Here is an 85,199-nt window from a genome sequence, read left to right as displayed (position 1 = left end):
CCGACAAGGGCTGGGAAAACAAGGACGAGCACGGCTCCGAGTACGGCTCCGACAAGGGCTGGGAAAACAAGGACGAGCACGGCTCCGAGTACGGCTCCGACAAGGGCTGGGAAAACAAGGACGAGCACGGCTCCGAGTACGGCTCGGACGAGCGCGGCGGCTACGGCAAGGACGAGCGCGACTCGGACGAGCACGGCGGCTACGGCAAGGACGAGCGCGGCTCCGACGAGCGCGACTGGGACAAGGAGCGCGAGTTCGTCTACTACGGCGAAGCCAAGGTGGACAAGGACGCCAAGCCGGGTCGCTACGAGCTCAAGGGCTCCTGCGGCGAGGGCGAGCTCGTCGTGCTGCCGCACGGCGGTGTCGACGGTGGTGACGGTGGCGTCAGCACCGGTACCGACCGGGGTCTGGCCACCGGCGGGGCGGGTCTGCTCGGCGCTGCCGCGCTGGGCGGGATCGTGCTGATGCGTCGTCGGCGGACCGATGGTTCGCTCGTCTGACGTGACGACGACACCGGCCGGCGGCCGTCGCGGGAGACCGTGGCGTGCCGCCGGCACGGCCGTCGTCGTCACCATGGCCATGATCGGCGCCGGCATGATCGGCGCCTCCCTGAAAACCACGCCCACTCCCCGACCGCCGCAGCCGCTGGCCCAGGCCGGCCCCGAGGCGACCGGGCCGGCGAGCACCGCCGACGATGCCCCTCCAGTGGACGGGCAGCCGGTCGGTCAGGCGGCGGCCGGGTTGGCCCGTTCGGCACCGACCAGCATCGAGATCCCCCGGATCGGCGTCGACGCGACGATCATGTCGTTGGGCACCAACCCGGACGGCACGGTCCAGGTCCCTCCGCTGGAGAAGGCCGACCAGGCCGGGTGGTACGAACCAGGAGCGAGCCCCGGCGAGACGGGCAACGCGGTCATCGTCGGGCACGTGGACTCGGCGGTGCTCGGCCCGGCTGTCTTCTTCGACCTCGGCGCTCTCACCCCCGGCGACACCGTCACAGTGCGCCGCGCCGACGGGGTGCCGGCCACCTTCACTGTCGACTCGGTGAAGTCGTACCCGAAGACGGCCTTCCCCACCGAGCTGGTCTACGGACCGAGTGACCGGCCGAGCCTGCGGGTGGTCACCTGCGGCGGTCAGTTCGATCAGGCCGCGAAGAGCTACCCGGACAACATCGTCGTCTTCGCCACCCTGGCGGCCTGACCGGCGGCGAAACGAAACGCGGTCCGGCCGGTCGGGGTGACCCGACCGGCCGGACCGCATCCGGCGTACCTCTGACTCAGGCGGCCGCGGAGGTCCGCACCAGGGTGCGGATCTGGCGCAGCAGCACCGACAGGGCGGCGAGATCCGCCCGCGACTCGTCGAACTCACCCATCGCCCGCCGGGCCCTGTGGATCGAGGTGGCGTTCGACTGCTCCCACTGCTGCACCCGCTCGTGCGGCGGCAGGTCGCCCGGGGTGGAGTCGAGTACCTCCGCGGTGAGCGCGGCCAGCGCGGCGTACAGGTCGTACCGCAGCGCCATCCGGGCCAGCGTCTGCCAGCGGTCCTCCCGCGGCAGCAGGGAGATCTTCGACAGCAGCGAGTCCACCCGGAACAGGTCCGACAGCACGAAGTAGACCGAGGCCACCTCGCTGACGTCCCGCCCACTGGCGTTCGCGGTCTCCACCACGTCCATCAGACCGAAGCTGTACATCAGCCGGGTGGCTCGCTCCGCCAGCTCGCGGGGCAGCCCACGTTCGGTCATCGAGTCCATGTGCGCGGCGATGCCCTGGCGCTCGTTGCCGTAGAACAGCTCCTCCAGCCCTGGCAGCAGCCGGGTGACCCCGTCGCGCAGCCGGGCGATCTCGGCCGGCACGTCGATCGGCGAACGCCGGTTGGAGACCAGCCACCGCACCGCCCGGTCGAGCAGCCGACGAGTGTCCAGGTAGACGCTGGTCTGCAGCTCCGGCGCCACCTTGTTGTCCAGCGCCTCGACCTCGTCCCACAGGTCGCGCAGGCCGAACACCTCGCTGACCACCACGTACGCCCGGATCACGTCGGCCGCGCTGGCCGCTGTCTCCTCGACCACCCGGAAGATGAACGAGATGCCACCCCGGTTGATCGCCTCGTTGACCAGCACTGTGGTGACGATGTCGCGGCGCAGGCGGTGCCGGCCCATCCGGTCGGCGAACCGCTCACGCATCGGCGTCGGGAAGTAGTTGACCAGGACGTCGGTCGTCCACTCCTCGTCGGCCAACCCCTCGGTGAGGATCTCCCGCTCCAGGACGATCTTCACGTACGCGAGCAGCACGGCGAACTCCGGCGCGGTCAGCCCGGACTCGCTGCGGACCGCCAGTTCCTCGTCCGGCGGCAGCGCCTCCAACGCGCGGTCCAACCCGCCCGAACGCTCCAGCTCGTTGATCATCCGACGGTGCACCGGGAGCAGCGAGGCGGCCTGGGCCTGGGCGTTGTTGATCGCCCGAGCCTGGTCGTAGTTGTCCCGCAGCACCAGCTCCGCGACCTCGTTGGTCATCCCGGCCAGCAGCTCGTCCCGGTCGTCCGTGGTCAGCTCACCGTCGGCCACCGCCGTGTTGAGCAGGATCTTGATGTTCACCTCGTGGTCGGAGGTGTCCACCCCGGCCGCGTTGTCGATGAAGTCCGTGTAGATCCGGCCACCTGTCAACGCGTACTCGATCCGGCCGAGCTGGGTCCAGCCCAGGTTGCCGCCCTCGCCCGCCACCCGGCAGCGCAGGTTGCGCCCGTCCACCCGGATCGCGTCGTTGGACTTGTCGCCCACCTCGGCGTTGGTCTGGGTGGAGGCCTTGACGTAGGTGCCGATGCCGCCGTTCCAGAACAGGTCCACCGGAGCGGTGACGATCGCCTTCATCAGGTCCTGCGGCGACAACTGCGTCACGTCGTCGTCCAGGCCGATCGCCGCCCGCACCTGCGGCGTGATCGGGATGGACTTCGCGGTACGCGGGAAGATGCCGCCACCTGCCGAGATCAGCTCCGGGTTGTAGTCCTCCCAGGAGGAGCGGGGCAGGTCGAACAGCCGTCGACGCTCCGCGTACGAGGTGGCGGCGTCCGGCTCCGGGTCGAGGAAGATGTGCCGGTGGTCGAAGGCGGCCACCAGCCGGATGTGCTCGGAGAGCAGCATCCCGTTGCCGAACACGTCGCCGGACATGTCGCCGACGCCGACCACTGTGAAGTCCTGGGTCTGGGTGTCCAGGCCCAGCTCACGGAAGTGCCGCTTGACCGACTCCCAGGCGCCCCGGGCGGTGATGCCCATCTTCTTGTGGTCGTAGCCGGCGGATCCGCCGGACGCGAACGCGTCGCCCATCCAGAAGTTGTGGGCCTTGGAGATCTCGTTGGCGATGTCGGAGAACGTCGCGGTGCCCTTGTCGGCCGCCACGACCAGGTACGGGTCGTCGCCGTCGTGCCGGACCACGTCCTCGGGTGGCACGATCTGCCCGCTGACGATGTTGTCGGTGACGTCCAGCATCGCGCCGACGAACTCCTGGTAGCAGGCGACCGCCTCGTCCCGGTCGCCCGGCTTCTGCTTCAACACGAAGCCGCCCTTGGCGCCGACCGGCACGATCACCGTGTTCTTCACCATCTGCGCCTTGACCAGGCCCAGCACCTCGGTGCGGAAGTCCTCCCGACGGTCGGACCACCGCAACCCGCCCCGGGCCACCGGCCCGAACCGCAGGTGCACACCCTCGAAGCGCGGCGAGTAGACGAAGATCTCGAACTTCGGTCGCGGCGCGGGCAGGTCCGGAATGGCCTGCGGGTCGAGCTTGAACGCCACGTACGCCTTCGGCCGCCCGTCGGCGCGCTTCTGGTAGAAGCTGGTCCGCAGGGTCGCCTCGATCAGCGTCAGGTATGAGCGCAGGATCCGGTCCTGGTCGAGGCTCGCCACGTCGTCCAGCGCGCCCCGGATCGTCTCCACCAGCTCACCGCTGCGCTGCTGCCGCTGCTCGGTGCTCAACTCGCCCGGCGCGAACCGGGTCTCGAAGAGCTCCACCAGCAGGGCGGCGAGCTTCGGGTACGCGATGAAGGTCTGCTCCATGTAGTCCTGCGAGAAGACCGTGCCGGCCTGCCGCAGGTACTTCGCGTACGCCCGCAGCACCACCACCTGCCGCCAGGTCAGCCCGCCGCGCAGCACCAGCTCGTTGAACCGGTCCACCTCGGCCTCGCCGCGCCAGGCAGCCGCGAAGGCGTTCTCCACGTGCGGGCGCACCTCGGCCAGCTCGTGATGCCCCTCGGGCAGCATGAGGCCGAAGTCGTACAGGTAGACCCGACCGTCGATCCGGTCCACCTCGTACGGGTGCTCGTCGACCACCCGTACGCCGAGCGAGTGCAGCACCGGCAGCACCGCGGAGAGCATCATCGGCTCGCCGTAGCGGTAGACCTTGAACCGGACGTCCATCGCCTCGGCCAGGTCGGCGCCCGGCACCCGGGTGCCCGGCCGGGGCGCCAACTGCTTGCGGAACAGGTGCATCTCCAGCTGGCCGGGCTCCTCCAGCAGCTCCAGCTTCGCCAGGTCCTTCATCGCCTCGTACGGCGTGTGCCCGTCCTTGTAGCCCTCCGGGAACGCGTCGGCGTACCTGGTGAACAGGTGCTTGGCCTGCTCGTCGCCGAGCTTGCGCTCCAGCACCAACCGGTAGTCGTCGTCCCACAGTCGGGTGGCGTCGGCCAACTCCTCGGCGAGCAGGTCGGCGTCGATGTCGCCGGGTGGCCGCGTCGGGTCGGTACGGACGATGAAGTGCACCCGAGCCAGCATCGACTCGGTGACCCGGGTCGTGTAGTCCACCCCGACACCGTTCAGCTCACGCAGCAGGATGTCCTGCATGCGCAGCCGGTTCTGGGTGGTGAACCGGTCCCGGGGCAGGTAGATCAGGCAGGAGATGAACCGCCCGTACGCGTCTCGACGCAGGAAGACCCGCAGCTGCCGGCGGCCGGCCATCCGCAGCACTCCGACCACCGCGTGGTACAGGTCGTCGGTCTTGATCTGGAACAGCTCGTCGCGCGGGTAGGTCTCCAGGATCTGGATCAGATCCTTGCCCGAGTGGCTGCGCCGGCTCAGGCCGGAGCGGTCCAGCACCTCGGCCACCTTGCGGCGTACCACCGGCAGCTCGCGGACGCTGGTCCGGTAGGCGGCCGTCGAGAACAGGCCCAGGAAGCGCCGCTCACCGATCACGTCACCGGCGGAGTTGAAGATCTTGAAGCCGATGTAGTCCAGGTACGCCGAGCGGTGCACTGTGGCCCGGGAGTTCGCCTTGGTGATGATCAGCAGGCGCTTCTCCAGCACCTTCTCGTGCGCCTCGGGCGTCATCGAGGACAGCGACCGCGCATCCGGCGAATCGGAGCGCAGAATGCCCAGACCGGTGCCGAGCACCGCCTCCAACGCCTTGCCGTCGACCGGGTCGGCGGCGTCGCCGCCGTCGGCGTCCACCAACCGGTACTCGCGGTAGCCGAGGAAGGTGAAGTGGTCCTGGGCGAGCCACCGCAGCAGCTCCACCGAGTCGGTGATGTCCTTTTCCGGCACGGGTGGGCGGTTGTCGGAGGTACGGGCGGAGGCCAGCTCGTCGGCGAGCGCGAGGGCACGCTGCCGCATCTTCGGCCAGTCCTCCACCGCCTCCCGCACGTCGGTGAGCACCCGCTGCAACTCGCGGCGCAACCGGTCCCGTTCGGCCGCGTCCCGGACGGGGTCGATCTCGACCCGCATCCAGCTCTCGATGATGTCGCCGGCGATCGCGTCGTCCGGTTCCACATCAGCGGAGACCTCGGTGAGCCGACCCAGCGGCTCCCGCCGCACCACCACCAGCGGGTGCACCAGCAGGTGCACGTCGAGGTGGTACGAGTTGAGCAGCGCCGTCACCGAGTCGACCAGGAACGGCATGTCGTCAGTGACGATCTCGACGACCGTGTGGTGCTGGTCGGCGTGCGGTTCGTGGATCCGCAGCTTCAACTCGCCTGGCACCCGCTGTTGGGCGAGATCCCGGTGTGCCCGGGCCGCGTCGAGCATTTCTTCCGCCGTGAAGCCGACCAGCTCCTCGTCCGGGGCGAACCGCCAGAAACGGCCGACAAGTGTCGCCGCGTCGTGGTCGTCCCCGGCGAGCGCGACGGCCTGGGCCACCAGGCGCTCCGCGTTGGGGACGGGTTCGTCGAGCTCGGCGTCCTCCACGTCGTCGGCCAGCGCCTCGGCTGGCAGACCCAGATCGTAGATGGTGTCGATGCTCGACCCGGTCAGCCCGGTGACTCCCGTGTCGAGTCGGCCGTAGCCGTCCCCGTCGGTCGCCGAATCGAAGCTGTCATCGTCCCGGCCGGAGTCATCCTGCCGGAGGTCGGGTTCCGGTTTGATCGCCGGACGCCGGTCCATCGGTGCCACTCCCCTCGACCCACCGCGTTGTGGGTCACTCTGCCGCCCAGCCTAGGCCCTGCCGTTGTGCGCCTTTGTCGGCGGACCACTGGCCAGACGTCCGGATCGGGACTTTGTCCTTTCACCCGTTGCGGGTCCGAGGTTGGCCGGCTCCGGGATACCCCGCCACGCGATGTTCATCACACGGGTACGGCCCGTCTTTGAGCGCGGCCGAGCACCTGGGGGACGTTGGGGACGACGTTCCCGTACTACCGTGCGAGGGCAGTCCGAGATCGGAAGGACCAGCTTCATGCCCTTGTCGTACCCCCGGCCCCACCGGCCGAACCCCGCCCACCGGCTCGCCGCCGCCGCCACCACGGCGCTGCTCGCGGCGGGTGTCCTGGTCGGTTGTTCCGGTGACGACGGGCCGCAACGCACCGTCGACGCCTTCCTCGCGGGTTGGCGCAGCGGCGACCTCCAGGCGGTCGGTCTGATCGACCCGCTCGGCTCGAAACTGCCGTCGGCCGACGTGGCTCGCGAGATCAAGGACCTCTCCGGTGAGCTGGCGGCCACCCCGCCCACGCTGACGCGTCGCGGCGAGCCGAAGATCACGAAGGACATCGCCACCACGACCGTCCAGGTGGAGTGGGCCCTGCCCGGTCAGACCCGCTGGGCGTACGACCGGGAGGTTCGGCTCGCTCACGGCGGCGACGACCAGTGGCAGGTGATCTGGGAGCCGAAGGTGGTGCACGAGCAGCTCACCAAGGGCGACCGGTTGGCGCTGCGTCGCGACCCCGGTGCCCGCGCCGCAGTGCTTGACAACGCCGGGAAGGCGCTGGTGACCCCGCGCCCGGTGGTCCGGGTGGGTGTGCAGCCCAACGGGGTCACCGACATCAGGAAGCTCGTCAAGGACCTCGACGCGGCGTTCAAGGCCATCCGCCCGGCGCTGGTCCCCGGCGTCGACCTGGCCGACCTGCCCGACCGGGTGGCCAAGGCCGAGCCGGGCGCGTTCGTCGAGGTGGTGTCGCTCCGCGAGGAGGCGTACCGGCAGATCAAGCCCCGGATCTACGACCTGCCCGGCACCAAGTTCGTCTCCGACAAGATCGACCTGGCGCCCACCCGCGAGTTCGCCCGTGCGCTGCTCGGCAGTGTCGACCAGGCGCAGGCCGACGACCTCGCCGCACACCCCGACCGGTACGTCGTCGGCGATCTGGTCGGGCATGGCGGGCTACAGGGCCGCTACGACGAGCGACTGCGCGGCGGCCCCGGGCTGACGGTTGTGGTCGAGCGTCCGGCCGAGGGCGGCAAACTCGAACCCACCGGCGCCGAGCTGTTCCGCCGGGAGCCGCAGCCCGGGCAGGCGCTAAAGACCACGCTGGACGTCGCCGTCCAGAACGCGGCCGACGGGGCACTGCGCGCCGAGTCGCGCCGATCCGCACTGGTGGCGCTCCGCATCAGCGACGGCGCCGTGCTCGCCGCCGCGAACGGCCCCGGTCCGGCCGGGGAAAATCTGGCCTTCGACGCCCAGGTGCCTCCGGGCTCGACGTTCAAGATGGTCAGCACGCTGGGCCTGCTGGACCGGGGCGCGGTCACGCTGGACGGGCCGGTGGACTGCAAGAAGACCTTCACCGTGGACGGCCGGTCCTTCAAGAACTCGGACAACTTCGAGCTCGGCTCGGTGCCGTTCCGCACCGACTTCGCCAAGTCCTGCAACACGGCGTTCGCCGCGCTGGCCCCGAAGCTCGGCGGCGACGGGCTGGCCGCCGCCGGTCGTTCGCTGGGCCTGGAGGGTCAATGGGACCTCGGCACGGACGCCTTCACCGGCAAGGTCTCGACGGGCGGCAGCCTGGCCGAGCAGGCCGCCGCGTCGTTCGGGCAGGGCACCACGTTGGTCAGCCCGCTCGCCATGGCCGGCGCCACCGCCGCAGTGGCCCGCGGCCGCTTCGAGCAGCCGAAGCTGCTGATCGACCCGGCGCCGGCCAAGCCGGCCCCGGCAGGCGAGCAGCTCAAGCCGGAGTCCGTCGAGGCGCTGCGCACGATGATGCGCGAGGTGGTCACCGCCGGCACCGGCAGCGCGCTCAAGGACGTGCCGGGCGAGGTGTACGGCAAGACCGGCACCGCCGAGTACGACGACAACCCGGCGCACACCCACGCCTGGTTCGTCGGCTGGCGGGGTGACGTGGCGTTCGCCGTCTTCGTGGAGAAGGGCGGGGCCAGCACCGCCTCGGCCGTCCCGATTGCCGAGCGCTTCCTTCGCGCCCTCCCAACCCCCTGACCCCACCGGGCCTCGGCCTTCTGGCCTTGATCCACTCGGTTTCGGTGAAACTGGGGTGTCCAAGCCACCCGGACGCCCCGGATTCACTGATCCCGAGTCGATCAAGGCCAGATGCCCGAAGGCCGGATGCCCGAAGGCCGGGTGGCCGAAGGCCGGGTGGCCGAGGGCCGGGTCAGGCGGTGTCGGCTTCGCGCCCTTCGGGCGGATTCTGGGTCGACGGGGAGATACGTCGGAGCAGACCGGGACCGGCCGACGCCGGCGGGCCGACCGGTTCGCGCTCGATCAGCGGCGCGATACCGGCCGCGACGCCCGACGGCTCGGGGTGGGCTGGTCCGCCGGTGCTGGGCGGCTCCGCCTCGGCCGGGACGCCGCGAGGCACCGCGCCTGGGGCGCCGACGCCAGCCGGCCCCAGCCCAGCGGGCCCGACGCCAGCAGACCCGAGCCCAGCGGGCCCGAGCGCGGCGGACCGGACCCCGGCGGTGTCGAGGTCAGCGGCGACATCAGGCTCCGCGACCCGCTCAACCCGGTCGAGCCCATCAGGCCCGGCCAGCCCGTCAAGGCCAACCAGCCCGTCGAGCCGCTCGACACGCTCGGCACGGTCGGGACGCTCGGCACGGTCGGGACGCTCGGCACGGTCGGGACGCTCGGCACGGTCGGCACGGTCGGGACGCTCGGTGGCTGTCGCGGCCCGGCCGTTGCCGCGCCGCGGGGAGGGCGTCGGCCGTGCCGACAGCAGTCGGGGCGGCACGGCTTCCGGGGCGGTCACCGGCGCCAGACCGGCGACCACGGTGTTCACGATCTCGGCCGCGTACGAGCCGTCCGGGTCGTAGTCGGGGTCGAAGACGGTCAACTCCACGCCGAGGCAGTGCGGGGTGTCGACCAGGCCGGCGAGCAGGATCTCCAGCTCGGCGAAGGCGATTCCACCCGGGTCGGGGGCGTCCACGGCGGGCATCACCGCCGGGTCGAGCACGTCCACGTCGATGTGCACCCAGTAGCCCGCGCAGTCGGCGAGTTGCTCGTGCGCCCACTGGGCCGTCCGGGCGGCACCTTCGGCGCGCAGCGCCGGCACCGGTCGGGTGGTGATTCCGGCGGCCTGGAGGTCGAGCCGGTATTCGTCCTGGGCCCGGATGCCGAGTACCACCACGTCGATGTCGCGGAAGTAGGGCCGCCGGCCCTCCAGCGCGGCCAGGTCGGCCTGCCCTCGCCCGGTGACCAGGGCCAGGTCCTCACCGGCGGCGGCACCGACGTAGGAGGCGTTGCCGGGGTGCCGAAAGTCGGAGTGCCCGTCGACGAAGACCAGCCCGATCCGCCCGCCGACGGCCTCGCCGAGGCGGTGCATTGCCAGGGCCGAGCCGAGGAGCACGGAGCAGTCGCCGCCGAGCACCACCGGGAACTCGCCCCGGTCGATGATCGAGCCGATGCGTTCGGCGAGGGCCAACGAGTAGTCGGCGATCTCCCGGGCGTGGCACACCCCGTCGCCGGGCCGCCAGTCGCCCGGGTCGTAGCGGGCGGGGGTGACGCAGCCGGCGTCGCGGGCGCGGAGCCGGGCCAGCAGGTCGTGGTCGCGCAGCGCCCCGGGCGCCTTGGCGCAACCCGGGACCGACGTGGGCGTCGGCGGCCGTAGACCGAGATTTGTCGGCGCGTCGAGGACGGCGATCCGGCGCATCGTGAGCTCCCGTCCTCGGTGGTCGGGCGGGCCGGCCGGAACGCCGGCCCGCGCTGGCGTGCTACGAACTCAGAACAGGGCGCTGGCCAGGGCCCGACGCGCCGAGGCGACGGCCGGATCGTCCGGGCCGGCAATGGAGAAGAGCGAGACCAGGTGCTGGCGAACCGTTTCACGGTCCTCACCGGCTGTGCGCCGGACCAGACCGACGAGCCGGGCGTACGCCTGCTCGGCCAGGCCGCTGAGCACCTCGATGTCGGCGGCCAGCAGTTGGGCGGCGACATCGTCGGGGGCGCTCTCGGCGGCGGCCAGCGCGGTGGACGGGTCGGCGCCGGCCACCCGGCGGGCCACTCCGACCTGGGCCAGCCCCGCCGTGGCCGCGGCGTCCGCCGGGGCGTCGGCGAGGATCTTCCGGTACGCCTGCTCGGCGGCGTCCAGATCGCCGCTCATCAGCGCGTCGTCCGCCTCGTCGAGGCGGGGGTCCTCCGGCTCGGCGACGGTCACGCCACCGGCCTTGAGTACGGCCTGGATCCACTGCCGCAGCTGAGCCTCGGGAACCACTCCGGAGAAGGCGTCGACCGGCTGGCCGCCGACGACCGCGTAGACCATGGGGATGCCCTGCACCCGGAACATCTGGGCGATTCGGGGATTTTCCTGCACGTCGACCCGGGCCAGCACCCAGGTGCCGCCGCCTTCGGCGTTCAGCCGCTCCAGGACCGGGGCGAACTCGTCGCTCTCCGGGAAGCCGGCCGCGCCGAAGAACACGACGACGGGCGTGGCCATCGAGCGTTCGAGCACGTCGGACTGGATGGTCGCCTCGGTGACGTCCACGATGGCGGTGTCACCGCCGGCGGTGGGCGCGCCGGGGGCGCCGTTGGACGGGCCGCCCTGCGGGGGCGTGCCGGGGCGGGTACTTGCTGGTGCGGGGCCACGCAGCGTGCTGAGGTCGACCGCGCCGCGGGTGAAGATCGACGAGGTGATCCGTGGGTCGCTCATGGTTACCTAGTCTCGCACGTGAGCCCGGATTCTCAGCTCACCCGCAACCCCGACGTTGCAACTCTCACGCCCCGCCCCCGACCCCCGCGATCTTGCACATTCTGTCGCCCGTACGCCGCATTTATGCCTTATGCCGGCGCAGAAACTGCAAGATCGACGGGGTGGGGGGCGCGGGGTGGGGGGCGCGGGGTGGGGGCGCGGGGTGGGGGGCGCGGGGTGGGGTTAGAAGCGGGCTGGCTCTCGGTAGGTGCCCCACTCGGCGCGCAGGGCGTCGCAGATCTCGCCAAGGGTCGCCTCGGCGCGGACCGCGTCGAGCATGGCGGGGATCATGTTCTCGTCGGTACGGCTCGCCTCGACCATCCGCTGCACCGCCGCGCGTACCGCGCCCTCGTCCCGCGCGCTCTTGCGCTCGGCGAGCACCCGGCGCTGCTCCAGCTCCACCTCGTGCGAGATGCGCAGGATCTCCAGCTCCTTGGCGACAGTGCCGGTGTGACAGTTGACCCCGACGATCTTCTTGTCGCCCTTTTCGAGGGCCTGCTGGTAGACGAAGGCCGACTCGGCGATGTGCCCGGTGAACCAGCCGTCCTCGATACCGCGCAGGATGCCCGAGGTCATCGGGCCGATCTGGTGTGGCCCGTCTCCGCCGAGCTGCCGGATCCGGGCGAAGATCTCCTCCGCCTCGGCCTCGATCTTGTCGGTCAGCGCCTCGACGTACCAGGAGCCGCCGAGCGGGTCGGCCACGTTGACCACACCGGTCTCCTCCATCAGCACCTGCTGGGTACGCAGGGCGATCTCGGCCGACTCGTCGGTGGGCAGCGCCAGGGTCTCGTCCAGCGCGTTGGTGTGCAGCGAGTTGGTGCCGCCGAGCACCGCCGCGAGAGCCTCGACGGCGGTGCGTACGACGTTGTTGACCGGCTGCTGCGCGGTCAGCGACACCCCGGCGGTCTGCGTGTGGAACCGCAGCCACAGGGCCTTCTCGCTGGTGGCGCCGTAGACGTCGCGCAGCCAGCGGGCCCAGATCCGGCGGGCGGCGCGGAACTTGGCGATCTCCTCGAAGAAGTCGAGGTGCGAGTCGAAGAAGAAGCTCAGCCCCGGCGCGAAGACGTTCACGTCGAGCCCACGCGAGAGACCCAGCTCGACGTAGCCGAAGCCGTCCGCCAGGGTGTACGCCAGCTCCTGCGCCGCTGTCGAGCCGGCCTCACGGATGTGGTAGCCGGAGACCGAGAGCGGCTTGTAGCGCGGGATCTCCCGGGCGCAGTACTCCATCAGGTCGCCGATCAGGCGCAGGTGCGGCTCCGGGTCGAAGAGCCACTCCTTCTGCGCGATGTACTCCTTGAAGATGTCGGTCTGGAGGGTGCCGTCCAGCTTGGACAGGTCGGCGCCCTGCCGCTCGGCGGCGACCAGGTACATGCAGAACACCGGCACGGCCGGGCCGGAGATGGTCATCGAGGTGGTGACGCCGGCCAGGTCGATGCCGTCGAAGAGCGCCTGCATGTCGGTGGCGGTGTCGATGGCCACCCCGCAGTGGCCGACCTCGCCGAGCGCCTGCGGGTCGTCCGAGTCGCGGCCCATCAGCGTCGGCATGTCGAACGCCACCGAGAGCCCGCCGCCACCGGCGCCGAGGATCATCTTGTAGCGCTCGTTGGTCTGCTGGGCGTTACCGAAGCCGGCGAACTGCCGGATCGTCCAGGTCCGACCGCGGTAGCCGGTCGGATACAAACCCCGGGTGTACGGATACTCGCCCGGCCAACCGATCCGTTCGAAGCCCGGATAGGTGGCCCCCTCCGGCGGCCCGTACACCGGCTCCACCGGCATGCCGGAGAGCGTGGTGAAGTCCGCGTCCCGCTTGCGCGCGGCGTCGTACCGGGCCTGCCAGCGCGCCCGTCCGGCGTCGATCTCGTCGGCGTCCATGAGCAGGGCTCCTCCTCGGGTCCTCGACTGCCCGTCGAGTGTAAGGCCCCTACCTGAACGATCGCTAAGTCACGTCCTACCGGCGAGTAACGGCAGACCCCGCGCCGATCATGGAGTTGTGGTGGTCCGCAAATCCCGCAGCCGGTGCCAAACCGGCCACCACGACTGCATGATCGACCCGGGAGGTGGCGCAGCGCAGCGCTCAGGCCGGGGGTGCAGTGGGGGTGTCGCCGATCGCCATGTCGTCAACCCGGATGTTGACCTCATCGACCCGCAACCCGAAGGCCTCGACCGCCTCGGTCACACGAGCGCGCACCTGACCGGTGACCTCTGCGACGGGTCGACCGGCCTGAATCACCAACACCAGGTTGACCACCGCGGCGTCCCCGGTCACGTGGGCCGAGCAACCCCGCCGGGCGTCACCCACCTGGTCCAGCCCGACCCGGTCGAGAACCGCGTTGAAGAACCGGGCGACGTCCCCGCCCAAATCGGCCACGCCGGGCACCGCGCGGGCCGCCGCGACGGCGATCTTCTCAATCACCTCGTCGGCGACCTGCGTCGTCCCGCCAGCCGGCACCGACGCCCTCGCCAACTCCCGCGTTGCTTCCAGGTCCACAGTCGCTCCCTGCTCCTCGCACCACCGCGTCCGGGCACGTCCGGCCCCCACTGAAGAGGAGGCGGTGCGAGCCTACTGGGACGATGCGTCCCGGGATGTTCCCGGCGGACAGCCAACGGGCGGCGCGGCAGCCGTCACGCCGTTGGGCAGCTACGCCTCAGGCGCCGGCTGCCGTACCCGGCTGGTTCAGCTCGATGTCGTCCACGGTGACGTTGACCTGGGTGACCGTCAGGCCGTACTTCTCCACCGCCTCGATCACCGCGGCCCGCACCGCCTCGGTCACGTCGGCTACGACGTGCCCGGCGTCGATCACCAGGACCACGTTGATGACGGCCGAACTGCCCTTCACGTCGGCCGATACGCCCCGCCGAGCGTCGCCCACCTCGTCCAGGCCGATCTTGTCCAGCACGCTGTTGAAGAACCGGGAGACATCGCCGCCGAGATCGGCGACACCGGGCACGGCACGAGCGGCCGCACCGGCGATCTTCTCGACGACCTCGTCGGAGACCGACGTGACACCCCGGGCCGCGCCCGTCGCGGGCTGCACTGCACCGGCGTTCTCCACCGCGTCCGTCATGATCACATCTCCCCTGGTCCGACACATTGTGGACCGACCGTCCCGTCAGCCCGCTCGCGAGGCCGACCATTCGGCGGCCACGCGCCGCGAGCCTACTAAAACCGGAGTGACCTTCGCTTCCGGGCAACCGAACCACGGCGTCGCCGCGACGTACCGGCGTGGAGTCCGGCGCACTGACGATCATCGGACCACCTAGGCTGACGATCGGGACAATCCACAATGGATCGGTCCGCTACACGAGTGAGGTCTGTTTGATGCGCAGAACGTTGTTGAGTTTCGCCACGGCGGTCACCCTGTCGGTCGGCGCGCTGCTCGGAGCGGCCGGACCGGCCCAGGCGGCCGAGTCACCCAGCGCCCTCTGCGGCTCCGGGTACTACGTCATCGACAGTCACGGGCTACCCGGCGCGACCACGTACCTGCTCTACAAGTCCAGCGGTGGCGGCTACAACTGCGTTGTCACCATCAAGACCGCGGACCGAGGCACGCCGACCAAGATCGGCGCGTCCCTCGACATCGAGGATGGTCGGGGCGGCATCGACGAGGGGCGCTTCGGGTACTACGCGGGGCCGGTGCGGGCCGACGCTGGCGGCCAGTGCGTCAGGTTCGGTGGCGAAAGCCGCGGCACCTACTGGACCAGCCCCTGGGGGCACTGCGGCTAGATCCGCGGGCGCGGGGCCGTCGCCGGTCGTCGGCGGCGGCCCCGTCGCATTCCCCGGTCAGCGCGCGAGCTGGGCGAGCAACTCGTCCGCCGCCGTGTACGGGTCGGTGGCACCCTCGGCGACCTTGGCGGCGAGGGTGGCCAACTCCGTACCGTCGCGCAGTGAGCCGATCCGGGCGCGGAGGGTGCCGAGCGCTATCGCCTCGATCTCGGCGGCGGCCCGCGTCTCCTGGCGGCGGCGCAGCTCGCCGTGCTCGACCAGCCAGCCCCGGTGCTTGTCGATGGCGGCGGCGATGTCGTCGATGCCCTCGCCGCGCGCGGCGACCGACCGGACCACCTGGGGCCGCCACTGCCCCGGCCCGCGCTCACCGAGCGCGATCATGCCCTGGATGTCACGGACGGTGGCGTCGACGCCGTCCCGGTCCGCCTTGTTGACCACGAACACGTCGGCGATCTCCAGGATGCCGGCCTTGACCGCCTGGATCGCGTCGCCCATCCCGGGTGCGAGCAGCACCAACGTCGTGTCGGCGAGCGAGGCGACCTCCACCTCGGCCTGCCCGACGCCGACCGTCTCCACCAGCACCACGTCGCAGCCGGCGCCCTCCAGCACCCGGACCGCCTGCGGCGTCGCCGCGGCCAGCCCGCCGAGGTGCCCCCGGCTGGACATCGACCGGATGTAGACGCCCGGATCGGTGGCGTGGTCCTGCATCCGCACCCGGTCACCGAGGATCGCACCGCCGGTGAACGGGCTGGACGGGTCGACCGCCAGCACGCCCACCCGGTGCCCGCGCGCCCGCAGCGCGCGGACCAGCTCGTTGGTGGTGGTCGACTTGCCCACCCCTGGTGAACCGGTCAGCCCGACGACCTGGGCCTGCCCGGCGTACGGCGCCAGCGCCCCGGCGATCTCCGGCAACAGCGCGTCACCGTTCTCCACCAACGTGATCAGGCGAGCCACCGCGCGGGGGTCGCCAGTGCGGGCCCGCTCGACCAGCAGCGGTACGTCCCGGCTGCGGCGCACCGACGTGGTGCCCGCTGCCGGGACGTGCTCAGCCTCGCTCACTGCGTCATCCCTGTCCGTGACTGCGGGGCTCGCAGGACCGGCTCACTCCTCGTGCTCACTGGCTGGTCTCGGCCTTGCCCGGCACGTGGATGATCAGCGCGTCGCCCTGGCCACCGCCGCCACACAGCGCGGCCGCGCCGGTGCCACCGCCGCGCCGCTTCAGCTCCAGGGCGAGGGTGAGTACGAGACGCGCGCCGGACATGCCGATCGGGTGCCCCAGCGCGATTGCGCCGCCGTTGACGTTGACCTTGTCCGGGCTGATCCCGAGGTCCCGGGTGGACTGGACGCCGACCTGCGCGAACGCCTCGTTGATCTCGATGAGGTCCAGGTCCGCGACGCTCAGGCCACCCTTCTTCAGGGCGTGGTTGATCGCGTTGGACGGCTGTGAGTGCAGGGAGTTGTCCGGGCCCGCCACGTTGCCGTGCGCACCGATCTCGGCCAGCCAGGTCAGCCCCAGCTCCTTCGCCTTGGCCTTGCTCATCACGAGCACCGCGGCGGCCCCGTCGGAGATCGGCGACGAGCTGCCGGCGGTGATGGTGCCGTCCTTGGCGAAGGCCGGGCGCAGCTTGGCCAGCGACTCGACAGTGGTGTCCGGACGGATGCCCTCGTCCTCGGTGATCACCAGCGGGTCACCCTTGCGCTGCGGGATGACCACCGGGGCGATCTCGTCGGCGAAGTGGCCGTTCTTCTGCGCGGCGGCGGCCCGCTGGTGGCTGGCGGCGGCGAAGGCGTCCTGCTCCTCACGCGTGATGCCGTGCTTGACGCCGAGCCGCTCTGTCGACTCGCCCATCGAGCAGCAGTCCCAGGCGTCGCTGAGCCCGTCGTGTGCCATGTGGTCCTTGACCACCACGTCGCCGTACTTGTAGCCGGTGCGCTGGCCCATCAGCAGGTGCGGGGCGTTCGTCATGGACTCCATGCCGCCGGCCACCACGATGTCGAACTCGCCGGCGCGGATCAGCTGGTCGGCCAGGGCGATCGCGTCCAGGCCGGAGAGGCAGACCTTGTTGATGGTCAGCGCCGGCACGGACATCGGCACGCCGGCCTCGACCGCCGCCTGCCGAGCCGGGATCTGACCGGTGCCGGCCTGCAACACCTGCCCCATGATCACGTACTGGACCTGGTCCGGGCTGACGCCGGCACGCTCCAGCGCCGCCTTGATGGCGATCCCGCCGAGCTTCGTGGCCGGAAGGTCCTTGAGGTTGCCCAGCAGCCGGCCCATCGGGGTCCGCGCGCCGCTGACGATCACCGAAGCCATGCCTGCCTCCGAGAGGGGTGCCGAGCTGTACGCCTTAACGATTGTTCGGCCAGACTAGCGCCATGGCAGAGAACTCCCCCGTCGAGCCCGGTGCGGACTACGTCACAGACATCGGACTTCGCAAGATTGACCACGTCGGGATCGCCGTGGCGGACCTGGACGCCGCTATCGACTTCTACCAGCGGACGTTCGGGATGCGCTGCGTCCACGTGGAGACCAACACCGAGCAGGGCGTACGGGAAGCGATGCTTGCCGTCGGGCCGACCACTGAGGGTGGCTGCGTGCAGTTGCTCGCCCCGCTCACACCCGAGTCGACGATCGCGAAGTTCCTGGACCGCAACGGGCCGGGCGTGCAGCAGGTCGCGTACACGGTGGTGGACATCGACGCGGCCTGCGCCGCGCTGCGCGAGCGCGGCATGCGCCTCCTCTACGACGCTCCCCGACGTGGCACCGCGGACAGCCGGATCAACTTCGTCCACCCCAAGGACGCCGGCGGCGTCCTCGTCGAACTGGTCCAACCCGCCCCCACCCCCCACTGACCCCCTGCCGCCTCCCCCCGCCGCCGCCCCCTGCCGCCGCCCCCGTTGATCAAGAGGTTTGCGTCATCTGGCGCCTCGTAGGTGACCGAAAGCTCTTGATCAACAGGGGGTGGCGCCCTGGGAGCCCGGTGGGCGCGCACGTCAGTGCGCGATTCGCGGGGTGGCTGGACACCTTCACGCATCGGCGGATGCAGTTTTTCACAGAGGACTTCCCGGCCTAGCTACCGTTCAGTAACGTCCGGCCCCACAGGAGCGCGACCGGTGCCGGATGTGTCGAATGCCGACATGGCGGTCGTGCCCACCGGCGCCGACGATGGCAGCACCCGGGCCCGTGCGGGTGCGGATGAACCGGAGGTCACCGTGCAGGACATCCTCGAAGCGATCATGGCGGCGGAGGAATCGAACGATCCGGACCGCGAACTCGCCGGCCTCGCCGGGCTGCCCGTACCGGAGAGCTACCGGGGCGTTGTGGTCCGCGCCGAGGAAGCCCGGATGTTCGACGGCATGGCCACCCGGGACAAGGACCCGCGTAAGGCCCTGCACGTGCAGGAGGTGCCGACGCCGGAGCTGGCGCCGGGCGAGGCGCTGGTCGCGGTGATGGCCAGCGCGATCAACTACAACACGGTGTGGACCAGCATCTTCGAGCCGCTGCCCACCTTCAAGTTCCTGGAGCGCTACGGCCGGGTCTCCGAGCTGACCCGCCGGCACGACCTGCCGTACCACGTGGTCGGCTCCGACGCGGCGGGCGTGGTGCTGCGCACCGGCCCCGGCGTGACCCGGTGGGCGCCCGGCGACGAGGTGGTCGCGCACTGCCTCTCCGTCGAGCTGGAGGACGCCGCCGGGCACGACGACACCATGCTCGACCCGCAACAGCGGATCTGGGGCTTCGAGACCAACTTCGGCGGGCTGGCCGAGCTGGCGGTGGTCAAGGCCAACCAGCTGATGCCCAAGCCGCGGCACCTGAGCTGGGAGGAGGCGGCCAGTCCCGGGCTGGTCAACTCCACCGCGTACCGGCAGCTCGTCTCGCACCACGGCGCCAACATGAAGCAGGGTGACGTCGTGCTGATCTGGGGCGCGTCCGGCGGCCTCGGCGGCTACGCCACCCAGATGGCGCTCAACGGCGGCGCGATTCCGGTCTGCGTGGTGTCCTCGCCGGAGAAGGCCGAGCTGTGCCGCCGGATGGGCGCGGAACTGGTCATCGACCGCGCCGCTGAGGGCTTCCGCTTCTGGAAGGACGAGGAGACCCAGGACCCGGACGAGTGGCGGCGCTTCGGCGAACGGATTCGGGAGCTGACCAGCGGCGAAGACCCGGACATCGTGTTCGAGCACCCGGGCCGGGAGACGTTCGGCGCCAGCGTCTACGTGGCCCGGCGCGGTGGGACCATCGTCACCTGCGCCTCCACCAGCGGCTTCCTGCACCAGTACGACAACCGCTACCTGTGGATGCACCTCAAGCGGATCGTCGGCAGCCACTTCGCCAACTACCACGAGGCGTGGCAGGCCAACCGCCTGGTGGCGCTCGGTAAGGTGCACCCGACGGTGTCGCGCACCTACCCGCTGGAGCAGACCGGCCAGGCCGCGTACGAGGTGCACCGCAACGCCCACCAGGGCAAAGTCGGCGTGCGCTGCCTCGCACCCACCGACGGGCTGGGCGTACGCGACGGAGAGTTGCGGGCCCGGCACGAGGACGCGATCAACCGGTTCCGGGGTCACTGACCGGCACCGCCGGCCCGGCGTCACTGAGCGGCACCGCCGGCTCCCGGGGGCACTGACCGGGCTCCGGGGCGCCGAGGCGGGTCCCGGCCGGACGGTGGAACGCCGGATGACCATTGCGCTGATCGCTCATTGTTCTTCCGCCCCCATTAGCGGATAAGCCACCCGGATCGAACAAAGGGCCTCGGGGTAACCCCGGGGCCCTTTTCCGCGTCACGCTGCGTGGCGTCCGACCCGCCGGGACCTGCCAAGATCGCCGATTGGTCCCACCTCGCCGATCGCGGGAGTTGACCATGTAAAGAGGGCACGAAAGCTTCGCACCGCTCTTGCGAAGCACCCTGGGGCGTCTGCCAGTATGTCCCAATGCCCCAGCAGCAGTCCTCCCCTCTCGCGTTCTTCGATAACGCGAACTCGCAGCCAGATTTCACCGTTGGCCTGCGCGGATACAACACCCATCAGGTCGACGACTTCCTCGGCCGGATGACCGCCGCGCTGACCCAGTCCGAGCAGGCCCGTGCCGAGGCCGAGCAGCGGATGAACGACGCCCAGCGTCGGCTCCGCCAGGCCGAGCAGCGCATGAGTGCGCTGGAGCAGAAGCTCACCGACACGAACAAGCAGCTCGAAGAGAACAGCCGACCCACCCTCTCCGGGCTCGGCACGCGCGTTGAGCAGATCCTCCGGCTCGCCGAGGAGCAGGCCAACGACCACCGCAACGAGGCCAAGCGCGAGTCGGAGGGCATCCTCTCCGCCGCCCGCCTCGAGGCCCGCGAGATCACCGACAAGGCCCGCGCCGAGGCCGCCGCCATGAAGGCGAGCGCCGAGCGCGAGGCGGGCAACCTGCGCACGGCCGCCGAGCGCGAGGCCGCCGAGGTCCGGGTGCAGGCTCGCCGCGAGGCCGACACGCTGCGCGCCGACGCCGACCGGGAGACCAAGCAGCTGCGTACTGTCACCGCGCACGAGGTGGCCGAGCTGAAGTCGACAGTCGAGCGGGAGGTCGCCACCCTGCGGGCCACCGCCGAGCGGGAGATCACCCAGCAGCGGGCGAAGGCCGCCCGCGAGGCTGAGGAGAAGCGCGCCGAGGCGACCAAGCTGCTCACCGATGCGCGGGACAAGCGCGACAAGGACCTGCAGGCCCTGGAGCTCCAGTTGGCCGAGCGGCGGGAGAAGGCCGAGCGCGAGGAGTCCGAGCGGCACGCCGCCCAGGTCGCGCAGACCCAGAAGATGGTCAGCGAGGCCGAGCAGCGTGCCCGGGCCGCGCAGGAGCGGGCCAAGGAAATCGAGCAGCGCGCAGAGGCGCGTCGGGTCGAGTCGGAGCGCAACGCCGCCGAGACGGTCGACAAGGCCAAGGCCCACTCGGAGAAGACCCTCAACGAGGCGAAGGCCGAGTCGCAGCGCCTGCTCACCGAGGCTCGCACCGAGGCGGAGCTGACCACGCAGGCCGCCCGCCGCGAGGTCGAGGACCTCACCCGGCAGAAGGACGCTGTCACCTCGCAGCTGGGTCAGATGCTCTCCGGCCTCGCCGGCATCGTTCCGGGAATGCCGGCGCAGGCCGCTCCGGCCGCCAAGCCGGAAGCAGCCAAGAAGACCGATGGTGGTCAGGAGCGGGTGCCCGCGGAGACCGCCGGCTGACGCGAGGCGTCAGGTCGGGGCATCGACGGCGCGAGGTGACACCGGGTAACCGGTGCCACCTCGCGCCGTATGCGTTTCCTAACCCCTGGTATCCGTTGGCGGCAACGGAGTGAAGTAGCTCCCACAAGGCCCGTCCGTATCGCCCCAGCCGGGCCCGTTGCGTGTGAGGATGGGGGCATGTCGCACGGCGAGGAACTGTTCGCTCTCGGCGGGGACGTGACGACGGAGCCCAGCTTCGAGTCCGCTCTGCGGGGGTACGAGAAGAAGCAGGTCGACCGTTATGTCGCACGTGCTGAGCACGAGATCGCGACCCTCGCCTCCGAACGGGAACAGGCGTACACACAGATCCACAAGCTCGCCGGCCAGGTCGAGGTTCTCCAGCGCGACCTGACCCAGGTGCGCAAGCAGATGAACGTGGTCGACCGGGCGTCGTTCCGGCATCTCGGCCCGCGGGTCGAGTCGATCCTCACTCTCGCCGAGGAGCAGGCCGAGGAGATCCTCGGGGACGCGAACGGGGAGATCGAGGCTCGTCGTGCCGCCGCCGAGCACATCATCGAGGAGGCGCGCGAGCAGGCAGCGCGGGCTCTGAAGGACTTTGAGATCGCCCTCGCTGCCCGACGCGCGGAGGAGGAGCGGCACAGCGCCGCGCAGCGGGCCGAGGCGGACGCGGCCCTGCGGTCGGCCAAGGACGAGTCGGCGCAGTTGCGCAAGGCCGCGCAGGACGCTCTGGCGAAGGCCCAGCAGGAGGCCACCCAGCTGCGGGATTCGGCCAAGGAGATCCACACCCGGGCCCAGCAGGAAGCCACCAAGCTGCGCGAGACGGCCCGCGAGACGCTGGTCAACGCCCGGCAGGAGGCGAGCGATCTGCGCGATGCCGCCAAGGAGGTGCATGCCAAGGCCCTCCAGGAGGCCAAGCGGCTCACCGACACCGCTACCGAAGCCGGGCGGGCCACCCACGCCAAGGCCCAGCAGGAGGCCAAGCAGATCATCGACGACGCGTCGATGGCCGGTCGGGCCACCCGCGCCAAGGCGCAGCAGGAGGCCGAGCGGCTGACGACGCAGGCCACCGAGTCGGCGAAGCGCAGCCGCGCCGACACCGAGGCGTACGTGCAGCGCATGCGCACCGAGACCGAGGCGTACGTGCAGCACACCCGGGCGCAGACCCAGCAGGAGCTGGGCGCGTGGCGGGCAGGGGTGGAGCAGGAGGTCAACTCCCGTCGGGAGGCGGCCGACCGGGAGTTGGCGCAGCGACAGTCTGCGGCCGAGCAGGAGTTCGCCAAGCGCCGCGACGAGCTGGACAAGCACCACGCGACGCGCCAGCAGGAGCTGGAGGCCGGGGTCGCCAGCCGTCAGCAGGAGCTGGAGGCCGGGTTCACCACCCGCCGCGACGAGCTGGAGACCGAATACTCCACCCGGAAGAACGAGCTGGAGACCGAGTACACGGCTCGCAAGAACGAGATCGAGCAGGGCGCGGCCGGCGTCCGTCAGGCGGCCGAGCAGGACGCGGCGGCGCTGCGCCAGCGGTCCGAGGCGGAGGCCGCCGAGCTGCTGAGCCAGGCCGAGGCCGAGGCCAGCGACAAGCGCCGCAAGGCCGACGAGCATGTCGCGGCGTCCCGACGGCAGTTCGAGGAGTACGCGGCCACCACGCAGCAGCACCTGGCCACCACCCAGCAGCACCTGGCGGCGACCCAGCAGGAGTCGGCGGCGGGCCGTCAGCAGTTGGCCCAGGTGATGTTGGAGATCGCCCAGGCTCAGCAGCAGCTGGCGGATCTGCGGCAGGAGACCTGGAAGGCCCGGCAGGAGTCCGACGAGCTCCAGCGCCAGATGTCCGAGCTGCGGTTGCAGAGTGTCGCCGGTCCGATCGACGGCCCGACCGCGCCGGCCGGAGACGCCAGCGCGAACGAAGGCGTGCCCGGTGGTGGGGACGACGGCGTGAGCGTTGCCGCCGGCGCGGCCTCCGGGTCGGGTACGGGCGGCGGGCTGAAGACGGAGCCCGCCGACACCAGGCAGCCGGTGAACGCCGGTGCGGAGGAGTCCGGGCAGTCCACGACGCGGCCGGTCGGCGAGCCGGTGACCACCGTGGACGGTGGCACGGCGAGCGCCGGGGTGGACGGTGAGCCGACAGTGGCCGCCGTTCCGGGCGAGGGTGGCCGGGGCGCCAAACCCACCAAGATCACTAGCACCGGTGAGAACGGCAAGCGACCCACCAAGCCGACCACCGACGAGCGCAGCGCCAAGCCCAGCAAGGTCACCATCGAGAAGGAGTGACGGGCACCCGCCAGTCGAAGCTTCGAAATCTTGGACACTTTCCGTCAGCGGCTGACGGAAAGTGTCCAAGATTCACTTTTGCGCCGCGTGGCGTAGGGGCGCGCTGGGGGTCCAGCCGGCCGCGATGAGGGCGCGGCGGACGCTGTCAGCGACCTCGTCCGGGCGAGCGCGGACCAACCAGGCCGGGAAACGCAGAATCCGGTCTCCGCTGGTCCAGACGTCGTTCTGCCGACGCATGTCGGCAGCCCACTGCTTGGCGTCCATGTGGTGCGCGCCGTCGATCTCCACCTGCACCCGCCACTCCCGCCAGTACGCATCCAGCCAGCGGTTCCGGCCGGCCGCGTCGACCCGGTGCTCCTGCAGGTCAGGGGCGGGCAGCCGGTGTCTGCGGCACAGCCGCAGGAAGTCGATCTCCGAGAGCGCCTGTGTGCCGCCCGCGATGTCGCTGATGGTCTGCCCGATCAGCCGCCGACGGGGCGCCCGAGGGAGGACGTCGAGCACCGCCTGCAACTCCTCGGGCAGCACCCGGCGTTGCTGGCAACCGGCGGCCAGCACCGACTGCGCCTCGTCCACGCCGGCCGCCCAGCCCGCCGCGTCCACCAGGGCCCGCGCCGTAGTGGTACGCGGTGGGCGGGCACGTTGGAGATGGGCCTCGGGGAGGACCGCCGTGCGGTGGACCAGGACGGCGGGCATGTCGATCGGAAGTCGACGCAGGGTGGCCCGCGCGGCACGTCGGGCCGCCGGCACCAGCACGTGCAGCGGTTCGCGTCGCAGTCCCCGTACCCCGGCTTCGGCGGCGGCGGACACCCCGGCCAGCACCGCCCCCGGCCCGGCCGCCAGCACCGCCACCCAGAGCTGTTGGTCGCGGGTGAGTCGGCCGTTGCCGGCCAGCAGGATCCCGCGGCAGACCGACCGCCACCGACCGGAGCGAATCCGACCCCGCACCCGCCCCTCGCTGAGCAAACCGGCGACCTGCGCGGTCGTCAGCACTCCCGCCTGCTCGAAGGCGAGCCAGTCGAGTGCGTCGGCGTCATCGGCGGGCAGCATCCGGACAGCTTTCGCCGTTGAGCGCCCTCCCACCACCAGATCTTGGACAGTTTCCGTCACGTCCTAACGGAAACTGTCCAAGATCTGCGCGGATTCGGCAGAGTCGAGGTCGGGGTGTGGGGGGTGCAAGTCGAACTCCGCCTTCCAGCGGCCGGGGGGTCGGCGCAGGGCCGCGGTCGGCCGTCGGCCCGGCAGCACCATGGGTTGCAGCGGAGTGTGCGGCGTCCGCGGCCATGGGCAGCAGGCCCGCAGAGCCATGGGCCTGCAGGGCCATGGGCCCGCAGGGCCACCGGCCCGCAGAGCCACCGGCCCGCAAGGCCGTGCCCCGCAGGGCCGTGGGCCATGGCCCGCAAGGCCGTGGCGCGCAGACTTTCCGGGCCGTTCAATCTGGCCCGAGGGGCCGGCGGTGATTGGGTGGGGCACATGGAGCATCAGATTGACGGTCTCGTGGTCGATGGCGACCATGAGGTGGCTACGCTGCTGGCGCGTTGGAACATGATCAGAAACGGTGCGTTGTCCCGCCGCCAGTCGATCGAACTGATGAAGGAAGTTGTGACCTCATGGACCTGACCGGCACGCTCTGTCGCACATCCAGCCGTAGCGGCAACGGAGGGTGCGTCGAGGTGGCGGACAACCTGCCCGGGGTCGTGGGGGTGCGGGACAGCAAGGACCCGGCCGGCCCGGTCCTGGTGTTCGCGCCTGCCGCGTGGCGGGCGTTCGTGGCCGTCGCCCGTCGTCCGACGGCCTGAGCCGGGAGGTTCCTGGTGCCACAGCACGACCCCTCCGGCGACGAGCCGGACGTGACCCCCGCTCCCCCGCCAGCGGAAACCCCACAGCCGGCGGGAACGCCACCACGGGCGGAGGCACAGCCGGTACCGCCGGTGGAGACGCCACCGCCGGTACCGGTTCCCGTCCCGGGGGTCGACCCGGATGAGCCGCCGGCGGTCCCGTCCGGGAAGTTCGGCACACCGGGGCGGCCGCTGCGCCGCAGCAGCTTTCTGATCGGCTTCACCGGTGCGCTGGGAGTGCTGCTGGCGTACACCCTCTATCTGGGCATTCGCAATGCCGGCGGCATCCTCGTGCTGGTGGTGATCGCGCTTTTCCTCGCGGTCGGCCTCAACCCGGCGGTGGTCCGACTGGGCCGCTGGGGTGTGCCGCACGGCCTGGCGGTGGCGGCGGTCGCCCTGACGGTGGTGCTGCTGCTCTGCGGCGGCGTGGTGGCGCTGGTTCCGCCGATCGTCACCCAGTCGGGGCAGTTCATCGACCAGATCCCGAGCCTGCTCGACGAGTTGCGCCGCAACCCGACGGTCAACGACCTGGTGGAGCGGTACGACGTGGTGGAACGGGTGCAGGGCGCTGCCAACGCGGAGACTGTCGGACGGGCGCTCGGCGGGGTGCTGGGCGGCGCACAACTGATCTTCGGCACGGTGTTCCGGACGCTGACCGTGCTGGTGCTGACCATCTACTTCCTGGCGTACTTCGACAAGCTGCGCTCGCTGGGCTACTCGTTGGTGCCCCGGTCGCGGCGGCAGCGGGTGCAGCTGATCGGCGACGAGATCCTGGCCAAGGTGGGCTCGTACATGGTCGGCGCGCTGAGCATCGCGGTGCTGGCCGGCGCGACCACCTTCGTCTTCGCGCTGATCGTCGACCTGCCGTACCCGTTCGCGCTGGCCGTGGTGGTCGCGGTGACCGACCTGATCCCGCAGATCGGCGCGACCCTGGGCGCGGTGATCGTGAGTTTGGTCGGGTTCGCCGCCGACCTGCCCACCGGCATCGCCTGCGCGGTCTTCTTCCTCATCTATCAGCAGGTGGAGAACTACCTCATCTACCCGAAGGTGATGCGGCGTTCGGTGGAGGTCAACGAGGTGGCTGCCCTGCTGGCCGCGCTGCTCGGGGTGGCGCTGCTGGGTGTGGTGGGCGCGTTGATCGCCATCCCCACTGTGGCCGCGCTGCAACTGATCCTGCGCGAGGTGGTGCTGCCCCGCCAGGAGCGCCGCTGAGCGTCAGCCCGCCTGACCGGCGGCCGGACCGCGGACCGGTGGGTCAGTCCGCCTTGGTGGCGGCCGGGCCGGGGACGGGGGTGTCGGCGAAGGCGGCCACCGTCCGGTCGGCGTACGCGCTGACGTCGCCGGCCTCCATCGGGCCGTCCCAGGTTGTCGGAAGCGGCACCTCGACGGCTGGGTTGACCCGCCGGACGATCTCGTCGAGCACCGTCTCCGCGTCGCCCACCCAGAGGTGTTTGGCGCCCGGCACACCGACCACCTCTGCCTGTGGCACGGCGGCGAACCGCTCCCGCGCCTCGGTGGGGCGCAGGTAGTCGTCGAACTCCGGCACCAGCGCCACCAGCGGCCGACCCGAGTCGGCCCAGGTGGCCAAGTCTTCGGGGGCGGAGAAGCGTAGCGGCGGGGAGAGCAGGATCGCCCCGGCGATCGCCGGGTCGCAGCCGTACTTCAGCGCCAGGTCGGTGCCGAACGACCAGCCGACGAGCCAGATGTTGGGCAGCTCGGCGAACTCCGCGTACTCGATGGCGGCGGCCACGTCGTACCGCTCGCCCACCGCGCCGTCGAAGGCTCCCTCGCTGGTGCCGCGCACGCTGCTGGTGCCCCTGGTGTTGAACCGCAGCACCGCCAGGTCGGCCAGCGCGGGCAGCCGCCAGGCCGCCTTGCGGAACACGTGGCTGTCCATCATTCCGCCGTGGGTCGGTAGCGGGTGCAGGCAGACCAAGGTGGCCACCGGCGGCCGGTCGGCCGGCAGGGCCAGCTCACCGACCAGCCGCAGACCGTCGGCGGTGTGCAGCTCGATGTTCTCCCGGCGGCCGGGCAGGATCGACGACGCGCGGATCGCTGTGCTCACCGCCCAAGTCTGTCGCGAAGTCGCCGCCGCCGCCCGCCCAGGCACGAACAGGGTGACCCAGGTCGCTACCGGACGGGTCGGCCCAGCCCTGACTCGGCAGCGCCCCGGCAGGTCGGCCCAGCCCTGACGCGACAGCGCCCCGGACGGGTCGGCCCAGTCCAGCGCCGCAGCGCCCGGGGCAGGTCAGTAGCGCGGGGAACCCCTGCCACGCTGCACCGCCGGCCCGCGTCGGTCCCGGGCCCGCCAGCAGCCGCTGTGCCAGTGCCGCCGGTCGGTCAGGTCACCCAGGCCGTCCGCCGGCCAGGCCACCAGGTGCGCCACCCCCGGTCGGATCTCCTGGTTACACCCGGGGCAGCGGTACGTCTTGACCGACGCGCCCGCGCCGATGCCGCGTACCTGCCAGGCGCCGTCGGTCCACTGCTGCACCGAGGCGACGCCCTGGCGGACCCGGTCGGCGTCCAGGTTGGCGTTCTCGTCCCGGCGAGGGCGGTTGCGACGGGGGCTCACAGTCACCAAGGTTACGGTCACTTCCAGCTGGCCGGCTCGCCAAGGTCGTCGGCGACCCGGAGCCCGCCGATGACGGTGCTGACCTCCGCGTCCGTGGGCGACCGTTCCCAGCGGTTCTCGTGCCCCATGGACAGCAGGGTGTTCGGAATGCCGAGTACGTGCCACTCAGACGCCGTCACCGACGCCCACTGTTGACACCGGTCAGCGGTGCGAGTGGTCGCGGAAGCCGCGGCGGGTCTTGCGGCCCAGGTAGCCGGCGGTGACCAGGTGCTCCAGCAGCGGCGCTGGCGCGAAGCCCGGCTCGCGCAGTTCCAGGTACAGCTCGCGCTGGATGGCCAGGGAGACGTCCAACCCGACCACGTCGAGCAGCTCGAACGGGCCCATCGGGTAGCCGCAGCCCAGCTTCATTGCGTGGTCGATGTCGTCGGCCGTCGAGTAGCTGGCCTCCAGCATCTTCACCGCGTCGTTCAGGTACGGGAAGAGCAGCGCGTTGACGATGAAGCCGGACCGGTCGCCGCAGACCACGCCGGTCTTGCCGAGCGCGGCGCAGACGGCGCGGGCGGTGGCGGTGGCCTCCGGGGAGGTGCGGATGGTGCGGACGACCTCGACCAACGGCATGACCGGGGCCGGGTTGAAGAAGTGCAGCCCGACCACGTCGGCCGGCCGCTGGGTGGCCATGGCCACGTCGATCACCGGCAGCGACGAGGTGGTGGTGGCGAGCAACACACCCGGCTTGCAGATCTCGTCGAGGCTGGCGAAGAGGGCCTTCTTGACGCTCAACTCCTCGACGACCGCCTCGACCACGAGGTCGACGTCGGCGAGGTGGTCGAGCGTGGCGGACCAGCTGATCCGCCCCAGGGCGGCGTCCCGGTCGGCCTCGGCGAGCTTGCCGCGCACCACACCCTTGTTGAGCGAGGTCTTCACCGCCTCGCAGACCTTCGCGGACTTCTCCATGCCGCGGGTCACCGAGACGACCTCGTAGCCGGCCTTCGCGAAGACCTCGATGATCCCGGTGGCCATGGTTCCGGAGCCGACCACGCCGACCTTCGCGATGGCGCGAGCGCCGTCGGCGAGCGCGACGTCCGTGGCCAGCGGCGTCGTCTCATCCGGTACGACCACCGGGGAGCCGGGCCGCTCGTAGGTGTAGAAGCCCCGACCCGACTTCCGGCCGAGCAGCCCTGCCGTGACCATCTGCTTGAGCAGCGGCACGGGGGCGTGGCGGCGGTCCCGCCCGCCGCGCCGGTACATGGTGTCCAGGATCTCGTACGCGGTGTCCAGGCCGATCAGGTCCATCAACGCCAGCGGGCCCATCGGCAGGCCGCAGCCGAGCTTCATTGCGGCGTCGATGTCCTCCCGGGTCGCGTAGTGCGACTCGAACATGCCGACCGCGTGGTTGAGGTAGCCGAAGAGCAGCGCGTTGGCGATGAAGCCGGCCCGGTCGTTGATGGTGACGTCGACCTTGCCGAGGCGGGCGCAGAGCGCCTCCACGTCGGCGACCACCTCGGGTGCGGTGACGACAGTGCGGACCACCTCGACAAGCTTCATCACCGGGGCCGGGTTGAAGAAGTGGATGCCGATCACCTGGTTGGGTCGGCTGGTGGCGACGGAGATCTCGGTGACGCTCAACGACGAGGTGTTTGTGGCGAGGATCGTCTCCGGTCGGCAGACCCGGTCCAGCTCGGCGAAGATCCGCTGCTTGAGGTCCAGGTGCTCGGGCACCGCCTCGATGACCAGGTCGACGGAGTGCAGCGCGTCCAGCCCGACCGCGAAGTGCACCCGCTCGTGCAGGGCGTCGCGGTCCGCCTCGGCGAGCTTGCCCTTGGCGACTGCCCGGTCGGTGGAGCCCTTCAGGGTGGCCCGGCCGCGTTCCAGCGCCGGCGCGGAGATTTCCACTGCCACCACGTCGATGCCGTTGCGGGCGAAGACTTCGACGATGCCGGCACCCATGGTGCCCAGCCCCACCACACCAACGGTGCTGAACTCGCGCGCCACGACCGGCCTCCCCAGAGACTCCACACGGCCACTGAACGGCCGCTAAGGTTATGCGCGCGAGTCTGCCACGTGACAATGAGTTGTCGAGACGCCGTGGCATATTTCACCAACGGCTCGGCATTGCCGCTACTCGGCCGCCACGCTGGTCAGGGCCAACAATTCCGCGACGAACTCCGCCGGGCGCTCCAGGTGCGGGCTGTGTCCGCAACCGGGCAGCACCACCTCGTGGTACGCGCCGCCGGCCGCCGCGTACCGGTCGAGCACCGCCCGGGTCTGGCCGACCATCGGCTGCGGTGGGCAGGCGTCCGCGCCGGGCCAGCCGGGCACGAGATCCAGCGAACCCAGGTACGCCAGGTCGAAGAGCGAAGTGTCCGAGACGATGACGTCGACGTCTCCGCGTACCCAGGTGACCGGCGGTTTCTCGGCGACGGCCACCAGTTCGTCGGCGAGCCGGAACCAGGTCGGCGCGAGCGCGTTGAGCACCCCGCGCTCCCCCGGCGCGGTGCCCGGCCAGTTCTCCGACGGCACCGCCGTGCCCGGGTAGTTGTCGTCCCCGGTGGCTGTGGAGAGCACGGTGTCCAGCAGCAGTTCCTCGTCCTCGACCAGAGAGTCGGGATCGGCCACGTAGGTGGCTCGCAGCACGGCGCGCGGGCTGGCCGGCGCGTCGGTGCTCCGGTCACCGGCCGCGAGGCGGGCGACGAAGTCCGGGTTCGCCGTGCCGGCGCCGGTGCCGGCGAAGTCGGGGGTGGTCGGCGTGCCGGTCAGGTCGCGGGTGCCGCCGAAGCCGTACGGGGAGACCGGCGCGGCGAGCAGCAACGCCCCCACCCGGTGCGGATGGTCGACCAGCAGGCGCATCGCCACGCCGCCGCCGAGGGAGTGCCCGACCACCACCGGGCGCGCGTCGGCGTCGAAGAGCGACGGGTCGTCGAGTAGGGCGGCCACGTCGTCGGCGAAGTCCCGCAGGCCCCGGGTGGCGTCCACCGGGGCGGTCGCCGAGTCGCCGTACCCCCGTAGGTCGGGGGCGACCACCCGCAGCGTCGGTGGCAGGCGACGGACCAGCGGCTCCCAGAACAGCGCGGACGAGCAGTTGCCGTGGATCAGCAGCACCGGTGTGCCGTCCGGCGGGCCGGCCACCCGTACCGCCTGGGTGATGCCGTTCGCCGTCACGGTCCGCTGCTCGGTCTCCATCCGCGGCATGCTGCCACGGGCGTCCCCGCCGGTCCAGGTGTCGGACCGCCACCCAGCGGAGCCGCCCGGTGTGGCAGACCGCCAGGCGATCAGCGACGCGAGCCCGGTGGCGCGGCCAGCGGCAACGGCAACGTCGGTCGGACGTCGCGCCGGGACGGGCCGAAGCTGAGCCCCACCGGGTCGGTGAGCGCCACCCCGGGGTCGAACAGACGCAGTTCGGTACGGCCCAGCCGGATCACGTCTCCGTCGGAGAGTCGTTCCACCTCGGTGATCCGCCGGTCGTTGAGCCAGGTGCCGTTGGTGGAGCCCAGGTCCCGCAGGGACGGGCCCTCCGGTGCCAGCCACACCTCGGCGTGGCGACGGCTCAGGTGTGGGTCGTTGATGACCACCTGACCGCTCGGCGCTCGGCCGATCACCTGTATCTCGGCTCGCATACGAAAGCTCGCGCCGCGCATCGGTCCACCCGCGACCGTCAACAGCGGCATCAGTTCCGGATGTTCCTCCATGGACAGTCAGCCCTCCACCCCACACCGTCACTCCGCGCGTCAGCTTGCCATCAGACGGTAGTCGTCAATACCGACCGGCCGGTCAGCCTCTCGTCACCTCCCGGCCACCTGCCGTTCGACGATTCGGGCGGGCCGCATCCGTCACCAACGCCCTGACCTGCACTGATCAACGATCGGCCGGGTTGGTGCGACGCCGCTCCCTCGGGCCCGAATCGGGGACCCTACCGGTGAGTAATCCTCGGGTCTAGACTTCCGCCATGACGGCAGTGCATATCCCGGGCGTTCCGGTCATCGACTCGGGCCAGTTGGTCTCCACCAGCCCGGCGACCGGCGCCGAGGCCGGCCGTCTCCCGGTCGCCACCGACGCCGACGTGCGGCAGGCCGTCGACCGCGCCCGCGCCGCCGGCGAGTGGTGGGCGGGTCTCGGCTTCACCGGCCGCCGCCAGCGGATGCTGCGGTGGCGCGCCCTGCTCGCCAAGCGCATCGAGCAGTTGGCCGAGTTGGTGCACGTCGAGGGCGGGAAGCCGGTCGCCGACGCCATCGTCGAGATCGTCACCGCGATCGAGCACATCGACTGGGCCGCCCGCAACGCCGGCCGCGTGCTCGGTCCACGTCGGGTGCGGTCCCGGCTCATCCTCGCCGAGTTCTCCGGGCACCTCGAATACCAGCCGTACGGGGTGGTCGGCGTGATCGGGCCGTGGAACTATCCGGTCTTCACGCCGATCGGCTCCGCCGCGTACGCCCTCGCCGCCGGCAACGCCGTGGTGCTCAAGCCGAGCGAGTACACGCCCGCCGTCGGCCAGTGGCTGGTGGACAGCTTCGCCGAGGTGGTGCCCGAGCAGCCGGTCTTCACCGCCGTGCACGGGCTGGGCGACGTGGGCGCGGCGCTGTGCCGCTCCGGCGTCAACAAACTGGCCTTCACCGGCTCCACCGCCACCGCCCGAAAGGTGATGGCCGCCTGCGCCGAGACGCTGACCCCGGTGCTCATCGAGGGCGGCGGCAAGGACGCCATGATCGTTGACAGCGACGCCGACCTGGACGCGGCCGCCGAGGCGTGCGTCTGGGGCGGCATGACCAACGCCGGCCAGACCTGCATCGGCATCGAGCGGGTGTACGCCGTCGACGCCGTCTTCGACACCTTCGTCGACAAGGTGGTGACCCGCGCCGGTCGGCTGACTGTCGGGCCGGAGGGCACCGACATCGGCCCGATCACCATGCCCAAGCAGATCGACGTGATTCGCCGGCACATCGACGCCGCCATCACGTCCGGCGGGCGCGCCGTGCTCGGTGGCCCGAGCGCCGTGCAGCCGCCGTACGTCCACCCCACAGTGCTGGTGGACGTTCCGGAGGAGTCGGCGGCCGTCCGCGAGGAGACGTTCGGCCCCACGCTGACCATCAGCCGGGTCCGCGACGCCGACGAGGCAGTCGCCCACGCCAACGCCCTGTCGTACGGCCTCGGGGGTTCGGTCTTCGGCCGGCGGCGCGCGGTGGCCATCGCCCGGCGACTGCGCTCCGGGATGGCGTCGATCAACTCCACGCTGACCTTCGCCGGCATGTCCACACTGCCGTTCGGCGGTGTCGGCGACTCCGGCTTCGGGCGGATCCACGGGGAGGACGGCCTGCGTGAGTTCGGTCGGGCCAAGGCGATCACCCGACGTCGTGCCCGGTCGCTGCTGCCGTCGATGACCTTCGAACGCACCCCCGCCGACGTGGCCCGACTCGTCAAGGCCATCAAGGTCATGTACGGAAGGTAAGTGTCGGATAACCGATCATCAACAAGGATCGGCGTATCCACATGTTTATACGCCGTGGTCACGGCGGTACATTGCGTTAAATGGGCCCCAATCGATTGCGCTACCGCCTTGTCGACAGTGACCAGTCGTGGAGCGCCCGACGGCGTCGGCACCGCTCGGACTGGCTGGCGCGCACCTTCCCCGACATCGGCGACATGCACGTCGTCGACCTCGGTGGTCGGCTCGGCACCTGGCACCGCGCCACGGTCAGACCGGCCCGGGTGACAGTCGTCAACCTGGAGCAGCCGCCCGCCGTCGTCCCGGAATGGGCCCACGTCGAGCAGGCCGACGCCTGCGACCTGCCCCCGCACCTCACCAGGGGCAGCTACGACCTGGTCTTCTCGAACTCGGTGCTGGAGCATGTCGGCGGGCACGAGCGCCGGATTCGCTTCGCCGCCGCCGTCCGCTCACTGGCCGACCGGCACTGGGTGCAGACGCCCTACCGCTACTTCCCCATCGAGCCACACTGGATCGCGCCGGGAATGCAGTTCCTGCCGGTACGACTGCGCACAGCGTTCGCCCAACGCTGGCCGCTCGGGCACAAGCCGACCCGCAGTCACGCCGCCGCCATCCACCAGGTGCTCTGGACCGAGCTGCTGGACCGTTCGCAGATGCGCCACTACTTCCCCGACTCGACGATGCTGGTGGAGCGGGTGTTCGGCCTGCCGAAGTCGCTGATCGCGGTGCGCAACGGGTAGAACGCCGGTCAGAAGAGGGTCAACTCGTCCTTCACGATGCCGCGCAGCTTGTCGTAGTCCACGACCACACACCGGATGCCCCGGTCGGTGGCGAGCACCCGGGCCTGCGGCTTGATCTCCTGGGCGGCGAAGACCCCGACGACGGGGCTGAGCAGCGGGTCACGGTTCATCAGCTCGAGATAACGGGTCAACTGTTCCACCCCGTCGATGTCGCCACGCCGCTTGACCTCGACGGCCACCGAACCCGAGTTGGCGTCCCGGCACAGCAGGTCGACCGGGCCGATCGCCGTCATGTACTCGCGGCGGACCAGCGTGAACCCCTCACCCAGGACACCCGGGTTGGCGGCCAGCAACTCCTGCAGGTGCGCCTCCACCCCGTCCTTGCGCAGGCCCGGATCCACACCCAACTCGTACGAGGTGTCCTGGAAGATCTCCTCCAGGGTGATCCGCAGCTCCTCGCCAGCCTTGTTGACGACCCGCCACACACCGGGGGCCTCCTCCAACCGACACGGCGGGCTCATCCAGTTCAACGGCTTGTACGCCCGGTCGTCGGCGTGAATAGACACCGACCCGTCCGCCTTCACCATCAGCAACCGGGTGGCCAGCGGCAGGTGAGCCGAGAGCCGTCCGACGTAATCCACCGAGCACTTCGCAATGACCAACCGCACCCGACGAGGGTAGCCGAGCACCCACCGGTCGCCAGCGAGCGGCACTGGCGCGTCGATGCGATGCTGAGACCGTGTTCGAAGTCCTCACCGGCACCGGTCTCGCCGCCTCGGCGGGGCTGAACGCCTACATACCCCTGCTCATCCTCGGTCTACTCGGCCGTTACACCGACCTGATCGACCTGCCCAGCGGCTGGACCTGGCTCGGCAACGGCTGGGTCATCGCCATCATGGCCGTGCTGCTCGCCGTGGAGATGGTGGCGGACAAGGTGCCAGTGGTCGACCACATCAACGACGTGGTGCAGACAGTGGTCCGACCCACCGCCGGTGGCCTTGCCTTCGGCGCCGGCTCCTCGTCGGAGACGGTGACGGTCAGCGACCCGGGGAGCTTCTTCTCATCCCACCAGTGGGTGCCGGTCGTCACCGGCGTACTGCTGGCGTTGGGCGTGCACCTGCTCAAATCCGCGGCCCGCCCGGTGATCAACGCGACCACCGCCGGGATCGGCGCGCCGGTCGCCAGCACCGCCGAGGACGCCACCAGCGTGGTGGTCTCCCTGGTGGCGATCATCCTGCCGGTGCTGGTGCTCGTCGTCCTGGTCGGCCTGGCGTTCTTCGTCTTCTGGTTCTTCCGTCGTCGATCCGAACGACGCCGCGAACGGGAGGCCGCCCGCGCCGCCGGCTTCCGCGTCTGACACGGCGGATCGGCGGCCCGGCATACCGGGCTTCCCCAGGCTGACAAAAGCCTAGTATCGGGGCAAGAGCCTAGAGGAGGTCGGCATGACCGCAGCGTTGGAGATGCCCCGAGTCCAGGAATGTGTGGTCGCCGCGTGCGCGTACAACCAGTCGGGTGACTGCCACGCCTTCGCGATCACCATCGGCAGCATGGATCACGCCCACTGCCACACCTTCGTCGAGTCGCCCGTCCGGGGCGGCGTGGAGAGCCTGATCGCGCAGGTGGGCGCCTGCCAACGCGCCGACTGCCGGCACAACGAGCAGTTGGAGTGCCACGCGGCGTCGATCAGGGTCGGCCCGGACAACGACATGGCCGACTGCATGACCTACGCTGGCCGCTGACCCACACCCGCCGCCGACCTGCCGGAACAGCCTTCGATCACGGCAGGTCGTTGGCGTGACGGATGACAGTCACCAGGTCGTCGATGATGCCGGTGAGGGCGAAGTCCTTCGGGGTGAAGACCCGGGCGACCCCGGCCGCCCGGAGGGTGTCCGCGTCACTGGCCGGGATGATGCCGCCCACCACCACCGGCAGGTCCGCCCGGCCGGCGGCGCGCAGCCCGTCGAGCACCGCGGGCACGGCGGCCAGGTGCGACCCGGAGAGCACTGAGAGCCCGACCAGGTCGACGTCCTCCTCCACGGCGGCGGCGACGATCTGCCCCGCGGTCAACCGGATGCCCTGGTAGACGACCTCGAAGCCGGCGTCGCGGGCCCGTACCGCGATCTGCTCAGCGCCGTTGGAGTGCCCGTCCAGGCCGGGTTTGCCGACCAGCAGCCGCAGCCGGCCGCTGCCCAACTCCCGCGCGGTGGCGGTGACCCGCTCGCGGACCGCCGCGAGTCCCGGCTCCCCACCGCCGCCGGTGGCACCGGCCAGGCCGGTCGGCGCCCGGTACTCGCCGAAGACCTGGCGCAGCGCGCCGGCCCACTCGCCGGTGGTCACCCCGGCCCGCACGCACTCCACTGTGGCCGGCATCAGGTTGGTGCTGGTCGCGGCGTCCGCGCGCAGCCGGGCCAGCGCCGCGTCGACGACGGCCGCGTCCCGGTCGGCCCGCCACCGGCGTACGCCGTCCACGGCGGCCGCCTCGACGGCGGGATCGACCTGCTCGACGGCGTCCGCGCCGGCGGCGGTCAGCGGGGAGGGTTCGGTCTCGGTGTACCGGTTGACCCCGACCACCACGTCGGCACCGGACTCCATCCGCCGACGGCGCTCGGCCAGCGACGCGACAAGCGCGCTCTTGAGGTAGCCGGTTTCCACCGCGGCGACGACGCCGCCCAACTCCAGCACCTTGTCCAGCTCGACCCGCGCCCCGGTGACGACCTCGTCCACCAGCGCGGTCATCACGTGCGAGCCCGCGAACAGGTCGGGGTATTCGAGCAGGTCCGACTCGTACGCCAGGACCTGCTGCATCCGCAGCGACCACTGCTGGTCCCAGGGGCGGGGCAGGCCGAGCGCCTCGTTCCAGGCGGGCAGTTGGACCGCGCGGGCCCGGGCGTCGCGGGACATCGTCACGCCGAGCATCTCCAGCACGATGCGCTGGATGTTGTTCTCCGGCTGCGCCTCGGTGAGGCCGAGAGAGTTGACCTGTACGCCGTAGCGGAACCGCCGTTGTCTGGCGTCGGTCACCCCGTACCGGTCCCGGGTGATGTCGTCCCAGAGCACGCCGAACGCGCGCATCTTGGCGATCTCCTCGACGAAGCGCACCCCGGCGTTGACGAAGAACGAGATCCGCTGGACCACGTCGCCCATCCGTTCGGCGGGCACCTGACCGGAGTCACGGACCGCGTCGAGCACGGCGACCGCGGTGGCCAGGGCGAAGCCGACCTCCTGCACTGGCGTGGCGCCGGCCTCCTGGAGGTGGTACGAGCAGATGTTCACGGGGTTCCACCGGGGCATCTCACGCAACGTGTACGCCACCACGTCGGCGGTGAGCCGCAGCGAGGCGGCCGGCGGAAAGATGTAGGTGCCCCGGGACAGGTACTCCTTGATGATGTCGTTCTGGGTGGTGCCGGCGCAGCGGGTCAGGTCGGCGCCCTGCTCCAGCCCGACGGCGCCGTACAGGGCGAGCAGCCACATCGCCGGGGCGTTGATGGTCATCGAGGTGTTCGTGTCGGCGAGGGGGAGACCGTCGAAGAGCGCCCGCATGTCGCCGAGGTGGGTCACCGGCACGCCGACCCGTCCGACCTCACCGGCGGCGAGTTCGTGGTCCGGGTCGTACCCGGTCTGGGTGGGCAGGTCGAAGGCGACCGACAGGCCGGTCTGCCCCTTCGCCAGGTTGCGGCGGAAGAGGGCGTTGGTCGCCGCGGCCGACGAGTGGCCGGCGTAGGTGCGCATCACCCACGGGCGGTCCCGCTCGGGCAGCCGCCCCGGGAATGCCGTCTCATCCATGGCCGGAGTCTAAGTTACCGTTCAGTAAAAGGAGCTGTGGAAAACCACACAGGTCCATGTCGGGGACGTCCGGGTGTCAAGTTCCCGCAGTGGCGCGGAACGCCACACCCCGGGCACCACGCAGGGCGGGTCAGGACGCACACTGGACGGCATGGATGACGAGCTGGCCATCTCCGTCCGAGGGCTGCGCAAGGCGTACGGCGACAACGCAGCGGTGGCGGGCGTGGATCTCGACGTGCGCCGTGGCGAGGTGTTCGCGTTGCTCGGCCCGAACGGCGCCGGCAAGACCACCACGGTGGAGATCCTTGAGGGGTACCGACACCGGGATGCCGGCGAGGTCTCAGTGCTCGGCACGGACCCGGCCCACACGGACGCCGAGTGGCGTTCCCGGGTCGGCATCGTGCTCCAGGGCACCGGCGAGTTCGACGAGCTGACGGTGGCCGAGGTGGTTCGGCACTTCTCTGGCTTCTACCTCGACGCCGACGACCCGGCGAAGGTGATCGAGCGGGTCGGGCTGGCCGGCAAGGCGAAGGCCCGCACACACACCCTCTCCGGCGGGCAGAAGCGCCGCCTGGACGTGGCACTGGGCATCGTCGGCCGGCCGGAGCTGCTCTTCCTCGACGAGCCGACCACCGGCTTCGACCCGGAGGCGCGTCGCGAGTTCTGGGAGCTGATCCGCGACCTGGCCGCCGCCGGCACCACAATCGTGCTCACCACCCACTACCTGGACGAGGCGGAAGCGCTCGCCGACCGGGTCGGCGTGATCGCCGGCGGCCGGCTGGTCGAGGTGGCCGCCCCGAACCGGCTGGGCAATCGGCAGGACGCCCTCGCGACGGTCTCCTGGCGTACCCCCGAAGGGACGCTGGAAAGTGCGCAGAGCGCGACGCCAACGGCCTTCGTGGCCGACCTGGCGGCGCGCCACGGCGGCGAGGTCCCCGGGCTCACGGTGACCCGGCCGACCCTGGAGGACGTCTACCTCACCATGATCGGACACGCGCGATGACGACTACGACGAAGCCGGCGACGCCGGTCACCGCGACTCGCGGGCGGAGGCCGGGGGCCGGCGCGCTCGCCCTGCGCCAGGGCCGGCTGGAGATCACCCAGTTCCTGCGCAGCCGGGAGTCGGTGGTCTTCACCATGGGCTTCCCGATCATCATGATCCTGATCTTCGCGTCGATCTTCCATGGGACGATCGGCGGTGGGGTGAAGTTCACGCAGTACTTCATCACCGGCATGATCGCGACCGGCCTGATGACTGTGAGCTTCCAGAACCTCGGCATCTGGATCCCGGTCGAGCGGGACCGGGGCGTGCTCAAGCGCTACCGGGGCACGCCGATGCCGAAGTGGGTCTGGTTCGCCGGCAAGGTGATCATGGTGGTGGTGATCGGCATCGCCGAGACGGCGCTGCTGCTGGCCTTCGCGGTGGCGCTGTTCGACCTCGACCTGCCGGGCACCGCCGGGAAGTGGCTCACCTTCGGCTGGGTCGCCGTGCTCGGGGTGATCGCGTGCACCCTGTGCGGCATCGCCATCTCGTCGGTGGCCAGCACCGCCCGCAGCGGCTCGGCGGTGGTCACCCCGGTGTCCCTGATCCTTCAGTTCATCTCCGGGGTGTTCTTCGTCTTCACCGACCTGCCCACCTGGATGCAGCAGGTGGCGGCGCTGTTCCCGCTCAAGTGGATGTGCCAGGGGCTCCGGTCGGTCTTCCTGCCGGAGAGCTTCGGAGCCCAGGAACCGGGCGGCTCGTTCGAGCTGGGCCGGGTGGCGGTGGTGCTGGCTCTCTGGTGCGTGATCGGTGTGGTGGTCTGCCTGACCACCTTCCGCTGGACCACCAAGCGCGACGGCTGAGCGGCCGGCCGGGGCGGGTGCCCGCCCCGGCCGCCACCACTCAGTACGTGTAGAAGCCCTTGCCGGTCTTGCGGCCCAGGTCACCGGCGGTGACCATCCGCTGGAGCAGCTCCGGCGGGAAGAACTTCTCGTCGGCGGTGTCGGTGTAGATGTTCTTCGAGGCGTGCAGCAGCACGTCCACCCCGGTCAGGTCGGTGGTCGCCAGCGGGCCCATCGCGTGCCCGAAGCCCAGCCGGCAGGCGGTGTCCAGGTCCTCCGCGGACACCACGCCGGACTCGACCAGCTTGACCGCCTCCATCACCAGGGCGGAGATCAGCCGGGTGGTGACGAAGCCGGCGATGTCCCGGTTCACCACCACGACCGTCTTGCCGATCTCCTCGGCGAAGACCCGCGCGGTGTCCAGCGTGGCGTCGCTGGTCTTGTAACCGCGTACCAGCTCGCAGAGCTGCATCATCGGCACCGGGGAGAAGAAGTGCGTGCCGACGACAGCCTCGGGCCGCTCGGTCACCGCGGCGATCTGGGTGACCGGGATCGCCGACGTGTTGGTGGCGAGCACCGCGTCCGACTTGCAGATCTTGTCCAGGGCGCGGAACACCTCGTGCTTGATCTCCAGGCGCTCGAATACCGCCTCGACCACGATGTCCGCGTCCGCCGCCGCCTCCAGGTCGGTGGTCGGGGTGATCCGAGCCAGCGTCGCCTCGACCTCGGACGCCTCGATCTTGCCCTTCTCGGCGAACTTCTCCAGTGACTTCCGAATACCGCCCAGACCCCGGGTGGTGGCCGCCTCGTCCAGGTCGCGCAGCGTCACCTGCCAGCCCGCCTGCGCCGCCACCTGGGCGATGCCGGAACCCATCAACCCGGCCCCGACGACCGCGAGTCGACCCGCCATCTGCTTCTCCCTCGCTGCGATTGAGTGCCTGCCTGCACCCTAGTCGGCGAGACTGAACGATGACTAAGTGGCGGGGGCGTCAGATCTCCAGTGCCGGCTCCTCCGGCGTGGTGCCCCGCTCGACAGCCACCCCGAGCGCACGTAGGTCGGCAACGAAGTCCGGGTAGCCCCGGTCGACGTGGTGCACGTGGGAGACCTCGGTGACCCCCTGCGCGCAGAGCCCGGCAATGATCAGCCCCGCGCCGGCCCGGATGTCGGTGGCCCGCACCGGGGCACCGGAGAGCCGGCCCCGGCCCCGGACCACCGCGTGATGCCCGTCGGTCTTGATGTCCGCGCCGAGCCGCATCATCTCGTTGGCGAACATGAACCGGCCGTCGAAGATGTTCTCGGTGATCAGGGAGGCACCGTCGCTGACGGCCGCCAGCCCGATCGCCATCGGCAGCAGGTCGGTGGCGAAGCCGGGGTACGGCAGCGTCACCACGTCCACCGCCCGTGGTCGCTCGTCCATCCGTACACGGAAGCCGTCTCCCCGGGTCTCCACCAGCCCGCCTGCGGCCACCACCTTGTCCAGGGCGACCTCCAGGAAGGCCGGGTCCAGCCCGGTCACCGTCACGTCGCCCCGGGTCATCGCGGCGCCGAACGCCCAGGTGCCGGCGACGATCCGGTCCCCCACCGTCGCGTGGCGCACCGGACGCAGACCAGGCACACCGGTGATCCGCAACGTGGACGTGCCCGCGCCGACGATGCGCGCGCCCATCTGCTTGAGCATCGTGCAGATGTCGACGATCTCCGGCTCCCGGGCCGCGTTGTCGATCATCGTGGTGCCCTGGGCCAGTACCGCCGCCATCACCAGGTTCTCGGTCGCGCCGACGCTGGGGAAATCCAGCACGATGTCAGCGCCACGCAGACCGTGCGGGGCGGAGGCGATGACGAACCCGTGCTCACCGGAGATCTCCGCGCCCATCCGGGTCAGCCCGGAGATGTGCATGTCCAACCCCCGCGACCCGATCGCGTCGCCGCCGGGATGGGCCACCCGCACGTACCCTCGGCGGGCCAGCAAAGGGCCGAGCACGCAGATCGACGCGCGCAACCGTCGGACCAGGTCGTAGTCGGCCTCCGCGCCCGGCTGCTCGGGCACGTCGATCGTCACCGACCGGGACCGGGCCACGCCGCCCCTGGCGACCATCGGGTCGACCGGGTCGTCGGCGTCGAACTGGACGTCGCAGCCCAGCCGACGCAGCACCTCCCCCATGATCGCGATGTCGGTGATCCGGGGGACGTTGGTGATCACGCTGCGGCCCGGCGCGAGCAGCGCGGCGGCCATCAACTTCAACGCCGAGTTCTTGGCACCGACAACGTGCACGGTGCCGGACAGTCGGGCGTCACCGCGTACCCGGATGACGTCGACATCGTTGACCGCCGAATCGCCGGCGTCGCCGGGGCCCACCACCACCGGCCAGCCGGCGGTGCTGTCCGGCCGCGCCGGGATCGTCAGGTCGGGAATCCGTAGGCTGTGCGTCATGGCCGTCCACCTCACGCGCATCTACACAAAGGCCGGCGACGCCGGCATGACCAGGCTGAGCAACAACGAGCAGGTGCCGAAGACCGATCCACGGATCGCCGCGTACGCGGATGTCGACGAGTGCAACGCGGCGATCGGCGTCGCGCTCGCGCTGGGAGACCTCGACGAGGAGCTTCGCGGCGTGCTGGGGTCGGTGCAGAACGACCTGTTCGACGTCGGCGCCGACCTGGCCACCCCGGTCGAGCCGGAGCCGAAGTACCCGCCGCTGCGGGTGACCGAGGAGTACGTCGAGCGCCTGGAGGGCTGGTGCGACGAGTACAACGCACGCCTGAGCAAGCTCGACTCCTTCATCCTCCCCGGCGGCACCGCAGGTGCGGCGCTGCTGCACGTGGCGCGGACCGTCGCCCGGCGTGCCGAACGGGCAGCGTGGGCGCTGGTGAGCCACGATCCGGAACGAACCAGCACGCTCCCGGCAAAGTATCTCAACCGGCTCTCCGATCTGCTGTTTATCCTGTCAAGAACGGCAAATCCGGCAGGGGACGTGCTATGGGTGCCGGGCGGCAAGCGCTGAACGTCGGGCGCTCCGCACCACGTCAAGGTCTGGGTTCCCACTCTGCCGGCCACCACGCGTAGCCAGGGCCGACTCGTCCTCCGGGCGACCTCCGCCAGGGCCAGGGCGAGTCAGTGTCTAGATCGACTCGGGTTCCATGAAGTCGGGCCATCCTGGCCACCACGGCACCGCGATTTCAAGGAACCCGAGTCGATCACCCGCGCCCGGCCACTGAACAGGCGGGACTCAGCCGCACCGGTAACGGCAGGTGATGAAAAACGCGCCAGAACGGCGGTCAGTGCCCACGAAGGGGTTTCCGGGGGAGCCCGCCCGGCGCAGGGATCAAGCCTGACCGCCCGGAGCCGGGCGGGCTCCCCCGGAAACCACAAGAGCGACCACGAACGCCACCAGCAACCACCGAAGAGCCGATCAGGCAGCAGGCCAGTCCTGGGAGGCCATACGCGGCGAGACCGCCCCCGGAGGGGCGGCCTCGAGCCAGGAGAGAAAACCGGTGACCGTCGATCGCGCCATGGCGATCTCCACCGGTGCGTGGTGACTGGTACAGCGGAGAATCACCCAGTCGGCCGGCATGGAGAACCGCTCCTGACCTTCGGGCAACCGGCGGCGCTCCACTGCCAACCCCTTGCGGGAGAGCACCCGCTTGGGCCGGATCGCGAAGCTGAACATCCGGTACCAGCGCAGCTCGTCACCGGCGAACCGGCCGAAGCCGGGCGACCAGCCGCGGCCGTCGAGCATGGTGGAGACCCGGACGCTGAGCCGGATGATGCCACCGCTGCGGGTGACCAGAGCTCGCCGGACGAAGAGGATCAGTAGCGCGCCGAGGATGACGACAACGCCGATTCCGAATCCTTCGACGATCTCCATCCCCGGTGTGGCTCAGCGGCTCTGCGCGGAGACCGGGGTTGCGCTCTCGGCCAGCACTGTGACACCGTCGGCGCTCACCGAGAGGAAGCCGCCGGCCACCTCGTAGGCGACCTGCTCACCGCCGGCGAGCTTGATGCGTACCTGGCCGGGCTCGGCGAGCTGGCCGAGTAGCGGCGCGTGCCCCGGCAGGACACCGAGCTCGCCTTCGGTCGTCCGGGCGACGACCATCTCGGCGTCACCGGACCAGACCTTCTCCTCGACGGCGACGAGCTCGACGTGAAGCTGCTGTGCCACGCTGTCTCCTTGCTGCGGCTACGGATTGCCGAAAGTCTAGCCTGACGACGCGGCGCGCCCAACGCGGGTGGGGACAACGCCGCCCTGACTACTTGGCCTTGTTCACGAATTCCGGGTGCTCCAGCAGGAACGGGTCCAGTTGTTCGTTGTGCAGGGCGGTGAAAAAGTCCGGGACCCCCTCCTGGAACTGTTCGCCCAGGTATTTCTTGCCGTCGAAGACCCCACCACCGGGCAGCTTGATCATCTCGATGGTGTTCGGACGGATGTCCTTCAGGGCGAGCCCGAAGTCGACAACACTGTTGCCCCGACCGCTGAAGATCAGCGACTGACCGGCGGCGCGGAGCACCTTGTCCAGCTTGATCGGGTTGGACACCACATCGGCGCTGAAGGCCTGGCCGACCATGGCCTTGACGAACTGCTGCTGGTGGCGTTGCCGGCCGTAGTCGGAATCCGGAACGCCGTTCTTCGGGTAGCGCTGCCGGACGTAGTCCAACGCCTGCCACCCACTCAGGTGCTGGTTGCCCTTCTTGTAGAGCGCCTGCGGGCCGACGTAGCCCTCACCGCGGGTGTTGCCCGGCCGCGGCTTGCCGTCCGGCTGCTTGTGCTCTGACTTCACGTCGCGCTCGATGTACATGTCGACTCCACCCATGGCGTCGACGATCTTCTGGAAGCCGGTGAAGTTGATGATCGCGCCCGCGTCGAAGCGCTTGATGCCGGTCACCTTCTGCACGGTGGTGGCCAGCAGCTCGAACCCGCTTGCCGCGTCGGGGTTGGCCCCCGGCACCCTGCTGCCGAACGACATGGCGGCGTTGATCTTCGTGGTCTCGCCCGGGAAGTTGGCCCTCTTGAACTCCGGAATGTGCACGTAGAGGTCACGTGGCAGCGAGAACAGGTAGGCCCGGTCCATCGAGGCGGGCACGTGCAGCACCATGATCGAGTCGGCCAGCGGCGCGGCCGTCGGCGTACGCGGGTCGATGCCGACGAGCAGGATGTTGAGCGGGCCCTTGATGTCGCTCTTCTTCGCCTGGGCGCCCGCGGCCTGGTCGCCGAAGAGGTCTGCCTTGCCGACGGACCCCTCGTAGCGGGCCATCAGCACCTCGGTGCCGACCAGCACGGCGCCGCTGAGCACGGCCAGCACGGTGCCGAACACAGTGCAGATCCTGGCCCACCGCGGCACACCTCGCCAGATGGACCGCTTGCGGCCACGCTTGCCGGCCTCACCCACGAGCATCTCCGTTCGTTACGCCCACGACGAGGAAGACGGGCGCACGTCGCCGAAAGGTTGCAAAGATCAACGCTCGTTCAGGTGAGCGCGGAACGAACCGTAGCTCGGGAGCCTCCAAAGTGACGACCACGAGTAACGGACCGCGACGATGGTAGGACGCGAACATGAACAAAAGACTGCCCCGGCATTGCCGGGGCAGTCTTTTTGCTACAGATCGGACGAGGGCTGGTCAGCCCTTCATCAGCTCCTCAGCCTTCTTCTCAAGGTCCTCGAGGCCGCCGCACATGAAGAACGCCTGCTCGGGGAAGTGATCGTACTCACCCTCGCTGATCTTCCGGAACGCCTCGATGGTCTCCTTGATCGGGACCGTCGAGCCCGGTACGCCGGTGAACTGCTCCGCCGCGTAGGTGTTCTGCGACAGGAAGCGCTCGATCCGCCGGGCGCGAGCCACGGTGATCTTGTCTTCCTCGGAGAGCTCCTCGATACCGAGGATGGCGATGATGTCCTGCAGGTCCTTGTAGCGCTGCAGGATCCGCTTCACCTCGGTGGCCACCTGGAAGTGCTCGGCGCCGACGAACTCCGGGGCGAGGATCCGGGACGAGGACGCCAGCGGGTCCACGGCCGGGTAGATGCCCTTGTCGGAGATCGACCGCTCCAGGTTGGTGGTCGCGTCCAGGTGGGCGAACGTGGTGGCCGGGGCGGGGTCGGTGTAGTCGTCCGCCGGCACGTAGATCGCCTGCATGGAGGTGATGGCCTGGCCCCGGACGGAGGTGATCCGCTCCTGGAGCTCGCCCATCTCGTCGGCCAGGGTCGGCTGGTAACCCACGGCGCTCGGCATACGGCCGAGCAGGGTGGAGACCTCCGAGCCGGCCTGCGTGAAGCGGAAGATGTTGTCGATGAAGAGCAGCACCTCCTGCTTCTTCACGTCCCGGAAGTACTCCGCCATGGTCAGCGCGGAGAGCGCCACCCGCAGCCGGGTGCCCGGCGGCTCGTCCATCTGGCCGTAGACCAGCGCGGTCTTGTCGATGACGCCGGACTCGGTCATCTCGGCGATGAGGTCGTTGCCCTCACGGGTGCGCTCACCCACGCCGGCGAAGACCGAGGTACCACCGAAGTTGCGGGCAACCCGGGTGATCATCTCCTGGATGAGCACCGTCTTGCCCACACCCGCGCCGCCGAACAGGCCAATCTTGCCGCCCTTGACGTACGGGGCGAGCAGGTCGATGACCTTGATGCCGGTCTCCAGCATCTCGGTCTTCGGCTCCAGGTCCGCGAAGGCCGGGGCCTTGCGGTGGATACCCCAGTGGTCGTCCGGGGTCAGGGTCTCGCCCTCTTTGAGGTTGAGCACCTCGCCGATCGCGTTGAACACGTGGCCCTTGACGGCGTCGCCCACCGGAACGGTGATCGGCTTACCGCGGTCGCGCACCTCCGCGCCGCGGACCAGGCCGTCCGTCGGCTGCATCGAGATGGCACGGACCAGGTTGTCACCCAGGTGCTGGGCAACCTCCAGGGTCAGCGTCTTCTCACCGCCGGACAGGTTCACCGTCACGTTCAGGGCGTTGAACAGGGCCGGCATGGCGTCGCGCGGGAACTCGGCGTCGACGACCGGGCCGATGACCCGGACCACGCGACCCGTGGCCGTCTTGGTCTCTACTGGTGCAGTCATCACACTTCACTTCCCGACGCGGCCAGCGCGTTGGCGCCGCCGACGATCTCGCTGATCTCCTGGGTGATCCCGGCCTGGCGAGCCGAGTTCATCTCACGCGTGTACTTCTCGATCATGTCTTCGGCGTTGTCGGTGGCGCTCTTCATCGCCCGCCGCCGTGCCGCCGACTCACTCGCCGCCGACTCGATCAACGCCGCGTAGATCCGCGTGTTGATGTACCTCGGCAGGAGCGCGTCGAGCAGCGCCTCCGCCTCCGGCTCGAACTCGTACGCCGGCAGCAGCCCCTCGGAGCGCGGCCGGTCCTCCACCTGCATCGGACCAATGATCTTGGTGACCGGGTTCTGCGTCATCAGCGAGTGGAACTCGGTGTAGACGATGTGCAACTCGTCGACGCCGAGCACCCCGTCCGCGCCTGCACCGCCGTCGACATCGTCCGCGCCGGCCGTGAACGCCTTGATCAGCGTCTCACCCACAGTGCGGGCGTCCTCGAACGAGGGCTGCTCGCTGAAGCCCGTCCAGTTGGCCTCGATCGGCCGGTTGCGGAACCGGTAGAACCCGACGCCCTTACGCCCGATGACGTAGAGCACCGGCTCCTTGCCGTCCGCCTTGAGCCGCGCGATCAGCGACTCCGCCATCTTGATCGCGTTGGCGCTGTAGCCGCCGGCCAGGCCACGGTCGCTGGTGACCAACAGGACGCCCGCCCGGCGCACCCGCTCGCGCGGGGTGAGCAGCGGGTGGTCGATCCGCGCGTTGGACGCCAGCGCCGTGAGCACGCCGGTGATGGCCTGGGCGTACGGCAGGGACGCCTGCACCCGGGCCTGGGCCTTGGCGATCCGGCTCGTCGCCACGAGCTCCATCGCCTTGGTGATCTTCTTCATCGACTTCGCCGAGCGGATCCGTTGACGAAGAACGCGTACCTGGGCCGCCATGGGATCAGCTCTCGGCCGGGCGGTCGGTCGCGCCGTCGCGGAAGCGGGTCACCGTCTCGCGGTTCTCCTCGCCCTCCAGCGGCGCGGCCGGCGCGTCGTTGACCTTGCGCTCGTCGTCCTTGCCGAGGAAGACCTGCTTGAACTCGCTGATCGCGTTGTCCAGCGAGCCGACGATGTCGTCGCCCCACTGGTTGTCGGCGATTCCGGCCAGCACACCCGCGTGCTTGTGCCGCAGGTACTGGAGGAACTCCGACTCGAAGCGCCGGACCTCACCCACCGGGATGTCGTCCAGCTTGCCCTCGGTGCCAGCCCAGACCGAGACGACCTCTTCCTGCACCGGGTACGGCGAGTAGTTCGGCTGCTTGAGCAGCTCGACCAGCCGGACACCGCGATCCAGCTGTGCCCGGGAGGCCTTGTCCAGGTCGGAGGCGAAGGCGGCGAACGCCTCCAGCTCGCGGTACTGGGCCAGGTTGAGACGCAGCGAACCGGCGACCTTACGCATCGGCTTCACCTGCGCGGCGCCACCGACCCGGGAGACCGAGGTACCGACGTTGATCGCCGGACGGACGCCCTGGTTGAACAGGTCGGTCTCCAGGAAGATCTGGCCGTCGGTGATCGAGATGACGTTGGTCGGGATGAAGGCCGAGATGTCGTTGGCCTTCGTCTCGATGATCGGCAGACCGGTCATCGAGCCGCCACCCAGCTCGTCGGAGAGCTTCGCGCAACGCTCCAGCAGACGCGAGTGCAGGTAGAAGACGTCGCCCGGGTACGCCTCACGGCCCGGCGGGCGACGCAGCAGCAGCGACACGGCCCGGTACGCCTCGGCCTGCTTGCTCAGGTCGTCGAAGACGATCAGGACGTGCTTGCCGCCGTACATCCAGTGCTGCCCGATGGACGAGCCGGTGTACGGGGCGATGTACTTGAAGCCGGCCGGGTCGGACGCCGGGGAGGCCACGATGGTGGTGTACTCCATCGCGCCCGCCTCCTCCAACTGCCCCTTGATGGAGGCGATGGTGGAGGCCTTCTGGCCGATGGCGACGTAGATGCAGCGAACCTGCTTCTTCGGGTCGCCGGTGCGCCAGTTGTCCCGCTGGTTGAGGATGGCGTCCAGGGCGACAGTGGTCTTGCCGGTCTTCCGGTCGCCGATGATCAGCTGCCGCTGGCCCCGACCGATCGGGGTCATCGCGTCGATCGCCTTGATGCCGGTCTGCAGCGGCTCGAACACCGACTGCCGGGACATCACGTTCGGAGCCTGCAGCTCCAGCTCGCGGTAGCCCTCGTCGGCGATGTCGCCGAGGCCGTCGATCGGTTGGCCGAGCGCGTTGACCACGCGGCCGAGGAAGGCATCGCCGACGGGCACGGAGAGCACCCGGTCGGTGCGCTTGACCCGCTGCCCCTCCTCCAGCTTGGCGGAGTCACCGAGGACGACGACGCCGATCTCCCGGACGTCGAGGTTCAACGCCACGCCGAGCGTGCCGTCCTCGAACTCCAGGAGCTCGTTGGTCTTGGTCGAGGGCAGGCCCTCGACGTGGGCGATACCGTCGCCGGTGTCGGCGACGGTGCCGACCTCCTCGCGGGAGACGTCGGACGAGTAAGAGGAGACGTAGCGCTCCAGGGCGCCGCGAATCTCCTCCGTCGAGATGGTCAGCTCGGCCATCCTCTGCTTCCTTAAAATTCAGGGGCCCGGGATACCTAGTACCAACCGGTCCGAATGGCGTCTGTCAATCCGGGCGCTGGGCGGCGGATCCGCCCCGATGCTGGGCGACACACCGCCCCAACACGGGGCGGTGCAGCCGATCAGCGCTTCGCGAGCGCGTTGCGGGTCTCGTTGAGGCGGCGCAGGATGGTGCCGTCGTACAGGTCGGAACCGACCCGGACGCTCACGCCACCGAGGACGGCGGGGTCGACCGTCTGCTTGACGGAGACCTCCCGACCGTATATCGCGGTGAGGCTCGCACCCAGCCGACGCTCGTCCTCGTCACTCAACGGGGCCGCGACGGTCACGTACGCCACCTGCCGGTCACGCCGTTCGGCGGCGAGCTCGACCAGCCGGGTGAGCGCCCCGGTGAAGGAACGTCCCCCGAACCCGCCGAGCGCGACCTCGACGAGGCGGACGGTGACCGGAAGGGCCTTGTCGGCGAGCAGCTCGCGGGCCAGGGTGGTCCGCTGCTCGACCGGGGCGACCGGGTCGGCGAGCGCGTTGCTCAGCGCCGACTGACCGGTCACGACCTGGCCGAAGCGGAACAGCTCGTCCTCGACCTCGCCCAGCTCGCCGGCGGAGTCGGCGCTGGCCAGCAGCGCCTCCACGCCGAGGCGCTCGGTGCCGTCGAGTAGCTCCGACGGTGCCGACCACCGGCCGGAGACCAGCGACACGAGCAGGTCGAGCGCGTCAGCGCCGATCCGCCCGCCCAGCATGTCGCCGAGCAGAGCGCCGCGATCCGCACCGGACCGGGCCGGGTCGGAGAGCGCCCGGCGCAGCCGCGGCTCGCGCCGCAGCAGGGTCGCCACGGAGAGGATGGCGTCGGCGGTGGAGGCCACCGCCGACGGCTCCGCGCCGCGGACGTACGCGTCGAGGCGCTCGGCCCCGGCCTTGTACGACTCCCGGCTGGCGGCCTGCATCAGCGGGCCCCCGTGCTCTCGAGACCGCTCAGGAACCGGTCGACGGTGCCCTTGCGCCGCGCCTCGTCGGCCAGCGACTCGCCAACGATCTTGCTGGCCAGGTCCACCGCGATCGTGCCGACCTCCGCGCGCAGCTCGCGCACGATGGTGGCCCGCTCGGCGGCGAGCGCGTCCTTGCCCGCCTGGATGACCCGGTCGGACTCTTCCCGCGCCTTGGCGAGGATGTCCTGCCGGATGCCCTCGGCGTCGGCCCGCGCGTCGTCACGGATCTTGGCGGCGTCGGTCCGGGCCTCAGCGAGCTGGGCACGGTACTGCTCGAGCAGCTGGTTCGCCTCGGCCTGGGCGGCCTCGGCGCGCTTGATGCCGCCCTCGATCGCGTCGACCCGAGCCTGGAACGTCTGCTCCATACGCGGGAAGACGAACTTCATCAGCACGAAGCAGAGCACGGCGAAGGCGACCGTGCCGACCACGATCTCTTGCCAGATCGGAATGATCGGGTTGTGCTCTGACTCACCACCCTCGGCGGCGAGGAGGAACAACATGGGTGACCTCCCGGTCGGAAGGGGCGGAATCAGCCGGCCCAGATGAAGCCGAAGGCGATGCCGAACAGCGCGAGCGCCTCGATGACGGCGAAGCCGATCCAGACGTACGGCAGGGTCATGCGCGACGACTCGGGCTGCCGGGCGGTCGACTGGATATAGGCGGCGAAGACCAGGCCAACGCCGATGCCCGGGCCGATGGCCGCGAGGCCGTAGCCGATGGCGGCGGTGCTGCCCTCTACCGCGGCGACGTAATCCATTAGTGGTTCCTCCTGGTTATCACGCGTGACTCTCACGCGGGACGACAACGGTTGGTGCGTGGATCAGTGCTCTTCGGCGAGCGCACCCTGGATGTAGCTGGCGCTCAGCACGGTGAAGACGTAGGCCTGCAGGACGATGACCAGTGCCTCGAGGAGGGTCAGCGCCACGGTCATCACCCAGGAGACCACCGAGATCGGCGCCAGCCAGGCGTTGGCGTTGAGCATCGCGAAGCCGCCGAGCGTGAAGACCAGCAGGAGCATGTGGCCGGCGAACATGTTGGCGAAGAGACGAACGGCCAGCGAGAACGGCCGGATGATGAAGGTCGAGAACGCCTCGATCGGGATCAGCAGCGGCAGGATGTACCACGGTGCCGGCGGGATCAGGGCGTGCTTGAAGTATTTGCCGAAGCCGTGGTGCCGGATGCCGATGTAGTTGAACAGCACGTAGCTGATAACCGCGAGGATCGCCGGGAAGGCGATGTGCGAGTTCGGCGAGATCTGGAACAACGGAATGATCGCGAACGCGTTCGTCAGCAACACGAAGCAGAACAGCGTCGTGAAGTAGGGAGCGAACCGCACGCCCTGGTGACCGATCATGTCGACCGAGATGTTGTTCCGGACGAAGCCGTAGATCGACTCGGCGAACCACTGCTTCTTGGTCGGCACCAACTTCGGGTTCCGGTACGTCGCCAGGAAGAAGATGATCAGAACGCCGACCGCGATCCAGATCATCAGCGTGAACTTGGTGAACCACGGAGCGTTCTCCACACCCCAGGGCGCGATCGCGGGCAGGTAGAAGTCGTCCACACTGGGTGGGAATGCCGCCTGGCCCGCTGCCAGAACGTTCGCCTGTCCGAACACCGTGTCCCTTCCTAAGTAGGCGTGCCGAGCCGACGGACGACGAGGATGATCCCCCCGGTCACGCCGAGCACGACGCCGATGCCGGTGGCGACGCCACCGGTATCGAGCCACTGGTCGACCAGCCAGCCGATGAAACCCCACACGAGCATTCCTCCGATGAGGTAGCTGAGCGCGGTCCAACCCTGACCGGCGCCGGACGGATAATCGTCCGGTTCACCGGCGGGACGGGGGGTTTGGTCACCAGCCATGACGGGGCGAACGATATCAGCCGGGAAGACGAGGCTGTGCCTCACCCCCCGCACAACCGTCGTTGTGTGGGCTTCTCGTGGGCGCCGTCGTCTGTGGGCACGCTACTCCCCTTCCGCCCGTCGGAAAATGACCGGAGGCCGACACATTGCGGCGCGTCCGCTGGTTGGGACGACCGCCAGGTCAGCCGCGGGGCCGGCGAGCGTGCACCGCGGTCAGCCACCAGAGGTGTACCGCTGTCCACACTGCCACCCCGGCGACGATGCCAAGGCAGAGAGGGATCAAACCGGGCCAACCGGTCGACGCCACAGCCACCAGCACCACACCCAGCAGGCTGAACTTCAGCACGTACAGGCCCACCCCGAGCGGCAGCAGCAACTGCGGGTTGACCTGGTCGGCCCGGGCCAGCACCACAGTGGTGAGGGTGTAGCTGAGCACCGTGACGCCCACGCCGGCCGCCGCGCCGAGCGCGGCCGTGACGCCGCCGGTCACACCGCCCACCACCGCGGCGACAACGGCGAGCGCCGCCGACGCCCCGAGCAACACCGGCAGGTGCCGCAGCCGCCACCGCCGGTCGGTGCCCGGCTCGACCACCCCGGGCTCAGCCACGGGGGTACGCCGGGAACGCCGCTACCAGCTCGGACACCTCGGCACCCAGCCGGATCAGCTCGTCGGCCCCGCCCGGGGCGCCGGGATCGGTGCGCACCGCACGGGCGATCAGGGTCGCCACCTGGCGCAGCTCCCCCTCGCGCATCCCCTGAGTGGTGACGCTCGGGGTGCCCACCCGGATGCCGGAGGCCACCATCGGCGGCTGCGGATCGTACGGAATGGCGTTCTTGTTCAGGGTGATCGACGCGGCGTCGCAGCGTCGCTCGGCCTCGATGCCGGTCACCCCCAGCTCCCGCAGGTCGATCAGTGCGAGATGGGTGTCGGTGCCACCGGACACCGGGCGCATCCCCTCGTCGGCCAGCCCGGCGGCGAGCGCCTGGGCGTTGCTGACCACCTGCCGGGCGTACGTCTGGAACTCCGGCTGGGCGGCCTCGCGCAACGCCACCGCCTTGGCCGCGACAGCGTGCATCAGCGGTCCGCCCTGGGTGAACGGGAAGACCGCCTTGTCGATCCGCTGGGCCAGCGACTCACGGCACAGGATCATGCCGCCGCGCGGACCGCGCAGCACCTTGTGGGTGGTGGCGCAGACGACATCGGCGTACGGCACCGGGGACGGGATCGCCCGGCCGGCGACCAGGCCGATGAAGTGCGCCGCGTCCACCATCAGGTACGCGCCGACCTCGTCGGCGATCTCCCGGAACCGCGCGAAGTCGATCAGACGCGGGTACGCGGTGGCCCCACAGATGATCAGCTTGGGTCGGTGCGCCCGCGCCAGGTCCCGTACCTCGTCGTAGTCGATCTGCTCGGTGTCCGGCCGGACCGGGTAGCCGACCGGGTGGAACCACTTGCCGGAGAAGTTCACCCGGCTGCCGTGGGTGAGGTGCCCGCCGTGCGGCAGGTCCATCGCCAGCACCGTGTCCCCCGGCTGCACCAACGCGGCGTACGCGGCCAGGTTGGCGCTCGCCCCGGAGTGCGGCTGGAGGTTGGCGTGCTCGGCCCCGAACAGCTCCTTGGCCCGGACGATGCCGATCTCCTCGGCCCGGTCCACCTCGGCGCAGCCGCCGTAGTAGCGCCGGCCCGGGTAACCCTCGGCGTACTTGTTGGTCAGCGTCGAGCCGAGCGCGGCTAGCACCGCCGGCGAGGTCAGGTTCTCGCTGGCGATGAGTTGCAAGCCGCCGCGCAACCGGTCCAGCTCGCCGAGGACCACAGCGGCGATCTCCGGATCAGTGGCCCTGAGCTGCGCGAAATCCGGCCCCCAGAAGGTGCTCGTCTCGGTCTCCACAGCGAACGAGTCTAGGGGGCCGCAGACTGGGACCTGTGAGATGCCTCGTCACCGGAGCTACCGGCTACATCGGCGGGCGGCTGACGCCGCTGCTGCTCGCCGACGGTCACACAGTGCGCTGCCTCGCCCGCAAGGCGGTGCGGCTGCGCGACGTGCCCTGGGCCTCGGCGGCCGAGATCGTCGAAGGGGACCTGAGTCGGCCGGAGACGCTGGCCGCCGCGTTCGCCGACGTGGACGTCGCGTACTTCCTGGTGCACTCGTTGGGCCGGTCCGACTTCGAGGCGGCCGACCGAACGGCGGCGACCAACTTCGCGGCGGCGGCGCGCGCGGCCGGCGTACGGCGGATCGTCTACCTGGGCGGCCCGGAGCCGGCGTCCGACGCGGAGGTGCCCTCCCCGCACCTGCGGTCCCGTGCCGAGGTCGGTCGGATCCTGCTGGAGAGCGGGGTGCCCACGGCGGTGCTCCGCGCCGCAGTGATCATCGGGTCCGGCTCGGCGTCGTTCGAGATGCTGCGCTACCTGACCGAGCGGCTGCCCGCCATGGTCACCCCACGCTGGGTCGGCAACCGGATCCAACCGATCGCGGTCCGCGACGTGCTGCACTACCTGGCCGGCTGCGCCGACCTGCCGGCCGAGGTCAACCGGGGCTTCGACGTCGGCGGGCCGGACGTGCTGACCTTCCGCGAGATGATGCAGCGCTACGCCCGGGTTGCCGGGCTGCGCCGGCGGATCATCGTGCCGGTCCGCCCGCTCACCCCGTCGCTCTCCTCGCACTGGGTCGGCCTGATCACCCCGGTGCCGAACAAGATCGCCCGCCCGCTGGTGGAGAGCCTGATCCACGAGGCGGTCGCCCACGAACACGACATCGCCCGCTACGTCCCGGACCCGGCCGGCGGGCTGACCGGCTTCGACGAGGCGGTGGCGCTGGCGCTGGCCAAGGTGCGCGACGCCCAGGTGGAGACCCGCTGGTCGAACGCGAGCGGCCCGGACGCGCCCGCCGAGCCACTGCCCACCGACCCGGTGTGGTCCGGTGGCACCGCCTACACAGACGTCCGGGAACGGGTCGTGGACGCGCCGCCCGCGGCGCTCTGGCGGGTCGTCGAGGGCGTCGGCGGCGAACACGGCTGGTACTCGTTCCCCCTCGCCTGGTCGATCCGCGGCTGGCTGGACCGGCTGGTCGGCGGGGTCGGGCTGCGCCGCGGTCGACGCGACCCACACCGCCTCCAGGTCGGTGAGGCGCTGGACTTCTGGCGGGTCGAGGAGATCGTCCCGGGCGAGTTGCTGCGACTGCGCGCCGAGATGCGGCTACCCGGCCGGGCCTGGCTGGAGATGCGGGTACTACCGGCCGACGACGGCCGCAGCCGCTACCAGCAACGCGCCGTCTTCCTGCCACGTGGCCTGCCGGGGCACGCCTACTGGAAGTCGGTGGCCCCGTTCCACGCTGTGGTCTTCGGCGGAATGGCCCGCAACATAGCCCGCAACGCCGAACAACCCCGCTAACCCGCTAACCCGCTCCCCGCTCCCCGCTCCCCGCTCCCCGCCCCCCGCCCCCCGCTCCCCGCTCCCCGCTCCCCGCTCCCCGCGATCTTGCACTTTGTGTTGCCGATTTGCAGACCTAGGCGCCTTTTGTCACGACAGGAAGTGCAAGATCGGCGAGCCGGGTGGGGTGGGGGGTTAGTTGCCGGCTTGGGGTTGGGTTTGGAAGGCGGTTCGTTCGCTCGGCGGGACGAAGTCGCGGACCGGTTGGTCGCGCAGGGCGAAGGCGAGCACCTCACCGACCGCGTTCACCATCTGGGCCTGCACCGTCTGACCGACAGCGTCCCGGGGATCGTCCGGGTTCGCGGCCATCGAGGCGACCGCGAGCTGCGGTGTGAACGCCACCACCGTCTCCGTCTCGTACCGTTCCGAACTGCCGGTCTTTCCCGCCACCGGACGGCCGAGCTTCGCCCGCAACCCGGGTGCTGTGGCACCGTCGCAGCGTCCGTACATCGACTGGTCGCCGACCGGGCAGCGGGCCGCATCGGTGGCCGCCCGCGCCACATCGGGGTCGAGCACCTGTCGGCAGTCCGGCTTGGCGGCGTCGACCGGCCGGCCGCCCGAGTCGGTGATCGAGACCACCGGCAGCGGCGCGCACCAGGTTCCCTCGGCCGCCACGGTGGCGTACGCGCTGGCCAGGTCCAACGGGGTGGTCGCGGCCACGCCCAGGGTGAACGGACCCCAGTCCTTCGCGCCGTAGCGGGCCAGCTTGGCGTCGGACTCGGCCCGCAACACGATGCCGAGCCGCTCGGCCATCTCCACCACCCGGTCGGCGCCGACCTTCTCGGTGAGCCAGGCGAAGTACGTGTTCACCGAGCGGCCGAACGCGCTCCACATGGTGCGGGGGCCGTCCATCGACGACGGGCTGGCGTTCGCCGGGCACCACCGTCCGTCGCAGCTCGCCTCCCCGGTCACCGGGAAGCGGGTGAGCAACTGCGTCGGCGCCACGAAGCTGGTCGACAGCGGCAGGCCGGACTCCAGCGCGGCCAGCAGGGTGAAGAGCTTGAACGTCGAACCGCCCTGGTACCCCTCGATCGCGCCGCCGCCAGCGACCAACTGGTTGACGGTGTTCGGGCGGTTCTTCTGCCCGACCGGGTTGTCCGCCACGCTGTAGGCACGGTTCACCGACATCGCCAGGACCCGCCCGGTGCCCGGTTGCACCACCGCGGTGGGCACCGCCTCGGCCCTGGTCGTCGGATAGATCTTCAGCACCTGCTCGGTGGTGGCCCGCTGCACCCCCGGGTCCAGCGACGACACGATGGAGAAGCCGCCCCGGCGCAGTGCGCGCTGCCGGTCGTCGGCGGTCGCCCCGAACGCGGACTGGCTGCTCCACCAGCGGGTGAACCAGTCGCAGAAGAAGCCCCAGTCGTTGTGCCCGTCGGGCACTCCCGTGCAGTCGTTCGGGGTCTCGCTGGGCCGCAGTTGCAGCGGTTCGGCGCGGGCAGCCGCCGCCGCGTCCGCCGGCACCTGCCCCGTCTCCACCAGCCGCTCCAACACGTACGACCGTCGGGCGACGGCGCTGTCGGCGTCGCCGTTGATCGGATCGTCGCTGTCCGGCGAACGCACCAGACCAGCGAGCAGTGCCGCCTGGGCCAGTGTCAACTCGGCCGGGGACCGGGAGAAGTACCGCTTGCTGGCCGCCGCGATGCCGTACGCCCCGGCACCGAAGTAGGCGATGTTGAGGTAGCGGGTCAGGATCTCGTCCTTGTCGAGTTCCCGCTCCAACGCGAGCGCGTACCGCATCTCCTGGAGCTTGCGGACTGTGGTGAGTTCGGTGGCGGCGTCCCGTTGCGCCTCGGTCAGCCGAGGGTCGTTGCTGAGCACGTTGCGGACGTACTGCATGGTCAGCGTGGAGGCGCCCTGCCGGGTCTGGCCGTCGCGCTTGTTGACTGTGAACGCGCGCACCACGCCCCGCAGGTCGACCCCGCTGTGCTGGTAGAACCGGACGTCCTCGGCGGCCACGATGGCCCGGCGCATCACCGGAGCCACCTCGTGCAGCGGCACGTCCACCCGGTCCTCCTGGTAGAAGGAGGTGATCAGGGTGGTGCCGTCGTTGGCGTAGAGGTTGGAGCGCTGCGCGGTGGGCGGCGTCCGGAGTGTGTTCGGCAGCTCCGAGTACGGCGTCGACAGGGCGCTGAAGCCGATCCCGAAGACCAGGGCTGCTGGCAGTGCGGCGGCGGCCAGCACCAACCCGGCCAGCACTCCGGCGATCACCACGGTCAGCAGTTTGTCGAATTGGGCCCGGATCATCAGCTCTCCCCGCAGGAGCCGGTCACGCTAGGACCCGTTCAGAATGACCCGGAACGCCCCTTTAGCCCTGGGTTTTCCCCAAACCCGGAGGAAACTCGCACCACGCTCAGGGCAGCAGCGCGCCGGCCAGCGGGTGGACCGTCTCCTCGATCTCGTCGGCGACCCGGCTGAAGCACTGGTCGCCACGACCCCACGGGTCATCAAGATCATCTGTGGTCAGCGCCGAGGCGCCGAGGCGCGCGTCGTGAGCCGCCGCCACCAGTGCCACCCCGCGGGCGTACACGGCCTCCGGAGTGGCGTCACCCGGCGGCAGCGCGGCGGCGTCCACAGCAGCCAGCAGCCGACCGAACTCGCCCAGCACGAATGTGCGGGCCGCCGCGTCCGGACGAAGCGCCACCACGTACTCCTGCTGATCGGCGGTGGCGGTCAGGACCAGGTCGGCGGCGTCGATGTGGTCCGACCGCAGCTTGCGCGCGGCGAACCCTTCCACGTCCCCACCACGGCCGGTGACCTGCCGTGCCGCCGGCGGGTTCATCTCCTCGCCCGCGTGCCAGCCACCCGTGCCGGCGCTGTGGCTGTGCACCAGCTCCTCGGCCTGGGCAGGATCCTGCGAACGCCGGGTCAGCCGCTCCCGCACCGCCAGGGCCAGCAGCCGCTCCGCCATCGGCGAGCGGCAGATGTTGCCCATGCAGACGTGCAGAACAGTGAACGGGGGCACTCAGACCGCCCGACCGTCGACGAGATCCGGAACCACGTCGCGCAGCTTCTCCAGCGGGATCGCCCCGGCCCGCAGGAGCTGCGGCACCTCACCGGTCAGATCCACGATCGTGCTCGGCACCGGATCCGGGCAGGGACCGGCCTCCAGGTAGGCCCGCACCGAGTAGCTGAGCTGGTCACGCGCCTCGTCGGCGGTGACAGCGGCCGGCTGGCCGGTCTTGTTGGCCGACGAGACCGCCATCGGACCGGTCTCGCGCAGCACCTCCAACGCGACCGGGTGCAGCGGCATCCGCACCGCCACCGTGCCGGTCTTGTCGCCCAGGTCCCACTGCAGGCTCGGCGAGTGCTCGACCACGATCGTCAGGGCACCCGGCCAGAACGCCTCCACGAGGTCCCGTGCGGCAGTCGGCAGCGAGAAGACCAACCCGTCCAGGGTGTGCCGCGAGCCGATCAGCACCGGCGGCGGCATCTGCCGACCCCGGCCCTTGGCATCGAGCAGCGCCTTCACCGCGTACGGGGTGAACGCGTCCGCGCCGATCCCATACACGGTGTCCGTCGGAAGAACGACCAGCTCGCCGTTCTTGACCGCCTCGATCGCCGCAGCGATGCCGCGGTCCCGATCGGCGGGCGACCGGCAGTCGTAGAGCATCACGAGGAGTCAGTCTGCCACGCCGCCCCGATCGGGGCGTGCTGGCCGTCCGCCCGTCGGGACGCCGTCGCGTAGCGGGGACGCCCGGCGAGGTCCAGATGCTCCGCGACAGCGGTGAAGCCGTCGCCCTGGGCGAGCAGCTCAGGCACCGCCGCACCGTGGGTGTCGTCGTGCTCGACGCCGAACACGCCCCCCGGGCGCAACAGCACCGCCGCCCGGGCGACGACCGGCCGGATCACCACCAAACCGTCCGCGCCGCCGAAGACCGCCTCCGCCGGGTCGTGCCCGGCCACCTCCGGCGGGACCACCACGTCGTCCGGCACGTACGGCGGGTTGCAGAGCAGCACGTCCACCCGGCCCACCAGCTCGGCCAGCAGGTCCGGCGCTGTCACGTCGGCCTCTACCACCTCGATCGGGCGGTCCCCCGCCGCGGCGCGCTCCGCCGCGTTGCGGCGCAGCCAGGCCAGCGCCGCCGGGGACCGCTCCACCGCGATCACCCGCGCTCCCGGCAGCTCCTGAGCCACCGCCAACGCGATCGCGCCCGAGCCGCTGCACAGGTCCACCACCACCGGGTCGGGTCGGCCCTGGGCCTGCTCGACACCCCAGCCGGCCAACAGCTCGGTCTCCGGCCGGGGCACGAAGACACCCGGGCCGACCGACAACTCCAGGTGCCGGAACCCGGCCCGACCGGTCAGGTACTGCAACGGCTCGCGCGCGGCACGGCGGCGCGTCAACCCGTCGAGCCGCACCAACTGGTCGTCGCTCAGGTCGTCGGCGAGAGCCAACCGACCCCGGGGAACCCCGAGCACGTACGCCGTCAGCAACTCGGCCTCCACCCGGGCGGACCCGACCCCGGCGGCGGCGAGCGCGCGGGCCACTCGGGCCACCGCGGCGGACGGCCGGATGGGGCCTGTCCCTTCGGGGGGGTGTTGCGGCAAAGTACTCACGACATAATCATGAAGCGTCGCGGGCGACGTGACGAACAGGTGCGCCCGGGCGCGCACGACAGGAGGTTGACGGGTGGGCTGGCTCGACCGGGTCGATGACCAGGTTGACGCCCTGACGCACGCCCGGGCGTTGCAGGAGGCCAGCCGCTCCGCGGAGGCGTACGTCCTGCTGGAGCGTGTGATCCGCACCACCAACGACCCGGCGGCGCGAGCGGACGCGATGGTGCAGCGCCTCTCCGCGCTGATCAATCTCGGTCGGACCGCGGAGTTCACCCGGGCCATCGAAGAGGCGTCGGCGGCGGTCCGCGACCTCGCCGAGCCCTATCTGCACGGTCACCTCAACGCCCTCGCTGCGCTCGCCGCGCACCACCAGGGCGCACTGGACCGCTGCGTCATGCACCTCGTCCGAGCGGCCCGGGCGCTGGGCGCCGTCGCCGACCCGGACCGGGACACCGCCTGGGGCTGGCACGACCTGGCCATGGCCTACAGCTACCTCAGCTTCCACGGGTACGCCCTGGGCGCCATCGAACGGGCCCGGCAGCTCGGGCTGACCGCCGGGATCCCGGAGGAGACGTTCGCCGCGCCGGGCATCCGGCTGCGCAACGCCGTGGCCCTTGACCACAACGGCGACAGCGATGGGTGTCTGCGGGTACTCCGGGACGTGGCCGCCGACCTGACCCGCTTCGTCCGTGCCGGCCGGGCCGGCCAGCTACGCCCGAGCAGCCTCGCCGCGTACGGCTACGCGGCGGCCCGACAGGCAGCGCTCGGCGACCAGGTGGCGACCGAGGGCCCCGAGCCGGCCCGGTTGATCACCCACGGCGGGGACAGCGCCCGCGCCCGCGACCTGCGTCAGCTCGGGCAGGTGTGCCTCGCCGTCGCCGACGGTCGGCCGATCGAGGCGGTGGCGCGACTGGACACCGTCCAGGTCTCCAACGAGACACTCGGGGCGGCCGAGCCGGCCCGGCTGCGCAGCATCGCGTTGACCCGCGCCGGGGACCACCTGGCGGCGCACCGGGCCGACCGACTGGCGTTCCGGCTCGCCGCGCAGCGCAACGACAGACTGCGCGACGTCTACATCGACGGCATCGCCGCCCGCATCGACCACGAGGAGATGCGCCGCGAGGCGGCCCGCTTCGAGGGTGAGGCGTTGACCGACCCGCTCACCGGGCTGCCGAACCGCCGCCGGCTGGAGCGATACATCACGGCCGTGGTCACCCGCGGCGATCGGGTGGTGATCGGCGTCTGCGACCTGGACGGCTTCAAGGCGGTGAACACCCGGCACGGGCACCACTCGGGCGACCTGGTGCTGCAACGCATCGCCGGCGTGATCAACCGGGTGATGCGCCGGGGCGACTTCGTGGCCCGCTACGGCGGTGACGAGTTCGTTGTGGTGCTGCCGGACACCGGCATGACCGAGGCCACCGAGGTGGCCCGCCGGATCGAGGCGGCGGTCCGCCTGGAGGACTGGGAGTCGTTGGTCCCGGGCACCCCGGTCGGGGTCAGCATCGGCTTCGCCGAGGTCTCCGGTGGCAGCGGGCTGCGCGACGCGCTCAGCGTCGCGTTCGAGCAGGCCGACCGCGAGATGCTCCGCGCCAAGACCCGCCCCCGCGCGAGCTGATCGCCCCCCCCACCCGGCGGGGTCGATCAAGGAGTTGTGGTGCCTCAGAAGAGCCCCACGACACCACAACCGACCCACCACGACTCCATGATCGACCGGGCGTGCCGGGGTCAGCTCCGTGTCGCGGTCAGCGGCGGGTCAGCTCGGTGTCGCCGGCGAGCCGGGCGGCCCGGTCGGCCTCGGTGAGGGCGTCCAGCACCCCGTCCAGCTCGCCGCCGAGCGCCAGGTCCAGGTTGTACGCGGTGTAGCCGATCCGGTGATCGGTGATCCGGTTCTGCGGGAAGTTGTAGGTGCGGATCCGCTCCGAGCGGTCCACGGTGCGCACCTGGGCCTTGCGCGCGTCCGAGGCGGCGGCGTCGGCCTGCTCCTGGGCAGCGGCGAGCAGCCGGGCCCGCAGGATCCGCATCGCCTGCTCCCGGTTCTGCAACTGGGACTTCTCGTTCTGGCAGGAGACGACGATGCCGGTCGGCAGGTGGGTGATCCGCACCGCCGAGTCGGTGGTGTTCACCGACTGGCCACCCGGGCCGGACGAGCGGAACACGTCGATGCGCAGTTCGTTCTGGTCGATCGTGACGTCGACGTCCTCGGCCTCCGGCAGCACCAGCACTCCGGCGGCGCTGGTGTGGATCCGGCCCTGCGACTCGGTCACCGGGACACGCTGCACCCGGTGCACGCCGCCCTCCCACTTGAGCCGCGACCAGACGCCGTTGCCGCCGTCCGGCACACCCTTGGTCTTGATCGCCAGGGAGACGTCCTTGACCCCGCCGAGGTCGGAATCCTGCGCGTCGATCACCTCGGTGACCCAGCCGTGCCGTTCGGCGTACCGGGTGTACATCCGCAGCAGGTCACCGGCGAACAGCGCCGACTCCTCGCCACCCTCACCGGCCTTGATCTCGACGATCACGTCCTTGGCGTCGTGCGGGTCGCGCGGAATGAGCAGCTCGGCGAGCCGCTCCTCCAGCACCGGCAGGGACCCGGCGATGGCGTCCGCCTCACCCGCGAAGGACGGGTCCTCGGCGGCCAGCTCGCGAGCCGCGACCAGATCGGCGCGGGCCTGCTCCAACTCGTCGGCGGCCTTGTGCAGCGGCACCAGCTCGGCGTACCGGCGGCCGACCCTGCGCGCGGTCGCCTGGTCGGCGTGGATGGCCGGATCGGCCAACCGCTTCTCCAGCTCCGCGTACTCGTCGAGAAGGCCGGCCAGACGCTCGCTGCTCATGCTGCGGATGCTCCTTCGACGGTGCGCGACGACCGGGCCGGGGCCGGGGGGCCAGCGGCCGGGCGGAAGTGGAGGAAAACGCGGACGGCGCCCGCGTCCGGTGGAAAACCGGACGCGGGCGCCGAACGAGCAGTTACTTGGCCTTCTTGGCCTGAACCTTGGCGTACTTCTGCTGGAACTTCGCGACCCGGCCGGCGGTGTCGAGAACGCGCTGCTTACCGGTGTAGAACGGGTGGCAGGCGCTGCAGGTCTCGGCGTGGATCGCCCCGCCCTTGGCGGTGCTGCGGGTCGTGAACGTGTTGCCACAGGAGCAGCTGACCTCGGTGGTCACGTACTCCGGGTGGATGTTTGCCTTCATGTCGCCTCGGTCCTCTCGTTGGTGGTCGCCGGGTCGCCGTCATCGCTCGTCGCGCCGTACGCGACGGGCTCGGGCGTGAACCGGAACCGGTGGCCGATTGACCAGTGTGCCATGGGCCTGAGCCCACCCGGTAATCGGGCCGCACACCTCGTCCGGCATCGTCAACACGTGCCTACCCGTCCGCATTCCCGCCGGCTGGTGGGGCATTCGCGCGTCCGGCGGACCGCCGCCAGGTACCCCGACCGGGGTACGCCCGCCGAGCCGGAGGTGCGTCGATGACACGCCTGATCGCCACCCGGGGACTGCCCGCCTCCGGCAAGACGACGTTCGCCCGCACGCTCCAGCCGTCGGTCCTCCGGGTCAACCGGGACGATCTGCGCCGGATGCTGCACGGCGAGCGGTTGTTCACGCAGTGGGCCGAGGCGCAGGTGACAGCCGTACAGCAGGCTCAGGTCGAGGCGCTGCTGCGGGCCCGAGCGGACGTCTGCGTGGACGACACCAACCTGCGCGCGCGAACTTTGCGGGGCTGGGCCGAGCTGGCCGCCCGCCACGGCGCGGACTTCGAGGTGCACGACTTCACCGACGTGCCGCTGGACGAGTGCCTGCGCCGCGACGCCGCCCGTCCGGCCGCCGACCAGGTCGGCGCGGACGCGATCCGCCGGCTGCACGAGCGGTACCTGCAGGGGCGGGAGTTGCCGTTGCCGGTGCCGCAGGCCCGCACCGGACGCCCCGCCGTGGTGCACCCGCCGTCGACCGAGCCACCGGAGATCGTCCTGGTGGACATCGACGGCACCGTCGCGCTGGCCGTCTCCCGCAGCCCGTACGACATGACCCGGGTGGGCCAGGACGCGCCGAACCCGGCGGTGATCGCGGCGGTCCGGGCGATGCACGCGGCCGGGTACGGGGTGGTCTTCTGCTCGGGGCGGGACGCCTCCGCCCGCGCGGCCACCGAGGCGTGGCTGGCCCGGCACGTACGAGTGCCCTACCTGGGCCTGCACCTGCGGGCCGTCGGCGACTCCCGGAAGGACTCGATCGTCAAGCGGGAGATCTACGACCGGGAGATCCGGGACACCTACCGGGTGGCCGGCGTCTTCGACGACCGTGTCCAGGTGGTCCAGATGTGGCGATCTCTCGGTCTCACCGTCTTCCAGGTGGCCGACGGCGACTTCTGAGGTGTCCGGACGGGCCCCGCGCGTGGGGGCCCGTCCGGACAGGTCACCCGGTGACGGTGGTGGTGGCCTCGGCGCGGACGCCGTTGACCTCGACCGTCAGACGGATCGGCGCGCCGGGCCGCAGCGCCGTCAGGGTGCCGGTGGCCGGGTCGAATCGGGCCGTGTGCCACTGGCGCACCCCGGCCGCCGAGCCGACGTGCACTCCCGGCGAGGCCGACCAGTCGGCGCTGACCGGGGCGGCCACCGGGACCGTACGCCCACCGGGTTGGGTCAGCGTGGCTGTCACCGACGCCGGGGTGCCGACCGCGACGCTGGCCGGGGCGGTCAGCGCGAGCCGATCGGTGTGCGGGTGGAACTCCGCGTCCACCCAGCGCGGGCCCTCGGCGAGCGGGTCACGACGGGCCCGGTCGGCCTCGGCCGGGGTCACCGGGTCCACGCCGAACTCCGTCCAACCGGTGAAGCCGCCCTGGTCGGCAGGGGTGGACGGCGTCTTGCCCGCATTACCGTTGATCACGTACGGCACCCCGTCCACGCGGTCGGCGTGGAAGGTGCCGACGTGCCCGCCCACGAACAGCGCGCCCTTGCCGGTGTGGTGCTGGAAGTCGGCCAGCCACTGCTCCAGCAGCGCCGCCTCCTTGCGGTCGCCGAGCTGGCTGGCCTGCGCCGGGCTGGGGTCACGCGGCGGGTGGTGGTGCAGGACGACGACCGAACCCACGCGCCGGTCGGTGGCCGCCGCGTCCAGCGTCTCGCGGAGCATCCGTACCTGGTCGAAGCCTCCGCCGCGCAGCGTCCCGGTGGACGAGTTCAGCGTGACGAACCGGGTGCCGTTGTGGTCGAACACCCGGGAGGTGGCGCCGAACGCGGCAGCGAAGTTGCTGATCGGGGCGCCCATGATCTCGTGGTTGCCGGGCACGTAGTACCAGGGCAGCGCGTCGCCCAACTCCTCGTCGAGGATCCGCCGGGCCAGCGCGAAGTCGGCCGGGTAGGCGGTGTCCACGAAGTCGCCGTTGATCAGGAGGAGGTCCGGCCGGGCCGCCCGCACCTCGCGCAACGTCCGCCGGGCCTGGGCAACGAGGTCGCTGTCCGGGTCGGCGGCGACGAACTGGGCGTCGGAGAGCACCGCGAACCGCCACGGCGCGCCGTCCACCGTGCCGTCGCGGACCACCACCCGATCGGTACGCGGGGCCACCTCCGGGACGTCGACAGTCGGTGGCACCTTCGCTACCAGGTCATCGATGATCACCTCGCTGGTGTACTGCGCCGCGGCGTTCGTCTCGGCCACGTAGAAGCGGCGTACCCGCACCGGGTACTGCACCCCGGCCGGCACCGCGAACTCCACGTACCGCCAGCCGGTCCAGGTGATCAGTGGGCCACGCAGCACGTGCTGGGTGTCCTGGGCGTCGTGCAGGTGCAGGCTGGGCCACTCCCCGGTGCCGTTGCCGTGGATCCACATCCCGAATGCCTGCGGCTGACCGGGCACCTCGATCCAGGCGGGCGGGTCGGCGTACGCGGCCCGCGTGCCGGTGGACTGGCTGAAGTCGTACGACATTCGCAGGCCGGTGCCGCTGTGCCCGGGGGCCGGAGCCACCGAACCGCTGGCCCGGGCCTGGCTGAACCGCCAGGACGCGGCGTCGTCGAAACCGGCGACCGGCACGTCGGTCAGCCCGACGGTGACCGGCAGGACAGCGCTCGTGCCTTCGACGTGAACGGTCACCAGGCCCGAGCCGGTGTCCCGTAACGCGGCGATGGACAGGTTGCCGTCCCCGGTGGGGGTGATCCGCAGCAGGTCCCTGTCGTAGTCGAGGGTGAGGTCGGCCGGCTCGATCGGCGCGGTGTTGCCTTCGGCGTCGTATCCGACCACGCCGACGACTGCGTTACCGTCCTGGCCGGTCAGTCCGACCCGCGGCTCGGTGGTGCCGATCCGGGCCAGCGGGCCGAGGACTGTGAGGTTCAGCGAGCCGGTGACCCGCCCCCGTGCGGCGGTGACAGTGCTGGCCCCTGGCGCGCCGGCGTGGAACACGCCGTCACTGTCGATGCGGCCGCGTACCGCCGGGGTCGCCCGCCAGGTGGGGGCGCCGGCCGCCGGGCCGTACGTCTCGTCGTAGCCGGATGCGGTGATGGTGCGGGTCAGCCCGGGGAAGACCCGGTCGGGCCGCCCGCCTCGCACCGGTGAGACGCCCGGGGCGGCGGTGGGGTCGCTGGCCGTCTCGACCCAGTAGCCGGTGAGTCGACCGCTGCCCTTCGGCGCGTAGATGGCCAGGCCGTTGGGCACGGCCCGCTCGCTGCCGTCGGAGGGGCCGTTCTCCAGTTGCACGGCGGGTGCGCCCGGCTCCCGGGCCAGCAGCGTGGACGATCCGCCACCGTCCAGGTTGAGCGCGTGGTGGGCACCCAGTTCGACCATCATCCGGCCCATCTCGGTCTGCGTCACGCCACGGCTGTCGACCTGACGCCCGTCCACCGTCAACATGATCATCTTGCGGCCGTCGGCGCTGAACCCGACGGCGGTGCGGGGGGCGAGGGTCGGGTCGGCGATGCTCTGCACGACGCCGTCACGGACCAGGACGTTGCCGCCCCCGACCGCCGCGTGCAGGGTGCTGCCGTCGGCGGGCTTCGGCCGCCAGGCCACCGCCACCGGGTCACCGGGGCGCAGGGCGGCCAGCGCGTCCGCGCCGAGGTCGCGGCCGAGCAGCACGGTGCTCCCCGCGACGATCGGGCCGCTGCCGGCCACGCTTCTCACAGCGGCCACCCGACCGCCGGTCACTGTGACCTCGACCACCCGGTCCGCGCCCTCGACGGCACGCTGCCGGGAGTACGTCCCCCACAGCTCGGTGAAGGCGCCGATGCCGTCGGCCTGCACCATGTTGTTGAACTGGGTCAGCGGGACCGGCCCGGTGGGCAGTGTCGCGCTGCCGTCGAAGTTCACCTCGACCACCCGCCCGAGCCCGTTCGTGGTGACCGCCACCGCGTTGCGGTGACCGCTGACCCCCGACTGGATCAGCTCGCCGTCACGGACGCCGACGCCCTGGGCGGCGCCGGAGTTGTTGATGTCGAAGAAGTCGCCGTTGACAGCGGCGACGGCGTGCGTCTGGTCCACCGCCTTTCGCAGCGGCTCGGCCCGGCTGACCGCGCCGGAGTTGACGTAGTCGACGGTGGAGCCGCCGGCCAGGTCGGTGGTGAGCGCGTCGGCGCGCAGCCAGCCCTCGGCGTCGTACCTGTCGAAGGACGTCAGCTGCACGCCCGGCGCCACCGGCCGGGTGGCCTTCGTGGTCTCCAGCCCGCCGGCCGGCTCCAGACCATCAGCGCCGGTGGTCGGGGCGGTCGCGACTGTCGGGGCGGCGGCCAGGCTGACCGAGCCGGCCGGGCGGGAGGACGCGGGCGGCGCGTCCTCGGCGATGGTGGGTGAGGCCACTGACGACGAGGCCACTGTGGGCGGGTCGATGGTGGGTGCGGCGGTGGCCGGCGGCGACAGGGCCAGGGCGAGCAGCGGCGTCAGCAGCAGGACGCCGGTGCGGCGGGCGGATCGTCTGCGGGTACGCATGGACGACAGTCAACCCGGCAATGAATAGAAGTTTCAATACCTGTCGACTTAACCGAAGGAAAATTCCACCATCTCGCGCCGCGGGCGCCATCTCCCGCCGACTGCGGATGTCGGCCGGGGGGACATGACGAAGGGGCACGGCCGCGATGGCCGTGCCCCTACGTCGTCAGGCGGGGATGGTTACTCCCCCGGCGTCGACTTCGCGATCTGCATCAGGAACTCGATGTTCGTGCGGGACTGCTTGAGCCGGTCCAGCAGGAGATCCATCGCGGCCTGCGAGTCCAGCGAGTGCAGCACCTTCCGGAGCTTGTGGATGATGGCCAGCTCTTCCGGTGCGAGCAGGACCTCTTCCTTACGCGTACCGGACGGGTTGATGTCGATGGCCGGGAAGGTCCGCTTGTCGGCGATCTTCCGGTCCAGCTTCAACTCGGCGTTGCCGGTGCCCTTGAACTCCTCGAAGATGACCGTGTCCGCCATGGAACCGGTCTCCACCAGCGCCGTGGCGATGATGGTCAGCGACCCACCGTTCTCGATGTTGCGGGCCGCGCCGAGGAAGCGCTTCGGCGGGTAGAGCGCTGTGGAGTCGATACCACCCGACATGATCCGGCCGCTGGCCGGCGCCGCCAGGTTGTACGACCGACCGAGCCGGGTCACCGAGTCGAGCAGCACGACGACGTCGTGTCCAAGCTCGACGAGGCGCTTGGCCCGCTCGATGGCCAGCTCCGCCACTGTGGTGTGGTCCTGCGGCGGACGGTCGAACGTGGCCGCGATGACCTCGCCCTTGATCGACCGCTGCATGTCGGTGACCTCTTCAGGCCGCTCGTCCACCAGCACCACCATCAGGTGGCACTCCGGGTTGTTGCGGGTGATCGCGTTCGCGATCGCCTGCAGCACCATCGTCTTACCCGCCTTGGGCGGAGACTGGATGAGTGCCCGCTGGCCCTTGCCGATCGGCATGACCAGGTCGATGACCCGGGTGGTCAGGATGTGCGGCTCGGTCTCCAGCCGCAGGCGCTCCTGCGGGTAGAGCGGGGTGAGCTTGTAGAACTCCGGACGACGCCGCGCCTCCTCCGGCTCCATCCCGTTGATCGTGTCCAGCCGCATCAGCGGGTTGTACTTGTCGCGCCGCTGGTCGCCGCTGTTGCCGCCCTCTCGGGCCGCCCGCACCGCACCGGTGATCGCGTCACCGCGGCGCAGTCCGTACTTCTTGATCTGGGACATCGAGACGTACACGTCGTTCGGGCCGGCCAGGTAACCGGTCGTCCGCACGAAGGCGTAGTTGTCGAGCACGTCGATGATGCCGGCCACCGGGACGAGCACGTCGTCGTCGTTGACCTGCGGCTCACGTCCGCCGGTGTCGGCACCGGTCTCGGTGCGCTCGCCACGCCCGCGGCGACGGTCCCGGAAGCGGCTGCGCCGGCCGCGCCGGCCACCACCCTCGTCGTCGTCGTCGCTGTCCCGCTCGGCACGCTGACCACGGTCGTTGCGGTCGTTGCGGTCACCGCGGTCGGGTCGGTCGTTGCGCTCGGCCCGCTCGCCCCGATCGGCACGCTCGCCCCGGTCGTTGCGCTCGGCCCGCTCGCCCCGATCGGCACGCTCGGTCCGGTCGTTGCGCTCGCCCCGGTCGGCACGCTCGCCCCGGTCGGCACGGTCGCCCCGGTCGGCCCGCTCGCCCCGATCGGCACGGTCGGTCCGGTCGTTGCGCTCGCCCCGCTCGGCACGATCGCCCCGCTCGGCACGATCGCCCCGCTCGGCACGATCGCCCCGCTCGGCACGGTCGCCCCGCTCGGCACGCTCCGGACGCTCGGCCCGGTCGCGGCGGTTCTCGCCACGGTCGGCCCGCTCGCCGGCTTCCGCCTCGTCGGTACGCGTCTCGGTCGCCCGCGCCTCAGTCGCCCGCGGCTCGGTCGCCCGTGCTTCGGTCGCCCGCGTCTCGGTCGCCCGTGCCTCAGCGGGGCGAGCCTCGGTGGTACGGGCCTCCGCCGTTGCGGTCCGGCTCCGCCGGGTGCGGCTACGGCCCTCGGTCTCGGCGGCCGGCTCGGCCGGCGCCTGCTCGGCACCGCGTCCTTCGGCTGCCGGCCGGTCGGCGGTCTCCCGCACCTCGGCGCGCACTCCCTCACGGGTCGGGGCGGCCGCGGCCGCGACCTCGGCCCGTGGTCGAGGGGTCCCGGCGGCGTTGCCGCCCTGCCGCTCGGAAATCGCGGCGATCAGCTCGCCCTTGCGCATGCGAGCCGTGCCGGAGATGCCGAGCGACGCAGCCAGGCTCTGCAGCTCCGGCAGCAGCATCGCCGACAGACCGGTGCCGCTACGCCGACGACGGGCGGGAGCGGCTGCGGTGGCATCGCCAGCGACGTTGGAAACATCCGACGTCACGTCGGTGGTGTCGCTCAATGGATTCCTTCCCTCGATAAGGCCGGGACTGCCCGGAGTCGGAACTCAGGTGGCCGGGCGGCCTCGGTGCACCCGCCTCGCAAGGACGCGTCGCGGGAGTCTGTGACACAGCAGCCGGTCGGTATCCCGACTCACCAACGTCGGTGAGCAGGTCTCGCCGTCTGCGGCGACCTGTGGAAACTGCGGTGCGGCGTGGGCCTTTGGCAGGGGTAGACGGGCTGACCGCCGAGAGCTTCGGGGGTGCGCCGCCCCGCAGGAGATCGCGTGCTTCGCGGCTGTGCTAGGTCTAGAGCGTAATCAACTCTTCCGACCTGCGGCAACAGGGTCCCGCTCGGCGTGTCCAAGTCTACCCCGAGCGACCCGCGCGCCGCTGACGTCTATCGGTAACTGCCAGATCTCCCAGTCTGTTCCCACCGGGAAGCCCGCTGGAGGCTGGCTGAGCGCCAGCACAGTCGGCCCCGCCCCACTGACCACAGCTGCCACATCGGCCGCACGTAACGCGCTGACCAGGGCAGACGTGCCTGGCATCCCGGCGGCGCGGTAATCCTGGTGGAGTCGGTCGACGGTGGCCGGCAGCAGCAGGGACGGGTCCGTGGTGAGCGCGTGCACCAGCAGCGCCGCCCGCCCGGCGGTCAACGCGGCGTCACCATGCGGCACTGTCGCCGGCAGAGCCGCCCGCGCGGTCGCTGTCAAACCGCGTTCCGCCGGGACGAAAACAGTGGGCCGCACCGCCTCGGCGACCGGCAGGGAGACCGCCCGGGCGCCGCCCGGCTCGGACCAGGCCAACGTGAAACCGCCGAGCAGGCACGGCGCCACATTGTCGGGGTGGCCCTCGATCTCGGCGCACAGCCGCAGCGCACCGGCGTCGTCGAGGCGGTCCTCCCCATCGACGACGAGAGCACGGGCCAGCAGCACCCCGGCGACGATCGCAGCGGACGAGGAGCCCAGCCCACGTGCCTGGGGGATCCGGTTGACGCACTCCACGCTCAGCCCTGCGGGGTGGGCCCCGAGCACGTCGAACGCGGCGCGCATGGCGCTCACCACCAGGTGCCGGTCGTCGTCTGGCAGCTCACCGGCGCCCTGCCCGGTCACTGTCACCCGGACACCACCCGAGGCGATCTCGGCGGCCACGTCGTCGTAGAGCCCGAGCGCGAGACCCAGCGCGTCGAAGCCCGGGCCCAGGTTGGCGCTGGTCGCCGGGACGCGGACCCGGACCGGCTCGGCGGTGAAGTTCGTCGGCACGCGCTCATGCTATGGCCCGGGACCGACGAACTGGTCCCGCGCCCGCTGCCTGGGACCGCCGAGTTCAGCCGGCCGGGTCCGGGACCGGCTCGACGGCCGGATCGGTGAGCGACAGTCGGCGGGTGGCGATCCGCCAGCCGACCGCGTACACGAGAGTGATCAGACCGCAGCCGGCGAGCACCACCCGTTCGTCGACCGAGTCCACCACCAGGGCCACCGCCAGTTGACTCACCGAGATCGCCAGCGTCGCCAGCATCATGTCGGTGGCGAAGACGCGGCCCCGCAACCGGTCCGGAACTTCACCCTGAAGGGCGAAGTTCGACATCACCCAGTTGCTGCCACCCGCGAAGTGCGCCACGAAGACCAGCAGCAGCACCAGCGGAAACCATCGCACCACCGAGGTGCCCAGGTAGGACAGGCCGTAGAGCGACATGGACAGCGCGAGCCCGGGCAGCAGCCAGGCCCGGTTGGTCAACACCCGGCGCATCAGGATCGGCCCCACCAACGCTCCCGCGCCGCGTACGGCGAAGAGCAGGCCGGCGCCGAGCGGGCCCACACCGTACACGCCGGCCAGCAGCGGAAACACTGTCAGCACGCCGTTTCCCAGGCCCACCGCGGACTTGACGGTGACCAGCGCGAGCACCCGGGGGCGGTGGCCGATGTAGCCGAGCGCCTCGCGGACCGCCGACCACGTCCGCTGGGCCGGTTGGTCGGCGTCCCGGGGCGCCTGCAACGGCCGGCGGATCCGGGTGGCGAGGGTCGCGGCCACCGCGAGGCTCGCCGCCGCCACCCAGAAGCAGACGTACGGGCCGGCAGCGGTGCTGAGCACGCCGCCGAGCGAGGCACCGACCACTGTCATGGTGCCCCAGGCCGAACCGGCGACGGCGTTGCCCGCGGCGAGTTCGTGCGGCTCCAGCACGTTGGGCAGCGCGGCCTGGGCGGCCGGCGAGTAGAACGCCTTGGCGACCGCCACCACACCGATCGCCACCAGCGCCAGCCACGCCGTTCCGGCGTTGCGCACGCCGAGCAGCAGCAACACGCCCGCGAGCGCGGCCACGTTCGCGGCGATCATGATTTTCCGGCGGTCGAAGCGGTCGGCGATCGTGCCCGTGTACGGCAGCAGCAACGCCACGATGCCGGTGTCCACCGCCAACACCAGTGCGCCCCAGACGCCGCTGCCGGTCAGTTGCGGCAGCAGCACCAGCAGCGGCACCATGACGAACCAGTCGGCGCCGAAGACCACCAGCTCGGCGAGGAACAGGTTGCGGAAGCTCCGATTGCCGGTCAGAACCGAGAGGGTGGACGCCACGGAGCGCGACCCTACCTGGTCGGTGTCGCAGCCACACCTGCTCCCAGCAGCGCCGAAACCGTGACGAAGGTGTAACCGCGCGACCGTAACCCGTTGATCATGTCCGTCAGACCCCGCAGCGCGACCAGCCGCCGGCGGGCCCCCACATCGTGGCCGAGCACTATCGTTCCCGGTCGAACCTCGGCCACCATCCGTTGGGCGTGACCGGCCGGATCGTCGGGGAACTGGCGCTCCACCATCTGCAACGACCAGAGCACCAGCCGATAGTCCAGCCGGGCCGCCGCGTGCAGCACCGCCCCGCCCAGGTGGCCGTACGGCGGGCGCAGGAGCGCCGGCGGCACCCCGGTCAGGTCGGTGATCGCGTCGTGGCTGCGGCGCAGGTCGTCGTACGCCTCGGCGGCGTCCAGTTCGGCCAGGTCCCGGTGTTCCCAGCTGTGGTTGCCCACCTCGTGCCCGGCCAGCCGGTCGCGGACGACGTCGGCGTGCCGACGGACCTGCGCCCCGACCATGAAGAAGGTGGCCGGAACCCGATGCTGGGCCAGGGTGTCGAGCACCATGGGTGTCCACTGTGGTGCTGGGCCGTCGTCGAAGGTGAGGGCCACCAGGCGTTGGTTGGTCCGCACGGACCAGACGACCTCCAGCGCGCCGGAGCCGACATCCTGTTGGCCGCTACCGAGGGTGGTGCTGGCGGGGCCGCCGGCGATCGGCATCCGGCGATGAGTGATCCACCACGCCTCGGACGTCCCCGCACCGATGGCCACACCGCCCACCACCAGGAGGCCACGGCGCAGCAGGTCGCGTCGCCCCCACCCACGCGCGCCCTCGGCCATCTGCCCGCCCCGCTTCACCCACACTCCCCACCCGTCTACGAGGAGTATGCAAGAAGTTACACAAAGTATGGGTGGTCGAGTCGGAGTGTTTTCGGTCGAATGAACCTGGAACGCCCCCGACGAAAATCCGCCGGGGGCGTTCCGAAGCGCGCTGCGACCTACTCGGTCGGCTCCGCCGGAGGCAACGGCGAGGTACGGCTACGCGGCAACCGCAGCACCTCGAACTGGTCCGTGCCCTCCACCAACGCGGCCGACGGCGCGGGTCGCCCGGCCGGCTGCACACCCTCGGCAGCGACCGGGGCGGGCGCGCCGCTCGGCACCGCGACCTGGTTCGGCGCCGGCACCTCGTCGGTCTCCGTCGTGGTCACCGCCGACCCTCCGGAACGACGCCGTGCACGCCGAGCCCGCAGCGACTCCTTGGTGTGCTCCACCATCGTGTAGAGCGTCGGCACCAGGATCAACGTGAGCAGCGTCGAGCTGAGCAGACCACCGATCACCACGACCGCCAGCGGCTGAGAGATGAAGCCGCCCTCACCGGTCAGCCCGAACGCCATCGGCAGCAGCGCGAAGATGGTCGCCACCGCCGTCATCAGGATCGGGCGCAGCCGGCGACGGCCACCTTCGACCACCGCCTCCCGGACCCCCATGCCCTGCGCCCGGTACTGGTTGATCAGGTCGAGCAACACGATCGCGTTGGTCACCACGATGCCGACCAGCATCAGCACACCGATCAGCGCCGGAACACCGAGCGGCGTCCCGGTGACCAACAGCAGACCGATGGCACCGGTCGCCGCGAACGGGATCGAGATCAGCAGGATCAACGCCTGGGTGAGGCTGCGGAACGTGGCCACCATGATCAGGAAGACGATGGCGATCGCGGCCAGCACCGCCAGACCCAGGTCCGCGAAGGCATCCGCCTGATCCGCGCTGACACCACCGATGGTGAAACTCGCACCCGGCACGTTGATGCCGTCCAGCCGCTTCTGCAACTCCTGGCTGGTCGCGCCCAGGTTCGACCCGGTCGCCGCGCCGGTCACCGACACACTGCGCTCACCGTCGATCCGGGTGACCTGCTGCGGGCCTTCGCCCTGGGTGACCTGCGCGATGTCGCCCAGCTTGACCGGACCAACAGGCAGCGCGCGCAGCTCCTCCACTGTCATCGGCGGCTGCGTGCCCAACCGCAGCACCACGTTCTGCTGCTGGCCGTCGAGCGCTACCTGACCCAGCGGCGCTCCCCGGAACGCCTGCGACACGAGCTGCCCCACGGCGGCCTCGGTGAGCCCGACCCGACCCGCGGCGACCCGGTCGACCGCCACGTCGACCCGCGGTACCCGCGCCGCCAGGCTGGTGGAGACGTCCTCGACGTCCGGGACGCCGTCCATCGCGGCCCGCACCTCCTCGGCGGCCCGGGTCAGCGTCTCCGGGTCGCTGGCCTGGACGATCACCTCCAGCTGGCTGGTCGACGCCTCCTGCCCGCCACCGAAGCTGATCTCACCCACACCGGCGCCGAGCTTGTCGAACTCCTTGCGCAGCACCTCACGCATCTGCTTCGCGTCGGTGTCACCGTCGAGCGCCAGCGACCAGCTGGCGACGTTGTTGCCGCCGCCGCCCGCCCACGGGTTGTCCCCACCGCCGGCTGTCACCTGGTACGTCTCGACACCGTCGGTGCGGGACAGCACCGACTCGACCTGCTTGGCCGCCGCGTCGGTGGCCGCCAGGCCACTGCCGGCCGGCAGTTCCTGGCTCATGTTGAGGGTGTCCTGGCCGGAGTCGTCCAGGAAGTTGGTCTCCAACTTCTGCGCCAGACCGAACGTGCCGAAGAGCACCAGCAGGCCGAGCCCGACGGTGATCCAACGGGTCGACCGCTTGCGGGTGGCGAACCCGATCACGGGCAGGTACGCCCGCTGCAACGGGCTGCGCAGCTCCTTCTCCTCCGCGGCGTGCCGTACCGCCTCGTCGTCAGCGGTGCCGCCGCGCGGCTTGAGGAACCAGTACGCGAGGACCGGGATCACTGTCAGCGACACCAGCAGCGAGGCGAGCAGAGCCACCGTCACGGTGATCGCGAACGGCGCGAAGAGTTGGCCCACGAACCCGCCGACCAGCGCGATCGGCGCGAACACCGCCACCGTGGTGAGCGTGGACGCGGTCACCGCACCGGCGACCTCCCGGACGCCGGTGATGATGGCGTGCCGTTTCTCCTCGCCGTACTCCAGATGTCGTTTGATGTTCTCCAACACCACGATCGAGTCGTCGACCACCCGACCGACCGCGATGGTCAACGCGCCGAGGGTGAGCAGGTTGAGCGAGTAGTCGCCGATCCACAGGGCGATCAGCGCCACCAGCACGGAGAGCGGGATGGAGACCGCGGTGACCACCGTCGAGCGCACCGACAGCAGGAAGACCAGGATGACGATGACCGCCATCACCAGGCCCAGCAGGCCCTCCGTGGTCAACGACTCGATCGACTTCTCGACGAACGGCGCCTGGTCGAAGACCACTGTCAGCTCCGCGCCGGAGGCGTCCTTCAGGTCGTCGAGCCGGTCCCTGATCTCGTGCGAGATCTCCACGGCGTTGCCGTCCGGCGAGGCCGTGACCGCGATGCCGAGGCTGTCCTTGCCGTTGGTCCGGGTGATCGCCGTGGCCGGTGCGAGCTGCTGCTCGACCGTCGCCACGTCACCGAGGCGAACCGGTGCCGCGGCCGGGGCGACAACGATGCCGCGCAGCTCCTCCAGGGTGGCGATCGGCGTTCCGACCTGCACCGGGAGGGCCAAGGCGCCGTCGGTCACCGCGCCGGCCGGAACCGCCACGCCGTTGGTCTTCAGCGCCGCGCCGATCGCCGTCGGCTGGATCTTCGCGGCGGCCAGCTTCGCCGGGTCCGGGGTGATCACCACGACGTTGTCGCGGGTGCCGGTCACCTCGACGGTGCGTACCCCCTCGATGCCCTCCAGCTCCGGCACCACGGTCGCGCGCAGCTTCTCGGCGAGCGCCCGCTCGTCCGCCGCGCCGGCCGCGGCCAGCACCACCGCCGGCAGGTCGTCGGTGCTACCCGCGATGACCTGCGGGTCGACGCCCTCCGGCAGTTGGGCGTCGATCCGGCTCAACGCGGTCTGCATCTTGTTGACCACGTCGTCGAGGTCGGTGCCGAACTCGTACGTCACCTGGACGGTGGCCGCCCCCTCGCGGGAGGTGGAGGTGACCTGGTCCAGCCCCGGGATGCCCTGGAGGGCGTTCTCGATCGGCTCGGTCACCTGCGACTCGACGATCTCGGGGCCGGCGCCGGGGTAGGGGGCCACGATGAACGCGGCCGGGAACTCGAGCGACGGCAGCAGTTGCTGCTTCAGCGACGGCACGGCGAACACTCCGAACACCGTGGTCACCACCGCGATGAGGGCAATCAGCCCTCGGTTGGCGAGGCTGAATCTGGCGAGCAGCGACATCGGCCTGGCTCACTCCTGAACGAGAATGCGGGCGGGGATACCCGAAAGTGTGCCGGACTCGCATACCTCGGCCCCCGCCGCCCCCGGACCGTCGCGCCGTCCAGTCACCCGCCGTCGATCACCACCCGGAGGTGGCGCGCTCAGGCCAGGTCGAGGGCGCGCGCCGCAGCCAGCGGGTCGTTCGCGATGGTCACCGGCGCCGGCGCAGTGGAGATCGCCCATTCCGGGTCCTTCAGCCCGTGGCCGGTCACAGTGCAGACCACAGTGGAGCCGGGCGGCACCGCGCCCGCCGCGGCCTGCTGCAGCAGGCCGGCCACGCTGGCCGCGCTGCCCAGCTCGACGAAGACCCCCACCTCACGGGCGAGCAGACGGTACGCGGAGAGGATCTCCCGGTCGGTCACCGACGCGATCAGGCCACCGGAGGCGTCCCGGGCATCCAATGCCTTGGTCCAGCTGGCCGGGTTGCCGATCCGGATCGCGGTGGCGATGGTGGACGGCTCCGGCACCACCTGCCCGGTCACGATCGGGGCCGCCCCGGCGGCCTGGAAGCCGTACATCTTCGGGGCGCGGGTGGTGGCGCCGGCGGCCAACTCCTCGGCGTATCCCATCCAGTACGCGGAGATGTTGCCGGCGTTGCCGACCGGCAGGCAGTGGATGTCGGGCGCGTCACCGAGCGCCTCGACGATCTCGAAGGCAGCGGTCTTCTGGCCGTGCAGCCGGTCGATGTTCACCGAGTTGACCAACGCGACCGGGTAGTCCTGGGCGAGCTTGGCGGCCGTCGCCAGGCAGTCGTCGAAGTTGCCGTTCACCTGCAGCAGCTTCGCGCCGTGCACCAGCGCCTGGGCCAGCTTGCCCAGCGCGATCTTGCCCTGCGGCACCAGCACGGCGCAGGTCAACCCGGCGCGGGCCGCGTACGCCGCGGCGGAGGCGCTGGTGTTGCCGGTGGAGGCGCAGATGATGGCCTTGTTGCCGGCCTCGACCGCCTTGGACACCGCGAGGGTCATCCCCCGGTCCTTGAAGGAGCCGGTCGGGTTGGCGCCCTCCACCTTGAGGTGCACGTCGCAACCGAGCCGGGCGGACAGCACCGGCGCCGGCAACAGCGGGGTGTTGCCCTCGTGCAGCGTGACGACCGGCGTGGCCGCAGTGACCGGCAGCCGATCCCGGTACGCCTCGATCAGACCCCGCCACATGTCGCTCTCCTCGCTTCTACCGCTGCGCCCACCCGATATCAGGGCCACCTTGGACCAGCCCGCTGGAGTGGTCAATGGCACACCCCCGCCTACCCACCTGGCGGGACGCGCGAGCCGTTCCGTCGATGATGCAACGACTCAGGCGTCGCCCTCGACCCGCAGCACACTGGTCACCGACCGGACAATGTCCAGACCGCGCAGCTCGCCGACTGTCGCGGCGAGCGCGGCATCCGGTGCCACATGCGTGACGATGACCAGCTCGGCGTCGCCGTCGCGGCCCGCTGGCCCGCCCGCCGAGCCCTGCCGCACCGTCGCGATCGACACGTCGTGCCGGGCGAAGACGCCCGCCACCGAGGCCAGCACACCCGGGCGGTCGGCCACGTCGAGGCTCACGTGGTAGCGGGTCAACGCCTCACCCATCGGCCGTACCGCGAGGGCCGCGTACGCGCTCTCGCTGGCCGCGCGCACCCCGGCGAGCCGGTTGCGGGACACCGCGACCACGTCACCGAGCACCGCGCTGGCGGTGGGTGCGCCACCGGCGCCCCGACCGTAGAACATCAACTGCCCGGCCGCGTCCGCCTCCACGAAGACCGCGTTGAACGCGTCCCCGACGCTGGCCAGCGGGTGGCTGCGCGGGATCATCGCCGGGTGCACCCGGACGCTGACCGTCTCCCGGCCGGTGGGGTCGACACCCCGGGCCGCGATGCAGAGCAGTTTGATCGTGCAGCCCATCGCCTGGGCGCTGGCCATGTCCGCGGCGGTCACCTCGGTGATGCCCTCGCGGTGCACGTCGGCGGCGCCGACCCGGGTGTGGAACGCCAGCGAGGCGAGGATCGCCGCCTTCGCCGCCGCGTCGAAGCCCTCCACGTCGGCGGTCGGATCGGCCTCCGCGTACCCCAGGGCTGTGGCCTCTTCGAGGGCCTCGGCGAAGCCGGCGCCGGTCGCGTCCATCGCGGAGAGGATGAAGTTGGTGGTGCCGTTGACGATGCCGGTGACCCGGTTGATCCGGTCGCCGTGCAGCGACTCCCGTAGCGGGCGCAGCAGCGGGATGGCCCCGGCCACTGACGCCTCGTAGTAGAGGTCGCCGCCGCCCTCGGCCGCCGCCTCGTGCAGGGCCACGCCGTCCTCGGCGAGCAGCGCCTTGTTGGCGGTGACCACGCTCTTGCCGGCGCGCAGCGCCTCGACCAGCCAACTCCGGGCCGGTTCGATGCCACCGACCACCTCGATCACCACGTCCACGTCGTCGCGCTTGATCAGGCCAAGCGCGTCGGTGGTGAAGAGGTCCTCGTCGACCGGCAGGTCACCCCGGTCGCGGCCGAGCCGACGGACGGCGATGCCGGCGATCTCCAGCGGGGCGCCGATCCGCGCGGTGAGGTCGGCCGACTGCTCGTGCAGCAGCCGGACCACCTCCTGGCCGACAGTGCCACAGCCGAGCAGCGCCAAGCGCACAGGTGACGTCATCCAACATCCAATGCGAGCAGGTCCTCTTCGGTTTCCCGCCGGACGATCAGGCGCGCCTGGCCGTCGCGCACCGCGACCACCGGTGGCCGGGGCACATGGTTGTAGTTGCTGGCCATGCTTCGGCAGTACGCACCGGTGCCGGGCACCGCTACAAGATCTCCGGGCTGCACGTCGGCGGGCAGGAATTCATCCTTCACCACGATGTCCCCGGACTCACAGTGCTTTCCCACCACGCGGGCGAGCAACGGCTGCGCGGTCGACGCCCGCGAGGCCAGCGTCGCCGAATAGGTCGCGTCGTAGAGGGCGGTGCGGATGTTGTCGCTCATCCCGCCGTCGACGCTGACGTACGTCCGGAGGCCGTCGAGGTCCTTCACCGTGCCGACCTCGTAGAGGGTGAACACGGCCGGCCCGACGATGGCCCGGCCCGGCTCGATCGACAGGCGCGGCACTGCCAGGTTCTCCGCGGCGCACTCCGAATCGACGATCCTCCGAAGCCGCTTGGCCAGATCCTGCGGGGTCGCCGGGTCGTCCTGGGTGGTGTACGCGATGCCGAAGCCGCCGCCCAGGTCCAGCTCGGGCAGCTCCACCCCGCGCGCGTCGCGGATCTGCGCCTGCAGGGCGAGCACCCGCCGGGCCGAGACCTCGAAGCCGCTGGCGTCGAAGATCTGCGAGCCGATGTGCGAGTGCAGCCCGCGCAGTTCCAGCACACCCTCGTCGAGGATCTTGAACGCGGCGTTCGCGGCGGCGCCGCCGGCCAGCGAGAAGCCGAACTTCTGGTCCTCGTGGGCGGTGGCGATGAACTCGTGGGTGTGCGCCTCGACGCCCACAGTGACCCGGACCAGCACCCGGGGCCGGACCCCGCGCTCGCGGGCCAGCGCGGTGAGCCGGTCGATCTCGGTGAACGAGTCGACGATGATCCGGCCCACGCCCGCGTCCAGCGCCCGGCCCAGCTCGGCGACCGACTTGTTGTTGCCGTGGAAGCCGATCCGCTCCGGCGGCATCCCGGCCGACAGTGCGGTGGCCAGCTCGCCACCGGTGCAGACGTCCAGGTGCAGCCCCTCCTCGGCGATCATCCGGACCACCGCCCGGCAGAGGAACGCCTTGCCCGCGTAGAACACGTCCTCGGTCGGGAAGGCCGCCCGGAAGTCGCGGCAGCGCGAGCGCAGGTCGGCCTCGTCGAGGACGTACACCGGGGTGCCGAACTCGGCTGCGATGTCGCTGACGCTCAGGCCCGCCACAGCGACCGCGCCGTCGGCGCCGCGGGTCACCGACCGCGGCCACAGCGCCGGCACGAGGGCGTTGACGTCGGCCGGGGTACGCAGCCAGGCGGGCCCCTGGTTGCTGATGTCCGCGTGCAGCGCACCAGCCTCGTGAGCCCTCATGTCACATCCTCTCGGGTGCGGAGACGCCGAGCAGGAACAGGCCGTTGGCGACGACCGTGCGGGTGGCGTCGTTGAGCCAGAGCCGGGCCCGGTGCAGGTCGGTGATCTCCTCGTCGCCGCGCGGCAGGACCCGGCAGTCGTCATAGAACCGGTGGTAGGACGGCGCGATGTCCTCCTCCAGGTAGCGGGCCACCCGGTGCGGCTCGCGCAGCTCGGCGGCCGTCGCTACCACCGCCGGGAACTGGGCGAGCGCCTTGAGTAGCGTGTTCTCCTTCTCGTGGTCGAGCAGCTCGGGGCGGAACGCGTCGGCGTCCCCCCGAACCAGCCCCACCTCGGCGGCGTTGCGGGCCACACCCGCCGTCCGGGCGGCCACGTACTGCACCTTGTAGACCGGGTTGTCGTTCTTGGCCTTGGTCCACAGCTCGATGTCGATGTCGATCGGCGAGTCGCTGGAGTACCGGGCCAACGCGTACCGGGAGGCGTCCACGCCGATCGCCTCGACAAGGTCCTCCAGGGTGATCACGGTGCCGGCCCGCTTGCTCATCCGCATCGGGGCGCCGTCGCGCAGCAGGTTGACCAGCTGCCCGATGAGGATCTCCAGATTGCGCTCCGGGTCGTCGCCGAAGCAGGCGGACATCGCCTTCATCCGGCCGATGTAGCCGTGGTGGTCGGCACCCAGCATGATCACGACCCGCTCGAAGCCGCGCTCGCGCTTGTCCAGGTAGTAGGCGCAGTCCGCGGCGAAGTACGTCCACTCGCCGTTGGACTTGCGCAGCACCCGGTCCTTGTCGTCGCCGAAGTCGGTGGTGCGCAGCCAGGTGGCGCCCTCGGACTCGTAGAGGTGCCCCTGCTGGCGCAGCCGGGCCAGGGCGAGGTCCAGCTCACCCCGGTCGTGCAGGTCCTTCTCGTTGAAGTAGGTGTCGAACTCCACCCCGAAGTCGCGCAACGAGGTGCGGATCTCGTCGAACATCAGCGCGACGCCCTCGACCCGGAAGACCTCCTGGGCGGCGTCGTCGTCGAGCGAGCGCACCTCCGGCCGGCGGGCCTGCACCTCGGCGGCGATCTCGGCGATGTACGCCCCGCCGTAGCCGTCCTCCGGCGCCGGCTCGCCCTTGGCGGCGGCGAGCAGCGACCGGGCGAACCTGTCGATCTGCGAACCGGCGTCGTTGAAGTAGTACTCAGTGCCGACGTCGGCGCCGGTGGCCCGCAGCAGCCGGCTCAGCGCGTCACCGACGGCAGCCCAGCGGACCCCGCCGATGTGCACCGGCCCGGTCGGGTTGGCCGAGACGAACTCCAGGTTGATCTTCTCGCCGGCGAGCCGGTCGCTGCGGCCGTACTCCGCGCCGGTCTCGACGATCACCCGCGCGAGCTGACCGGCCGCGGCGGCGTCGAGCCGGATGTTCAGGAAGCCCGGCCCGGCGATTTCCACCGATTTGACCCCCGCCGCCCGACCCAGCTCATCGGCCAGGGCCGTCGCCAGCTCCCGGGGCGGGACGCCCACCTTCTTGCTCAACTGCAGCGCGAGCGTCGAGGCGTAGTCGCCGTGCTCGGGGTTGCGCGGTCGCTCCACCACCGTGCTCGCCGGCAGCGCGGCGCGGTCCAGCCCACGCTGCTCGAAGACGGCGTGGGCGGCGGCAAGGACGACCGAGGCTAGTTCTGCAGGAGTCACCCAACCATGTTATCGGGGGTAGACTCGGGCACTCGGCGGCTCCCCTGCGCGTCATCCGGCCCGCCACTCCCCTGACCGACCGACTTGACGAGGCACGATGAGCATCAGCACCCCGGGTGGCCCTGAGCGCCGCCCGACCGTGGTCAGCACCGGCAAGAAGCCGGCTGCGGGCCGGCCGGCGTCCGGCGCCAAGGCCGGTTCCGGCAAGCCGACGGGCTCCCCCCGGGCCGGGGGCAAGGGCCCGCGCAAGCCGGTCACCCCGGTCAAGGTGAGCCAGGGCCGCGCGTGGGGGCCGATCGCGCTCTTCGTCGCGGTCGGCGTGCTCGCGGCCGGCATCATCGGCTATGGCGCCTGGGCGTCGTTCCAGGGCTCCAAGCCGTGGGACAAGCGGGCCAACGCCAACATCCGCAAGTCCGACCCGGACAGCCTCAAGTACGAGTCGCACAAGTCGGGCCCGCTGACCTACAAGTACTCGCCGCCGGTGGGCGGGGTGCACAACGCCGCCTGGCAGAACTGCATGGGCGACGTGTACGACGCCCCGATCGCCAGCGAGCACGCGGTGCACAGCCTGGAGCACGGCGCGGTGTGGATCACCTACCGCCCGGACCTGCCCAAGGACCAGGTCGACAAGCTCGCCGGCAAGGTGCGCGGCGTCGAGAAGATGCTGATGAGCCCGTACGAGGGCCTGGACAAGCCGATTTCGCTGCAGGCCTGGGGCTACCAGCTCAAGGTCGACAACGCCGACGACTCGCGGGTCGACGAGTTCATCAAGGACCTGCGGGTGAACGCCTCCGTGGAGGGCCCGACGGCGCTCTGCAACACCGGCATCACCGCCACCGGCACCACGCCACGTGAACTCCAGCAACAGCAGCAGCCCACCCAGTAAGGACGGCAATGACCGCTCCGGCAACCACCGACAGCGAGTACGACGAGATCCCGGCCGCCCCGGACGAGGGCGGCCGGGCCCCGGCGTCGCGCTACGGCGTGCTGGCGCTCGCCATCATGCTGGTGGTGGGGCTCCTCCTCGGGTACGCGGGCGGTCTGCTCACCCCGCGGCTCACCCGACCCGGTGACGCCTCGGTCGAGGCGGGCTTCGCCCGGGACATGACGACCCACCACGCGCAGGCGGTGGAGATGAGCCTGATCGCGTACCGGTCGGCGACCCTCCCCGAGGTGCGGCAGATCGCCGTGGACATCGCCACCGGGCAGCAGGGCGAGATCGGCGCCATGCAGACCTGGCTGCGCGAGTGGGGTCTCAGCCCGACCGGGTCGAACCCGCCGATGTCGTGGATGTCCGACGGGGCCACCGTCAAGGACGGCCTGATGCCGGGCATGGCCACGCCGCAACAGATGACCGCCCTGCGCGACGCCCAGGGCATCGAGGTCGACAGGCAGTTCCTGACCCTGATGTACAACCACCACCTTGGCGGCATCCACATGATTGACGCGGCGCTCGGCGCGACAGACAACGCCGAGGTGGTGCGGGTGGCGAACACCATGAAAGCCACTCAGCAGACCGAACTGAACAACCTCCGGCAGCTCCAGGCGCAGGCCAAGGGCTGACCGACCGGACGGGCACCCGGCCCGCGTCCCCGCCGAACCGTGGCGGCGACGCGGGCCGCACCATGTCACCACCAGTGCCCCCAACCCGCGTCCCCACCAACCCGCCCCCGGCTCGCCCTCAGCCCAGCCCAGCCCTGGTCCCGGCCTGGCCCCTGCCCGGCCCGCCCAGCCCTGGCTCGACCCCCGACCCGGCCTGGCCCCGGCCTGGCCTGGCCCCGACCTGGCCTGGCCCCGACCTGGCCTGGCCCCGACCTGGCTCGACCCTCGGCCTAACGCGGCCCTGGTCCGGCCCCAGCTCGGCTCGGCCCCGGCTCGGCCCGGCCCTCAGGCCTTGATCGACTCGGCTTTCAGAAAACCGCGCCGTCCGCCCGACCGGGACACCCCGACCTTCAGGAACCCGAGTCGATCAACGCCGGCGGACCGCCACCGCGTGACCGAACTCAACCCGCCTCGGCCCGACCCGGCTCAACCCCCGGCCCGACCCACCCAACCCCGACTCGCCCCCGGCCCAACCCGGGCCCGGGCCAGCCCTCAAGCCTTGATCAACTCGGCTTTCAGAAAACCGCGCCGTCCGCCCGACCGGGACACCCCGACCTTCAGGAACCCGAGTCGATCAACGCCGGCGGACCGCCACCGCGTG

At 71.0% G+C, this 85,199-nt stretch carries 68 protein-coding genes and 3 pseudogenes; 23 read left to right on the top strand and 48 right to left on the bottom strand.

The annotated features are described in order from the left end of the window. Both AB0K35_RS30525 and AB0K35_RS30520 read left to right on the top strand, forming a co-directional pair. Positions 1 to 500 (top strand): annotated as a pseudogene (locus tag AB0K35_RS30525) (hypothetical protein); the annotation flags it as partial. 1 nt (position 501) lies between these two features. After that, positions 502 to 1,200 carry a class F sortase gene (locus tag AB0K35_RS30520; RefSeq protein ID WP_238670496.1) on the top strand — a complete coding sequence of 233 codons (699 nt, stop codon included), beginning with the start codon at positions 502 to 504 and terminating at the stop codon, positions 1,198 to 1,200. 76 nt (positions 1,201 to 1,276) lie between these two features. Here the strand turns inward: AB0K35_RS30520 and AB0K35_RS30515 are convergent, their stop codons facing one another. After that, positions 1,277 to 6,358 carry an NAD-glutamate dehydrogenase gene (locus AB0K35_RS30515; protein WP_238670497.1) on the bottom strand — a complete coding sequence of 1,694 codons (5,082 nt, stop codon included), beginning with the start codon at positions 6,356 to 6,358 and terminating at the stop codon, positions 1,277 to 1,279. A 289-nt stretch (positions 6,359 to 6,647) separates the two neighbouring features. Between AB0K35_RS30515 and AB0K35_RS30510 the strand changes: the two genes are divergently transcribed. Further along, positions 6,648 to 8,612, top strand: a complete 1,965-nt coding sequence (locus AB0K35_RS30510; RefSeq protein WP_363889793.1) for a penicillin-binding transpeptidase domain-containing protein — start codon at positions 6,648 to 6,650, stop codon at positions 8,610 to 8,612. Between the two features lie 700 nt (positions 8,613 to 9,312). On the opposite strand, the pseudogene AB0K35_RS30505 reads toward AB0K35_RS30510, so the two are convergent. From AB0K35_RS30505 to AB0K35_RS30485, 5 genes and pseudogenes are all read right to left on the bottom strand, one after another. Further along, positions 9,313 to 10,278 (bottom strand): annotated as a pseudogene (locus AB0K35_RS30505) (arginase family protein); the annotation flags it as partial. A gap of 69 nt (positions 10,279 to 10,347) precedes the next feature. Continuing rightward, on the bottom strand, positions 10,348 to 11,271 hold the full coding sequence (locus tag AB0K35_RS30500; RefSeq protein WP_363889790.1) for a tetratricopeptide repeat protein: 924 nt from the start codon (positions 11,269 to 11,271) through the stop codon (positions 10,348 to 10,350). A gap of 222 nt (positions 11,272 to 11,493) precedes the next feature. Beyond that, a complete protein-coding gene (locus AB0K35_RS30495) occupies positions 11,494 to 13,182 on the bottom strand; it encodes a methylmalonyl-CoA mutase family protein (protein ID WP_357366908.1) in 1,689 nt (562 codons plus the stop codon). Between the two features lie 202 nt (positions 13,183 to 13,384). Beyond that, positions 13,385 to 13,798, bottom strand: a complete 414-nt coding sequence (locus tag AB0K35_RS30490) for an Asp23/Gls24 family envelope stress response protein (protein ID WP_238670502.1) — start codon at positions 13,796 to 13,798, stop codon at positions 13,385 to 13,387. 157 nt (positions 13,799 to 13,955) lie between these two features. Continuing rightward, a complete protein-coding gene (locus AB0K35_RS30485) occupies positions 13,956 to 14,375 on the bottom strand; it encodes an Asp23/Gls24 family envelope stress response protein (protein WP_238670503.1) in 420 nt (139 codons plus the stop codon). 254 nt (positions 14,376 to 14,629) lie between these two features. On the opposite strand from AB0K35_RS30485, the gene AB0K35_RS30480 reads away from it, so the two are divergent. Further along, on the top strand, positions 14,630 to 15,034 hold the full coding sequence (locus AB0K35_RS30480) for a hypothetical protein (RefSeq protein ID WP_238670505.1): 405 nt from the start codon (positions 14,630 to 14,632) through the stop codon (positions 15,032 to 15,034). Positions 15,035 to 15,091: 57 nt separating this feature from the next. Here AB0K35_RS30480 and meaB read toward each other — a convergent pair whose 3' ends face one another. Together meaB and AB0K35_RS30470 are read right to left on the bottom strand one after the other, a co-directional pair. After that, positions 15,092 to 16,093, bottom strand: coding sequence for a methylmalonyl Co-A mutase-associated GTPase MeaB (gene meaB, locus AB0K35_RS30475; protein WP_357366904.1), 1,002 nt, complete (start codon positions 16,091 to 16,093; stop codon positions 15,092 to 15,094). Between the two features lie 55 nt (positions 16,094 to 16,148). Then, a complete protein-coding gene (locus AB0K35_RS30470) occupies positions 16,149 to 17,348 on the bottom strand; it encodes an acetyl-CoA C-acetyltransferase (protein ID WP_357281833.1) in 1,200 nt (399 codons plus the stop codon). Positions 17,349 to 17,410: 62 nt separating this feature from the next. On the opposite strand from AB0K35_RS30470, the gene mce reads away from it, so the two are divergent. The 4 genes from mce (at position 17,411) to AB0K35_RS30450 (ending at position 23,497) form a co-directional block, all read left to right on the top strand. Next, positions 17,411 to 17,887, top strand: coding sequence for a methylmalonyl-CoA epimerase (mce, locus tag AB0K35_RS30465; protein ID WP_112621592.1), 477 nt, complete (start codon positions 17,411 to 17,413; stop codon positions 17,885 to 17,887). A gap of 360 nt (positions 17,888 to 18,247) precedes the next feature. Then, positions 18,248 to 19,603, top strand: coding sequence for a crotonyl-CoA carboxylase/reductase (gene ccrA / locus AB0K35_RS30460; protein ID WP_363889955.1), 1,356 nt, complete (start codon positions 18,248 to 18,250; stop codon positions 19,601 to 19,603). Positions 19,604 to 19,963: 360 nt separating this feature from the next. Continuing rightward, positions 19,964 to 21,229: a DivIVA domain-containing protein gene (locus AB0K35_RS30455; RefSeq protein WP_091405818.1), complete on the top strand. Its 1,266-nt coding sequence runs from the start codon at positions 19,964 to 19,966 to the stop codon at positions 21,227 to 21,229. A gap of 177 nt (positions 21,230 to 21,406) precedes the next feature. After that, on the top strand, positions 21,407 to 23,497 hold the full coding sequence (locus tag AB0K35_RS30450; RefSeq protein ID WP_363889784.1) for a hypothetical protein: 2,091 nt from the start codon (positions 21,407 to 21,409) through the stop codon (positions 23,495 to 23,497). Between the two features lie 72 nt (positions 23,498 to 23,569). Here the strand turns inward: AB0K35_RS30450 and AB0K35_RS30445 are convergent, their stop codons facing one another. Beyond that, positions 23,570 to 24,544 carry a hypothetical protein gene (locus AB0K35_RS30445; protein WP_363889782.1) on the bottom strand — a complete coding sequence of 325 codons (975 nt, stop codon included), beginning with the start codon at positions 24,542 to 24,544 and terminating at the stop codon, positions 23,570 to 23,572. Between the two features lie 369 nt (positions 24,545 to 24,913). Here AB0K35_RS30445 and AB0K35_RS30440 point away from each other — a divergent pair. The 3 genes and pseudogenes from AB0K35_RS30440 to AB0K35_RS30430 all read left to right on the top strand — a co-directional run. Further along, positions 24,914 to 25,114 (top strand): annotated as a pseudogene (locus AB0K35_RS30440) (Scr1 family TA system antitoxin-like transcriptional regulator); the annotation flags it as partial. Next, positions 25,105 to 25,293: a DUF397 domain-containing protein gene (locus AB0K35_RS30435; protein ID WP_238670513.1), complete on the top strand. Its 189-nt coding sequence runs from the start codon at positions 25,105 to 25,107 to the stop codon at positions 25,291 to 25,293. The pseudogene AB0K35_RS30440 and the gene AB0K35_RS30435, both read left to right, overlap by 10 nt. Before the next feature lie 15 nt (positions 25,294 to 25,308). Next, complete coding sequence (locus tag AB0K35_RS30430) at positions 25,309 to 26,544, top strand: AI-2E family transporter (RefSeq protein ID WP_363889780.1); 1,236 nt, start codon at positions 25,309 to 25,311, stop codon at positions 26,542 to 26,544. A 43-nt stretch (positions 26,545 to 26,587) separates the two neighbouring features. Here the strand turns inward: AB0K35_RS30430 and AB0K35_RS30425 are convergent, their stop codons facing one another. The 6 genes from AB0K35_RS30425 to AB0K35_RS30400 all read right to left on the bottom strand — a co-directional run bounded on the left by AB0K35_RS30425 (position 26,588) and on the right by AB0K35_RS30400 (position 31,539). Continuing rightward, complete coding sequence (locus AB0K35_RS30425; RefSeq protein ID WP_238670516.1) at positions 26,588 to 27,397, bottom strand: alpha/beta hydrolase; 810 nt, start codon at positions 27,395 to 27,397, stop codon at positions 26,588 to 26,590. Between the two features lie 183 nt (positions 27,398 to 27,580). Beyond that, entirely contained in the window at positions 27,581 to 27,910 is a 330-nt protein-coding gene (locus tag AB0K35_RS30420) for a hypothetical protein (protein WP_238670517.1), read from the bottom strand. 11 nt (positions 27,911 to 27,921) lie between these two features. Further along, on the bottom strand, positions 27,922 to 28,083 hold the full coding sequence (locus AB0K35_RS30415; RefSeq protein ID WP_238670518.1) for a hypothetical protein: 162 nt from the start codon (positions 28,081 to 28,083) through the stop codon (positions 27,922 to 27,924). A 22-nt stretch (positions 28,084 to 28,105) separates the two neighbouring features. Further along, entirely contained in the window at positions 28,106 to 29,896 is a 1,791-nt protein-coding gene (locus AB0K35_RS30410) for a 3-hydroxybutyryl-CoA dehydrogenase (RefSeq protein ID WP_363889776.1), read from the bottom strand. 126 nt (positions 29,897 to 30,022) lie between these two features. Continuing rightward, on the bottom strand, positions 30,023 to 31,084 hold the full coding sequence (locus AB0K35_RS30405) for an alpha/beta hydrolase (protein ID WP_363889774.1): 1,062 nt from the start codon (positions 31,082 to 31,084) through the stop codon (positions 30,023 to 30,025). 89 nt (positions 31,085 to 31,173) lie between these two features. Beyond that, a complete protein-coding gene (locus AB0K35_RS30400) occupies positions 31,174 to 31,539 on the bottom strand; it encodes an FHA domain-containing protein (RefSeq protein WP_357185272.1) in 366 nt (121 codons plus the stop codon). A gap of 308 nt (positions 31,540 to 31,847) precedes the next feature. Between AB0K35_RS30400 and AB0K35_RS30395 the strand changes: the two genes are divergently transcribed. Continuing rightward, entirely contained in the window at positions 31,848 to 33,344 is a 1,497-nt protein-coding gene (locus AB0K35_RS30395) for an aldehyde dehydrogenase family protein (protein WP_363889771.1), read from the top strand. 80 nt (positions 33,345 to 33,424) lie between these two features. Then, positions 33,425 to 34,081 (top strand): class I SAM-dependent methyltransferase, encoded by a 657-nt coding sequence (locus AB0K35_RS30390; protein ID WP_238670524.1) that lies wholly within the window; start codon positions 33,425 to 33,427, stop codon positions 34,079 to 34,081. A gap of 8 nt (positions 34,082 to 34,089) precedes the next feature. On the opposite strand, the gene nucS is transcribed toward AB0K35_RS30390, so the two are convergent. Beyond that, the gene (gene nucS, locus AB0K35_RS30385; protein ID WP_124773555.1) at positions 34,090 to 34,749 is read right to left on the bottom strand and encodes an endonuclease NucS; all 660 of its coding nucleotides are present in this window, start codon (positions 34,747 to 34,749) and stop codon (positions 34,090 to 34,092) included. A 71-nt stretch (positions 34,750 to 34,820) separates the two neighbouring features. Here nucS and AB0K35_RS30380 point away from each other — a divergent pair, with 71 nt between their 5' ends. Beyond that, entirely contained in the window at positions 34,821 to 35,438 is a 618-nt protein-coding gene (locus AB0K35_RS30380; RefSeq protein WP_238670525.1) for a DUF4126 domain-containing protein, read from the top strand. Positions 35,439 to 35,523: 85 nt separating this feature from the next. Next, the gene (locus AB0K35_RS30375; protein WP_203120485.1) at positions 35,524 to 35,820 is read left to right on the top strand and encodes a DUF1540 domain-containing protein; all 297 of its coding nucleotides are present in this window, start codon (positions 35,524 to 35,526) and stop codon (positions 35,818 to 35,820) included. Between the two features lie 37 nt (positions 35,821 to 35,857). Here the strand turns inward: AB0K35_RS30375 and AB0K35_RS30370 are convergent, their stop codons facing one another. Next, on the bottom strand, positions 35,858 to 37,864 hold the full coding sequence (locus AB0K35_RS30370) for a protein meaA (RefSeq protein ID WP_363889768.1): 2,007 nt from the start codon (positions 37,862 to 37,864) through the stop codon (positions 35,858 to 35,860). A gap of 151 nt (positions 37,865 to 38,015) precedes the next feature. Between AB0K35_RS30370 and AB0K35_RS30365 the strand changes: the two genes are divergently transcribed. Together AB0K35_RS30365 and AB0K35_RS30360 are read left to right on the top strand one after the other, a co-directional pair. Then, positions 38,016 to 38,867: an ABC transporter ATP-binding protein gene (locus tag AB0K35_RS30365; RefSeq protein WP_238670527.1), complete on the top strand. Its 852-nt coding sequence runs from the start codon at positions 38,016 to 38,018 to the stop codon at positions 38,865 to 38,867. After that, a complete protein-coding gene (locus AB0K35_RS30360) occupies positions 38,864 to 39,709 on the top strand; it encodes an ABC transporter permease (RefSeq protein ID WP_363889766.1) in 846 nt (281 codons plus the stop codon). The genes AB0K35_RS30365 and AB0K35_RS30360 overlap by 4 nt, the downstream gene beginning before the upstream one ends. Positions 39,710 to 39,749: 40 nt before the next feature. Here AB0K35_RS30360 and AB0K35_RS30355 read toward each other — a convergent pair whose 3' ends face one another. Further along, positions 39,750 to 40,598: a 3-hydroxyacyl-CoA dehydrogenase family protein gene (locus AB0K35_RS30355; protein WP_363889764.1), complete on the bottom strand. Its 849-nt coding sequence runs from the start codon at positions 40,596 to 40,598 to the stop codon at positions 39,750 to 39,752. 79 nt (positions 40,599 to 40,677) lie between these two features. After that, the gene (gene murA, locus AB0K35_RS30350; protein WP_238670529.1) at positions 40,678 to 42,120 is read right to left on the bottom strand and encodes a UDP-N-acetylglucosamine 1-carboxyvinyltransferase; all 1,443 of its coding nucleotides are present in this window, start codon (positions 42,118 to 42,120) and stop codon (positions 40,678 to 40,680) included. On the opposite strand from murA, the gene AB0K35_RS30345 reads away from it, so the two are divergent. Then, positions 42,119 to 42,691 carry a cob(I)yrinic acid a,c-diamide adenosyltransferase gene (locus tag AB0K35_RS30345; RefSeq protein ID WP_238670530.1) on the top strand — a complete coding sequence of 191 codons (573 nt, stop codon included), beginning with the start codon at positions 42,119 to 42,121 and terminating at the stop codon, positions 42,689 to 42,691. The genes murA and AB0K35_RS30345 overlap by 2 nt on opposite strands. A 408-nt stretch (positions 42,692 to 43,099) precedes the next feature. Here AB0K35_RS30345 and AB0K35_RS30340 read toward each other — a convergent pair whose 3' ends face one another. The 13 genes from AB0K35_RS30340 to glyA form a co-directional block, all read right to left on the bottom strand. Further along, positions 43,100 to 43,555: a DUF2550 domain-containing protein gene (locus AB0K35_RS30340; protein ID WP_124857610.1), complete on the bottom strand. Its 456-nt coding sequence runs from the start codon at positions 43,553 to 43,555 to the stop codon at positions 43,100 to 43,102. A gap of 12 nt (positions 43,556 to 43,567) precedes the next feature. Further along, entirely contained in the window at positions 43,568 to 43,849 is a 282-nt protein-coding gene (locus AB0K35_RS30335; RefSeq protein WP_030333186.1) for a F0F1 ATP synthase subunit epsilon, read from the bottom strand. 88 nt (positions 43,850 to 43,937) lie between these two features. Continuing rightward, positions 43,938 to 45,080 carry an LCP family protein gene (locus tag AB0K35_RS30330; RefSeq protein ID WP_238670531.1) on the bottom strand — a complete coding sequence of 381 codons (1,143 nt, stop codon included), beginning with the start codon at positions 45,078 to 45,080 and terminating at the stop codon, positions 43,938 to 43,940. A 223-nt stretch (positions 45,081 to 45,303) separates the two neighbouring features. Then, on the bottom strand, positions 45,304 to 46,740 hold the full coding sequence (gene atpD, locus AB0K35_RS30325; protein ID WP_238670532.1) for a F0F1 ATP synthase subunit beta: 1,437 nt from the start codon (positions 46,738 to 46,740) through the stop codon (positions 45,304 to 45,306). Continuing rightward, on the bottom strand, positions 46,740 to 47,669 hold the full coding sequence (locus AB0K35_RS30320; protein WP_238670533.1) for a F0F1 ATP synthase subunit gamma: 930 nt from the start codon (positions 47,667 to 47,669) through the stop codon (positions 46,740 to 46,742). Before AB0K35_RS30320 ends, atpD begins: the two co-directional genes overlap by 1 nt. 4 nt (positions 47,670 to 47,673) lie before the next feature. Continuing rightward, positions 47,674 to 49,326, bottom strand: a complete 1,653-nt coding sequence (gene atpA / locus AB0K35_RS30315) for a F0F1 ATP synthase subunit alpha (protein WP_238670534.1) — start codon at positions 49,324 to 49,326, stop codon at positions 47,674 to 47,676. Positions 49,327 to 49,466: 140 nt separating this feature from the next. Then, entirely contained in the window at positions 49,467 to 50,288 is an 822-nt protein-coding gene (locus tag AB0K35_RS30310; RefSeq protein WP_238670535.1) for a F0F1 ATP synthase subunit delta, read from the bottom strand. Then, positions 50,288 to 50,827 carry a F0F1 ATP synthase subunit B gene (locus AB0K35_RS30305; protein ID WP_091406472.1) on the bottom strand — a complete coding sequence of 180 codons (540 nt, stop codon included), beginning with the start codon at positions 50,825 to 50,827 and terminating at the stop codon, positions 50,288 to 50,290. Before AB0K35_RS30305 ends, AB0K35_RS30310 begins: the two co-directional genes overlap by 1 nt. A 32-nt stretch (positions 50,828 to 50,859) precedes the next feature. Further along, entirely contained in the window at positions 50,860 to 51,087 is a 228-nt protein-coding gene (locus AB0K35_RS30300; RefSeq protein WP_074314047.1) for an ATP synthase F0 subunit C, read from the bottom strand. Between the two features lie 63 nt (positions 51,088 to 51,150). After that, positions 51,151 to 51,948: a F0F1 ATP synthase subunit A gene (atpB, locus tag AB0K35_RS30295; protein WP_091405892.1), complete on the bottom strand. Its 798-nt coding sequence runs from the start codon at positions 51,946 to 51,948 to the stop codon at positions 51,151 to 51,153. A gap of 11 nt (positions 51,949 to 51,959) precedes the next feature. Then, positions 51,960 to 52,196 carry an AtpZ/AtpI family protein gene (locus AB0K35_RS30290; RefSeq protein ID WP_091405894.1) on the bottom strand — a complete coding sequence of 79 codons (237 nt, stop codon included), beginning with the start codon at positions 52,194 to 52,196 and terminating at the stop codon, positions 51,960 to 51,962. Positions 52,197 to 52,377: 181 nt separating this feature from the next. After that, entirely contained in the window at positions 52,378 to 52,803 is a 426-nt protein-coding gene (locus tag AB0K35_RS30285) for a hypothetical protein (protein ID WP_238670536.1), read from the bottom strand. Next, positions 52,796 to 54,085, bottom strand: coding sequence for a serine hydroxymethyltransferase (gene glyA, locus AB0K35_RS30280; RefSeq protein WP_363889757.1), 1,290 nt, complete (start codon positions 54,083 to 54,085; stop codon positions 52,796 to 52,798). The genes AB0K35_RS30285 and glyA overlap by 8 nt, the downstream gene beginning before the upstream one ends. Before the next feature lie 35 nt (positions 54,086 to 54,120). Here glyA and AB0K35_RS30275 point away from each other — a divergent pair, with 35 nt between their 5' ends. Beyond that, complete coding sequence (locus tag AB0K35_RS30275) at positions 54,121 to 55,584, top strand: SDR family oxidoreductase (protein WP_363889755.1); 1,464 nt, start codon at positions 54,121 to 54,123, stop codon at positions 55,582 to 55,584. 174 nt (positions 55,585 to 55,758) lie between these two features. Here AB0K35_RS30275 and AB0K35_RS30270 read toward each other — a convergent pair whose 3' ends face one another. The 4 genes from AB0K35_RS30270 to prmC all read right to left on the bottom strand — a co-directional run bounded on the left by AB0K35_RS30270 (position 55,759) and on the right by prmC (position 60,183). Further along, positions 55,759 to 57,870 carry a transglycosylase domain-containing protein gene (locus AB0K35_RS30270; RefSeq protein ID WP_238670538.1) on the bottom strand — a complete coding sequence of 704 codons (2,112 nt, stop codon included), beginning with the start codon at positions 57,868 to 57,870 and terminating at the stop codon, positions 55,759 to 55,761. Between the two features lie 106 nt (positions 57,871 to 57,976). Further along, a complete protein-coding gene (locus AB0K35_RS30265; protein ID WP_238670539.1) occupies positions 57,977 to 58,588 on the bottom strand; it encodes a phosphotyrosine protein phosphatase in 612 nt (203 codons plus the stop codon). Then, positions 58,589 to 59,236 carry an L-threonylcarbamoyladenylate synthase gene (locus tag AB0K35_RS30260; RefSeq protein ID WP_091406475.1) on the bottom strand — a complete coding sequence of 216 codons (648 nt, stop codon included), beginning with the start codon at positions 59,234 to 59,236 and terminating at the stop codon, positions 58,589 to 58,591. It lies immediately after the preceding gene. Then, positions 59,236 to 60,183, bottom strand: a complete 948-nt coding sequence (gene prmC, locus AB0K35_RS30255) for a peptide chain release factor N(5)-glutamine methyltransferase (RefSeq protein ID WP_238670540.1) — start codon at positions 60,181 to 60,183, stop codon at positions 59,236 to 59,238. The genes AB0K35_RS30260 and prmC overlap by 1 nt, the downstream gene beginning before the upstream one ends. A gap of 73 nt (positions 60,184 to 60,256) precedes the next feature. Between prmC and AB0K35_RS30250 the strand changes: the two genes are divergently transcribed. Continuing rightward, a complete protein-coding gene (locus AB0K35_RS30250) occupies positions 60,257 to 61,801 on the top strand; it encodes a GGDEF domain-containing protein (RefSeq protein WP_238670541.1) in 1,545 nt (514 codons plus the stop codon). Positions 61,802 to 61,928: 127 nt separating this feature from the next. On the opposite strand, the gene prfA is transcribed toward AB0K35_RS30250, so the two are convergent. After that, positions 61,929 to 63,017, bottom strand: a complete 1,089-nt coding sequence (gene prfA, locus AB0K35_RS30245) for a peptide chain release factor 1 (protein ID WP_363889752.1) — start codon at positions 63,015 to 63,017, stop codon at positions 61,929 to 61,931. Positions 63,018 to 63,150: 133 nt separating this feature from the next. Beyond that, the gene (rpmE, locus tag AB0K35_RS30240; RefSeq protein ID WP_030333150.1) at positions 63,151 to 63,375 is read right to left on the bottom strand and encodes a 50S ribosomal protein L31; all 225 of its coding nucleotides are present in this window, start codon (positions 63,373 to 63,375) and stop codon (positions 63,151 to 63,153) included. Between the two features lie 275 nt (positions 63,376 to 63,650). Here rpmE and AB0K35_RS30235 point away from each other — a divergent pair, with 275 nt between their 5' ends. Further along, positions 63,651 to 64,547 (top strand): AAA family ATPase, encoded by an 897-nt coding sequence (locus tag AB0K35_RS30235; protein ID WP_238670543.1) that lies wholly within the window; start codon positions 63,651 to 63,653, stop codon positions 64,545 to 64,547. A gap of 43 nt (positions 64,548 to 64,590) precedes the next feature. Here the strand turns inward: AB0K35_RS30235 and AB0K35_RS30230 are convergent, their stop codons facing one another. From AB0K35_RS30230 to argS, 10 genes are all read right to left on the bottom strand, one after another. Beyond that, a complete protein-coding gene (locus AB0K35_RS30230) occupies positions 64,591 to 68,085 on the bottom strand; it encodes a phosphodiester glycosidase family protein (RefSeq protein WP_363889751.1) in 3,495 nt (1,164 codons plus the stop codon). Between the two features lie 180 nt (positions 68,086 to 68,265). Next, positions 68,266 to 70,476 carry a transcription termination factor Rho gene (rho, locus tag AB0K35_RS30225; protein ID WP_363889749.1) on the bottom strand — a complete coding sequence of 737 codons (2,211 nt, stop codon included), beginning with the start codon at positions 70,474 to 70,476 and terminating at the stop codon, positions 68,266 to 68,268. 297 nt (positions 70,477 to 70,773) lie between these two features. Next, positions 70,774 to 71,718, bottom strand: coding sequence for a homoserine kinase (thrB, locus tag AB0K35_RS30220; protein ID WP_357365598.1), 945 nt, complete (start codon positions 71,716 to 71,718; stop codon positions 70,774 to 70,776). Positions 71,719 to 71,782: 64 nt separating this feature from the next. Next, positions 71,783 to 73,027: an MFS transporter gene (locus tag AB0K35_RS30215; protein WP_238670547.1), complete on the bottom strand. Its 1,245-nt coding sequence runs from the start codon at positions 73,025 to 73,027 to the stop codon at positions 71,783 to 71,785. Between the two features lie 11 nt (positions 73,028 to 73,038). Beyond that, positions 73,039 to 73,875: a polysaccharide deacetylase family protein gene (locus AB0K35_RS30210; RefSeq protein WP_363889746.1), complete on the bottom strand. Its 837-nt coding sequence runs from the start codon at positions 73,873 to 73,875 to the stop codon at positions 73,039 to 73,041. A gap of 140 nt (positions 73,876 to 74,015) precedes the next feature. Then, positions 74,016 to 77,294 carry an efflux RND transporter permease subunit gene (locus AB0K35_RS30205; RefSeq protein WP_238670549.1) on the bottom strand — a complete coding sequence of 1,093 codons (3,279 nt, stop codon included), beginning with the start codon at positions 77,292 to 77,294 and terminating at the stop codon, positions 74,016 to 74,018. Between the two features lie 140 nt (positions 77,295 to 77,434). Next, positions 77,435 to 78,484 carry a threonine synthase gene (thrC, locus tag AB0K35_RS30200; RefSeq protein WP_238670550.1) on the bottom strand — a complete coding sequence of 350 codons (1,050 nt, stop codon included), beginning with the start codon at positions 78,482 to 78,484 and terminating at the stop codon, positions 77,435 to 77,437. A gap of 138 nt (positions 78,485 to 78,622) precedes the next feature. Then, positions 78,623 to 79,933, bottom strand: coding sequence for a homoserine dehydrogenase (locus tag AB0K35_RS30195; protein WP_238670587.1), 1,311 nt, complete (start codon positions 79,931 to 79,933; stop codon positions 78,623 to 78,625). A gap of 8 nt (positions 79,934 to 79,941) precedes the next feature. After that, positions 79,942 to 81,327: a diaminopimelate decarboxylase gene (lysA, locus tag AB0K35_RS30190; protein ID WP_238670551.1), complete on the bottom strand. Its 1,386-nt coding sequence runs from the start codon at positions 81,325 to 81,327 to the stop codon at positions 79,942 to 79,944. A gap of 1 nt (position 81,328) precedes the next feature. After that, entirely contained in the window at positions 81,329 to 82,996 is a 1,668-nt protein-coding gene (gene argS / locus AB0K35_RS30185) for an arginine--tRNA ligase (RefSeq protein ID WP_363889742.1), read from the bottom strand. Positions 82,997 to 83,093: 97 nt separating this feature from the next. Here argS and AB0K35_RS30180 point away from each other — a divergent pair, with 97 nt between their 5' ends. Both AB0K35_RS30180 and AB0K35_RS30175 read left to right on the top strand, forming a co-directional pair. Beyond that, positions 83,094 to 83,882, top strand: coding sequence for a DUF3105 domain-containing protein (locus AB0K35_RS30180; RefSeq protein ID WP_363889739.1), 789 nt, complete (start codon positions 83,094 to 83,096; stop codon positions 83,880 to 83,882). A gap of 8 nt (positions 83,883 to 83,890) precedes the next feature. Then, positions 83,891 to 84,559 carry a DUF305 domain-containing protein gene (locus tag AB0K35_RS30175; RefSeq protein ID WP_238670554.1) on the top strand — a complete coding sequence of 223 codons (669 nt, stop codon included), beginning with the start codon at positions 83,891 to 83,893 and terminating at the stop codon, positions 84,557 to 84,559. Positions 84,560 to 85,199: the final 640 nt, after the last annotated feature.

Source organism: Micromonospora sp. NPDC053740 (assembly GCF_040677775.1).
GTDB classification, from domain to species: Bacteria; Actinomycetota; Actinomycetes; order Mycobacteriales; family Micromonosporaceae; genus Micromonospora; species Micromonospora alfalfae.
The sequence above is the reverse complement of the archived record's forward strand: the minus strand, read 5'-3'. Positions and strand labels throughout refer to the sequence as shown.

Bases quoted from the DNA above. Each gene is read 5' to 3' on its own strand.
- AB0K35_RS30340 (WP_124857610.1), bottom strand. From the start codon at position 43,555: ATGGAGATCGTCGAAGGATTCGGAATCGGCGTTGTCGTCATCCTCGGC.
- prfA (WP_363889752.1), bottom strand. From the start codon at position 63,017: ATGAGCAGCGAGCGTCTGGCCGGCCTTCTCGACGAGTACGCGGAGCTG.
- AB0K35_RS30400 (WP_357185272.1), bottom strand. From the start codon at position 31,539: ATGCGCGGCGCGAGCTTTCGTATGCGAGCCGAGATACAGGTGATCGGC.
- AB0K35_RS30205 (WP_238670549.1), bottom strand. From the start codon at position 77,294: ATGTCGCTGCTCGCCAGATTCAGCCTCGCCAACCGAGGGCTGATTGCC.
- AB0K35_RS30175 (WP_238670554.1), top strand. From the start codon at position 83,891: ATGACCGCTCCGGCAACCACCGACAGCGAGTACGACGAGATCCCGGCC.
- lysA (WP_238670551.1), bottom strand. From the start codon at position 81,327: ATGAGGGCTCACGAGGCTGGTGCGCTGCACGCGGACATCAGCAACCAG.
- AB0K35_RS30360 (WP_363889766.1), top strand. From the start codon at position 38,864: ATGACGACTACGACGAAGCCGGCGACGCCGGTCACCGCGACTCGCGGG.
- AB0K35_RS30355 (WP_363889764.1), bottom strand. From the start codon at position 40,598: ATGGCGGGTCGACTCGCGGTCGTCGGGGCCGGGTTGATGGGTTCCGGC.
- thrC (WP_238670550.1), bottom strand. From the start codon at position 78,484: ATGTGGCGGGGTCTGATCGAGGCGTACCGGGATCGGCTGCCGGTCACT.
- AB0K35_RS30375 (WP_203120485.1), top strand. From the start codon at position 35,524: ATGACCGCAGCGTTGGAGATGCCCCGAGTCCAGGAATGTGTGGTCGCC.
- AB0K35_RS30500 (WP_363889790.1), bottom strand. From the start codon at position 11,271: ATGAGCGACCCACGGATCACCTCGTCGATCTTCACCCGCGGCGCGGTC.
- AB0K35_RS30345 (WP_238670530.1), top strand. From the start codon at position 42,119: ATGGCCGTCCACCTCACGCGCATCTACACAAAGGCCGGCGACGCCGGC.
- AB0K35_RS30260 (WP_091406475.1), bottom strand. From the start codon at position 59,236: ATGCTCTACGACTGCCGGTCGCCCGCCGATCGGGACCGCGGCATCGCT.
- AB0K35_RS30180 (WP_363889739.1), top strand. From the start codon at position 83,094: ATGAGCATCAGCACCCCGGGTGGCCCTGAGCGCCGCCCGACCGTGGTC.
- AB0K35_RS30515 (WP_238670497.1), bottom strand. From the start codon at position 6,358: ATGGACCGGCGTCCGGCGATCAAACCGGAACCCGACCTCCGGCAGGAT.
- AB0K35_RS30495 (WP_357366908.1), bottom strand. From the start codon at position 13,182: ATGGACGCCGACGAGATCGACGCCGGACGGGCGCGCTGGCAGGCCCGG.
- AB0K35_RS30395 (WP_363889771.1), top strand. From the start codon at position 31,848: ATGACGGCAGTGCATATCCCGGGCGTTCCGGTCATCGACTCGGGCCAG.
- AB0K35_RS30390 (WP_238670524.1), top strand. From the start codon at position 33,425: ATGGGCCCCAATCGATTGCGCTACCGCCTTGTCGACAGTGACCAGTCG.
- AB0K35_RS30230 (WP_363889751.1), bottom strand. From the start codon at position 68,085: ATGCGTACCCGCAGACGATCCGCCCGCCGCACCGGCGTCCTGCTGCTG.
- AB0K35_RS30445 (WP_363889782.1), bottom strand. From the start codon at position 24,544: ATGCTGCCCGCCGATGACGCCGACGCACTCGACTGGCTCGCCTTCGAG.
- AB0K35_RS30510 (WP_363889793.1), top strand. From the start codon at position 6,648: ATGCCCTTGTCGTACCCCCGGCCCCACCGGCCGAACCCCGCCCACCGG.
- AB0K35_RS30270 (WP_238670538.1), bottom strand. From the start codon at position 57,870: ATGATCCGGGCCCAATTCGACAAACTGCTGACCGTGGTGATCGCCGGA.
- AB0K35_RS30435 (WP_238670513.1), top strand. From the start codon at position 25,105: ATGGACCTGACCGGCACGCTCTGTCGCACATCCAGCCGTAGCGGCAAC.
- murA (WP_238670529.1), bottom strand. From the start codon at position 42,120: ATGACGCACAGCCTACGGATTCCCGACCTGACGATCCCGGCGCGGCCG.
- AB0K35_RS30470 (WP_357281833.1), bottom strand. From the start codon at position 17,348: ATGGCTTCGGTGATCGTCAGCGGCGCGCGGACCCCGATGGGCCGGCTG.
- AB0K35_RS30455 (WP_091405818.1), top strand. From the start codon at position 19,964: ATGCCCCAGCAGCAGTCCTCCCCTCTCGCGTTCTTCGATAACGCGAAC.
- AB0K35_RS30290 (WP_091405894.1), bottom strand. From the start codon at position 52,196: ATGGCTGGTGACCAAACCCCCCGTCCCGCCGGTGAACCGGACGATTAT.
- AB0K35_RS30365 (WP_238670527.1), top strand. From the start codon at position 38,016: ATGGATGACGAGCTGGCCATCTCCGTCCGAGGGCTGCGCAAGGCGTAC.
- AB0K35_RS30310 (WP_238670535.1), bottom strand. From the start codon at position 50,288: ATGCAGGCCGCCAGCCGGGAGTCGTACAAGGCCGGGGCCGAGCGCCTC.
- AB0K35_RS30480 (WP_238670505.1), top strand. From the start codon at position 14,630: ATGCGCAGAACGTTGTTGAGTTTCGCCACGGCGGTCACCCTGTCGGTC.
- AB0K35_RS30485 (WP_238670503.1), bottom strand. From the start codon at position 14,375: ATGACGGACGCGGTGGAGAACGCCGGTGCAGTGCAGCCCGCGACGGGC.
- AB0K35_RS30450 (WP_363889784.1), top strand. From the start codon at position 21,407: ATGTCGCACGGCGAGGAACTGTTCGCTCTCGGCGGGGACGTGACGACG.
- atpD (WP_238670532.1), bottom strand. From the start codon at position 46,740: ATGACTGCACCAGTAGAGACCAAGACGGCCACGGGTCGCGTGGTCCGG.
- AB0K35_RS30300 (WP_074314047.1), bottom strand. From the start codon at position 51,087: ATGGATTACGTCGCCGCGGTAGAGGGCAGCACCGCCGCCATCGGCTAC.
- atpA (WP_238670534.1), bottom strand. From the start codon at position 49,326: ATGGCCGAGCTGACCATCTCGACGGAGGAGATTCGCGGCGCCCTGGAG.
- AB0K35_RS30405 (WP_363889774.1), bottom strand. From the start codon at position 31,084: ATGGAGACCGAGCAGCGGACCGTGACGGCGAACGGCATCACCCAGGCG.
- rpmE (WP_030333150.1), bottom strand. From the start codon at position 63,375: ATGAAGGCAAACATCCACCCGGAGTACGTGACCACCGAGGTCAGCTGC.
- AB0K35_RS30320 (WP_238670533.1), bottom strand. From the start codon at position 47,669: ATGGCGGCCCAGGTACGCGTTCTTCGTCAACGGATCCGCTCGGCGAAG.
- AB0K35_RS30235 (WP_238670543.1), top strand. From the start codon at position 63,651: ATGACACGCCTGATCGCCACCCGGGGACTGCCCGCCTCCGGCAAGACG.
- AB0K35_RS30330 (WP_238670531.1), bottom strand. From the start codon at position 45,080: ATGCTCGTGGGTGAGGCCGGCAAGCGTGGCCGCAAGCGGTCCATCTGG.
- mce (WP_112621592.1), top strand. From the start codon at position 17,411: ATGGCAGAGAACTCCCCCGTCGAGCCCGGTGCGGACTACGTCACAGAC.
- AB0K35_RS30370 (WP_363889768.1), bottom strand. From the start codon at position 37,864: ATGGATGAGACGGCATTCCCGGGGCGGCTGCCCGAGCGGGACCGCCCG.